This is a genomic window from Pseudomonas sp. JC1203 (genome assembly GCF_056175065.1).
In genome coordinates, this window is the sequence record NZ_JBWCAM010000001.1 from 589,181 (window position 1) to 673,062 (window position 83,882).

At 63.6% G+C, this 83,882-nt stretch carries 74 protein-coding genes, 1 tRNA gene and 1 pseudogene (1 of these 76 cut by a window edge); 25 read left to right on the plus strand and 51 right to left on the minus strand.

Annotated elements, in window-relative coordinates; all coding sequences use genetic code 11:
- The 24 genes from pqqB to AC0SZ7_RS02965 all read right to left on the minus strand — a co-directional run.
- On the minus strand, nt 1–731 hold the 5' portion of the coding sequence (pqqB, locus tag AC0SZ7_RS02850; protein WP_416427201.1) for a pyrroloquinoline quinone biosynthesis protein PqqB. 181 nt of this gene lie to the left of the window's left edge; the window shows 731 of its 912 coding nt (coding positions 1–731); the start codon lies at nt 729–731; its stop codon lies beyond the left edge, outside the window.
- Nucleotides 732–815: 84 nt separating this feature from the next.
- Entirely contained in the window at nt 816–887 is a 72-nt protein-coding gene (gene pqqA, locus AC0SZ7_RS02855) for a pyrroloquinoline quinone precursor peptide PqqA (protein ID WP_010209364.1), read from the minus strand.
- A gap of 172 nt (nt 888–1,059) precedes the next feature.
- On the minus strand, nt 1,060–3,513 hold the full coding sequence (gene pqqF / locus AC0SZ7_RS02860; RefSeq protein WP_475502895.1) for a pyrroloquinoline quinone biosynthesis protein PqqF: 2,454 nt from the start codon (nt 3,511–3,513) through the stop codon (nt 1,060–1,062).
- Between the two features lie 35 nt (nt 3,514–3,548).
- Nucleotides 3,549–3,773 carry a hypothetical protein gene (locus AC0SZ7_RS02865; RefSeq protein WP_475502896.1) on the minus strand — a complete coding sequence of 75 codons (225 nt, stop codon included), beginning with the start codon at nt 3,771–3,773 and terminating at the stop codon, nt 3,549–3,551.
- A 362-nt stretch (nt 3,774–4,135) separates the two neighbouring features.
- Nucleotides 4,136–5,212, minus strand: a complete 1,077-nt coding sequence (locus tag AC0SZ7_RS02870; RefSeq protein ID WP_475502897.1) for a polysaccharide biosynthesis/export family protein — start codon at nt 5,210–5,212, stop codon at nt 4,136–4,138.
- Between the two features lie 51 nt (nt 5,213–5,263).
- Nucleotides 5,264–6,676 carry an undecaprenyl-phosphate glucose phosphotransferase gene (locus tag AC0SZ7_RS02875; RefSeq protein ID WP_475502898.1) on the minus strand — a complete coding sequence of 471 codons (1,413 nt, stop codon included), beginning with the start codon at nt 6,674–6,676 and terminating at the stop codon, nt 5,264–5,266.
- Between the two features lie 16 nt (nt 6,677–6,692).
- Nucleotides 6,693–7,895, minus strand: a complete 1,203-nt coding sequence (locus tag AC0SZ7_RS02880; RefSeq protein ID WP_475502899.1) for a glycosyltransferase family 4 protein — start codon at nt 7,893–7,895, stop codon at nt 6,693–6,695.
- 41 nt (nt 7,896–7,936) lie between these two features.
- On the minus strand, nt 7,937–9,043 hold the full coding sequence (locus AC0SZ7_RS02885; RefSeq protein WP_475502900.1) for a glycosyltransferase family 4 protein: 1,107 nt from the start codon (nt 9,041–9,043) through the stop codon (nt 7,937–7,939).
- Between the two features lie 31 nt (nt 9,044–9,074).
- Nucleotides 9,075–10,385 carry a glycoside hydrolase 5 family protein gene (locus AC0SZ7_RS02890; RefSeq protein ID WP_475502901.1) on the minus strand — a complete coding sequence of 437 codons (1,311 nt, stop codon included), beginning with the start codon at nt 10,383–10,385 and terminating at the stop codon, nt 9,075–9,077.
- A 6-nt stretch (nt 10,386–10,391) separates the two neighbouring features.
- On the minus strand, nt 10,392–11,714 hold the full coding sequence (locus tag AC0SZ7_RS02895) for a hypothetical protein (protein ID WP_475502902.1): 1,323 nt from the start codon (nt 11,712–11,714) through the stop codon (nt 10,392–10,394).
- Nucleotides 11,683–12,930 (minus strand): glycosyltransferase family 4 protein, encoded by a 1,248-nt coding sequence (locus AC0SZ7_RS02900; protein ID WP_475502903.1) that lies wholly within the window; start codon nt 12,928–12,930, stop codon nt 11,683–11,685. The genes AC0SZ7_RS02895 and AC0SZ7_RS02900 overlap by 32 nt, the downstream gene beginning before the upstream one ends.
- Nucleotides 12,927–13,928: a glycosyltransferase gene (locus AC0SZ7_RS02905; protein ID WP_475502904.1), complete on the minus strand. Its 1,002-nt coding sequence runs from the start codon at nt 13,926–13,928 to the stop codon at nt 12,927–12,929. Before AC0SZ7_RS02905 ends, AC0SZ7_RS02900 begins: the two co-directional genes overlap by 4 nt.
- Before the next feature lie 32 nt (nt 13,929–13,960).
- Nucleotides 13,961–14,473 (minus strand): transcription/translation regulatory transformer protein RfaH, encoded by a 513-nt coding sequence (rfaH, locus tag AC0SZ7_RS02910; protein WP_475502905.1) that lies wholly within the window; start codon nt 14,471–14,473, stop codon nt 13,961–13,963.
- A gap of 70 nt (nt 14,474–14,543) precedes the next feature.
- Entirely contained in the window at nt 14,544–16,754 is a 2,211-nt protein-coding gene (locus tag AC0SZ7_RS02915) for a polysaccharide biosynthesis tyrosine autokinase (RefSeq protein ID WP_475502906.1), read from the minus strand.
- 2 nt (nt 16,755–16,756) lie between these two features.
- Nucleotides 16,757–17,203: a low molecular weight protein-tyrosine-phosphatase gene (locus tag AC0SZ7_RS02920; protein ID WP_475502907.1), complete on the minus strand. Its 447-nt coding sequence runs from the start codon at nt 17,201–17,203 to the stop codon at nt 16,757–16,759.
- A 7-nt stretch (nt 17,204–17,210) separates the two neighbouring features.
- A complete protein-coding gene (locus tag AC0SZ7_RS02925; protein WP_475502908.1) occupies nt 17,211–18,140 on the minus strand; it encodes a glycosyltransferase family 2 protein in 930 nt (309 codons plus the stop codon).
- The gene (locus AC0SZ7_RS02930; RefSeq protein WP_475502909.1) at nt 18,137–19,654 is read right to left on the minus strand and encodes an oligosaccharide flippase family protein; all 1,518 of its coding nucleotides are present in this window, start codon (nt 19,652–19,654) and stop codon (nt 18,137–18,139) included. Before AC0SZ7_RS02930 ends, AC0SZ7_RS02925 begins: the two co-directional genes overlap by 4 nt.
- A 5-nt stretch (nt 19,655–19,659) precedes the next feature.
- Entirely contained in the window at nt 19,660–20,775 is a 1,116-nt protein-coding gene (locus AC0SZ7_RS02935; protein WP_475502910.1) for a DegT/DnrJ/EryC1/StrS family aminotransferase, read from the minus strand.
- 48 nt (nt 20,776–20,823) lie between these two features.
- Nucleotides 20,824–21,594, minus strand: coding sequence for a hypothetical protein (locus tag AC0SZ7_RS02940; protein ID WP_475502911.1), 771 nt, complete (start codon nt 21,592–21,594; stop codon nt 20,824–20,826).
- A 658-nt stretch (nt 21,595–22,252) separates the two neighbouring features.
- Nucleotides 22,253–23,053 carry a carbon-nitrogen hydrolase family protein gene (locus AC0SZ7_RS02945; protein WP_475502912.1) on the minus strand — a complete coding sequence of 267 codons (801 nt, stop codon included), beginning with the start codon at nt 23,051–23,053 and terminating at the stop codon, nt 22,253–22,255.
- An 11-nt stretch (nt 23,054–23,064) separates the two neighbouring features.
- The gene (locus tag AC0SZ7_RS02950) at nt 23,065–24,747 is read right to left on the minus strand and encodes a flavin monoamine oxidase family protein (RefSeq protein WP_475502913.1); all 1,683 of its coding nucleotides are present in this window, start codon (nt 24,745–24,747) and stop codon (nt 23,065–23,067) included.
- A 143-nt stretch (nt 24,748–24,890) separates the two neighbouring features.
- Nucleotides 24,891–25,352: an Lrp/AsnC family transcriptional regulator gene (locus tag AC0SZ7_RS02955; RefSeq protein ID WP_475502914.1), complete on the minus strand. Its 462-nt coding sequence runs from the start codon at nt 25,350–25,352 to the stop codon at nt 24,891–24,893.
- Nucleotides 25,353–25,557: 205 nt separating this feature from the next.
- On the minus strand, nt 25,558–26,286 hold the full coding sequence (locus AC0SZ7_RS02960) for a CbtA family protein (RefSeq protein ID WP_475502915.1): 729 nt from the start codon (nt 26,284–26,286) through the stop codon (nt 25,558–25,560).
- Nucleotides 26,287–26,305: 19 nt separating this feature from the next.
- Complete coding sequence (locus AC0SZ7_RS02965) at nt 26,306–26,518, minus strand: CbtB domain-containing protein (RefSeq protein ID WP_268147755.1); 213 nt, start codon at nt 26,516–26,518, stop codon at nt 26,306–26,308.
- 277 nt (nt 26,519–26,795) lie between these two features.
- Between AC0SZ7_RS02965 and AC0SZ7_RS02970 the strand changes: the two genes are divergently transcribed.
- Nucleotides 26,796–27,740, plus strand: coding sequence for an NAD-dependent epimerase/dehydratase family protein (locus AC0SZ7_RS02970; protein WP_475502916.1), 945 nt, complete (start codon nt 26,796–26,798; stop codon nt 27,738–27,740).
- A 54-nt stretch (nt 27,741–27,794) separates the two neighbouring features.
- Here the strand turns inward: AC0SZ7_RS02970 and AC0SZ7_RS02975 are convergent.
- From AC0SZ7_RS02975 to rpsU, 5 genes are all read right to left on the minus strand, one after another.
- Nucleotides 27,795–27,871: transfer RNA gene (locus AC0SZ7_RS02975), tRNA-Ile, on the minus strand.
- A 14-nt stretch (nt 27,872–27,885) separates the two neighbouring features.
- Complete coding sequence (locus tag AC0SZ7_RS02980; protein WP_475502917.1) at nt 27,886–31,620, minus strand: bifunctional diguanylate cyclase/phosphodiesterase; 3,735 nt, start codon at nt 31,618–31,620, stop codon at nt 27,886–27,888.
- A 108-nt stretch (nt 31,621–31,728) separates the two neighbouring features.
- On the minus strand, nt 31,729–33,576 hold the full coding sequence (gene rpoD / locus AC0SZ7_RS02985; protein ID WP_475502918.1) for an RNA polymerase sigma factor RpoD: 1,848 nt from the start codon (nt 33,574–33,576) through the stop codon (nt 31,729–31,731).
- A gap of 67 nt (nt 33,577–33,643) precedes the next feature.
- Nucleotides 33,644–35,626: a DNA primase gene (gene dnaG / locus AC0SZ7_RS02990; protein WP_475502919.1), complete on the minus strand. Its 1,983-nt coding sequence runs from the start codon at nt 35,624–35,626 to the stop codon at nt 33,644–33,646.
- A 384-nt stretch (nt 35,627–36,010) separates the two neighbouring features.
- Entirely contained in the window at nt 36,011–36,226 is a 216-nt protein-coding gene (rpsU, locus tag AC0SZ7_RS02995) for a 30S ribosomal protein S21 (RefSeq protein ID WP_002551877.1), read from the minus strand.
- 201 nt (nt 36,227–36,427) lie between these two features.
- On the opposite strand from rpsU, the gene tsaD reads away from it, so the two are divergent.
- Nucleotides 36,428–37,453 carry a tRNA (adenosine(37)-N6)-threonylcarbamoyltransferase complex transferase subunit TsaD gene (tsaD, locus tag AC0SZ7_RS03000; protein ID WP_475502920.1) on the plus strand — a complete coding sequence of 342 codons (1,026 nt, stop codon included), beginning with the start codon at nt 36,428–36,430 and terminating at the stop codon, nt 37,451–37,453.
- A 12-nt stretch (nt 37,454–37,465) separates the two neighbouring features.
- Here tsaD and plsY read toward each other — a convergent pair whose 3' ends face one another.
- Nucleotides 37,466–38,035 carry a glycerol-3-phosphate 1-O-acyltransferase PlsY gene (gene plsY / locus AC0SZ7_RS03005; protein WP_475502921.1) on the minus strand — a complete coding sequence of 190 codons (570 nt, stop codon included), beginning with the start codon at nt 38,033–38,035 and terminating at the stop codon, nt 37,466–37,468.
- A gap of 75 nt (nt 38,036–38,110) precedes the next feature.
- On the opposite strand from plsY, the gene folB reads away from it, so the two are divergent.
- Nucleotides 38,111–38,464 carry a dihydroneopterin aldolase gene (gene folB, locus AC0SZ7_RS03010; RefSeq protein WP_475502922.1) on the plus strand — a complete coding sequence of 118 codons (354 nt, stop codon included), beginning with the start codon at nt 38,111–38,113 and terminating at the stop codon, nt 38,462–38,464.
- Nucleotides 38,455–38,964, plus strand: coding sequence for a 2-amino-4-hydroxy-6-hydroxymethyldihydropteridine diphosphokinase (folK, locus tag AC0SZ7_RS03015; RefSeq protein WP_475502923.1), 510 nt, complete (start codon nt 38,455–38,457; stop codon nt 38,962–38,964). Before folB ends, folK begins: the two co-directional genes overlap by 10 nt.
- A gap of 84 nt (nt 38,965–39,048) precedes the next feature.
- Here folK and AC0SZ7_RS03020 read toward each other — a convergent pair whose 3' ends face one another.
- From AC0SZ7_RS03020 to AC0SZ7_RS03070, 11 genes are all read right to left on the minus strand, one after another.
- Nucleotides 39,049–40,155, minus strand: a complete 1,107-nt coding sequence (locus AC0SZ7_RS03020) for a tRNA nucleotidyltransferase/poly(A) polymerase-related protein (protein WP_475502924.1) — start codon at nt 40,153–40,155, stop codon at nt 39,049–39,051.
- A gap of 66 nt (nt 40,156–40,221) precedes the next feature.
- Nucleotides 40,222–41,784, minus strand: coding sequence for a SpoVR family protein (locus tag AC0SZ7_RS03025; protein WP_475502925.1), 1,563 nt, complete (start codon nt 41,782–41,784; stop codon nt 40,222–40,224).
- A complete protein-coding gene (locus AC0SZ7_RS03030) occupies nt 41,781–43,055 on the minus strand; it encodes a YeaH/YhbH family protein (RefSeq protein ID WP_475502926.1) in 1,275 nt (424 codons plus the stop codon). Before AC0SZ7_RS03030 ends, AC0SZ7_RS03025 begins: the two co-directional genes overlap by 4 nt.
- 124 nt (nt 43,056–43,179) lie before the next feature.
- Nucleotides 43,180–45,102: a PrkA family serine protein kinase gene (locus tag AC0SZ7_RS03035; protein WP_008365203.1), complete on the minus strand. Its 1,923-nt coding sequence runs from the start codon at nt 45,100–45,102 to the stop codon at nt 43,180–43,182.
- A 280-nt stretch (nt 45,103–45,382) separates the two neighbouring features.
- Entirely contained in the window at nt 45,383–45,712 is a 330-nt protein-coding gene (gene glpE, locus AC0SZ7_RS03040) for a thiosulfate sulfurtransferase GlpE (RefSeq protein ID WP_475502927.1), read from the minus strand.
- A gap of 105 nt (nt 45,713–45,817) precedes the next feature.
- The gene (locus tag AC0SZ7_RS03045) at nt 45,818–46,666 is read right to left on the minus strand and encodes a symmetrical bis(5'-nucleosyl)-tetraphosphatase (protein ID WP_475502928.1); all 849 of its coding nucleotides are present in this window, start codon (nt 46,664–46,666) and stop codon (nt 45,818–45,820) included.
- Nucleotides 46,666–47,046 carry a Co2+/Mg2+ efflux protein ApaG gene (apaG, locus tag AC0SZ7_RS03050; protein WP_416427166.1) on the minus strand — a complete coding sequence of 127 codons (381 nt, stop codon included), beginning with the start codon at nt 47,044–47,046 and terminating at the stop codon, nt 46,666–46,668. The genes AC0SZ7_RS03045 and apaG overlap by 1 nt, the downstream gene beginning before the upstream one ends.
- A gap of 106 nt (nt 47,047–47,152) precedes the next feature.
- Nucleotides 47,153–47,959: a 16S rRNA (adenine(1518)-N(6)/adenine(1519)-N(6))-dimethyltransferase RsmA gene (gene rsmA, locus AC0SZ7_RS03055; RefSeq protein ID WP_475502929.1), complete on the minus strand. Its 807-nt coding sequence runs from the start codon at nt 47,957–47,959 to the stop codon at nt 47,153–47,155.
- Complete coding sequence (gene pdxA, locus AC0SZ7_RS03060; RefSeq protein WP_475502930.1) at nt 47,956–48,945, minus strand: 4-hydroxythreonine-4-phosphate dehydrogenase PdxA; 990 nt, start codon at nt 48,943–48,945, stop codon at nt 47,956–47,958. The genes rsmA and pdxA overlap by 4 nt, the downstream gene beginning before the upstream one ends.
- Nucleotides 48,942–50,270, minus strand: coding sequence for a peptidylprolyl isomerase (locus tag AC0SZ7_RS03065; RefSeq protein WP_475502931.1), 1,329 nt, complete (start codon nt 50,268–50,270; stop codon nt 48,942–48,944). The genes pdxA and AC0SZ7_RS03065 overlap by 4 nt, the downstream gene beginning before the upstream one ends.
- Nucleotides 50,251–53,058 (minus strand): LPS-assembly protein LptD, encoded by a 2,808-nt coding sequence (locus AC0SZ7_RS03070; protein WP_475502932.1) that lies wholly within the window; start codon nt 53,056–53,058, stop codon nt 50,251–50,253. The genes AC0SZ7_RS03065 and AC0SZ7_RS03070 overlap by 20 nt, the downstream gene beginning before the upstream one ends.
- A gap of 129 nt (nt 53,059–53,187) precedes the next feature.
- Here AC0SZ7_RS03070 and AC0SZ7_RS03075 point away from each other — a divergent pair, with 129 nt between their 5' ends.
- Genes AC0SZ7_RS03075 through AC0SZ7_RS03085 form a run of 3 tightly spaced genes read left to right on the plus strand, consistent with a single transcriptional unit; the run spans nt 53,188 to nt 55,647 of the window.
- Nucleotides 53,188–54,213 carry an aminoglycoside phosphotransferase family protein gene (locus AC0SZ7_RS03075; RefSeq protein ID WP_475502933.1) on the plus strand — a complete coding sequence of 342 codons (1,026 nt, stop codon included), beginning with the start codon at nt 53,188–53,190 and terminating at the stop codon, nt 54,211–54,213.
- A complete protein-coding gene (gene murU / locus AC0SZ7_RS03080) occupies nt 54,210–54,878 on the plus strand; it encodes an N-acetylmuramate alpha-1-phosphate uridylyltransferase MurU (RefSeq protein ID WP_475502934.1) in 669 nt (222 codons plus the stop codon). Before AC0SZ7_RS03075 ends, murU begins: the two co-directional genes overlap by 4 nt.
- Before the next feature lies 1 nt (nt 54,879).
- Nucleotides 54,880–55,647: a TerB family tellurite resistance protein gene (locus AC0SZ7_RS03085; RefSeq protein ID WP_475502935.1), complete on the plus strand. Its 768-nt coding sequence runs from the start codon at nt 54,880–54,882 to the stop codon at nt 55,645–55,647.
- Nucleotides 55,648–55,725: 78 nt separating this feature from the next.
- On the opposite strand, the pseudogene AC0SZ7_RS03090 reads toward AC0SZ7_RS03085, so the two are convergent.
- Nucleotides 55,726–56,691 (minus strand): annotated as a pseudogene (locus AC0SZ7_RS03090) (alpha/beta hydrolase family protein); the annotation flags it as partial.
- A 92-nt stretch (nt 56,692–56,783) separates the two neighbouring features.
- On the opposite strand from AC0SZ7_RS03090, the gene AC0SZ7_RS03095 reads away from it, so the two are divergent.
- From AC0SZ7_RS03095 to AC0SZ7_RS03160, 14 genes are all read left to right on the plus strand, one after another.
- Nucleotides 56,784–59,177: a PAS domain-containing sensor histidine kinase gene (locus AC0SZ7_RS03095; protein ID WP_475502936.1), complete on the plus strand. Its 2,394-nt coding sequence runs from the start codon at nt 56,784–56,786 to the stop codon at nt 59,175–59,177.
- Nucleotides 59,174–59,803 (plus strand): response regulator, encoded by a 630-nt coding sequence (locus tag AC0SZ7_RS03100; protein ID WP_475502937.1) that lies wholly within the window; start codon nt 59,174–59,176, stop codon nt 59,801–59,803. Before AC0SZ7_RS03095 ends, AC0SZ7_RS03100 begins: the two co-directional genes overlap by 4 nt.
- A gap of 261 nt (nt 59,804–60,064) precedes the next feature.
- A complete protein-coding gene (locus AC0SZ7_RS03105) occupies nt 60,065–61,174 on the plus strand; it encodes an ABC transporter ATP-binding protein (RefSeq protein WP_475502938.1) in 1,110 nt (369 codons plus the stop codon).
- A gap of 56 nt (nt 61,175–61,230) precedes the next feature.
- Entirely contained in the window at nt 61,231–62,265 is a 1,035-nt protein-coding gene (locus AC0SZ7_RS03110; RefSeq protein ID WP_475502939.1) for an ABC transporter substrate-binding protein, read from the plus strand.
- A gap of 66 nt (nt 62,266–62,331) precedes the next feature.
- On the plus strand, nt 62,332–63,579 hold the full coding sequence (locus AC0SZ7_RS03115; RefSeq protein ID WP_475502940.1) for an ABC transporter permease: 1,248 nt from the start codon (nt 62,332–62,334) through the stop codon (nt 63,577–63,579).
- 13 nt (nt 63,580–63,592) lie between these two features.
- On the plus strand, nt 63,593–64,417 hold the full coding sequence (locus AC0SZ7_RS03120; RefSeq protein WP_475502941.1) for an ABC transporter permease: 825 nt from the start codon (nt 63,593–63,595) through the stop codon (nt 64,415–64,417).
- A 123-nt stretch (nt 64,418–64,540) separates the two neighbouring features.
- Nucleotides 64,541–65,689, plus strand: a complete 1,149-nt coding sequence (locus AC0SZ7_RS03125) for an iron-containing alcohol dehydrogenase (protein WP_475502942.1) — start codon at nt 64,541–64,543, stop codon at nt 65,687–65,689.
- Between the two features lie 152 nt (nt 65,690–65,841).
- Nucleotides 65,842–66,516, plus strand: a complete 675-nt coding sequence (gene rpe, locus AC0SZ7_RS03130; protein ID WP_475502943.1) for a ribulose-phosphate 3-epimerase — start codon at nt 65,842–65,844, stop codon at nt 66,514–66,516.
- A complete protein-coding gene (locus tag AC0SZ7_RS03135; protein ID WP_475502944.1) occupies nt 66,513–67,328 on the plus strand; it encodes a phosphoglycolate phosphatase in 816 nt (271 codons plus the stop codon). The genes rpe and AC0SZ7_RS03135 overlap by 4 nt, the downstream gene beginning before the upstream one ends.
- 72 nt (nt 67,329–67,400) lie before the next feature.
- Nucleotides 67,401–68,891 carry an anthranilate synthase component I gene (trpE, locus tag AC0SZ7_RS03140; RefSeq protein ID WP_475502945.1) on the plus strand — a complete coding sequence of 497 codons (1,491 nt, stop codon included), beginning with the start codon at nt 67,401–67,403 and terminating at the stop codon, nt 68,889–68,891.
- Nucleotides 68,892–68,902: 11 nt separating this feature from the next.
- Complete coding sequence (locus AC0SZ7_RS03145; RefSeq protein WP_475502946.1) at nt 68,903–69,502, plus strand: aminodeoxychorismate/anthranilate synthase component II; 600 nt, start codon at nt 68,903–68,905, stop codon at nt 69,500–69,502.
- A gap of 9 nt (nt 69,503–69,511) precedes the next feature.
- Nucleotides 69,512–70,561, plus strand: coding sequence for an anthranilate phosphoribosyltransferase (gene trpD / locus AC0SZ7_RS03150; RefSeq protein ID WP_473004661.1), 1,050 nt, complete (start codon nt 69,512–69,514; stop codon nt 70,559–70,561).
- A complete protein-coding gene (gene trpC, locus AC0SZ7_RS03155; RefSeq protein WP_475502947.1) occupies nt 70,558–71,373 on the plus strand; it encodes an indole-3-glycerol phosphate synthase TrpC in 816 nt (271 codons plus the stop codon). Before trpD ends, trpC begins: the two co-directional genes overlap by 4 nt.
- A gap of 52 nt (nt 71,374–71,425) precedes the next feature.
- Nucleotides 71,426–72,130, plus strand: coding sequence for a lipoate--protein ligase family protein (locus AC0SZ7_RS03160; RefSeq protein WP_475502948.1), 705 nt, complete (start codon nt 71,426–71,428; stop codon nt 72,128–72,130).
- Here AC0SZ7_RS03160 and crp read toward each other — a convergent pair.
- Nucleotides 72,127–72,765 (minus strand): cAMP-activated global transcriptional regulator CRP, encoded by a 639-nt coding sequence (gene crp / locus AC0SZ7_RS03165; RefSeq protein WP_475502949.1) that lies wholly within the window; start codon nt 72,763–72,765, stop codon nt 72,127–72,129. The two genes, AC0SZ7_RS03160 and crp, sit on opposite strands and share 4 nt — an antisense overlap.
- 211 nt (nt 72,766–72,976) lie before the next feature.
- Between crp and AC0SZ7_RS03170 the strand changes: the two genes are divergently transcribed.
- Entirely contained in the window at nt 72,977–73,399 is a 423-nt protein-coding gene (locus tag AC0SZ7_RS03170) for an OsmC family protein (protein ID WP_475502950.1), read from the plus strand.
- 42 nt (nt 73,400–73,441) lie between these two features.
- Here the strand turns inward: AC0SZ7_RS03170 and coq7 are convergent, their stop codons facing one another.
- From coq7 to hemJ, 6 genes are all read right to left on the minus strand, one after another.
- Nucleotides 73,442–74,089 (minus strand): 2-polyprenyl-3-methyl-6-methoxy-1,4-benzoquinone monooxygenase, encoded by a 648-nt coding sequence (coq7, locus tag AC0SZ7_RS03175; RefSeq protein WP_475502951.1) that lies wholly within the window; start codon nt 74,087–74,089, stop codon nt 73,442–73,444.
- Nucleotides 74,090–74,204: 115 nt separating this feature from the next.
- Nucleotides 74,205–74,543 carry a histidine triad nucleotide-binding protein gene (locus tag AC0SZ7_RS03180; RefSeq protein ID WP_027980374.1) on the minus strand — a complete coding sequence of 113 codons (339 nt, stop codon included), beginning with the start codon at nt 74,541–74,543 and terminating at the stop codon, nt 74,205–74,207.
- Nucleotides 74,544–74,588: 45 nt separating this feature from the next.
- Complete coding sequence (locus AC0SZ7_RS03185; protein WP_475502952.1) at nt 74,589–75,362, minus strand: SDR family NAD(P)-dependent oxidoreductase; 774 nt, start codon at nt 75,360–75,362, stop codon at nt 74,589–74,591.
- Nucleotides 75,363–75,472: 110 nt separating this feature from the next.
- Nucleotides 75,473–76,264, minus strand: coding sequence for a DUF805 domain-containing protein (locus AC0SZ7_RS03190; RefSeq protein WP_475502953.1), 792 nt, complete (start codon nt 76,262–76,264; stop codon nt 75,473–75,475).
- Between the two features lie 33 nt (nt 76,265–76,297).
- Nucleotides 76,298–77,257 carry an NAD(P)H-dependent flavin oxidoreductase gene (locus AC0SZ7_RS03195; protein ID WP_475502954.1) on the minus strand — a complete coding sequence of 320 codons (960 nt, stop codon included), beginning with the start codon at nt 77,255–77,257 and terminating at the stop codon, nt 76,298–76,300.
- Between the two features lie 29 nt (nt 77,258–77,286).
- Nucleotides 77,287–77,712: a protoporphyrinogen oxidase HemJ gene (gene hemJ / locus AC0SZ7_RS03200; RefSeq protein WP_475502955.1), complete on the minus strand. Its 426-nt coding sequence runs from the start codon at nt 77,710–77,712 to the stop codon at nt 77,287–77,289.
- Nucleotides 77,713–77,851: 139 nt separating this feature from the next.
- Between hemJ and argC the strand changes: the two genes are divergently transcribed.
- Both argC and erpA read left to right on the plus strand, forming a co-directional pair.
- On the plus strand, nt 77,852–78,886 hold the full coding sequence (gene argC / locus AC0SZ7_RS03205) for an N-acetyl-gamma-glutamyl-phosphate reductase (RefSeq protein ID WP_475502956.1): 1,035 nt from the start codon (nt 77,852–77,854) through the stop codon (nt 78,884–78,886).
- 102 nt (nt 78,887–78,988) lie between these two features.
- Complete coding sequence (gene erpA, locus AC0SZ7_RS03210) at nt 78,989–79,339, plus strand: iron-sulfur cluster insertion protein ErpA (protein ID WP_416427135.1); 351 nt, start codon at nt 78,989–78,991, stop codon at nt 79,337–79,339.
- A 59-nt stretch (nt 79,340–79,398) separates the two neighbouring features.
- On the opposite strand, the gene AC0SZ7_RS03215 is transcribed toward erpA, so the two are convergent.
- Together AC0SZ7_RS03215 and AC0SZ7_RS03220 are read right to left on the minus strand one after the other, a co-directional pair.
- On the minus strand, nt 79,399–80,490 hold the full coding sequence (locus tag AC0SZ7_RS03215) for an anhydro-N-acetylmuramic acid kinase (RefSeq protein WP_475502957.1): 1,092 nt from the start codon (nt 80,488–80,490) through the stop codon (nt 79,399–79,401).
- 3 nt (nt 80,491–80,493) lie between these two features.
- Nucleotides 80,494–81,936 carry an OapA family protein gene (locus AC0SZ7_RS03220; RefSeq protein WP_475502958.1) on the minus strand — a complete coding sequence of 481 codons (1,443 nt, stop codon included), beginning with the start codon at nt 81,934–81,936 and terminating at the stop codon, nt 80,494–80,496.
- 212 nt (nt 81,937–82,148) lie between these two features.
- Between AC0SZ7_RS03220 and tyrS the strand changes: the two genes are divergently transcribed.
- Complete coding sequence (gene tyrS, locus AC0SZ7_RS03225) at nt 82,149–83,348, plus strand: tyrosine--tRNA ligase (RefSeq protein WP_475502959.1); 1,200 nt, start codon at nt 82,149–82,151, stop codon at nt 83,346–83,348.
- Nucleotides 83,349–83,882: the final 534 nt, after the last annotated feature.

An 83,882-nucleotide genomic window follows, 5' to 3' on the forward strand; every position in this document is an offset into this window, starting at 1 on the left:
TGGCCCATCTCGCGGCCGGTGCGGGTACCCACGCCACGGCGCTGCATTTCATCATCCTCCCACAGCGTGCCGTCTACCAGCAGGCAGTCGGCATCGGCCATGTGCCCCAGCAGCGTGTCGTCCACCTGGCCCAGGCCCGGGGCGTAGAACAGCTTGCCGCCGGTGCGCAGGTCTTCCACGCGCAGGCCCAGGTTGTCGCCCGGGTGCGGGTCGAAGCGGTGCGGCGAGTAGGGCGGCGCGGCGCTGCGCAGCGGGAACGGGGTGAAGCGCAGGTTCGGGCAGGCAGGGATGGTGAAGCTGCCTTCCAGCTCGATGCGGTTCCACTGCAGGCCACCGTTCCAGTGGCTGAGCATGTTGAACAATGGGAAACCGGTGGTCAGGTCCTGGTGGACCATGTCGGTGCACCACACTTGGTGCGGGCAGCCTTCGCGCAGGCTCAGCAGGCCGGTGGTGTGGTCGATCTGGCTGTCCAGCAGGATGATGGCGTTAATGCCGGTGTCGCGCAGGGCGCGGGCCGGTTGCATGGGCGCGAAGCCCTGCAGCTGGGCGCGGATATCCGGCGAGGCGTTGCACAGGACCCAGTGCACGCCGTCATCGGACAGGGCAATCGAGGATTGGGTACGCGCCTTGGCATTCAGGGTACCGTCGCGGTAGCCCTTGCAGTTCACGCAGTTGCAGTTCCACTGGGGGAAACCGCCACCGGCGGCAGAACCTAGAATCTGGATGTACATGGGAGGCCTGTGACGTCTGACTTCAAAATGGACAGCAAAAATAAAAACGCCCCGGCTGACCGAGGCGCTGTACTGCGATAAAAATCAACGGCTGGCGAAGTACATGGTGACTTCAAAGCCGATGCGCAGGTCGGTGAAAGCTGGTTTGGTCCACATAGGGTGACTCCTTCTGGGTGATGGATGAAAGTGGTACTGGTGCAACACATCAGAGCCACCTCCGTTGGGAGATGTTCATCTGCTTAGGGGACTATCTTACTAAATTCCAGTGTACTGAAACGTTAAATTGCATTAACCCGGCTGAGAAAGCTCATTACAGCCTGCGTAATGATCACCCCGCCACCTGCCACGTTTCGTCCACTGCCGGGCCGTTGGCCAGGCACAACCAGCCGGCTTGAGCCTCCAGCAATTGCCCGGCGGCCTGCAGCAGCGAATCACTGCGCAGGCGCCCGAACGCCTTGCGCAAATGGTCAATGAAATCGGACGAGTGGCCCGCCAGGCGGGCCTGCCACAGGCTCTCTGCGGCTTGGGCCAGTTCCATGTCGGCCAGGCTGGTGCGCGCGGCAAGGTCGCGGTACTGGTTGCTCAGGGCAGTGCCGGACTGGGCGCGGATCAGTGCCGGCACGCTGTGCAGGAAGGTCTGGATGTGTTCGAGAATTTCCGCCATGGGCGTGCTGGGCGACTGCACGCCGAACAGCAGGCCAGGCCGCCCGGCCACCTGCCGGAAGCCGCTGAACACCGCGTAGCCCAGTTGCAGCTCCACGCGCATGCGCTGGTAGAAGGGCGACTGGCACAGCTGGCCGAGCATCTGCCAGGCGGCCTGGTCGATGATGTCGTCGCCGGCGGCCGGGCAGAACAGCAGCAGCGCCTGTTCGTTGGAATCGGTGTTCACCTGGCTCCAGGTGCGCCCGTGCAGCGGCAAGGGCGGTTGGCACAAGCGGGTGTCGGCGCGGCCGGGCATTTTCAGCAGTGCCACATTGATGGCCTGGCTGACGCCCATGCCCAGGCCCACGGCCAGGCCGTCCCAGCGCGCGTCTTGCCACAGGCGTTGCAGCAGGGGCGGCTGGAGTTGCTCATCGCGGCCCCGCGACGGCGTTTGGAAATAACCCAGGCTGTGCTCGGGCAAGCGCTTGAGCAGCTCGCGGATGGGGATCTGCGGCGGTGGTGCGCTGAGCTGGTTGGCCTGGCGCCAGACTTCCGGGGTGGGCTGGGTGAGGTTTTCCAATGCTTGCTCCACCAGCGCCGGCATGGGCTCCTGCACGCCGCACAGGCGCAGCTGCCAGTCGTCGCCAAGGCTGGTGAAGGTCATTTGCACGCCGGCCTGGCTGGCCTCGGCGCGCAGTTTGGCGAGGTTATGGTCCAGCAGGCGCCAGAGGCCGGCGCGTTGCGCCGACTTCACCCGCCAACGCAGGTACAGGCACCCCTCGTGGCTGGTGGACTGGGGCGTGCTGACCACGTCCAGGCAGGCCGGTGCCGGCACCATCTGGTCAGGGCGGCGGCTGGGCCGCAGGAAGCGGTTGCGCTGCGGCAGCCGCCATTTGACATCGGTGTCAGTGGCCTGGCGCGCCTGTGGGGCATGCAGGATGGCGTCGCCGCGCAACTGGTTGAGGATAGCGCGCAGGGCCGCGATGGCGGCCTGGCCGATAGCCGGGTCATGGCCCTGGCCGAAATGCTCGGTGTCGTGGCGCGCCAGTTCCAGGGCGGTGCTGACCAGCTGGCGGCGCTGGCGCAGCAGGCGGTATTCCTCGCGCAGGCCCTGCCAGTCGTCGTGGGACTGGAAAAACTCCAGCCAGGCCAGGCACAGCTCGCCGATCAATGGCCGCAGCGGCTGGCCGACGGCGGTCAGTTTGAATTCGATGTTCAACACCGCCTGGTCGTCGAAGCAGTACAGCGGCGCCAGGCTCAGGCCTTCCACCAGGCCGCGGCGCTGCAGCTCGGCAAGCAGGCCGCCGGGCTGCGGCGAGGTGATCCAGGTGGCCAGGAAATCGATGGCGGTAGTGCTGTCGCCCGGCACGTCCTGGCAGGCGAACACCAGGTTGAGGCGGCTGGGGTCGAGCACGTCCACGGCCGCAAGCGGCGCATCCAGCAGCGCGGGGCTGGGTTTGCGCGGGCTGAGGCTGCCAGCGCGCAGCTGGGCGCCGGCTTTCTGCGCCAGCGCGCGCAGCTCGTCCAGCGGTTGCGGGCCGGCCAGGCTCAAGGTCATCTGCCCGGCCTGGTAGAAGCGTTGGTAGAAGGCCTGCAAGCTGTACTGGAACGCTTCGCGCGGCACGGGCAGGCTGTAGCGGTTGCCGGCATGAAACGCCCGCAACGGATGGCTGGCGGCCAACGGCGCGGTCAGCCACTGCAGGTGCCGCGCCTGCGGGTCACGGCTCCAGGCAATGAACTCGGCGTGCAGCACTTCGCGTTCGCGCAGCTGGTATTCGCGGTCCAGGCGCGGCTGGGCGAGCATCTCGCACAGGCGCTCCAGTGCGCCGGGGAAGGATTCGCCGGGCAGCTCGAAGAAGAAATCGGTAGTGCGCTCGCGGGTGCTGGCATTCAGCTGCCCGCCGTGGCGCTGGACGAACGGCATCAGCGCGTTGTCGTCCTGGTAGCGTGCGGTGCCCAGGAAGAACAGGTGCTCAAGAAAATGCGCCAACCCCGGGAACGCCGGGTCGGTGTCATGGCTGCCGGCCGCCACGCGCAAGGCTGCAGCGGCGCGTTTCAGGCGTGGGTCATGGCGAAGCTGCACGCGCAGGCCGTTATCCAGTACCAGGGAGGCGAATTCGGTGGGGGCGGCATCGAGCATGATGGTTCCGTTGGCATTGCGATATGAGGCTAATGCTAGCGGAAGTTTGCCAAGGCATATAACGCAAAAAGCCCACCGGATCGCCGGTGGGCTTTTGGGTGGAGCGTTTGTAATCGAGCCGCGATAGCTGAAACACCGCCGACTGCTGTTGCTTCCGTGCGGCCTTTGATCTTGATTGTGTGCCCCATAAAGCGCCAGGGCCGACTGGAGGCGTTGGCCGAGCGGTCCACGGCGTAGCCTGCTTCGGCGAATTCGATCATATCCATTTTCGCGGCGAGACCACCGACCGTTTCGGCCTTACGCCGACTCACTTTTTTTCAGACGCCAAAAAAAGTAAGCAAAAAACGCTTGCCCCTGCTTGGGCCCTACGCTGCGCTACGGGTCCCCTCCTTCCGGCGCCGCTCAACGGGCAGACGGCACCCGCTATAGAAGCCTGCGGGTTACCGTCTCTTCGGCCTGCGGCCTCGGCCCTTCGGGCAGCCCGTTGATCGACGCCTCCAGTCGGCCCGGGCGCTTTACGGGGCATACAATCAAGGTCAAGAGCCAGATCAAAAGCAGATCAAAAGCAGATCAACGGCGGATCTAGATCAAGATCAGGATCAGTCGCGGGGCAACATCTGCCTCAGTGGTTAAACGCTGCTGTCGTCCCTACGACAGTAGCCGACGGCAACAACTGACTGATGAAACGGTTCCACCGCGTAATATTCGCAGGCCCCACAAACACCACGTCCGAAGTCCGCAGGTCAAACTGGCGCGCCAGCAGGAAGGCGGTGGGCTTCTTGGCGTTGAGGAAGAACACGGTCGGTGGCTGGCCGTTGCCGTCCTGGGCGCCGCGGATCACGTAGATGGCCTCGGCGTTGGCGGTTTCCTGGCTCAGGCCGCCAGCGTTACCCAGGGCTTCCATCAGGTTGAAGGTGCTGGTGCCGTAGTTCATCACCTGCGGTTTCTGCACCTCGCCCAGCACGTAGATCTTGTTGGCGTGGTCGTTGCCCAGGTGCAACTGGTCGCCATCTTTCAGGTAGATCTCGTTCAGGCGCGAGTCCGTGCGGTTCAAGGTGTCGATGTCCATGACGTATTCATGCCCATCGCGCTTGAGGATCAGGTTGGCCAGGTTGGCGTCGCTTGTCTCGCCGCCCGCGCGGCTGATGGCGTTCACCAGGTTCAGCGGGATGTTGTTCAGCGATTGCGGCCCGGGGTTCTTCACCGCCCCGGAAATGATCACTTTCTGGCTGTCATAGGACTGGATGTTCACGTCCACCTGGGCCCCGGCCAGGTACTGGCCCAGCGCTTTCTGCAGGTTGGCGCGAAACTCGGGCACGGTCAGCCCGCCAGCCTTGATCGAGTTGATGTAGGGGTAGTACAGCGTGCCGTCCAGGCGCACCACGCGGGCGCTGGCCTCGGCCTGGGTCTGGTTGGAAGGCGAGTTCAGCTCGGCGTGTTCCCACACGGTGATGATCAGGTTGTCACCCGGCCCGATGCGGTAATCGGCGGGTCGGTAGCTGGTAAGCGCTGCAGGGATGGGCTGCGGCTTGTAGATGGTGCGTTGCTGGTTGACGGTGGTCGAGGTAATCGGCACCACGGTCACCGGGCCGGTGTCCTTGTCCTGTACGTCGTCGGGGGTCATGTGCTGCCCGGGTGCAAAGGCGCAACCCTGGACCAGTGCGGTAATCAGCAAAATACCCAGTATGGATCGCTTCATGGCAAAGTCTTCCTTGGAGAAGGCGTTTCTCCGGTGTTGGTCTTGTAGGAGTCAGAAAGCGTTTTTGTGCACGAATCCCTTGAACAGGGTCAGCGCAATGATTTTCAGGTCCAGCCAGACGGACCAGTGTTCGATGTAATCGAGGTCGAACTCGATGCGTTTCTGCATTTTGTCCAAGGTCGTGGTCTCCCCGCGCCATCCATTGACTTGTGCCCAGCCGGTGATGCCGGGCTTGACCTTATGCCGCAACATGTAGCCGTTGACCTGCTTGCGGTACTGCTCGTTGTGCGCCACTGCATGGGGACGCGGCCCGACGATCGACATATCGCCGCGCAACACATTGAAAAACTGAGGCAATTCGTCCAGCGACGTGCGCCGCAGGAAGGCCCCGAAGGGGGTTACGCGGCAATCGTTGCGGCTGGCCTGCACCACCTCATGGCCGTTTTCCTGGACGGTCATGCTGCGAAACTTCCAGACCATGATCGGCCGCCCATCTAAACCATAGCGTGTCTGGCGGAAAAACACGGGGCCGGCGGAGGTCAATTTGATCCCCAGGGCGATGAGCAGCATGGGCACGGTGATCATTGCCAGGATCAGGCTGCTGACGACCACGTCCTCGAAGCGTTTCACCAGCTGGCTGGAGCCGTCCATGGGCGTGTCCACCAGGCTGATGCTGGTGAGGCCGTTGATACTTTCACTGCGGGCGTGCAGCAAATCGAACATGAACACGTCAGGAATCAGGTAGACCGACGCCGTGGTGTCGCTCAGGCCCTTGACCAGCGTGCACAGCGACGGCTCGCAGCTCATGGCCAGGGTGATGTAGACCTTGTCGATGCGCCCGGCGCGCGCGTCCAGCACCAGCTGGTCGAGGCCACCCAGCACCGGCAGGCGGCGCTGCAGCTGGTCCAGCGCCATCTGCTGCGGTTCATCGTCGTAGAAGCCCAGCAGGCGCAGGCCCATCCACGGCGCGGCGGCGATCGAGCAGGCCAGGCGCTCGCCCACCGTGCCGGTGCCGACAATGGCCACGCTGCGGGTGTTGAAGCCGCGGCGGCGCAAGGCCTGCAGGGTGCTGCGGATCAGCAGCCGGTAGCCGCACAGGGCGAACAGCACCAAGGCGAACCAGGCGATGCGCTGGCGGTCCAGGACGAGCTCCGGGCGGGTCAGCAGGTAGTCCACCAGCAGCACGCAGCAGAATGTCAGGGCCCAGTAGTTGAACACCCGCAGCAGTTCGCGGCTGACCCGCTCGCCGCGCCACGAGCCATACAGTTGGTGGTACTCGCACAGCCAATGGAAAAGCATCACCGTGGCCATCAGGTGCAGCCAGGTGTCGCTGTCGTGCAGCCGGTCCTGCAGCCAGGCGAACCACAGGCTGCAGGCGGCGATCACGGCAAGGTCGAGGGCGCGGTGTGCCAGGGACAAGGCCGACTGGTGGGCCTGGAGGATGCCTTTGAACGGTGTTGCCATGACAGAAACTCCCCACTCACAAGGTTTTCACGTTGGCAGCCAGCACCGGTGCCAGGCTCAGGCGCGGGCCGTTGCTGGCCAGTGGCAGGGCCACGGGTGGGTGCTCCTGGGCCCAGCGGCTCTCGACGAACTGGCGCATTTCCCGTTCGAAGCGCTCCTGGGAGAAGCGCTCGGCGTTTTCACGGCAAGCCTGGGGGGTGATGCGGTGGGCGTTGTTCTCGAATTCGCGCACGCCTTCGATGATCGCGGCCACGGTCTGCTGGTGGTAGAACACCCCCGTGGGTTGCTCGTGGTCCAGGCCGTGCACCGTTTCCAGGCTGCCGCCGCGGCCAAAGGCAATTACCGGCGTGCCGCAGGCCTGGGCTTCCACCGGGCTGATGCCGAAGTCTTCCTCGGCGGCGAAGACAAAGCCCTTGGCGTTGCGCATGTATTCACGCAGCGCGGTGAAGGGTTGGTAGCCCAGCAGGGTGACGTTGGCACCGCTCACGGCCTGGCACTTCTCCATTTCCGGGCCGTCGCCAATCACGATCAGGTGTTTGTCGGGCATGTTGCGGAAGGCCTCGACAATCATCGGCACGCGTTTGTAGGGCACCATGCGTGAGGTGGTCAGGTAGTACTCTTGCTTGACCGGCTGCAGGTCGAAGCCCTGGGTGTCGACGGGCGGGTAGATCACTGTCGAGTGGCGGCGGTAGGCCTTGTCGATGCGCCGGCCGATGAACTGCGAGTTGGCGACGAACTCGTCCACGGCTGCCGCGGTGCGCTGGTCCCACATGCGCATGTAATGCAGGATCATGCGCGCCATCTTGCTCTTCAGGCCGTGGCTCAGGCCGGCTTCGTTCAGGTACTGGTGCTGCAGGTCCCAGGCGTAGCGAATGGGCGAATGCACGTAGCTGATGTGCAACTGGTCGGGGCCGGTAAGCACGCCCTTGGCCACGGCGTGGCTGCTGGAAATGATCAGGTCGTAGCCCGACAGGTCCAGTTGCTCGATGGCCAGCGGCATCAGCGGCAGGTATTGCTGGTAGCGGGTGCGCGCCTTGGGCAGGTGCTGGATGAAGGTGGTCTGGGCGCGCTTGCCACCCAGGTGGGCACGGTCTTCGTCGCTGAGGAAATCGATGACCGAGAACAGGTCGGCCTCGGGCCAGATTTTCAACAGTGCGGCCAGCACGCGTTCCGCGCCTGCGTACGTCACCAGCCAGTCATGGATGATTGCGATTTTCATGATGCCACCACTTGTTGTTATGGCAGGGCAGGGCCCCGCGATTATTTGGGTACGCTGGCGTTCAGGGGCAGTGCGCCACGGTGTGGCGGCGGCTCGGCGAGCAGGGTGTCGATGCGTTCGCTGATCAGCGCCGCCGAGCGCTCCCAGTCGAAACGCGACACGTTGTGCAGGCCCAGGGTGCGCAGTTGCTGGCGAATGCATTGGTTGGTCAGCACCAGGTTCATGGCCTGGCTGATGTGCTCCACGTCCAGCGGGTCGAAGTACAGCGCGCTGGACTGCAGCACTTCGGGAATCGACGCGGCGTTGGCGGCCAGCACCGGGCAACCGCAGGCCTGGGCCTCCAGCGGCGGGATGCCGAAGCCTTCGTACAGCGAAGGGAAGACGAAGGCGGCGGCGCCCTGGTATTGGGTGATCAGCTCTTCGTCGCTGAGCCGGCCGAGGAAACGGATACGCTTGTCGCTGCTGGCGAGGCGTTCAAGGCTGGGGTCGGCGAAGATGCCATTGGCGGCGCCGACAATGCGTAGCTGCACCCGGTCGTGCCCCCGCAGCTGCAGGAAAGCCTTGATCATGCGGCTGAAATTCTTGTGCTCGCTGGGCGACGACACGGCCAGCAGGTAGGGGGTGCGTTGCTTGCCGGCCACACCGGGCTGGAACTCGTCGCTGACGGCGTTGGGTACCACCAGGATGCGTTCCTTGGGGAAGTCGTAGAACTCGGAGATCTCGCGGCGGGAGAAGTCGCTGACCGTGATCAGGTTCTTCAGGTGCCGCAGCAAAATGGGGGTCATCACCCGGTAGCTGGTGCGGAACGCCCAGGTGTAGCTTTTGGGGTGGCGCACGTAGGTAATGTCGTGGTGGGTGGCTATCTGGTTGCGGTACAGCAGGGGCGCGGTCGCACCCAGCGACACCAGCAGCGGCGAGCCCTGGCGGCGCAGGTAGCGCGGCAGTTCCAGTTGTTCCCAGCGGTGGCCGCCGTGGTTGCCCACGGTCTGCACGTTGAGGCGCCGGGCGGTGTCGTGCATCAGAATGCGGTCAGGGCTGACGAACACCAGGTCCGGGCGCCGGGCCTGCAGGGCCAGGCTCACCTGCTCGGCGAAACGCTGCACACCGCGCAGTTCCTGGGTCAGAAAACGAGCATTGATAACTACCATCGGTCGGTCCTTCAAGGCGTGGCCTTGTCGCTCAGCGGGTGAATAGCCAACTGGCCGTGCCAAGGCTGATGATTCGGGGGAAGACGTCCAGCGTGATTACCGTGGTGCAATGTTCTTCTTCAGCTTTCGGGCACAGCCATTGCCCGGAGGTAACCCGGCCCCGCTCGGGGTAGCGGGTGTCCAGGGTCTGAACTGCGCCCTGCTGGCGGCCGTTGGCTTCCACCTTCACCTGGCGCGGTTCGCCGACGGTCCAGGCCACCAGCACCTGGTCATCGCCCTTGGCGAAATTGAGCAGGTACAGGTCGCCCACCTGCAGGCTCTTGAGGCTGTCGTAGCGGTACTGGGTGAGCACCGGGCTGATGGCCTTGAGCACGTTGTAGGCCGGCTTGGGCGCAAGGTTGGGGCGCAGCAGGCCGAAGTGGTGCTCGAATTCCTCGGGGTCGGTGCCGTCCTCGGTCAGGTCGTACCACCACATGCCCTTGATGTTGGGGCGGGTCTTGGCCAGGAAGAAAGCGCGGGCCAGGTACTGCGCCTGGGTGGCTTCATCGACGCCACACTTGCCGGTGTTGCTCGGCCAGCCCATCTCGGTCAGGTACAGCGGCACCGGCTTGCCCGCCAGCCGGGTCAGGCGCTGGTCGATGGCGCCTAGCCACTGAATCCAGCTTTCCGGGGTCTTGCGTGGGTCTTTGTCGCCGTAGCAGTGCACGTAGGGGTGCAGCGACAGCCCGTCGACCCAATCGGTGATGCCGCCCTGCACCAGCCGGTCGGCAAAGCCTTCGTTGATGCCGGCGCTGGTCACGGCGCCCGCCAGTACCTTGGCCTTGGGGTCGTTCTGGCGGATCTGCCGGCTGGTCAGCTTGACCAGCGCCAGGTAGTCGTCGCTCAACCTGCGGTCACCCGCACCGGCCAGGTCCCACTCGTTCCATACCTCGTACAGGTTCACCCGCCCGGCCATGGCGCGGGTGACGAAATCCACGTAGCTGGCGAAACCGTTGCTTACCGCCGGGGTGCGCGGCAGCGCGTTGTTGTCGTAGAACTGGTTGCCGTAATCGAGGATCACCAGGTTGGCCATGCCCCGGCCAACCCTGGCGGCATCGTACTGGCGCCAGCTGGCGGGGAACTGCAACTGCCCCGGGGCCAACTCCACGCGGGCCCAGTAGGCATCCTCACGCACCGAGTTGATGCCGGCTTCGCTGGCCAACTGGAATTGGCGCGCCAACTGTGGCGAGCCGTCCATCAAGTGTGTGGCGGTACCGACGATGAACGGCTCGGCGGCTGCTACCACACCGGGGGTCATGGCGCCCTGAAAGGCCAGGGCCAGGTAGAGAGGCAGTCTTCGCATAGTCGCTCACAGGGCTCGCACGGGCAGGGCAAAGGCCGGGGTTCGGGGTTTGGGTAGCGGGCTGGCACGACGGGCGCTGGCAGGCATGGCCTTGCGCCGCAGGGCTACCGCCACGGCGAAGCCCAGGAACAGCGAGGCAACCGAGGCTTCGGGCACGTCGGTGGTCCAGCTGACCAGCGTCAGGCAGAAGCAGATGCTCACCAGCGCCCTGGACAGGCGGGTGCTCTTGTCACGCAGGCCGATCATCAGCGCGATCATCAGGCCGTACACCACCAGGCCCGCGGCACCGAAGGTGGCCCACAGGTACAGCGCGCTGTTGTCGGCCACCACCGGCGCGTTGGCGCTGTAGATGGGGAATGCGCTGGTGGTGCTGCCGACCATGCCGAAGCCTGCGCCCACCCAGCTCCAGCCCTGGCTCCACTGGTTGTGCACAAGGTTGGGCCAGGTGTTCATCAGGCGGTCGTAGAACGACGCCAGCACGCCGCTCTGGGCCGTGTCCGCGTTGTTGTCGAAGGTCATCATCAGGCCCATCACCGGCAGGGCGATGCCCATGGCCACCACCACCGTGAAGATCACCCGGCAGGTCAGGCGGTGTTGCAGCATGGGCAACACCAGCACGGTGCAGGCGTAGGCCACGGCGGTGGATTTGTTGGTGGTGAGGTAGATGGCCACCATGCAGGCGCCGAACATCAGCAGCTTGAGGATGTTGGAGCGCATAAAGGCGGTCAGGTACAGGCTGAAGACGGCGATCATCACCGACAGGACGGTGGACATGCGGCTGAAGCCGGCGATGCGGTCCACGCCGTTTTCATTCCAGCTCGTGTTGGCGCTGACCTCGGTGTCGCCGATGTTGTAGCTGTAGCCCTTCCACGGCACTGCGGTGTACTTGTCCAGGGCCAGGCCCGCCAGCGACGCCGCCAGGCACAGCAGGACCACCACCGCAAACAGGCGCTTGCGGTGCTCCAGGTGCATGCCGCACACCACGGCGAACAGGAACGGGGCATACATGTAGAACGCGAAGCCGACGTTGCTCAGCGTCGCACCGTGGATCATGCCCAGCAGTGCGGCGCTGACCAGCAGCAACAGGGTGATCCAGAAGCCGCGGCCGCCCTTGTAGGTCAACAGCTCCAGGGCAAACAGCGCCAGGCAGGCGGCCTTGGGCAGGTACAGCAGGGCCGAGGCGCCAGCCTGGTCGAGGTAGAAGCGCAGGGCGCCGGAGAAGGTCTCCACCACGATCAGGCTGCAGGCCACCAGCACCACGATCAGCGATTTGCTGACGGCGATGCGCAGGCCGCGCCTAGAGGGATTCGGAGGCAGGCTGGTTTGCATGATGGGCGCCTCGGTTCTGATAGACCTGGGAAAACAGCTGTTGGTAACTGTCGAGCATGCGTTCAATGTCCAGCAGCGGCGCCACGCTGGCCCGGGCCTGGCCGGCCAGTTGCCGGCGCAGTTCGGGCTGGCGGTACAGGCGCAGCATCGCCAGGCCCAGCGAATCGGGCTCGTCGGGGTTGCACAGCAGGCCGTTGATGCCTTCGCGGATAATTTCCGGCAGGCCGCCACGGTGGCTGGCGATCACCGGCACCGAGTGGGCGCAGGCCTCTACTGCCACCATGCCGAAGGGCTCGTTCCACAGCGACGGCACCAGGGCGACGTCGATCTGCCGGTAGAAGCTCTCGGGCGACTGGTAGCCCACCAGGTGAATGTTTTCGGCGTCACCGATCAGCTGGCGCAGCTCGCGTTCGTAGTCCTGTTGCCCGCGCCCGGCGATCTGCAGGGTGGCGTTGAACGGCAGGCGCTTGAACTGCTCGATCATCCAGCGCACGCCCTTGTGGTCGGACAGCGTGCCGAGGAAGCCGAACCGCAGCGGTTCGCTGTGTGCCAGGCGGCCCTTGGGCCAGTGCGGCACCACTTCTTCCACGCGTGGGCTGGCGTTGTAGATCACGTGGGACGAGGCGTTGCGGAAAAACCGCGCGGTGTGCAGCCGGTCCAACAGGAAGTGGCTCACGCCCACCACCGCGTCCACCTGCGCCGAGCGCTCGGCGTGGCCCTGGCGCAAGGTCTGGCACAGGGTGCAGGGGCCGTTGCAGCATTGGCGTTTCTTGAACATCAGGCTGCCAGGGCACAGCAGGTACATGTCGTGCAGCACTTGCACGATGGGTACATTGGCCTTGGCGATCTCGTCCCACACCGCCACCGACCAGCCACCCAGGTTGTGGCACACCACCAGGTCGATGTTTTCCAGCTGCATCACATGGCGCACGTAGCCACGCATGCCCATGTTGTAGCGGTCGCGCAGGTGCCAGCCCAGGCGGGCCAGGGCGTTGGGCCGCTGGTCGCTGAAGTGCCAGTACGTGTTCAGCACGCCGGCGCGGTATACCTTCACGCCTTTCACCCGGTCTTCCACCAGGCCAGGCGCAGCGCCGGTGGTCAGCACGCTGACGTTCATGCCGCGCCGGTGTAACCCTTCTACCGTGCGTTGCAGCACGATTTCAGCGCCGCCGCCAATGTTTGGCGAGTACAGGCTGGAGAGGAAGAGCACGTTCATAGCGGGAACGACTTGTTGAGGCCAAGGCGGCCGGATTCACCGTCGGCGATGGCTTGCTGCAGCAGCGCGAAGCGGGCGCGGGTGCCGCGGCGCCAGGCCACCAGGTGCAGCAGGGTCATGAACACGGCGCGGTTGAGGCTGTACATCCAGTGCCAGCGCGCCCACACGAATTTGTCGAACCAGGCCTGGTTGCGCGCGGTGTAGTAGGCGCGCAGGTCGGAGTCGCCGAGCAGGAAGGCTTCGTAGATATTGCCGGTGCGCGCCTTGATGTTCCACGAGTGTTCCAGGTCTTCGAGCTGGGCGTCGGTGACCAGGAAGATATGCCCGCCGCTGGCAGTGATGCGCCGGGTGTATTCGGTGTCGTCGGCGTACAGGATCATGTCGGTGCGTGGCAGGCCGATGTTCTCGTACATGGTGCGGTGGCCGAGCAGGCCGCCGTAGGTGGCGAACGGCAGCTTCACCAGGCTGTGGTGCATGCTTTCGGCGTGTGGCTTGCCCCAGGGCAGGCGCCGCCACAGTTTGTAGGGCAGCTGGGCGATGTGGAAACCGAAGCAGCTGGAGCGGTGCGGGAAGGCAAAGCGCCGTGGCACGCCGGCGGCGATGTCGGCCTGGTGGGTGGGGCGGAAGCCCAGCACGGCCACCTGGGCGCGGCCCAGCTTGCGCGAGCATTCGGCCAGGCGCTGGTGCAGCAGTTCAACGGCGCCGGGGGTAGGCGCGTTGTCGTCGTCCATCAGCCAGATGTACTCGGCACCGGCCTGCAGCGCGGCGCTGATGCCCACGGCGTAGCCATTGGCCGAGCCGGTGTTGGCAGGCAGGTCGATGATGCGCACCTGGGCGGGCCAGCGGCGCAGCAGCGGGCCCAGGTCGGCACTGGCAGCGTTGTTGACCACGATAACCTGGCCGATTTCGACACAGGCCAGCGAGCGCTCAATCAGGGTTTGCAGGTAGTGAAGCCGGTCCCCGTAGGTCAGGGTGACCAGGGTGGTAGTCGCAAACATGGCGGATCCCCCTCTTGTTGTTTGGCTGTCGCTCAGCAGGCCGGCATGGCCACGCGCGACAGGCTGCTCTTGGGCAAGCTGACGCGTTGTTCACGCTGCAGCAGATTGAGCAGGATCACCGCCCGTTCCTGGCCGTCGTCACTGAGGAAAATGGCCTGGATTTCACTGTTGCCGGTCCGCACCATCACGGCTTCGCCCTGGTTGAAGCTGGGCGCCGGTTGCGGCGCTGCCAGGCGTTGGCGAATCTGCGCGATCAGGCTGTCCGGCACCGGGCAGGGCGCGCCGCCGAACGCCACGATGCGGCACACGCCACGGGTGGAGCGGATCGGGTACCAGCTGTCGCCCTGTTCCAGGCGGATGAACAGGTAACCGGGGAACAGCTCTTCCTCGACGGCTTTGCGTGCCCTGCGGGCATTGTCGAGGGGGGCCTTGAGCGGGCGAAAACACTCGAACTGCTGACGAATCAGGTGTTCTTCGGCACGGCCTTCCTGGCGCGGCTTGGTCTGGATCAGGTACCAGTTGGAGCTGTCGGTGAAGTGGCTCATGGTGCTGTTCTCGCTTGCCCCCCGGCAGTGGCCGGGGGGCTGTCAAAGGCCCGGGGTCATGGCGCTGCGGTCATTTCTTGCCGGGGCCGTAGTTGTAGGCAGAGCAGTCGTATTCGGCGGTGGCGGCCTTGCGTTGGATGCCGTTGAAAATGGCACCCTTCACCAGCACGCCGTTCTGCGCGAGGCGGCGCTTGGCACTCTCCACTTCCTTGACCGAGCTTTTGCCGAAGCGCGCCACCAGCAGGGTGGTGCCGGCTTGGCGGCCCACCAGGGCGGCGTCGGTGACGGCCATGATGGGCGGGGTATCGATGATCACCAGGTCGTACTTGGGCGACAGCTCGCGCAGCAGCTTGTGGAAGTTGTCGTGCATCAGCAGTTCGGACGGGTTGGGCGCCGCGAAGCCGCAGGAGATGAAGTGCAGGTTGTCCACCGCAGTGGCGTTGATCACTTCACGGTTGCTCAGGCGCGCGGCCAGTGCGTCCGACAAGCCATGGCGTGGTTGCAGGCCGAGCACTTTGTGCAGGTAGCCCTTGCGCATGTCGGCGTCGATCAGCAGCACCTTCTTCCCGGTCTGGGCGATGATCACCGCCAGGTTGGCGCTGACGAACGACTTGCCCACTGCCGGGCTGGGGCTGGAAATCATCAGCACGTTATTGCGGGCTTCGAGCATGGCGAAGTGCAGGCTGGTGCGCAGGCTGCGCAGTGACTCGACGGCCAGCTCGGTAGGTTCGGCAACGCCCAGCAGCTTGGCCTCGGGCCCGCCGTTGCGTGCCTGGCGACCTTTGTTCAGGCGGTCCTGCAGGCGCGACAGCGGCACCGAGGCGTACACCGGAATACCGAGGTTTTCGATGTCGTCGGGGTTGACGATGCCCCGGTCGAAGGCCTGGCGAATGAAGATGATCGCCACGGCCACCACGCCACCCAGCAGAAGGGACAGCAGCACGATCAACTTGCGCATCGGCTTCACTGGCTCTTCGACGTTGGCATCGGCCTTGTCGATGATGTGCACGTTGCCGATGTTGCCGGCGCGGATGATGTCCTGTTCCTGGGTCTTGTTCAGCAGTTGGGTATAGGTCTGGTTGGTGACCTGTTGCTCACGGGTCAGGCGCAGCAGTTCCTGCTGGGTTTCAGGCAGGGTGCGGACCCTGGCCTGCATGGCAGTCTTCTGTGCTTCCAGTTGGTTGATCTGGTTGGTCAGGGCCACCTGGGTTGGGTGCTGGCGGGTGTACAGGCGGTCCAGGTCAGGGCGTTTGAGCTTGAGCTCGGAGATGGTGTTGTCCAGTGCCACCACCTGGTTGAGCAGGGCGGTGGTTTCCTGGCTGATGTCTACCGACTTGCTGCGCATCTGGTAGTCATGCAGCGCGTCTTCGGCCTTGGTCAGTTCGCCCCGCACGATAGGCAGCTGGGAGCGCAGGAACTGCAGGCGCTGTTCGGCTTCGGCCGAGGTGCGTTCCAGGTTCTGCTGCACGTACAGGCGGCTGACGTCGTTGAGCACGGTGTTGGCCTGGGCTGGGTCAGGGTCTTCCAGCGACAGGTAGACGATGCCCGAGTCCTTGCCGGCTTCCACCACTTTCAGCTTGTTCTGGTAGGCCAGCTGGGTCACCAGGGCACGGTTGCGCGCCAGGTCGAATTCAGTGCCGGGGCGGGCCTGCAGGGTATCGACCTTGAGGCTGATGTCGCTGCCGGTGGCCAGCTCGCCGACCTGGCCCTTGAGCAGCAGGGCGCCGTCGCTGTCCTGCACGCGGTATTGGCCATTGTCACCGGCCACCAGGGTCATTTTCTTGCCCAGCAGGCTGTCCGGTACTTCCAGGGTCGACACGGCGATTTTTTCGCCGCCCCAGGCAAAGCTGTCCAGGCCCAGGAACGGTGCGGCCACGGGTTGCTCGGGGGTGGCCTTGAAGTGCCGGGCCATGTAGCCGCCAATGCCGGGAACGCGCTTGGGCTGCTGGATGATGTCCAGGTTCAGCTGGTTGACCACCTCGCCCAGCACTGCGCGCGAGCGGATCAGCTCGATCTCGGCGGTAGCCTGGGACACGGCGTTGGGCTTGGTGTTGATTTCCGGGGTGGCGTCCAGGCCGACACGCTTGGGCTCGATCTGGATCATCACGTTGGCCTGGTAGATCGGCGTTGCCAAAATGGCGAACGCCAGGCCAGCCACGGCGAAGGTACCGACCACGGTGGCGATCAGGCGCTTGTGGTCGAACAGGGTACGCAGGATGGTTGCCAGGTCCAGCTGAGTATCCTGGTAGTACTCCAGTGAAGAGCGGCTCATTGCGGTCATTTTTATTTGTCCTCGATACTCAGGTAGGGCATCCAGTCATCGACGCAGCGCGACAAGTGCGTGTAGGTCTGTTGAAAGGCGTTCTTGGGGCGACGATAGGGGTCGGCGATCTGCAGGTCGTTCTGCCATTTGCCGATCAGGAACGCCTTGCCCCGTACTTCAGGGGCCAGGCGTACAACTCGGTGCAACTGTTCGTGTTCCATCAGCAGCACCAGGTCGGCCCAGTGCAGCAATTGCGGGGTGACCTGGCAGGCGCGGTGGTCGCCGCCCTTGATGCTGTTCTGCTTGAGCACCGCGCGGGCATCGGCGTCCATGTGTGCGCCGTTGTTGGCCTGCACACCCGCCGAGGTCACCGCCAGGCGCCCGCCTGCGCGGTGCCGCAGCAGTGCGGCAGCCATGGGGCTGCGGCAGATGTTGCCGACGCAGACGATCAGGACGTTGCTGAACATGGCGGCTTCAGCCCCGCGCCGTGGGCGCGGTGACGCGCCGGAACAGGTTGACGGTGACGTTGCGGGCCATCAGGGCCAGGGCCAGCAGCTTCTGCACCGGCGAGATGGCCGAAAGCGACAGCGTGAACACCTGTATCAGGCAGTGCTCGTACAACGGCTGGTTGCCGATGCGGAAGTAGTAGTTGGCCAGCGCGCCGTAGGTGTGCAGGGTCATCTGCAGCCGTTTCTTGTCCGAGCGCATGGAGAACACGCCGCCGCTGTGCACGCGGTAGGCTGCCGGGGCGATGTCGCCCAGGTACTTGCCCTTGCCGTGGGCGCCCAGCAGGCACCACCACACCAGGTCGTTGAGCGGCGCGCCCACCAGTTCGCGTGGCATGTCGTGCAGCACGTTGCGGAAGCAGGTGGTGAGGGTCGAGATCGGCCGGCCCTGCATCAGCTCAAGGCTGCTGGCATCGCTCTGGCCTTCACCCTGCAGCTGGATGCCCATAAGGCCCTGGTCGTTGAAGGCCATGGCGTCGTGGTAGGTCAGCGCGTAGTCGAGGTGGCTTTCCAGGAAATCGACCTGCTTTTGCAGCTTGAAGGGGTCGGTCCAGTAGTCGTCGCCCTCGCAGAAGGCGATGTACTTGCCGCGCGACAGGCGGAACAGGCCGGGGCAGGGATGGTTGCCTTGCTGGTACTGGTTTTCGCTTTGCAGCAGCGCGCGGATGATGCTCGGGTAGCGGCGGGCGTAGTCGCTGACGATGGCAGCGGTGCCGTCGGTGGAGCAGTCATCGTTGATGACGATTTCGAACGGGAAATCGGTCTGCTGGGCCAGGAAGCTGTCCAGGGTCTGTGCCACGAAACGCTCGTGGTTGTAGGTAGGGCAGACGATGCTCAGCAGCGGTTCGCGAGCGGGGCCCCAGTTCTTCATGATGTCGCTTTCGAGTCGGCTGTTCATCGTTGCGTGCTCAGTTTGGTGAAGATCGAGAAAACCCGTTGCAGCCAGGGGCGGTAGCTGCCGGCCACCAGCACCAGGGTGACCAGGCCGCACAGCGCCAGGGCCAGGAACGTCTGCAGGCGGTTGTCACTAACCAGCGCTTGCACCAGCGGCTGGGTCACCGCCACGCCCAGGGCGCTCATCAGGCAGATGCGCAGCACGTCCTGCAGCCACAGCCGCTGGATACCGGGGGCCAGGCGCCGGTGGATGAAGGCCGGCCACACCGCGAAGGCCACTACGCGCAACACGAACCAGGCGATGGCGGCGCCCAGCGCGCCCTGGTAGTGCACCGCCAGCACCAGCACCGGCACAGTGACGGCTACCGACACCAGGCTGTAGCGCAGGTGCAGGTGCATGCGCCCGTGGGCGTACTGCAGGTAGAACTGGAAGCCGCTGAGGCTGAGGATGGCGCTGCCCAGGGCATACCAGAACAGGATCGGCGCTACCCAGCGGGCGGCTTCCTGGTCACCGCTCCAGGCGTAGATCAGCGCCCCGCCGTGCATGGCCACCACCACGCCCAGGGGCACGATGAAGGTGGCGACGAAGCGGTGCGCGGACAGGTACAGGCGCTGCATGTCGGCTTCGCGGCCCTGGGCCATCAGCGCGGTCATGCGCGGCAGCAGGGTCTGCACCAGCGGGTTGATCAGCATGACGATGCCGGTGCTGACCAGCGCCACCAGGGAGAAGTAGCCGTAGTCCTTCAGGGGCAGGGCCGACGACAGCAGCACCTTGTCCAGTTGCGTCAGCAGTATCCACAGCACCGCGCTGAGCGAGAGGCTGACGGCAAACGGCAGCACCGGTTTCACCAGCGCCCAGTTGAAGCCGCTCAACAACTGCGGCGGCGGCAGGCGGCGCCAGGCCTTGGTCGCGAACAGCAGGGCTTCGAACACCCCCACCGCTGCCTGGAACAGGAAGAACACCACCGGGTCCTGGGACACCCAGGCCACCAGCGCCAGGCCCCCGAAGTAGCGCAGGGTGGCGACGGCGACGTTGGCGCCGTTCAGCCAGGCGTGCAGTTCCAGGCCCTGCAGGCCGCTTTTATACAGGGTGGCGTAGAGGCGGCAGGCCACTTGCGGGCCCATCAGCGCCACGCACAGCGCCAGGGTGTACGGTGCCAGGTGCTGGGCATTCAGCCATTCGCCGGCGATCCAGGGGCTGGCCAGCCAGGTGCCCAGCACGCACAACAGCGCCAGCGGCAGGAAAATCAGTTCGAACGAGCGCAACAGCCAGCCGGACAGGTGCTGTTCGCGGGCGGCGCCCTGATGGTGCGCGATTTCGCGCACCAGCGACGGCGACATGCCCGCGTCCAGCAGGGTCAGCCAGGCCTGCAGCACGGTGTAGAAACCGATCACCCCGTACACCTCGGCGCCCAGGTGGCGCAGGTAGAACGGCATGATCAGGATCCCCACCAGCAACGCATAGGCCTGGCCCAGGTAGCTGATGGTGGTGTTGTGCACCACCGAGCGCTTGGTCATCGCCGTTATACCGCGTGGGCCAGCGACGCATCCTGCGGCTGCGCCTGGTCGCGCTGGCGCAGCAGGGTGTCGATGACCTGGTCCTGGGTGGCGCGTTCCAGCCCTGGGTAGATCGGCAGGCACAGGATGCGCTGGCTCAGGCCGCGCGAGTGTGGCTGCGCCGCCTGGGGCTGCAGGTAGTCCAGGGTGTCGAGCGATGGGTAGAAGTAGCGGCGTGGGTTGATGCCCTGGGCCTGCAACGCATCACGCACCGCCAGGGCTTCGGCCTGGTTCTGCAGGCCCACCGGGAAGTAGCTGTAGTTGATGTCGTTGTCATCGTTGATGGCTTGCAGGTCAACGTGGCCGCGCAGCTTTTCCTCGTAGTAGTGGCCCATCTCGGCACGCTGCTCGAAGATATGCGCGATGTCGTCCAGCACGCACAGGCCCATGGCTGCGGAGAATTCGTTGAGCTTGGCGTTGGTGCCCAGGCCTTCGATGCGGTCCACCCCGGTGATGCCGAAATTGCACAGTTTGCGGATCTCGCGGGCCAGGTCATCGTCCTGGGTGACGATGGCGCCGCCCTCGATGGTGTGGAACAGTTTGGTGGCATGGAAGCTCAGGGTGCTGGCATCGCCCCAGTTGAACACCGACTGCCCGGCGTGGCGCACGCCAAAGGCATGGGCGCCGTCGTATACCACCTTGAGGTTGCGGCGCTTGGCGATGGCGTCGATGCCTTCCACGTCGCAGGGGTTGCCGAACACGTGGGTGGCGACGATGGCGCTGGTGTCGGAGCCGATGCGCGATTCGATCTGCTCGGGGTCGATGTTCCAGGTGCGCGGGTCAATGTCGCCGAACACCGGGCGAATGCCCTCCCACTGCAAGGTGCTGCTGGTGGCCACGAAGCTGAACGGCGTGGTCACCGCGCTGCCGCTCAGGCCCAGCGCCCGGTAGGCCACTTGCAGGGCCAGGGTGCCGTTGTTGGTGAGGATCAGGTTGCGCACGCCGAGGAACTCTTTCAGGCGCTCTTCCAGCTCGCAGCAGAGCGGGCCGTGGTTGGTCATCCAGTGCGAGGCGTAGATCAGGTCTACATACGCCTTGAACTTGTCGATGTTGCCCAGATAGGACTTGGTTACGTTAATCATGGAATTCTCCCGGCAAAGGCCACTAAGGTGTGCGGCGTCAAGGCGTTATCAGGAAAGGGGCGCATCAGTGCGCGCTACAACTTTGCGAGCGCGATGCTGGTTCATCTTCAATATCAACCGCGTTACCAGGCTGCCCGCATGCGGGTCGCCAAAGTGGAATAACGCCGTGGCACGGCGAAAAGCCGGATCGCAAGGTTGGTTGGCATGCAAAGAGCGATAACCCCAAAAGAAATACACATTGCCGGGGACAACTCTTAGTGTGCTGGGTTTTACTATTTTTCGATCAATACAGGCACTTAGCAGCTTTCTGCAAAGTGCGTTCTGGAATAATGTTTTTTCCAGAACATTCACCAGTACCCAACTACGCACCTTGCGCAGGTTGGGGAACAGGATGAGGTCGCCGCGCTGCTCGCCCTGGTCGGGGGTGTAGATCGGAATCAGCATGGTCACCAGGGTGGCGTCGTAGTGGAACGCGTTGGATTCCTTGCGCCCGGTGCCGCCCTGCACGCAACGCAGCACGGGGAAGATCTCGTCGCTGGCGGCTTGTTGGCCGGTGCCCTGAACGTGCATGCGCGCCAGCATGGCCTTGAATTCAGGGGACTTGCCCAGCGCCGCCAGCGCGCTGCCGGCCAGCGCCGGGTAGCCGTGGTAGGCGAAATACTGGTTGTTGTGGCGCGCGGCCTGCTGCTCGACGTAGGCGCGCAGTTCGTTCAACCCATCCTCGGTCAAGGCGCCCTCCAGGGTGGCGTGGCCCTGGGTGTTCATGTCATTGACCAAGCGGGCCGAGGTGGCTTCATCGATGTGGATCAGTGGCGACATGGCAACAAACTCGCTGCGGTTTTTATAGGGAGGTCGAGAAGGCAGGACGTCGACGCTTTTATTGTTCTTCAACTTTCAGTGGGCAAAGCTACCGCCAGGTCCGACACTAACGGCCCACTCGACACACTTTTGTTTGGGACAAAGCTACCGCCCGCTCGTGAAAACAAGCTTTTTATACGGTGCGTTGTCAAAACCCATACGGACCCGCCAAGTGGCGGGTCATGAAACTAAAGGTTAAGTAGTGGCAGGACTGCAAAAAGTATTTCAGGACTGCTGCATGGCCGTGCTCTTCGGTACGGCTCGCCCACAACTTTTTGGCGGTGGGTGAAGAGATATATCGACTGTCTTCAACAGGCTGTCAATGGCTTTTGTCAAAAAAGTCGCCTGAGGGGCTGAAGTGCGATGGTGCGGGGGTTAACCTATTGATTTATATAGAAGTAGAAAAGTTGACGCTGGCGTTTTGCTGGCTTTTTTTCGGTTTTATGGCGCTTTGCCCCATTTTCGCCCCTGCCGTGGCGCGCCACCCTTGTATTTGCTGGGGGCGGCGTATCTTGGGGCTTCCAGCGCATTGGCCACGGGTGCGGGAGACGGATTATTTACCGACGTCAAAAAAACGAAAGCCCTCGGAGTGAGGGCTTGGGCCTTGGCGGGATATTGACTACTGCTGGCACAGTGAGCGGTACAACAGCGGGCGCCGGTCCTGACGGTAATCGTTGGCCTGGCGGGCAATTGCCAATGCCTGCCGATCAAGCAGCGCATGGCTCAGCGCCGGGCCTTCCCCGGCAATGGCCAGCCTGTGGCCATCCGGGCCGACGATGCTGCTCAGGCCGCAATAACGCAACTTACCTTCGGCGCCACAGTAGTTGGCATATACCAGGAAGCACTGGTTTTCGAACGCGCGGCTACGCACTGTCACGTCGGCGATAAACTCGAATGGCAGCATATTGGCGGTGGGTACCAGGATGACTTCCGCCCCGGCCAGGGCCAGTCTTCTGGCGTTCTCGGGGAATTCGATGTCGTAGCAGATCAACACGCCTACCTGCCAGCCGTCGAGCTCCACTACCGGGAAGTGATCCTCCCCGGGGCTGAACATGGAGCGGTCGAGCTCACCGAACAGGTGGGTCTTGCGGTAGTTAAGGCGGCTGTTGCCGCGGGCGTCGAACAGCTGGACGCTGTTGTACAGCTGGCCATCCGCACCACGCTCCGGGTAACCATAGACGATCGCCATGCCATGGGCCTCGGCGATGCCTGCAATTACATGGGCCGAGGGGCCATTGGCGGCCTCGGCCAGGCGCTGCACGGCAGCTGCGCCGATGTCATAGCCGGTCAGGAACATCTCCGGGAACACCAGCAATTGCACGCCCAGCGCCTTGGCTGCGCGCACCTGGGTTTGCAGGCGGGCGAGGTTATCGATGACCGCCAGCGGCTGCGGTACGCATTGGCACAGGGCTACATGCATGCTGATGCTCCTTATTCCGCCAGTGCGATGGGGCCGATTTCCGCGAACACGTCGCCCGGCCCGGGGTTGGCCGCATGGCAGTGGCCGCCGAAGTGTTTCATGATGCCCCACACCGCGTTCAGCGACGTCTGCACCGCGCCTTCCACCCATGCCGGCGTCCAGGAAACGTCGTCGCCGGCAATGAAAATGCCACGGTACTCGTCGGCCATGTCGTGCTGCATGAAGTGCGCGTACATCCGCTGGTTGTAGCGGTAGTGGCCGGGCAGGGCGCCCTTGAAGGCACCGAGGAAGTGCGGGTCGGCTTCCCACGACACGGTGATCGGGTCGCCGATGATATGGCCGGCAATGTCGACGTCGGGGTAAATCTTCTTCAGCGCGTCCAGCGCCAGCTTCACGCGCTTTTCCACCGGGTGCGGCAGCATCTTCAGCGCGTCGCTCATCCAGGAATAGGACAGGCAGATAACCCCCGGCTTGTCGTCGCCGTTGTCGAACAGGTAGGTGCCGCGGGTCAGGCGGTCGGTCAGCGTCATGCTCATTACATCGCGGCCGGTGTCGGGGTGCTTGTCCTTCCAGAATGGCCTGTCGACCATTACGAAGGTCTTCGACGACTGCATGTAGCGGGTGCGGTCCAGCGCCATCCACATCTTCTGCGAGAACAGCGACTCTTCGCATTCGATCTGGGTGGTCAGCAGCCAGCTCTGGCAGGTGGCAAGCACCGCCGCATAGTGGCGGGTGTCGCCCCAGTTGTCGGTGACGGCGAAGCGGCCATCGGCATCACGGGCAATTTTCTTCACCCCTGAGCGCGGCGCGCCGTGGTGCAGCGAGCTGAGGCTGGTGCCGGCCGGCCAGTGCGCACATTTTTCCGGTGCATGACGCCAGATGCCCAGCGGCACCTGCTCGACGCCGCCGACCACCAGGTGCTGGTGGTCGTCGCAATTGGTCATCACCACGCGGAAGATTTCCAGCATTGAATTGGGGAAGTCGGAGTCCCAGCCGCCGGTGCCGAAGCCCACCTGGCCAAACACCTCGCGGTGGTGGAACGACAGTTTGGCGAAGGCTTTCGAGGTGGCGACGAAGTCATAGAAAGTGCGGTCGTCCCACAGCGGCACCAACGTATTCCACAGGCTTTTCAGGCGTGGCACGTCGCGGTCGCGGATGGCCTGCTGGATCTCGCTGAACTGCGAGCCGGCTTCCAGGGCGTCGGCCCAGGCGTCCGCCACTTCCTGGAACAGCGCCGGCAGGTCGGCGATGGAGCGCGCGTAGTGGGTCTGGCCTTCCAGGTCGATGACGGTGCTGCCCGAGGCGGCTGTCAGCGGGTTGGGGAAGGGCCGGGTTTCCAGGCCCAGCTTGTCCACGTAGTGGTAGAAGGCGGTGGACGATACCGGGAAGCGCATGCCACCCAGCTCGGCGACTATGCCGTCGGTGCCTTCGAACTTCTGCGAGCGCAGGCGCCCGCCCATTTTCGAGGCTTCGTACAGCACGGGCTTGAGCCCCAGTTTCATCAGCTCGTAGGCCGCCACCAGCCCGGCGATGCCAGCGCCGACAATGGCCACCTCCGCGCCGTGGTTTTCCGACGGAATCACCCCCAGCCCGGCCGGGTGCTCAATCCAGTCGTCAAACGCGAAGGGAAAGTCCGGGCCGAAGATGGTGATCGGCTTCTTGCCGTCGGCGGGGTGGCGATTGTGCTGAGTCATGGTCGACCTTATGGGCGGCTACTGAGCGGAGCTATCAGTATAGGAAAAGGATGCCAGCCATTTTAGGGAGCGGTCGTGCCGTTATTAAGGCGCAGAGTGTCGTCGTAATGACGTTAAACGCTGCAAAGTGACGAATGTCCTGGTCACACTGGCTGGCCGCGGTCGACCTTGCTGCTGAGAATGATCGACGTGGTGGTTTTTTCCACGCCATCGACGCTGCCGATCTGATCAAGCAATTGGTCCAGCTGCTCGGGCGAGTCGGTGCGCAGCCAGGCCACGTAGTCGAACTCGCCACTGACCGCGCACAGCTGCTGCACCTGGCCCATGGCGCTCAGGCGGCGCACCACTTCCTTGCCCGAGCGTGGTTGCACGGTGATGCCCACGTAGGCCTGCAAGCCGCCGTCTGCCAGGCGCTGGCCCAGGCGCACGCCGTAGCCGGTGATGACCTTGCCTTTTTCCAGGCGTGCCAGGCGCGAGGTCACCGTGGTACGGGCGATGCCCAGCTGGCGCGCAAGCACGGCCACGCTTTCGCGGGCGTTGATCTGCAGGGCGGCAATCAGTTGGCGGTCGATTTCGTCGAGGGGCAGGGTGCGGGAGTCAGTCATGGGTACTGGCGGTTATGCCATTCATTTTGGCTGGAGTGGCGCCTTAATCGGCTCATTACGTGAGCCGATTAAGTCAGCTAATCGGCTCACTGTCCAGATCGCGCGCAGTAGCCGGTGCCTGCGCTAGCGGCTAAGGGCCAGCGGGATGGAAACAGGAGGCATAAAAAAACCGCGCCTGGGCGCGGTTTTCCTTGAACGGTACGGCTCAGGCGTGGGCAAAGCGCGCCTTTGGCTGCAGCAACCGCTCCGCCACTGGCCCGAACACCAGGCCAACAGTGGTCCACAGTACCACCTGGATGCCCAGCGACGAGGTGCGGAATTGCCACAGCACGTCGGCCGAGAAGTTTGCCGGCACCTCGTTGATGGTGGGGAACAGTGCACCGGCCACGGCCATGATCACCAGGTACAGCGCCACGCCAGCGATGGCGCCGGCCCATACGCCGGAACCGGCGATGACCTTGCGCGCGGCGTTGACGGCGATGACCGCGGCCACCACCGACACCAGCAGCATCATGAAGAACACCTGGGTGCGCAGGCCGATGGTATCGGGGTTGCCCACCGACGGCGGGTTGGCCGGGTATTTGATTTCCGGTACCAGGATCAGCACCACGAACGCCGCCAGGGCCAGCAGCGCGGACAGCCCGCGCGGGCCGACCTTGCCGATGCGGCCCAGGGAGTAGGCGAACACCAGGGCGAAGATGCCGCCCAGCGATACGCTGTAGGCCACCACGCCGGTCAGCAGGCCGAAGGTGCTTTGCACCTCGCGGCTGACCAGTTCGGGTTCTTCGGCGTCGCCGTGCATGTGGGCCATGCCTTCTTCGAAGGCGATGGCACGGTCAACCTGGGGTTCACCGAATATTTTTGCAAAACCGAAGGCCAAAATGCCGGCTAACAGACCGACAAGCATGCCCCTGACGAGTAAACGACCAGTCATGTGAAGCACCTCGAAGGGGTCAGTGGCAGGGGAAGCCCAGCAGGTGGCGACCGTCGTGCACGAACTCGTGGACGTACATGCCCTTGAACAGGGCGGTGGCACCTTGTTCGGCGCCAACGAAGTAGATCGCCAGCATCAGCAGCAGGCCGCCAAAGATCGCCCAGGGCAGGATTTCACCCAGGGGAATGGTCGGAATCGAGATGTCGGTTTGCGAAGTGGTGCTATAGGCCATGATTACCTCAGGGATTACGCGTCCCGGTTACGGTGGATAGGTCGGAAAAAGGTCTGGCTTACGGCAAGGTGCCGACTACAGTGGCGCGACCGCGACGGTTTTGGACCGTCTTCTTTTTCCGAAACACATTGATACAGCGCCGTCAGTGTACTCGTTTGGCCGATGAACGTCGTGAAGATTGCCAGTACGAGCCCAGGCTGCAGCGGCTACGCTTGGCTTGCACTGTGGGCCCACAAGCGCGGGTCGTGATTTTTACTCTAGAGGTTTCAGGAGCGCCATGAACATACTTGTCACTGGGGCCACTGGCTTCCTCGGCCAGGCGGTTTGCGAAGCCCTGGCGGCGCAGCCCGACACCCACGTACTGGGTACCACGCGGGCGGCAGGCCAAGGGCCGGTGCCGCTGATTGCCGTGGGTGATATCGCCGCCACTACCGATTGGTCCAACGCCCTGCAAGGCATCGAGGTGGTGGTACATATTGCTGCGCGCCTCAACCTGCAGGGCGACACCAGCCCCGACCCGCTTGCCGAATACCGCCGCACCAACCTCGAAGGTACCCTGGCCCTCGCACGCCAGGCGCTGGCAGCCGGTGTGCGAAGGCTGATCTTCATCAGTTCGGTGGGGGTGAACGGCTCATTCACCACCGGCACGCCCTTTGACGAAACCTCGGTGCCGGTGCCGGACGGTGACTACGCCATTTCCAAGTTCGAAGCCGAGGAGGGGCTGCGGGCGCTGGTACAAGGCACGGCCATGGACGTGGTCATCATTCGCCCGCCGCTGATCTACGCCGCCCACGCTCGGCGCAACTTTCCCCGCCTGTTGAAACTGGTGGACTCCGGCCTGCCCCTGCCGTTCGCGGCGGTGGACAACCGGCGCAGCATGGTCGCGCTGGAAAACCTGGTGGATTTCATCGTGCTTTGCACGCGCCATCCGGCGGCAGGCAACCAACTGTTCCTGGTCTCCGACGGCGAAGATGCCTCCACCGCGCAGATCGTCCGCTACCTGGCCGCCAGCATGGGCCGGCCGCCACGGCTGGTGCCGGTGCCCGATGGCTTGATGCGTTGGGGGGCGAGGCTTGCGGGCAAGCAGAACATGTACACCACCCTGTGCGCTTCGCTGCAAGTGGATTCGGGCAAGGCGCGGCGGCTGCTGGGCTGGGTGCCGCCGTTGACGCTTGAACAGGCGCTGCACAAGACCGGCAGGGCGTATAAGCAGCAGGGGTGAAATGGCTTGGCCTGAAACGCAAAAAGCCGCGCATATGCGCGGCTTTTTCGTAGGTGGTGGGCCCAGCAGGACTCGAACCTGCGACCAAGGGATTATGAGTCCCCTGCTCTAACCAACTGAGCTATAGGCCCCCAGTGGTCGCGGATTATAACGACGGTTTCACGTCAGTGCTATCCGAAAAGTCGCAAAGACGCATACGAAGAAACCGCGCGGCGAATTCGTCGGGGTGCAAGGGCACGCTGAAGATGAAGCCCTGGATCTGTTCGCAGCCCTCGCGGGCCAGGAATTGCTGCTGTGCATCGTTCTCCACGCCCTCGGCGATCACGGTCAATTGCATGCTGCGGCCCAGGGCGATGATGGCCCGCACGATGGCGGCATCGTGGGTGTCGGCGGGCAGGCCGCGGACGAAGGACTGGTCGATCTTGAGGATGTCCAGGGGCAGGCGCTTGAGGTAGCTGAGCGAGGAATAACCGGTGCCGAAGTCATCGATGGCCAGCTGCACGCCCAGGCGTTTGAGGTCATGCAGCACCACCAGCGCTTCCTCGGCCTGGCTCATGATGAAGTTTTCGGTGATCTCCAGTTGCAGGCAGCCAGGGGCCAGGTGGTGCTGGCGCAGCAGTTGGTCGATGCGCTTGAGCAGGTTGGGCTGGCGCAGCTGGCCGCCGGCCAGGTTCACCGACAGCGGCCCGAAGCCTTCGTAGAGCTCCTGCCAGCGTTGCATCTGCTGGCAGGCCTGGTCCAGCACCCAGTCACCGATCTGCAGGATCATGCCGTTCTCTTCGGCCAGCTGGATGAAGCGTTCGGGCGGCACGTCGCCGAAGGTGGGGTGGGCCCAGCGAATCAACGCTTCGGCGCCGACCAGGCTGTGGTCGTGCACGCTGAATTTTGGCTGGTAGGCCAGGCTCATCTCGCCGCGCTCGATGGCCCGGCGCAGCTCGTGCTCCAGCGCCACGCGCTCGCTGGCCTGGGCCGTCAGGTCGCGGGTGTAGGACTCGACGCGGTTGCGGCCCTTGGCCTTGGAGCGGTACATGGCCGCGTCAGCGTTCTTGATCAGCGTGGCCACGTCGGTGCCGTCCTGCGGGTACAGGCTGGTGCCGATGCTGGCGCTGGTGAAGAACTCGTGCTCGCCGGCCTGGAACGGCGCGGCGAAGCAGGCCAGCAGCTTGTTGGCGATGTGCTCGGCGTCCGCCGCTTGCTGCAGGCCGGGCAGCAGGATGATGAATTCGTCGCCGCCCAGGCGCGCCACGGTGTCGATATCGCGCACCTGCTCCTTGAGGCGCTGGGCGATGCCCTTCAGCAGCAGGTCGCCCACCGGGTGGCCGAGGCTGTCGTTGATGTGCTTGAAACGGTCCAGGTCCAGGAACAGCACGGCGCCCTGTCCGCTGCCCTCGTGTTCGCGGTTCAACGATGCCTGCAGGCGGCTTTCGAACAGGGTGCGGTTGGGCAGGCCGGTCAGCGGGTCGTGGTGGGCCTGGTAATCCAGGCGCGCCTGGGCGTGCTTGAGGCTGGAAATGTCGGCGAACACTGCGACGAAATGGGTCAGCGCCGAGTCGGGGTTGCGCACCGCGCTGATGGTCAGCCAGCAGGGGTAGAGCTCACCGTTCTTGCGGCGGTTATGAATCTCGCCCTGCCAGTGGCCTTCGGCCGTCAGTTGGTGCCACATGGCGACATAGAAGGCGCTGTCATGCTGGCCCGAGGCAAGCAGGGTAGGGGTGGCGCCCAGGGCTTCGGTTTCGCTGTAGCCGGTGATCTCGGTGAAGGCGCGGTTCACCGCGGTGATGCGCTGGCGGGTGTCGGTGATCAGCACCCCTTCGGCAGTACTTTCGAATACCGTGGCCGCCAGTTGCAGCTTTTCCTGCATCAGGTGGCGGTCGGTGATGTCCCGGGCGATGGTCAGCATGCACGCTTCACCGCCAATCGGCAGCGGGCTGGTGGACACCTCGCAAAGGCGGATAGCGCCGTCGCTGCGGCGCATCAGGCAGCCGAAGTCACGCACGAAGCCGTCGCGCTCAAGCATGTCGAGCAGGCGCTTGCGTTCGTTGAGGTCTACCCACAACCCCAGGTCCAGGGTGGAGTGGTCGATGGACACGTGGTTGGAGTAACCGCTGATACGCGTGAAGCCTTCGTTCACTTCCAGCAGCACGCCGTCGCGCTGGCGGGTCAACAGCATGCCATCGGGGGAAGCATGGAAGGCCTTGGCGAATTTTTCCTCGCTGATCTGCAGCTGCTTCTGGGTTTCCTTCAGCTGGCTGATGTCGCGCACCACCACGACCAGCGCGGGGATGGTATCGAGCTCGAACGGCTCGGCCGAGATCAGCCCAGTGAACATCTCGCCGTTGCTGCGCCGGAAGGGCATCTCCAGGTTGCGGATACTGCCGGCCTGCAAACGTTGCAGCAAGCCGGGGCCGACGCCGTCGACGCCCCAGATGTTCAAGTCGGTAGCGGTGCGCCCGACCACGTCGGTGGCGTACAGGCCGATCTGTTCCTCGAAGGCTTTGTTCACCTCCAGCAGGCAGCCGTCGCTGAGGCGGGCGATGACCAGGATGTCCGGGCATTGGCGGAATACCGAGCCGAACTTCTGTTCCGACTGGCGCAGGGCCTCTTCGGTACGCTTCATTTCGCTGATATCGATCATCAGGCCGCGCATCACCGGCTGGTGGCCCTGGCGGATCATGCTGACGATGTCGCGCACCCACAGGTGGCGGCCGTCGGCGGTGACCACGCGGTAATCGACCACGTGATCGTGGCCGGCCTCGGTCTCGGCGGTGCAGTAAGTTTCGGCCCTGACGGCGTCCGCCGGGTGCAAAATGCCGCGCCAGAAGCCAGGTTTCAACCAGTCCGTCAGCGGGTAGCCAAGCAGTGCTTCGGCATGGGGGGACACGTAGCTGTAGGTGAAGTCGCTGGTGCGCGCTTCCCAGGCAATCGCCGAAAGGCTCTCCACCAGCCCGCGGTAATGGTATTCGCTGGCGCGCAGCTCCTGCTCCAGCGCCACCCGGCGGGATATTTCCGAGCTGAGACGGCGGTTGATGCGGATGACCGTGACCAGAATCGCCAACACCAGCAGCAGGGCGGGCAGGCCGTAGGTGAGGTAGTCATACCACAGGGTGCGGTGGTCGATGACCTGGCCCACCCAGCGCTCCTGGATCTGGCTGACCTGCGAGGGTTTCAGGCTGGCCAGCGCTTTGTCGAGAATGCCTACCAGGATCTTTTCGTCTGCGGGCACGCCCATCGCCAGTTGGTAACGGTAGGGGGTTTCGCCGCTGACGTAGATGCCCTGCAGCTTCAGCTGGCGCAGGCTCCACACGCTCGACGCCAGGTCGCCCACCACGGCATCGACCTGGCCGGTAGCCAGCGCTTCCAGGGCCGAGCTGACGTTGGGCTGCGGGTCCAGGTTGAGGTCGGGGTGGTGGGCCCGCAGCAGTTCGTGGGGCGCGTAGTTCTCCACTACGGCCACTTTCAGCCCGTACAGGTCGTTGAGGTTGCGTGGCTGCGCGCCGTGCTTGCGCGCCAGGATGACAATGGGGAAGTCGAGGTAAGGGCGAGTGAACGCCATATAGCCCTGGCGGTCGGGTGTCGACATGACCCCGGGCAGCAGGTCGACCTGGCCCTTCTGCGCCAGTTTCAACACTTCGGTCCAGGTTGTCGGTTCGATGGGGGTGAGCTTGATATCCAGTGCCTGTTGCACCAGGTGGATATAGTCTGCGGCCAGCCCCTGGTACAGGCCGCTGGCGTCGCGGAACTCGAATGGCGGCCACGAGGCATCCACGCCCAGGCGCAGCTCGGGATGATCCTTGAGCCAGGCCCGTTCCTGATCGGTCAGGGTCAGGGCATCGGCTGTTGCTGTCCAACACAGCAGGAGCAGCAAGAGCAGCACGCGCATGAAGGCCTCGTTACACCGGAAAGGGTCTTTCGAGTGTAGACGGAGGATGGCGAAGGGAGGTTTGCAGGATACAAAACAAAACCCCCGGCAGGGCCGGGGGTTTTGGTATTACTCGTCGAGGAAGGAGCGCAGGTGCTCGCTTCTCGTCGGGTGGCGCAGCTTGCGCAGTGCCTTGGCTTCGATCTGACGAATCCGCTCACGGGTTACATCGAACTGCTTGCCGACCTCTTCCAGCGTGTGGTCGGTATTCATGTCGATGCCGAAACGCATGCGCAGCACCTTGGCTTCGCGCGCGGTCAGGCCGCCGAGTACTTCGCGGGTGGCTTCCTTCAGACTTTCCACGGTCGCCACGTCGATCGGCGATTGCATGGTGGAGTCTTCGATGAAGTCGCCCAGGTGCGAGTCTTCGTCGTCACCGATCGGGGTTTCCATGGAGATCGGCTCTTTGGCGATCTTCAGTACCTTGCGGATCTTGTCCTCAGGCATTTCCATGCGTTCGCCCAGCTCTTCCGGGGTCGGTTCGCGACCCATTTCCTGCAGCATCTGCCGGGAAATGCGGTTGAGCTTGTTGATCGTCTCGATCATGTGCACCGGAATACGGATGGTGCGCGCCTGGTCGGCGATCGAACGGGTAATGGCCTGACGGATCCACCAGGTGGCGTACGTCGAGAACTTGTACCCGCGACGGTATTCGAACTTGTCCACCGCCTTCATCAGGCCGATGTTGCCTTCCTGGATCAGGTCCAGGAACTGCAGGCCACGGTTGGTGTACTTCTTGGCGATCGAGATCACCAGACGCAGGTTGGCCTCTACCATCTCTTTCTTCGCGCGGCGGGCCTTGGCCTCACCGATCGACATGCGACGGTTGATGTCCTTGATTTCGACGATGGTCAGGCCGGTCTCGGCTTCCAGGTCGACCAGCTTCTGCTGGCAGCGCACGATGTCGGCGTTCAGGCGGCCCAGGGCTTCAGCCCATTTGGTGCTGCGCTTGGCCAGGTCACCGGCCCAGGTCATGTCGACTTCGTTGCTCGGGAACAGGCGCAGGAAGTCGGCACGCGGCATGCGGGCGTCACGGACGCACAGTTGCATGATGGCGCGTTCTTGCTGACGCAGGCGGTCCAGGGCACCACGAACGCGCTCTACCAGCACTTCGAACTGCTTTGGCACCAGCTTGATCGGCATGAACAGCTCGGACAGGGCCAGCATCTCGGCGATGCCTTGCTTGCTGTCGCGGCCATGCTTCTTCAGGGCCTTGAGGGTGATGTCCAATTGCTCGGACACGGCACCGAAGCGCTGTGCGGCCACGACTGGGTCCGGACCGCTTTCGGCCTCTTCCTCGTCGTCGCTGGAGTCGCTTTCCTCGTCATCGTCGTCGGTCTCGGCCTTGGCCGGGGCCTTCGGGTCGACTGGCGGCGGGACTTCGGCAGGCGGCGCGATGCCGTCGTCCGGGTCGATGTAGCCGCTCAGGACGTCGGACAGGCGGCCACCTTCGCTGGTGACGCGATCGTATTCGCCGAGGATGTAGTCAACCGTGCCAGGGAAGTGCGCGATTGCGCCCATCACTTCACGGATGCCTTCCTCGATGCGCTTGGCGATTTCGATTTCGCCTTCGCGGGTCAGAAGCTCGACCGTACCCATTTCACGCATGTACATGCGCACGGGGTCGGTGGTGCGACCGATGTCGGTCTCCACGGCCGCCAACGCTGCGGCGGCTTCTTCAGCTGCGGCTTCGTCGGTATCGGCTTCGGCCAACAAAAGGGCATCCGCATCCGGAGCACTCTCGAATACGTTGATCCCCATGTCGTTGATCATGCGGATGATGTCTTCCACCTGCTCCGGATCTGAAATATCCTCTGGCAGGTGGTCGTTGACCTCCGCGTAAGTCAGGTAGCCCTGCTCACGACCGCGGGTGATCAACTCTTTGATGCGAGACTGCTGTTGCGCTTTTCCGGACATAACACCCTATCCACTGAAGGTCTTGGCGGGCAAAAAACAAGCCGAGGATTATACCCGAGCTAGGACCTCACGCGCCAGTTGAGGTCGGGGTTTGTGCGTGAACATTGCGAGTTAACAGCTCGCGCAGCTGATTTTTCTCTTCTGCGCTCAATTCACTTTGACGAGCTTTCCTGAGCAGATGTTCCAGGCAGCGCTCGCGTTGGCGAGCGGACAAGCTAGTAATGGTGTCGAAAAACTGTTGTTCAAGGTTATCGGCGTCAATCAGCCATTCTTTCTCGGCCAGTGCGCGCAGCAGCTTGCCCTGCTCGGTGCCGTGCCAACGCGCGATCAACTGTAGAGAGCGTAGCTTAGGATTCTTTTGCAGGGCTTCGAGCAGCGCCACCAACAGCTGGGCGTAGACGTGTTCTTCGTCGGCAAAGTGGCTGGCGTTCTCCACCTTCTCGGCCAGCTGCGGGTGGTGCAGCAGGGTGCGCAGGGCGCTGAGGGTGGGCGGCTCGACCGAAGTGGGCACGCGCGGCGGCACCCGTGGCTCGAAATTGCGCCCGCCCTTGCCCTTCCAGTCCTTGTTGCCTTTCCAGTCTTTCTTGCCGCCGCCCTTGTTCGGGGTCCAGGCCTGCTGCTGTTGCGGCTGGAACTCCTGGGGCGCGTGCTGGGCGTGGAAATCGCTGTAGTCGGGGCTGTAGTCGGGCACCGAATCGTAGTCGAAACCCGGATCGTAGCTGGGTGGTGGTGCCTCGGCCGGGGCGCTGTGGGCCAATTGCTTGACCGCCTCGCCGCTCAGGCCGGTGATTTCGCTGAGGCGGTTGCGCATCAGCGTGCGCAGGTTGGCGCCGGGCACCTTGTCGATCAGCGGCGCGGCCAGCGTGGCCATGTGCGCCTTGCCTTCCAGCGAGCGCGGGTCGGCTTCTTCGGTCAGTTGCTGGAAGAAGTAGTCGGCCAGCGGCTGTGCATGCTGGTTGATGCGCGCCTTGAAGGCGTCTGTGCCTTCGGCGCGCACCAGGGTGTCCGGGTCCTCGCCTTCGGGCAGGAACAGGAACCGCGCCTTGCGGCCGTCCTGCAGGCTTGGCAGCGCGGCTTCCAGTGCGCGCCAGGCAGCGTTGCGGCCGGCCTGGTCGCCGTCGAAGCAGAACAGCACGCTGGGCACCACGCGGAACAGGCGCTTGAGGTGCTCTTCGCTGGTGGCCGTGCCCAGGGTCGCCACCGCGTTGCGCAGGCCCTGCTGGGCCAGGGCGATAACGTCCATGTAGCCCTCGACCACGATGATCTCGTCGAGGTTGCGGTTGTGCTTGCGCGCCTCAAACAGGCCGTACAGCTCCTGGCCCTTGTGGAACACCGGGGTTTCCGGGGAGTTCAGGTACTTGGGCTTGTCGTCGCCCAGCACCCGGCCGCCAAAGGCGATCACCCGGCCGCGGCTGTCGCGGATGGGGAACATCACCCGGTCGCGGAAGCGGTCGTAGCGCTTGCCCGAGTCGGCGTTCTCGATCAGCAGGCCGGCGTCGATCATGGCCTTTTGCTGCAGGGTGTCGCTGCTCAGGTGCTTGAACAGGTTGTCCCAGCCCGGCGGGGCGAAACCCAGGCCGAAGTCACGGGCAATTTCCCCTGACAGGCCGCGGCCCTTCAGGTAGTCGACCGCAGCGCGGCGCGAAGGGTGGCCCTTGAGCGCCTGGCGGTAGTATTCGGCAGCGGCGGCCAGCAGCGGGTACAGCGGCGAATCGGTAGGTTGCCGCGGTTTATGGCCGCGCCCGCCTTCTTCGCGGGGCACTTCCATGCCGGCGGCCTTGGCCAGCTCTTCCACGGCCTGGGGGAAATCCAGGTTGTCGTGGTCCATGATGAAGCCGAGGGCGTTGCCGCCGGCGCCGCAGCCGAAGCAGTAGTAGAACTGCTTGTCGGGGCTGACGGTGAAGGAGGGGGTCTTTTCCTTGTGGAACGGGCAGCAGGCAGAATAATTCTTGCCGGCCTTTTTCATCTGGATGCGCGAAGTCACCACGTCGACGATGTCGGTGCGGTTCAGAAGGTCGTCAATGAAGCCCTGGGGAATCAGCCCGGCCATGGTTCTCTCATCATCAGGCTAGGAAGCGTTGCTGCAGTGTAACTGTGCGCCGGCAGTGGTGCCGGTATCGCCGTCCTGTTTGTTTGTCGGAAACGGCGTCGCATCCGACCAGCCGGGGCTGTTGTCGAAGCGGGACGTTGAAAACAGGAAAAAGGGGGTGTGCTCGTCTGCAGCCCGTGAAGGCTCGTCAGTTCTGACGTGCACGCTGGCGATGAGGCCAGGTCTGACGTTTCAGGCAGGTTTGCTTCGGTGCGCAAGGCAACCTCGGCATCCGTTCGGGTAAAGCCTGAACGGGGTGTTGCAACAACGGCTCTTGCAACAGCAACAACTGCCGGCAGCCCGGCTGTAGGCCGGGCGAGGCAGAAGCTTGCGACGCAGTCTGTATTAGTACAGACGAACGGCGCGGCGCTGTTCGCGCTGAACTTTCTTGGCGTGACGCTTAACAGCAGCAGCTGCTTTGCGCTTACGCTCGGAAGTCGGCTTCTCGTAAAATTCGCGGCTACGAACTTCAGCCAGTACACCGGCTTTTTCGCAGGAGCGCTTGAAACGACGCAGAGCTACGTCGAAGGGTTCGTTCTCTTTAACTTTGACGGCTGGCATCTAGAGCTACCTTCATTCATTACCGGGATCGACGTGCCAATGGCAAAAACATGCGCTGAAGTACGTCGGTTTTTAAGGGTTGCGGATGTTAACCCTTACCCGGCCGGAATGCAAAGCCTCTGATCGAAAACCGCTGGCCGGGGCACTGAGTGGCGACTATCATGCGCGCCTTCGAATTCAGCCTCAACAAGGCCATGACCCATGTTAGTACTGGGATTGGAAACATCCTGCGACGAAACCGGCGTCGCCCTCTATGACAGCGAGCGCGGCCTTCTGGCCGACGCGCTGTTCAGCCAGATCGACCTGCACCGTGCCTATGGCGGGGTAGTGCCGGAGCTCGCCTCGCGTGACCACGTGAAGCGCATGCTGCCCTTGATCCGCCAGGTGTTGGCCGAGGCCGACTGCGTGGCCACCGAGATCGACGCCATTGCCTACACCGCAGGCCCCGGCCTGGTCGGTGCGCTGCTGGTGGGGGCTTCGTGCGCCCAGGCGCTGGCGTTCGCCTGGGGTATCCCGGCGCTGGGCGTGCACCACATGGAAGGCCACCTGCTGGCGCCGATGCTGGAAGCGCAACCGCCCGAGTTTCCGTTCGTCGCCTTGTTGGTTTCCGGTGGCCATACCCAGCTGGTTCGCGTCGATGGCATCGGTGAATACGAGTTGCTGGGCGAAACCCTGGACGATGCCGCCGGTGAAGCCTTCGACAAGACCGCGAAGATGATCGGCCTCAACTACCCCGGTGGCCCCGAGATCGCGCGCATGGCCGCCCAGGGCGTGCCTGGGCGCTTTACTTTCCCGCGGCCGATGACCGACCGCCCTGGCCTGACGTTCAGCTTCAGCGGCCTGAAAACCTCCGCCCTGAATACCTGGCAGCACTGCCAGGCAGCTGGGGACGACAGCGATCAGACTCGTAGCGACATCTCGCTGGCCTTCCAGCAGGCGGTGGTGGACACTCTGACCATCAAATGCCGCCGTGCCTTGAAGCAGACCGGCCTGAGCCGCCTGGTGATCGCCGGTGGCGTCAGTGCCAACAAGGCGTTGCGCGAGTCGCTGGACAGCATGCTGGGCGAGTTCAACGGCAAGGTGTTCTATGCGCGCCCGCAGTTCTGCACCGACAACGGCGCGATGATCGCCTACGCCGGTTGCCAGCGCCTGCAGGCCGGCCAGCATGAGAGCCTGGCCATCAGCGTGCAGGCCCGTTGGCCCATGGAACAACTGCCGGCGCTGTAACCGGTACCTGCCTCAGAAGTGCCGTTCGCGGCCGGCAAACAGGTCGCGCAGGTTGCCACGGTGGCGCCACACGATCAGCAACGTCAGCACGCTCATGGGCAGCAGTGCCTGGGGTTCCTGCCAGGCCAGCAATGGCAGGGTCAGGGGCGTGGCGATCAGCGAAGCCAGCGAACTGGTGCGGGTGAGGTAGAAGGTCAGGGCCCATGCGGCCACCGCCAGCAACGCGGCGGGCGGGTACAGGGCCAAAATCATGCCGGCAGCGGTGGCGACACCCTTGCCGCCCTGGAAGCGGAAATACAGCGGGAACATGTGGCCGATCACTGCGCACAGGCCGATCCAGGCTTGCGCTTGCAGGTCCTGGCCGGCCAGGCGGGCGATCAGCACGGGCAGCAGGCCCTTGCACACGTCGCCCAGCAGGGTGAGGATGGCGAGTTTCCTGCCGGCCAGGCGCAGCATGTTGGTGGCGCCGGCATTGCCGGAGCCGCTCATGCGCGGGTCGGGGTTACCGGTCACGCGGCTAAGCACGATGGCGAAGGACAGCGAGCCGAGCAGGTAGGCGAGAACCGCCAGTAACCAAAACATGCTAACTATTCCGGGCGAGGACGCCCCTGATTCTAACGGCGCATTGCGCCCTTGTCGTGCTGCGGAGAGAAGTGCTTGGACAGAGTGTTTATCGAAGGTCTGGAAGTCGACACCGTCATCGGTGCCTATGACTGGGAACGCGGCATTCGCCAATGCCTGCGCCTGGACCTGAGTTTTGCCTGGGACAACCGCCCGGCAGCCGCAGGCGACGACCTGACCCTGGCGCTGGACTACGCCAGCGTTTCCACGCGTATCCTGGCCTTTGCCGAAGCCAGCCAGTTCCAATTGGTCGAGACCTTCGCCGAACGCCTGGCACAGGTGCTGATGAGCGAATTCAACATCCCCTGGCTGCACCTGAAACTGACCAAGCCCGGCGCCGTTGCGGCCGCCAAGGGTGTTGGCGTGGAGATCGAGCGCGGATGTCGCTGACGCGGATTTACCTGGGCCTGGGCAGCAACATCGACCGCGAGGCGCACCTGTGCGCAGGGCTCGATGCGCTGGCCGGCTTTCTCCAGGACATGCATTGCTCGGCGGTGTTCGAAAGCCAGCCGGTGGGCATCAAGAGTGGGCCGTTCTTCAATCTGGTGGTCAGCGCGCTGACTGACCTGCCGTTGACCGAACTGGACCGCCGGCTGAAGTTCATCGAGGCCGACAACGGTCGTTACGCGCCGGAGCGCAAGGGCCTGCCGCTGGACATCGACGTGCTGCTGTACGGCGACCTGGCGGGCAATTTCGACGGGCTGGTGCTGCCGCGGGCAGAGATTCTGAAGAACGCCTTCGTGCTGTGGCCGCTGGCGTTGATTGCCCCGGAGGTGTTGCACCCCGGGGTGGGCAAGCCCATGGCCCAGGTGTGGGCCGAGGCGCAGATCGATCAGGTGCTGGCGCCGGCGCCCTTCGAGTGGCGTGGCCGGCAGCTCACGCAGCTCTGACACCGCCTGTAGCAGCGGCCACCAGGCCGCGTCCTGGGCGCCGCGGGTTGTGCGTCATGGCCGGACGCCGCCTGGCGGCAGCTGCTACGGGTGGGTGTGTTGTTTGTAGGTCTGCAAGGCCTTCAGGCGCTCGGCTTTCAACGCTTCGCCCAACTGTTGCCCAGTGAACCCGGCTTCCACCAGCGGCTTTACCGCCACCCCTCGCGCCGCCTCCGCCGCGCCGCGTAGATAATCCGCCTGTGGATAACTGATCTGCCCGCGTGCCAGGGCGCCCATCTGGCCGACCATGATTAACTCCTCGAAACGCTGCGGCCGACGGTACACGTCGAAGCCCTGCAGCAATTCCAGCAGCTGTGCGGCTTCCAGTTGCAAAGCGCGCTGGCCAGCCTCGCCGTACTGCCCCACCAGCATCGCCAGCTCCTGGCAGTCGCGGGGCACCTTGAAGCGTTCGTTGATGGCCTTGCCCAGGCCGCCTGCCAGGCAGGCCCAGCGCACGGTCAGTGGTTGTTCATGGCGCGCGGCCTGTTCCAGGGCTCCCAGGCGCTCAGCTGGCAGGGTGTCCAGTTCGGGCATCAGTTGCTTCAGGGCGCCACACTCGTGCAGCACCTGCACGAACACCTGCGGCTGGTTTTCCATCAGCGCCCGGGAAACTTCCTTCCAGCTGCGCTCGGCGGTCAGCGCCTGCAGTTCGCCGGATTCGCTTAGCTCGCGCATCAGTTCCAGCGTCTGCGGCGCGACCGTGAAGCCTTGGTCGGCATAACGTGCCGCGAAACGGGCGACGCGCAACACTCGCAAGGGATCTTCGGCGAATGCCGGCGAAACGTGGCGTAGAACTCTTTGTTCGAGGTCAGCCTGGCCATGGTAGGGGTCGACCACATTGCCGTCATTATCCTCGGCCATGGCGTTGATGGTCAGGTCGCGGCGGATGAGGTCCTGTTCCAGGGTGACGTCGGGGCTGGCATGGAATACAAAGCCGCCATAACCATGGCCACTCTTGCGCTCGGTACGCGCCAGGGCGTACTCCTCGCCGGTTTTCGGGTGCAGGAATACCGGGAAGTCCGCACCCACGGGGCGGTAACCCAAGGCGTGCATCTGCCCGGCAGTGGCACCCACCACTACCCAGTCGATGTCGGTGACCGCGCGGCCCAGGAGACGGTCGCGCACCGCGCCGCCGACTTTGAAAATCTGCATGAAAAAACCTCCGTAGACCCGACAGGATAACCTGTCTGCCGGGCCCGGGGAGGTCGGATGCCTTGGTTAGAGGTGAACGACAGCGAGGTCAAGGCGTCCGTAGTCACCTTCGCTGTGTTCCATCTTTGGGGGGACATGGTGGGTCTTCATGACCTGCTCGCCCTGCAGGGTTTCCAGGTGAATATCGAAGCCCCACAGCCGATGCAGGTGCTTGAGCACCTCGTCGGTGGACTCGCCCAGCGGTTTGCGGTCGTGCTGCTGGTGGCGCAGGGTCAGCGAGCGGTCGCCACGGCGGTCGATGCTCCAGATCTGCACGTTGGGTTCGCGGTTGCCCAGGTTGTACTGCGCCGCCAGGGTTTCACGAATGGTGCGGTAGCCACCCTCGTCATGAATTGCGGGCACCAGCAGGTCATCGCGCTGGTCGTCATCCATGATGCTGAACAGCTTCAGGTCGCGGATCACCTTGGGTGAAAGGTACTGCAATATGAAGCTTTCGTCCTTGAAGCTGGTCATGGCGAACTTGATTGCAGAAAGCCAATCCGTGCCGGCAATGTCGGGGAACCAGTGGCGATCTTCGTCAGTTGGCTCTTCGCACATGCGACGGATGTCGCGGTACATGGCGAAGCCCAGTGCGTAGGGGTTTATGCCGTTGTAGTAGGGGCTGTCGAAGCCGGGCTGGAACACCACGCTGGTGTGCGATTGCAGGAATTCCATCATGAAGCCGTCGGTGACCAGGCCTTCGTCGTACAGGTCGTTCATCAACGTGTAGTGCCAGAACGTTGCCCAGCCCTCGTTCATCACCTGGGTCTGGCGTTGCGGGTAGAAGTACTGGGCGATCTTGCGCACGATGCGCACCACCTCGCGCTGCCAGGGCTCCAGCAGGGGCGCGTGCTTCTCGATGAAGTAGAGGATGTTCTCCTGGGGTTCGGCGGGGAAGCGCGCGTTGTCGCGTTCGCTGTTCTTGTCGGCGCTTTTAGGAATGGTGCGCCACAGGTCGTTGATCTGTTTCTGCAGGTGCTCTTCGCGGTCCTTCTGGCGCCGACGTTCCTCTTCGGCAGAGATGGGGTAGGGGCGTTTGTACCGATCCACGCCGTAGTTCATCAGCGCGTGGCAGGAGTCCAGCAAGTCTTCCACGGCATCGATGCCGTGGCGCTCCTCGCACTGCATGATGTACTGCTTGGCGAACACCAGGTAATCGATGATGGAGCTGGCGTCGGTCCAGGTGCGGAACAGGTAGTTGCCCTTGAAGAAGCTGTTATGCCCGTAGCAGGCGTGCGCCACCACCAGGGCCTGCATGCAGATGGTGTTTTCCTCCATCAGGTAGGCGATGCAGGGGTCGGAGTTGATGACGATTTCGTAGGCAAGGCCCATCTGCCCACGGGTGTAGGATTTCTCCGTGCTGAGGAAGTGTTTGCCGTAGGACCAGTGATGGTAGCCCAGGGGCATGCCTACCGAGGCGTAGGCGTCCATCATCTGCTCAGCGGTGATCACCTCGATCTGGTTGGGGTAGGTATCCAGCGCATAACGCTCGGCAATCCGGCTGATTTCCCGGTCGTAGGCCTGGATCAGTTCGAAGGTCCACTCGGAGCCCGTGGACAGGGGTTGGCGTTTCTGCTCTCTGGCGGTCATGTCACTAACCTGCGCTGGAAGAGTTCACGGAAGACCGGATAGATATCACCGGCCGATACCAGCTGCTGCTGGGCGAACGTGTCGGCAAAGGCTTCGCCGATGCGTTCGTACTCGAACCACAATGCCTGGTGCTCGCGCGGGGTGATCTCCACATAAGTGTAGTACTGCACGAACGGCATGATCTGCTTGGTCAGGATCTCGCGGCAAATGGGCGAGTCATCGTTCCAGTTGTCGCCGTCGGAGGCCTGGGCGGCGTAGATGTTCCACTCGTTGGTGGGGTAGCGCTCGGCCATGATCTCCTGCATCAGTTTCAGGGCGCTGGAGACGATGGTGCCGCCGGTTTCCCGGGAATAAAAGAACTCTTCCTCGTCCACTTCGCGGGCGCTGGTGTGGTGGCGGATGAACACCACTTCGATCTTGTCGTAGTTCCGCTTCAGGAACAGGTACAACAGGATGAAGAAGCGCTTGGCGATGTCCTTGGTGGCCTGGGTCATGGACCCGGACACGTCCATCAGGCAGAACATCACCGCCTTGGAACTGGGGTTGGGGTGTTTGACCAACAGGTTGTACTTGAGGTCGAAGGTGTCGAGGAACGGCACGCGGTGGATGCGCGCGCTGAGACGCTCGATTTCCGTCTCGATTTCCTGGATATCGCCGAAGTTGTCCGGCTCTTCGCGCCTCAGGCGTTCAAGCTCGGCCTTGGCCTCGCGCAGTTTCGCGCGGCTGCTGCCAGACAGTGCGATGCGCCGCGCATGGGCTGAACGCAGCGTGCGGATAATGTTGATGCGCGACGGGTTGCCTTCGTTGCTGATGCCAGCGCGCACGGTCTTGAAGGTGTCGGTACCGCTGAGGTTGCGTTTCACCAGGTTCGGCAGTTCGAGGTCTTCGAACATGAATTCGAGGAATTCTTCCTGGGTGATCTGGAAGACGAACTCGTCCATGCCTTCGCCGGAGTTGCCGGCCTTGCCCGGGCCCTTGCCACCGCCGCCGCCCCCTTGGGGCCTGGCAATGTGTTCGCCAGCGGTGAATTCCTTGTTGCCGGGGTGCACGACGGTCTGCTTGCCGCCGCGGCCATGGTGCAGCACCGGCTCGTCAATGTCGCGGCCGGGAATGCTGATCTGTTCGCCGTGTTCCATGTCGGTGATGGAGCGACGGCTGACCGCCTCTTCCACCGCCTTCTTGATGTGGTCACGGTAGCGCCGCAGGAAACGCTGGCGGTTCACCGTGCTCTTGTTCTTGCCATTCAGGCGTCGGTCGATCACATAGCTCATAGGCCCTCCGGGCAGCTGCAAGCCTTAAGCTGCAAGCCGCAAGTCAAAAGCTACAGGCCGCAACCTCGGGGCACCGGCGCGGTGGCGATGCCCCAAGGCGTGCAGCATGAAGCTTACCGCTGCATCACTGCGACTTTCTGACCCGCAGGTACCACTCGGAGAGCAGCCGTACCTGTTTGTCGGTGTACCCGCGTTCGACCATTCGCGTAACGAAGTCGTTGTGTTTTTGCTGGTCCTCCTTGCTGGCCTTGGCGTTGAAGCTGATGACAGGCAGCAGGTCCTCGGTGTTCGAGAACATTTTCTTCTCGATGACCACCCGCAGCTTCTCGTAGCTGAGCCAGGTCGGGTTCTTGCCGTTGTTGTTGGCCCGGGCGCGCAGCACGAAGTTGACGATTTCGTTGCGGAAATCTTTCGGGTTGCTGATGCCGGCAGGTTTTTCGATTTTCTCCAGTTCCTCGTTGAGGGCAACGCGGTTGAGGATCTCGCCGGTTTCCGGGTCGCGGTATTCCTGGTCCTGAATCCAGAAGTCTGCGTACAGCACGTAGCGGTCGAAGATGTTCTGGCCGTACTCGCTGTAGGACTCCAGGTACGCGGTCTGGATTTCCTTGCCGATGAACTCGATGTAGCGCGGTGCCAGATATTCCTTCAGGTAGCGCAGGTAGCGTTCGCGCACCTCGGCGGGGAACTGTTCCTGCTCGATCTGCTGTTCCAGCACGTACAACAGGTGCACCGGGTTGGCAGCAATTTCATGCGGGTCGAAGTTGAATACCTTGGACAGGATCTTGAACGCGAAGCGGGTCGACAGGCCGTTCATGCCTTCGTCAACGCCAGCGCTGTCGCGGTATTCCTGGATCGACTTGGCCTTGGGGTCGGTGTCCTTGAGATTTTCGCCGTCGTAGACGCGCATCTTCGAGTAGATGTTCGAGTTTTCCGGCTCCTTCAGGCGCGACAGCACAGTGAACTGCGCCAGCATCTTGAGGGTGTCGGGGGCGCAATGGGCCTTGGACAGGGAGCTGTTGAACAGCAGCTTGTCGTAGATCTTGATCTCGTCGCTGACGCGCAGGCAGTACGGCACCTTGACGATGTAGATCCGGTCGATGAACGCCTCGTTGTTCTTGTTGTTGCGGAAGCTGTGCCATTCCGATTCGTTGGAGTGGGCCAGCAGGATGCCGGAGTAGGGGATGGCCCCCAGCCCTTCGGTACTGTTGTAGTTGCCTTCCTGGGTAGCCGTCAGCAGCGGGTGCAATACCTTGATGGGCGCCTTGAACATCTCGACGAATTCCATCAGGCCCTGGTTGGCCCGGCACAGTGCGCCCGAGTAGCTGTAGGCGTCGGCGTCGTTCTGTGGGTATTCCTCCAGCTTGCGGATGTCGACTTTACCCACCAGGGCGGAGATGTCCTGGTTGTTCTCGTCGCCCGGCTCGGTCTTGGCCACGGCGATCTGGTTGAGGATGGAGGGGTAGAGCTTGACCACGCGGAACTGGCTGATGTCGCCGCCAAACTCGGCAAGGCGCTTGGTGGCCCAGGGCGACATGATGGTGTTGAGGTAGCGGCGCGGGATGCCGAAGTCCTCTTCCAGGATGGCACCGTCCTCGGTGGCGTTGAACAGCCCCAGGGGCGTCTCGAACACCGGTGAACCCTTGATGGCGTAGAACGGCACCTTCTCGATCAGCTGCTTGAGTTTTTCCGCCAGGGACGATTTACCACCCCCCACCGGGCCCAGCAGGTAAAGGATCTGTTTCTTCTCTTCCAGACCCTGCGCGGCGTGGCGGAAGTACGAAACGATCTGGTCGATGCACTCCTCCATGCCGTGGAAGTCTTCGAAGGCCGGATAGCGGCGGATCACTTTGTTGGAGAAGATCCGCGACAGCCTGGAATTGGTCGACGTGTCGAGCAACTCCGGTTCCCCGATTGCCATCAGAATGCGTTCGGCAGCAGAAGCGTAGGCACTGCGATCCTTTTTGCAGAGCTCCAGATACTCCTGCAACGAGAGCTCTTCCTGACGAGTGGACTCGAAACGCTGTTGGAAGTGGCTAAAAATACTCATGACGTCACCTCGCTCGATACGTGGAGCCGACGTCGGATCAATCAGTTGATGCTGGCAGCCGCCGAAACAATCGGCCGCTGTATACCCCCCAGAACACCTCTAAGTCGCTACCGATGACCCGCGCGTCGGTGTACCGGCTCTCCCCTGTTTTGGATGGCCTGAACCTAAGGATAGTTGGGAATCTCAGACTTCAAGGTGCAATGAGCGATATGTTATGGGCCGACCGTTCGTCAGCCCGCGCCAAGCCCCGTGGGGCGGGGGCTTGGCGTCAGAAAAAAATTTATTCCGCGATGCCTTGCGCGGTTTGCTCCGGGTAGGTGACTTTCCACAGCTCGAAGCCGCCATCCAGGCTGTACACCTCGGAGAACCCCTGGCTGACCAGGTAGGCGGCGGCGCCCTGGCTGGAATTGCCGTGGTAGCACACCACTACCAGCGGCTTGTCGAGGTCGGCGCCGCGGATGAAGTCCTGCACCGAATGGTTGTCCAGGTGCTGCGCGTTGGGGATGTGGCTGGCGGCGTAGGTCTGGGCGTCGCGCACGTCGACGATGGCCGCGCCATTGGCGAGCAGCTCATGGGCCGTTTGCGGCGGGATGCGTTTGAATTCGGTCATGACAGGCTCCTGGGGATGATCGGCTAGTGGCCTGTGAGAGCTGGCTTGCCAGCGAGCTTTTTGTGGCCCAGCTCCCACAGGTCGTTTGTGACCGATTCTACCGCTTCAGGGGTGGGCTATCGAGCCGCGTATGTTGCCATGTTCGTCACAGGCGCAGCCGTGACGCTCGCCGGTGTCGACGTTCATCAGGGTCATGGCGCCGCCCCACACGCAGCCGGTGTCCAGGGCGAAGATGCCGGGCTCGTCGCACTTGCCTTCCAGCGCCGCCCAGTGGCCGAAGATGACCTTCAGGCCGCGGGTCTTGCGCTCGCGAATCTTGAACCAGGGTGCGTAGCCCGGCGGCGCGGTGTCGGCGCCTTCCTTGCCCTTGAGGTCGAGTTTGCCCTCGGGGGTGCAGAAGCGCATGCGGGTAAAGTAGTTGGTGATCACCCGCAGCCGTTCGACGCCCGCCAGGTCGTTGTGCCACTTGGCCGGCTCGTTGCCGTACATGCCGTCCAGGAACGGCGGCAGCAGGTTGTCATCGCGCAGGGCCTGCTCGACCTCTGCGGCGCAGCGCAGCGCCTTCTTCAGCGACCACTGCGGCGCAATGCCGGCGTGTACCAGGGCCATGTCGCGTTGTTCGTCGTAGTGCATCAGCTTCTGCCGACGCAGCCAGTCGAGCAGCTCTGGGGCGTCCGGCGCCTCGATGATCTCGCGCAGGGTGTCGCTTTTCTTCAGGCGCTCGATGTTGCGGCCGGCGGCCAGCAGGTGCAGATCGTGGTTGCCCAGCACGCACACCAGCGACTCGCGCATGCGGTACAGGAAGCGCAGGGTTTCCAGGGATTCGGGGCCGCGGTTGACCAGGTCGCCCACCAGCCACAGGCGGTCGTGGGCCGGGTCGAAGCGGACCTTTTCCAGCAGGCATTTGAGCGGTTGCAGGCAGCCTTGCAAGTCACCGGCCGCGTACACCGCCATCAGTGCAGGGCCCCGGGCACGGCGAGGCGGAAGGGCGCGATGATGGCGTCGAAGTGTTTGCCGTCTTCGGCCACCATCTGGTAGCTGCCCTGCATGGTGCCCACCTGGGAGGCCATGACGGTACCGCTGCTGTAGGTGTGGCTCTGGCCCGCCTCGATCAGCGGTTGCTGGCCAACCACGCCGGCGCCGCGCACTTCCTCGACCTTGCCGTCGCCGTCGGTGATGACCCAGTGCCGTGAAACCAGCTTGGCCGGCAGCTGGCCATTGTTGCGGACGGTGACGGTATAGGCGAACGCGAACCGCTGGTGTTCAGGCTGCGATTGTTCGGCGAGGAAGCGGGTGACGACGCTGACGTCGATCTGATAGCGGGGATCGGACATGCAAGGGGGCCTTATTGCAAAAAACGAAGGGCATTCGGGGTGCCGGTGTCTTGAGTCTAGGCCATCGTGCGCCCGGGCAGTAGTCCGGGACGCACGATGAGGGCGATCAGCTGGCGCTGGTCTGCTCGAACAGCTTGTCGGCCAGGCGCACGAAGGCGGCCAGGTCCAGCTGTTCCGGGCGCTTGCTGCCGTCGACGCCGGCGGCTTCGATGGCTTCGCTGGTGAGCAGGGCCTTGAGGGTATTGCGCAGGGTCTTGCGGCGCTGGTTGAAGGCTTCGCGAACGATGCGCTCCAGCAGGCGGTGGTCCTTGGCCGGGTGCGGCAGGGTGGTGTGCGGCACCAGGCGGACGATGGCCGAGTCGACCTTGGGCGGCGGGTTGAACGCGCCCGGGCCTACGTTGAACAGGTGTTCCACGCGGCAGTGGTACTGGACCATGATCGACAGGCGGCCCCAATCACCACCGCCGGGGCCTGCGGCCATGCGCTCCACCACTTCCTTCTGCAGCATGAAGTGCATGTCGCGGATCAGCTCGGCGTTGGCCAGCAGGTGGAAGATCAGTGGCGTGGAGATGTTGTACGGCAGGTTGCCGACCACGCGCAGGGTGCCGGGGGCGGCGCCAAGGGTGGTGAAGTCGAACTTCAGGGCATCGCCCTGGTGCAGGCTGAAATTGCCACGGCCGGCGAACTGGCGGTTGAGGATAGGCACCAGGTCCTTGTCCAGTTCCACCACGTCCAGCTGTGCGCCACTGCCCAGCAGGCCTTCGGTGAGGGCGCCCTGGCCCGGGCCGATTTCCAGCATGCGCTCGCCTTCGCGGGCATGAATGGAGCGCAGGATGCGGTCGATGACACCGGCGTCGTGCAGGAAGTTCTGGCCGAAGCGCTTGCGCGCCCGGTGTTGGTATTGCTCGGTCATATACGGGTCTCGGCCATCTGGTAGGCGGTGTCCAGTGCGACCTTGAGGCTGCCGGTGTCGATGCGGCCGCTGCCGGCCAGGTCCAGGGCAGTGCCGTGGTCCACCGACGTGCGGATGATCGGCAGGCCCAGGGTGATATTCACCGCGGCGCCAAAGCCCTTGTACTTGAGTACGGGCAGCCCCTGGTCATGGTACATCGCCAGCACCGCGTCGCAGTGCTCCAGATATTTGGGGGTAAACAGAGTATCGGCTGGCAGCGGTCCGCGAAGGTCCATGCCCTCGCTGCGCAGGCGTTCCAGTGTCGGTTCGATGATCTCGATCTCTTCACGGCCCAGGTGGCCGCCTTCGCCGGCGTGCGGGTTGAGCCCGCACACCAGGATGCGCGGCTGGGCAATGCCGAACTTGTCCTTGAGATCCGAATGCAGGATGCGGGTGACCCGCTCCAGGCGTTCTTCGGTGATAGCGTCGGCCACGGCGCGCAGGGGCAGGTGAGTGGTCACCAGTGCCACGCGCAGGCCGTGGGTGGCGAGCATCATCACTACCTGTTCGGTGTGGGTCAGCTCGGCCAGGAATTCGGTGTGGCCGGAAAACGCGATGCCCGACTCGTTGATCACGCCCTTGTGCACCGGGGCGGTGATCATGCCGGCGAAGCGCCCGTCCAGGCAGCCCTGGCCCGCGCGGGTCAGGGTTTCCAGGACGAAGGCTGCGTTGGCGCGGTCCAGTTGGCCTGCGACGACGGGCGCGGCCAGTGGCGTGTCCCATACGTAGAGGCTACCGGCAGCGGCGGGCTGCTCGGGCAGGGCGTCGGGGTCGACCGCCAGCACGCTGACGGCCACGCCCAGCTGCGCGGCCCGCTCTACGAGCAGGTCACGGCTGGTAATGGTAATCAGGGGGTGGGGCTGGCGTTGCGCGGCCAGCAGCAGGCACAGGTCTGGACCTATGCCCGCCGGCTCGCCGGGCGTCAGCGCGAAGCGCGTAGGCTTCACTGGTCGGCCTGGGCAGCCTGTTCGGCGCCAGGCAGCTTGATCTCGACGTAGGCTTCGTCGCGGATCTGGCGCAGCCAGCTCTGCAGCTCTTCGTCGTACTTGCGGTTACGCAGGACCATCATCGCTTGCTGTTCGCGCGCCTGTTCGGTGCTGTCGGTGGCACGACGGCCCAGCACTTCGAGGATGTGCCAGCCAAACTGGGTCTTGAACGGCTTGGAGACAACGCCTTGCGGGCTGTCGGCCATGACCTGGCGGAACTCGGGCACCAGCGACTGCGGGTCAACCCAGTTCAGGTCGCCGCCGTTGAGGGCAGAGCCTGGGTCTTCGGAGTAGCTCTTCGCCAGTTCCGCGAAGTCCTCACCACCCTGGATGCGTTGGTACAGGCGATCCGCCAGCACCTTGGTTTCGGCATCGCTGCGTACTTCGTTGGGCTTGAGCAGGATGTGGCGCACGTGCACTTCATCACGGGTGACGGTACCGCCACCGCGTTTTTCCAGCAGCTTCAGGATAATGAAGCCACCAGGCGTGCGGGTTGGCTCGGTGACATCACCCACCGACAGCGCGCTGACCTGGGCATCGAACGGCGGTGGCAGCTGGGCTGCCTTGCGCCAGCCCATGTCGCCGCCTTCCAGGGCGTTGTCGCTGCCCGAGTTGGCCACGGCCAGTTGGCCGAAGTCGGCGCCCTGCTTGAGGCGGGTATAGATGTCGCCAGCCTTGTGGGCTGCAGCCTGGATAGCGTCCGAGCTGGCGCTTTCCGGGGTGGCCACGAGGATGTTGGCCAGGTGGAACTCTTCCGACAGCTGGGCCTTGCCCAGGTCCGAGGCCAGGAAGTTCTTCACTTCCTGCTCCGATACCTGAATGCGCTCGGCCACGCGGCGCTGGCGCACGCGGCTGATGATCATCTCGCGCTTCACCTGGTCACGGGCGTCCTGGTACGACAGGCCGTCGTGGGCCAGGGCAGCCTGGAACTGCGCAACGGTCATGTTGTTGCGCTGGGCGATGGTGCCGATGGCCTGGTTCAGTTCTTCGTCGGTGATGCGCACGCCGGAGCGATCGCCGATCTGCAGTTGCAGGTTCTCGACGATCAGGCGCTCCAGCACCTGCTTCTCCAGCACATCGGTAGGCGGCATGTTGGTGCCGCCACGCTTGGCGATGGTTTGCTGAACCTCGTGGACGCGCTGGTCCAGTTGGCTCTTCATGATCACATCGTTATCGACGATGGCAACAACGCTATCAAGAGGTTGAACCTCGGCATGAACCGCGCCACTCAACAACAGTGCGCCCAGAAACAGCGGGCGCAAACAATCAGTTAGCTTGCTCTTCACGTTCTTTATAACCTTGAATGCCCTTGTCGAGGAAAGACTCGACTTTATTGCCCACTACGCCGCCGAGCCCTTTGAGCACGACTTGCAGGAAGACACCGTGGTCGCCTTTTTCGTTCTCCGGCAGCGCTTGGCTGAAGTCGTCGTAGTCGACCCAGTAGCGGCTGATGAAGCGCAATTTCCAGCAGCAGTTGTCGTACTCGAAACCAGCGAAGGATTCCAGCGTACGGTTGCGGTTGTAGTCATACTCCCATTTTGCGATCGCGTTCCACTTAGGAACGATCGGCCACATGACCGAGAAGTCATGCTGCTGGATCTTGTAGTAATCCTTGATGTAACCAGCGGTTCCCGGCGTGCCGTAGTCACCACCAAAGCCCCATTTACCGGTGGCCGAATCGTAGTGAACGATGTCGTCGCGGTAGCGGTAGCCGACGTTGATGACCTTGTTCGGGTTGTCTTCAGGCTGGTAGTGGAACATTGCGCTGCCCGAACGGGTGCTGCGGCTGTCCGGGTCCCAGTTGAAGTCCGAATTGAAGCGCCAGTCGCGGTTGAAGTGGTATTCGTACTCCAAGGCGTACGGGGAGCGGCTGGCAGTTGCCTCCGCGCGGGTTGCATAGTCGATGCCTGGCAGCTGCACCTTGCGGTCTTGCATATAGAATGCTTCACCGAAGCTGAACTTCTGGCGTTCGAAACCGTTGTCCTCGATCCAGCGGGTAGTCGCGCCCAGCGAGATCTTGTTCTCGTCACCGATACGGTCATAACCGGAGAAACGGTTGTCGCGCCACAGCGAGGAGTAGCTGAACTGATTTTCCGCACTATCGAAAATCGGGATGTCAGTCTGGTTCACGTAAGGCACGTACAGATAGTACGCCCGCGGCTCCAGGGTCTGGCGGTAGTTGGTGCCGAACATCGAGGTGTTACGATCGAAGTACAAACCACTGTCAACGCTATAGATCGGGATCGAACGATCGAGGTTGCTATGGAATACCTCAGGTGAATTGCCCGATGTGACTAAAGTGGACTTGCCGAGACTGTCGAGGTCAAGCTGGTAGTCGGTGTATACGAACTTGACCGATGGCTTGACGTAGCCCCATGACGCCGTCAATGGCAGGCTCATTTGTGGTGCCAGGGTCAGACGGTCACCGTTGGCGCGGGCAAGGCCTTTGACGTTGTAGTCGACAGTGTGACCAAGCGAGTCGACCGTGGTATCCAGGACACCGTCTTCATTGTAATAGGTGCCGTTGCGCAGGCTGCGCTCGAAGCGTACCGCTTCGGTCTGGTAAGTGAAGTCCAAGCCGCCCGGGTGATAAGGCAGGCCACCATTGAAGGTGATCTGCGGCAGGCGGTCGTACGGCGTGATGTTGGTCACGGTGGTCAACTGGTAGCCTTGGACGTTCAGCCCTGCGGTCCAGTTGTCACCACGATAGTAGGCTGCTGCCTGCTGGTTCAGGTAGTCCTGATTTTTCACGCCGATCTGATTGGTTTCCAGATCCTGGAAGTAGTAGGGATCGCTGATCTTGGTGTAGTCGACCTTGTAGGTCAGACGTTTGTCCAGGTCACCCTTGTGCTGCCAGTTGATCATGTAACGATCTTGCGAAGAATAGGTTTGCTGCCGGCGCTCGGTATCCGAATCGCTCAGGTACGCACCGCCGAACTGCCCTTCGCTGGTTGGCGTCAGGTAGCGGAACTCGCCCTCGGTCAACATGCCGCGCTTGCTCATGTAGTGCGGGTACAACGTGGCGTCGTAGTTGGGCGCCAGGTTGAAGTAGTACGGCGTGACCAGCGAGAAGCCGGACTTGCTGCTGCTGCCGATGCTTGGCGGCAGGAAGCCGGACTGGCGGCGGTCGTCGATCGGGAAATAGATGTACGGCGTGTACAGGACTGGAATGTCGTGCACGCGCAGGGTGGCGTTGGTCGCCGTGCCGAAGCCGGTGGCCGGGTTCAGGGTAATGTTGTTGCCCTTGATTTCCCAGGCGTTGCTCGCCGGCTCACAGGTGGTATAGGTACCGTCCTTGAGGCGGATGATGGCGTTCTCGCCGCGCTTGGCGTACAGGGCGCTGCCGCGGATACGCGATTTGTGCATCACGTATTCGGCGTTGTCGACCTGGGCGGCACCGGTGTCCAGCTGGATTTCGGCGTGGTCGCCTACCAGCAGGGCGCCCTGGTCGCGCAGCTTGACGTTGCCGGTCAGCTCGCCGCGGTTCTCGGCCTGGTGCAGGCTGGCCTCGTCGGACTCGGCCTGCATGCTGCCTTGGCGCATGACCACGTCACCGGCCAGGGTAGCGGTCTGCTCCTCCTGGTTGTAACGCGATACCTTGGCGCCAATGAAGGTCGGCGAGTCTTTCTTCGCCGTCTTGTCGTCCATGCCGGGCCGGATCGGCTCGACATAGGCGCCTTCGCAGTAAGGACCGGTCTCGGCCAGCTGGGCTGCCGTGAGCTTGTCCCGCGGGACCCAATCGAGATGGCTGTAGTCGGCGCTGCGCGATTTCAGGCCGCGGCCCTTGCTCTCGGTAACGAGCATGGGGCCCTTGGCCTTGTCCTCGGCGGCAGGCGTGGCCTGGCCAGCGCTTTCAGGCGCCGACGATTCCGCGCTGCCATCATGGACAGGCCGAGGCGGCAAGGCACCAATAGGGGCTTTGGGTTTGCAGTCCCAGGCTCCCGCCGCAGAGACAGTACAGTCATACTGCTCGGCGGCCACCGCGAACGGCACGGCCAGGGGTTGCATCGCCAGCAAACCGCCGGTGACCAGCAACGGGAATTTTTTACGAAACGCGGGGGATTTCAATGCCATCTTATTAGTCCGGGCTTCCTGCGTGCCATCTGCCCGCGGTGGGGCCGCACGCCTCTCGATGGTCTGAAAAAGATGCTGGATAATAAAGCATGACCCGCTTGACGGCTAGCGCCGTCGGAGACCTCTGTAATGCCCGATCAAGATGTACGCCTGCAACAGCTCCAGGTATGGCTCGATGAGCAACTGTCGAAACTCTTTGTGGCCGGGGGCTGGGGGCCTGTACCCCCGTCTTCGTTGACTGCCGCCAGCAGTGACGCAAGCTTCCGGCGTTATTTTCGCTGGGAGGGTGATGGCCGCAGTTTTATCGTCATGGACGCGCCGCCACCCCAGGAAAACTGCAAACCGTTCGTGGATATCGCCGCCTTGCTGGCGACCTCGGGCATAAATGTGCCGAAAATTTACGCCCAGGACCTGGACCGCGGCTTCTTGCTGCTCAATGACCTGGGCAACCAGACCTACCTCGACGTGATCAACGGCGAGAATGCCGACGCGCTGTTCGACGATGCCATCCAGGCCCTGCTGGCCTACCAGCAGCTGGCCATGGACGCGCCTCTGCCCAGCTACGACGTGGCGCTGCTGCGCCGTGAAGTCGAGCTGTTCCCCGAATGGTACGTGGGGCGCGAACTGGGGCTGCAGTTCACCGAGGCCCAGCAGGCGCTGTGGCAACGCGCCAGCAGCCTGCTGATCGACAGCGCCCTGGCCCAGCCCAAGGTGCTGGTGCACCGCGACTTCATGCCCCGCAACCTGATGCGCAGCGAGCCCAACCCCGGCGTGCTGGATTTCCAGGACGCGGTGTATGGCCCGGTGACCTATGACATCACCTGCCTGTTCAAGGATGCTTTCCTCAGCTGGCCGCTTGCGCGCGTCGATGCCTGGCTGCAGGGCTACTGGCAACAAGCCCGCGCCCAGGGCATCCCGGTACAGCCTGAATTCGACGACTTCCTGCGCGCCAGCGACCTGATGGGCGTGCAGCGCCACCTGAAGGTCATCGGCATCTTCGCGCGTATCTGCCACCGCGATGGCAAGCCACGCTACCTGGCCGACGTGCCGCGCTTCTTTGCTTATATAGAAGCGGTACTGGCTCGCCGCCCGGAACTGGCCGAACTGGGCGAACTGCTGGCCAGCCTGCGCGCGGCCGTGGAGGCCCGCGCATGAAGGCCATGATTCTGGCGGCGGGCAAGGGCGAGCGCCTGCGCCCGCTGACGCTGCACACGCCCAAGCCGCTGGTGCGCGCCGGCGGTGTGCCGTTGATCGAATACCACCTGCGCGCACTGGCTGCCGCAGGGTTTACCGAGGTGGTCATCAACCACGCCTGGCTCGGCCAGCAGATCGAGGACCACCTGGGCGACGGCTCGCGCTTCGGGCTCAGCATTGCCTACTCCCCGGAGGGTGAACCACTGGAAACCGGCGGCGGCATCTTCCAGGCCCTGCCGCTGCTGGGCGTCGAGCCCTTCCTGGTGGTCAACGGTGATATCTGGACCGACTACGACTTCCACCAACTGCGCCAGCCGCTGGAAGGCTTGGCGCACCTGGTGCTGGTGGATAACCCGGCGCACCACCCCACCGGTGACTTCGCACTGCAGGCTGGGGCGGTCAGCGAGGCAGCGGACAGCGCGCGCTTGACCTACAGCGGCATCGCCGTGCTGCACCCGGCGCTGTTCGCCGGGTGCTCGGCCGGGGCGTTCAAGCTGGCGCCGTTGCTGCGCCAGGCCATGGCCAGCGGCAAGGTCAGCGGTGAGCGGTTCGCCGGGCATTGGGTGGATGTCGGTACCCATGAGCGCCTGGCGGAAGTCGAAGCGCTAGTGCAAGGGCGCGCCTGAGATGCTGTGGCCAGGAACCGTGGTGGGCGCCGGCGCCGGCTTTGCCATCGCCAGTATTCCCGGCGCGCTGCTGGGCGCCTTGTTGGGGCAGGCACTGGACCGGCGCCTGCAATTGCACAGCTGGGGCGAGTTGTTGGATCGGCTGCGCGGCAAGCCGCAGCTGCGTGATGACCAGGTGCTGTTCGTACTGCTGGGCCGCCTGGCCAAGTGCGATGGTCGGGTAGGGGAGCAGCATATCCAGCAGGCACGCCATGAAATGCGTCTGTTGGGGCTGGACGAGGCGCAGCGGCGGGTAGCCATTGCCGCGTTCAATCGGGGCAAGGGCGGGCGTGACCGGTTGCAGCATCATCTGCAACGGCTGGGGCAGCAGCCCAACTCGGCCGAAGGCGTGTTGCGCGCCTGTTGGCGCATGGTATGGGCCGACGGCAAGGCCAGCCGCGGCGAGCGCGAGCTGATCCTGCAATGGGGCAAGTGGCTGGGTTGGAGCTCGGTGCAGGTGCAGGGCTTGTCGGCGGATTACGAGCCGTCGCGCAAGCCGCTGGCCAACAGTGGCGGCAGCTACCAGGAGGCCATGCGCCTGCTGGGGGTGGCGGCTACCACCGAGCCGGCCCAGATCAAGCGCGCGTACCGGCGGCTGCTGAGCCGCCACCACCCGGACAAGTTGGCGGGCAGTGGCGCCACCCCGGCGCAGGTGCGCGAGGCCACGGAGCGCACGCGGGAGTTGCAGAGCGCCTATGCGCTGATCCGCGAACGCCGGGATTTTCGTTGAGCGCTTTGACGCGGCCTTGGGGCCGCTGCTACGGGTGCGGTGCAGCGGGCGCCGGCCCCCGCAATTAAAAACAAGCGTTGGGCTGAGCCAGCCGCGCACGCGGCGGAACAGTTGCTCCTGCTCGGCTGCCTTGTCGGCCGGCAAGGCGTTCAGGGAAATCTGTGTGTACCCCGTGTCCTTCAGGCGCTTGCTGGCCTGCAGGCGCAAGCGGGCAGCGTCCTGGGCCGTAGGGCTGTCGCCATAATAGATATCTGCCGTCGGCACCTTCAGGCTTGGCGCCAGCTCCTGCAGGGTCTTGCTGGCGTCGTTCGGCGTCATCGGCGCCACCATTACCAGGCGCTGGGCGTGGGGCTGCGGGCGTTCCTTGAGGTAGCGGGCAGCCCAGTAGGCGCCAGTACCGTGGCCCAACAACACCACCGTGCGTGATTTCTGTTGCTGGGCAAAGGTTACCGCAGCATCGATGCGCGCGAAGATGCGCTCGGCATCGGCCTTGGCCAGCTCGTCGGGCGACTGCGCCGGGGCTTTGTCAGGCTCTGTGGCGGTGGCCTGCTCCACGGACGGGCTGGCCGGTGGCGTCGCCTTGCTGTCGGCTTCCTTGGGGGCGGGCGGTTTTTCTTCCACGCGCGGCTGCGGGGCGTCGGTGCTCAGGTCTGGCAGGCTGATGCTCAGGCTGCTCCAGTTGGCATCCGGCAGCTTGTTGCGAATCGGGCCAATGGCGTTGGGCCAGTCAGCCGTCTCGCCGGTGCCCGGCACGATCACCACCGCACCCGCCGGGTTGCTGCTGTTGGCGGGTTTCCACAAGGCCAGGAAGCTGTCGCTGCCAGCCTGCAGTTGCTGCTGTTCGTCCTGGGGCAGTTGCCGCTCCAGGGCCAGGGCATCTTCCTGGCTGCGTTCCAGCAGCGGTTGACGCTCCACTTTCGGTTGCTCGGCGGCCTTCTCGGTGGCCGGTTTCTGCGCCGCATCGTCGGCCATCGCCGGCAGCGCCAGGGGCAACATCAGCGATAGGCAAAACGCTGGCAGCGTTGTGCGGTAGATTGAAGACATCGGATTTTCCACGCCAGGGTAGTGCTGGCAGCCTAATGGTATTTGTCCCGAACCGCCAAATGTAGCGTCGTTCATGGGTGATGAGAGTTGCGATGATTCGACTGTGCTGCGTGCTTATCGGCTGTTTGCTCGTTCCCTTGATCGGCTTGGCCGCCCCCGTGGCGCTCACGGCCGACCAGCAGGCCTGGCTGGACCAGCACCGCGAGCTGCGCGTGGGCGTGGTGTTGCAGGCGCCATTCGCCCAGTACGACCGGCGCTTGCAGCAGTTGTCGGGGGTGAACGTCGAAGTGGTCAACTGGCTGGCCAAGAGCCTGCAGCTGGAACTGCACTGGCGCAACTTCCCCGACCAGGCAGCGCTGGAACAGGCCCTGCGCGACGACGAGATCGACATGGCCCCGGGCCTGGTGCAAACCCCGGCCGGCCTGCGCCTGTGGCTGTTCTCCGACCCGTACATGCGCATTCCGCAACTGGTGGTGGGCGAGCGCAACGGCGCCGTGGCCGTGGACCTGGAAAAGCTCGACAGCAAGGACCGCGTGGCCGTGCGCATGCCCAGCGCCGTGGCCGACTACCTGCGCAGCACTTACGCCAACCTTAACCTGCAAGGGGTGCCACTGGAGCGCCAGGCCTTGCAGTTGCTGCTCAGCCAGCAGGCGCGCTACGCCGTCATCGACGAGGCGCAACTGGGCCGGCTGTCCGGCGAGAGTGACTTCGCCGACCTTGTGGTGGTCGGCGACATTGGCCTGCCGCAGCTGCTGCGCATTGCCTCGCGCCGGGACTGGCCGCAGCTGGCCCAGGTACTTCAAGCCGCCTTGCAGGCCATCCCCGCCAAGGACCTGGAACAATTGCATGGCCGCTGGCTGCAGCCACGCTACCCACGGTTGAGCGAGTCGCCGGGCTTCTGGCAGAACCTCAGCCTGCTGTTCGCGGTGCTGGGCCTTTCGGCCATTGCCATCGTGTTCTGGCAGCGGCGCCAGCAGCATTGGCTGGAAGCCCGGTTGGTGGAGACGCGGGACGAACTCAGCCTGCGCCAGGCAGGGGAAGAGGCGTTGCGCCTGACCCAGTTCTCCATCGACCAGAGCACCGTGGGTATTCTGTGGGTCAACTGGGACAGCCACGTGCGCTACGCCAACCGCGCTGCTGAAACCATGCTGGGGTATGCCGCCGGGCAAGTGCTGCACCGGCCGCTGATCGATTTCGAACCGGGGCTGCACATGGATCGCTGGCTTAACCTGTGGAAGCGCGCCCGTGCCAGCGACGGCGAGCCGCTGAGTTTCGAAAGCCAGTGCCTGCGGGCTGATGGCAGCTGGTTGCCGGCCGACGTTTCATTGAGTTTCCTGCGCTTTCACGACGCCGAATACCTGGTGGTCTACCTCACCGACGTCACTGAGCGCCGCCGCGCCATGGCCGCCCTGCAGGAAAGCGAAGCGCGGCTGCAAGGCATCGCCGCCAATGTGCCCGGGCTGGTGTTCCGCCTGGAGCGCCTGCAAGCCGGCGGGCTGCTGGAATTTGCCTACATCAGCGAGGGCAGCGAGAGCCTGGTGGGCTATTCGCCAGCGGCGTTGCGCCACCCGGACATGGGCCTGCGCAACCTGGTGCACCCCCAGGACCGCGCCCACTATCACCGCACCCAGGACCAGGCGTTGGACACCGACAGTGACTGGTCCTGGCAGGGCCGCATCCTGACCCGCGAGGGTATCGAGCGCTGGGCCGAGATCAAGGCCATTTCCCGGGGGCAGGGCGAGGGTCGGGTGTGGGACGGCATTGTCTGGGACATCAGCGAGAGCAAGCAGGCAGAACTGGCGCTGGCCCGCTCCCAGGACCAGCTGCGTGAGCTGTCGGCGCACCTGGAAAGCGTGCGCGAGGAGGAAAAGGCGCGCATCGCCCGTGAGGTGCATGATGAGCTGGGGCAGATGCTCACCGTGCTCAAGCTGGAGACCTCCATGTGCGAATTGGCCTACGCCAGCCTCGACCCAGGCCTGCAGGAACGCCTGAACAGCATGAAACGCCTGATTGCCCAGCTGTTCCAACTGGTACGCGACGTTGCCACGGCGTTGCGCCCACCTATTCTGGATGCCGGCATAAGTTCGGCCATCGAATGGCAGGCGCGGCGTTTCGAGGCGCGCACGCAGATCCCCTGCCTTGTGCAGGTGCCCGAACAGGTGCCGGCACTGTCCGATGCCAAGGCAGTGGGGCTGTTCCGCATTTTACAGGAGGCACTGACCAACGTGATGCGGCATGCCCAGGCGCACACGGTCGACATTGCCCTGGAAGTCGAAGAGGATTGGCTGGCGTTGAGCATCAGCGATGACGGCCAGGGGTTTGTGGTGGGCAATGGCCCGTCCACCTCGTTCGGCCTGGTAGGCATGCGCGAGCGCGTGTTGATGCTGGGCGGCGAATTGCTTTTGCACAGCGAGCCGGGGCAGGGCACCACCCTGCGGGTTCGCGTACCGGTTCATGAACGAGTGGCAGCGGGGGTAGGGCAGTGATTCGGGTACTGGTGGCGGAAGACCACACAATTGTGCGGGAAGGCATCAAACAGCTGATCGGGCTGGCCCGGGACCTGACGGTAGTGGGCGAGGCCAGCAACGGCGAGCAACTGCTCGACACCCTGCGCCACACGCCCTGTGACGTGGTGCTGCTGGATATCTCCATGCCAGGGGTCAACGGCCTGGAGGCCATACCGCGCATACGGGCGCTGAACAACCCGCCGGCTATCCTGGTGCTGTCCATGCACGACGAAGCGCAGATGGCCGCGCGGGCGCTGAAAGTGGGCGCGGCCGGGTACGCCACCAAGGACAGTGACCCCGCGTTGCTGCTGACCGCCATTCGTCGGGTAGCCAACGGCGGTCGTTACATAGACCCCGACCTGGCGGACCGCATGGTCTTCGAAGTTGGCCTGACCGACTCGCGGCCGTTGCACTCGCTGTTGTCCGAGCGCGAATTTTCAGTGTTCGAACGGCTGGCCCAGGGCGCCAACGTCAACGATATCGCCCAGCAGCTGGCCTTGAGCAGCAAGACCATCAGCACCCACAAGGCGCGGTTGATGCAGAAGCTCAACGTCACTTCGCTGGCCGAACTGGTGAAATACGCCATGGAACACAAGTTGGTGTGATGCCACCCGGCCCCGCACCGTGGTGTTTGCTGACGCAGCCTTCGGCAGCTGCTACGGGTGGTTTGTCTGTTCGCGACAAGGGCGAATGCCGGTTTCAGGGCATTGCTGGAAAAACATATCTATCCCCGCCACCCGTGTAGGGCAATCCCTACAACAAGCCTTCCATCGTGCTGAGGGCATTCTCTCCCAGCCCCCGATTTGCGTGGCCTGCAGCCTTCACTAGGCTTAATGCACGGCAGTCATAAACATAGGGCGTGGGGTATGAGCGAGGTGAATTCGAGCGATGTGCTGGTCAGCTTCCGTGGCGTGCAGAAAAGCTACGACGGCGAAGTGCTGATCGTCAAAGACCTCAACGTGGACATTCGCAAGGGCGAATTCCTGACCTTGCTCGGGCCTTCCGGGTCGGGCAAGACCACCAGCCTGATGATGCTGGCCGGCTTCGAGACGCCCACCGCCGGCGAGATCCTGCTGGCCGGGCGCTCCATCAATAACGTGCCGCCGCACAAGCGCGACATCGGCATGGTGTTCCAGAACTACGCCCTGTTCCCGCACATGACCGTGGCCGAGAACCTGGCGTTCCCCCTGTCGGTGCGTGGCCTAAGCAAGACCGACATCAACGAGCGGGTGAAGCGGGTGCTGGACATGGTGCAGCTGGGCAAGTTTGCCCAGCGCTACCCGGCGCAGTTGTCCGGCGGCCAGCAACAGCGCGTGGCCCTGGCCCGGGCGCTGGTGTTCGAGCCGCAACTGGTGCTGATGGACGAACCCCTGGGCGCACTGGACAAGCAGCTGCGCGAACACATGCAGATGGAAATCAAGCACCTGCACCAACGCCTGGGCGTCACCGTGGTGTACGTCACCCACGACCAGGGCGAAGCGCTGACCATGTCTGACCGCGTGGCGGTGTTCCACCAGGGCGAAATTCAGCAGATCGCCCCGCCGCGCACCCTGTACGAAGAGCCCAGCAACACCTTCGTGGCCAACTTCATCGGCGAAAACAACCGCCTCAATGGCCGCCTGATCACCCAGGACGGCGACCGCTGCATCGTTGGCCTGGAGCGTGGGGAGAAAGTCCATGCGCTGGCAGTGAACGTCGGCGAACCGGGCGACCCGGTAACCCTGTCGATCCGCCCCGAGCGCGTATCGCTCAATGGCCACAGCGAGCAGTGCAGCAACCGTTTCTCTGGCCGGGTTGCCGAGTTCATCTACCTGGGCGACCACGTACGCGTGCGCCTGGAGGTGTGCGGCAAGTCGGATTTCTTCGTGAAGCAGCCAATCGCCGAGCTGGACCCGGCATTGGCCGTGGGCGATGTGGTACCGCTCGGCTGGCAGGTCGAGCACGCGCGTGCGCTGGATCCGTTGTCAGTCGACTAGAGGCGAGCCCAATCGCCCAAAGCAACACCAACCCTGCACTGTGGAGAGAAGAGCAAATGCTCAAGCACTTGAAGTTCACCGCCCTGGCCCTGGGCCTGATGGGCGCGGGCCAGGCCATGGCGGCGGCTGACCTGACCGTGATTTCGTTCGGTGGCGCCAACAAGGCCGCCCAGGAAAAAGCGTTCTACCAGCCGTGGGAAAAGTCCGGGCAGGGCAAGATCGTCGCCGGTGAGTACAACGGCGAGATGGCCAAGGTGAAAGCCATGGTCGACACCAAGAGCGTGTCCTGGGACCTGGTGGAGGTGGAATCGCCGGAACTGGCTCGTGGCTGCGACGAAGGCATGTTCGAACAGCTGGACCCAGCCCTGTTCGGCAAGGAATCGGACTACGTGAAAGGCGCTATCCAGCCTTGCGGCGTGGGCTTCTTCGTGTGGTCCACGGTGCTGGCCTACAACGCCGACAAGCTCAAGACCGCGCCGACCAGCTGGGCCGATTTCTGGGACGTGAAGAAATTCCCGGGCAAGCGCGGCCTGCGCAAGGGCGCCAAATACACCCTGGAATTCGCCCTGATGGCCGACGGCGTGGCCCCCAAGGATGTGTACAAGGTGCTGGGCACCAAGGACGGCCAGGACCGCGCCTTCAAGAAACTCGATGAACTCAAGCCCAGCATCCAGTGGTGGGAAGCCGGCGCCCAGCCGCCGCAGTACCTGGCCTCCGGTGACGTGGTGATGAGCTCGGCCTACAACGGCCGCATCGCCGCCGTGCAGAAAGAGAGCAACCTGAAGGTGGTGTGGAATGGCGGCGTGTACGACTTCGACGCCTGGGCCATCCCCAAGGGCGCGAAGAACGCCGAAGAGGCGCGCAAGTTCATCGCCTACACGGTCAAGCCCGAGCAACAGAAGATCTACTCCGAGAACATCGCCTACGGCCCGGCCAACAGCCAGGCGGTGCCGCTGCTCGACAAGGGCATCTTGAAAGACATGCCGACCACCCCGGAAAACATCGCCAACCAGGTGCAGATCGACGTGGGCTTCTGGGCTGACAACGGTGAGCAACTGGAACAGCGCTTCAACGCCTGGGCTGCCAAGTAAGCCCAAGCAGGCGGCGCGCCACCGGTGGGTGGCGCGCCTTCAGTTCAAAGATTCGCGGAGTTGACCATGGCCCTTGCAGTGCCCCTCAAAGAGGTCGCCAGCCCTAACCTGAAACAGCGCCTGGCCCGGGCCGAACGCTTCAACCGTCTCAAGGCCCAGGCGCTGATAGCACCGCTGGTGCTGTTCCTGCTGCTGGTGTTCCTGGTGCCCATTGCGGTGCTGTTGTACAAGAGCGTCGGCAACCCGGAGGTGGTCGAAGGCCTGCCGCGCACCGTGGTGGCGGTGAAGGCCTGGGACGGCAAGAGCCTGCCCGACGAGGCGGTGTTCAAGGCCTTGAGCGATGACCTGGTGGAGGCGCGCAAGAATCAGACCCTGGGCGACCTGTCCAAGCGCCTGAACATGGAATTGGCCGGCTACCGCAGCCTGCTGTCGAAAACCGCCCGGGCGTTGCCGTTCACCCCCGCGCCAGCTTCTTACAAGGACGCGCTGGAAAGCCTCGACGAACGCTGGGGCGACCCTGCGTATTGGCAGGCCATCCGCCGCAACACCAGTGATGTAACCCCCTATTACCTGCTGGCGGCCGTCGACCACCGTATCGACGACCTCGGCGAAGTGGCCCCGGCCACGCCGGACCAGGCCATCTACCTGGATATTTTCGCCCGCACCTTCTGGATGGGCCTGGTGATCACCGTGATCTGCCTGCTGCTGGCGTATCCGTTGGCCTACCTGCTGGCCAACCTGCCGGCACGGCAGAGCAACCTGCTGATGATCATGGTGCTGCTGCCGTTCTGGACGTCGATCCTGGTGCGCGTGGCGGCCTGGATCGTGTTGCTGCAATCGGGTGGCCTGATCAACAGCGCGCTGATGGCCATGGGCGTCATCGACAAGCCGCTGGAGTTGGTGTTCAACCGCACCGGGGTGTACATCTCCATGGTGCACATTTTGCTGCCGTTCATGATTCTGCCGATCTACAGCGTAATGAAGGGCATCTCGCCCACCTACATGCGGGCAGCGATCTCGCTGGGTTGCCATCCGTTCGCCAGCTTCTGGCGCGTGTATTTCCCGCAGACCTACGCAGGTGTGGGCGCCGGTTGCCTGCTGGTGTTCATCCTGGCCATCGGCTACTACATCACCCCGGCGCTGCTGGGGAGCCCCAACGACCAGATGGTCAGCTACTTCGTGGCCTTCTACACCAACACCAGCATCAACTGGGGCATGGCCACCGCGCTGGGCGGCCTGCTGTTGCTGGCCACCGTGTTGCTGTACCTGGTGTACAGCAAGCTGGTGGGCGCCAGCCGCCTGCGCCTGAGCTGAGGAGAATAGGAAAATGCTGAGCCCTTACATGTCCCCCGTTGAGCGGGTGTGGTTCTACAGCCTGCGTATTCTCTGCGGCCTGATCCTGCTGTTCCTGATTCTGCCGGTGCTGGTGATCATCCCGTTGTCGTTCAACGCCGGCAGCTTCCTGGTGTACCCGTTGCAGGGCTTTTCGCTGCACTGGTACCAGGACTTCTTCGCCTCGCCCGAATGGATGCGTGCGCTGAAGAACAGCATCATCGTTGCCCCGGCCGCGACTGTGCTGGCGATGGTCTTCGGCACGCTGGCGGCCATCGGCCTGACCCGTGGGGATTTCCCCGGCAAGTCGCTGGTCATGGCGCTGGTGATCTCGCCCATGGTGGTGCCGGTGGTGATCATTGGTGTTGCCAGCTACCTGTTTTTCGCGCCGCTGGGGCTGGGCAACAGCTTCACCTCGTTGATTCTGGTGCATGCGGTGCTGGGCGTGCCGTTCGTCATCATCACGGTGTCGGCGACGCTGCAGGGGTTCAACCACAACCTGGTGCGTGCCGCTGCCAGCCTGGGTGCCTCGCCGTTGACCGCGTTTCGCCGGGTGACCCTGCCGTTGATCGCCCCCGGGGTGATCAGTGGTGCGTTGTTTGCCTTCGCTACCTCGTTCGACGAGGTGGTGGTGACGCTGTTCCTGGCAGGCCCGGAACAGGCCACCTTGCCCCGGCAGATGTTCAGCGGCATCCGCGAAAACCTCAGCCCCACGATTGCCGCGGCGGCTACGTTGCTGATCGCCTTCTCCGTGGTGTTGCTGCTGACGCTGGAGTGGTTGCGCGGCCGCAGCGAGAAACTGCGCACTGCCCAAGTCTGATTCTTTTATTGTGGGAGCTTGGCTTGCCAGCGGGTTGTTGGCGCCTGAAAGGCTCGCTGGCAAGCCAGCTCCCACAAACTGTCTACTCTGAATGCAGCCCTTGTCTGGAAAAAGGCCGCATTCATGACCCTCTCCGCTTTCAAGATTGCCAACAAACTGCTGACCGGCGCGGCTGCCATCGAGCAACTGGACGGCGAACTGACACGCCTGAACGTGCATAACCCGCTGATTGTCACCGACGCCATCCTGGTGGAGTCCGGCACCGTGGCGCTGGCGCTGGCGCAGTTGGGTGGCCGGCGCCACGGTATCTTTGACCGCGTGCGCCCCGAGCCAGAGATCGCCATTGTCGAAGACTGCATGCAGGTGTACCGCCAGGGTGGCCATGACGGCCTGATCGGCGTGGGCGGCGGCAGTGCCATCGACATCGCCAAGAGCGTTGCCGCCTACGCTGGCCACGACGGGCCGCTGGAAGCACTGTTTGGCGTGGGCCTGGTGCCGCGCAAGGGGCCACCGCTGATTGCCATCCCCACCACGGCGGGCACGGGGTCGGAGGTGACCAACGTGGCGATTCTGTCGGACAAGGCCGCGCACCTGAAAAAGGGCATCGTCAGCGATTACTTGCTGCCCGACGTGGCGCTGGTCAGCCCGCAGATGACCCTGACCTGCCCACGCGGTGTCACTGCCGCCAGCGGCGTAGATGCACTGGTGCATGCCATCGAGTCGTACATTTCCGTGAATGCCTCGCCCATCACCGATTCGCTGGCGCTGGGCGCCATCCGCCTGATTGTGCGTGCCCTGCCCAAAGCCTATGCCAACCCGGCGAACCTGCAGGCCCGCGAAGACATGGCCACCGCCAGCCTGATGGCCGGCATGGCCTTCGGTAACGCCGGGGTAGGGGCGGTGCATGCGCTGGCGTACCCTTTGGGCGGGCAATTCAACATCGCCCATGGGGTGAGCAACGCATTGTTGCTGCCGTATGTCATGGCCTGGAACAAACTCGCCTGCCTGGAACGGTTTCGCGATATTGCCGTGGCCATGGGGCTGCAAGTGGCGCGGTTGTCCGACCAGGAAGCGGCTGATGCGGCGGTGCAAGCCATGGCGCAGCTGTGCGCGGCGGTGGAAATACCCAAGGGCATGCGCAGCTTTGGCGTGCCCGAGGCCGCCATCCCCGACATGGCCCGCGAGGCCAGCGGCATCGACCGGCTGATGCGCAACAACCCGCGCAAGCTCAGCGCCAAGGATATCGAGCAGATCTACCGCAGCGCTTACTGACAAGCCCCGTAGCAGCGGCCGCAGGCCGCGTCCAAGGCCCCGACGCAGCCTCCGGCAGCTGCTACGGGGTTGGTGGTCGACCTTGGCGCCCCCATCGCTACAAGCTGATGTACAATGCGCGCCACCGTGATTCCAGCCCAGAAAGGTGCGTCATGCAGCCCTTTGCAATTGCTCCGTCCATTCTCTCCGCAGATTTCGCCCGTCTGGGCGAGGAAGTCGACAATGTCCTGGCCGCTGGCGCCGACATCGTTCACTTCGATGTCATGGACAACCACTACGTACCCAACCTGACCATTGGCCCGATGGTTTGCGCCGCGCTGCGCAAGTACGGCATCACCGCGCCCATCGACGCGCACCTGATGGTCAGCCCGGTCGACCGCATCATCGGCGACTTCGCCGAGGCCGGTGCCAGCTTCATCACCTTCCACCCCGAAGCCACCCTGCACGTCGATCGTTCCCTGCAACTGATCCGTGACGGCGGCTGCAAGGCCGGCCTGGTGTTCAACCCAGCCACGCCGCTGGACGTGCTCAAGTACGTGATGGACAAGGTCGACATGGTGCTGCTGATGAGCGTCAACCCAGGCTTTGGCGGACAGAAGTTCATCCCCGGCACCCTGGACAAGCTGCGCGAGGCGCGCGCCCTGATCGATGCCAGCGGCCGTGACATTCGCCTGGAAATCGACGGCGGCGTGAATGTGAACAACATCCGCGAAATCGCTGCAGCCGGCGCCGACACCTTTGTCGCCGGGTCGGCGATCTTCAACGCGCCGAACTACAAGGAAGTCATCGACAAGATGCGCGCCGAACTGGCCCTGGCACGCTCATGAGCGGCTTCGAGCAGCTGTCCCCGGGCAAGCTGCCACGCCTGGTGATGTTCGATCTGGACGGTACCCTGATCGACTCCGTCCCCGACCTGGCGGCCGCCCTGGACACGACGCTGCTCAAGCTTGGCCGTGCCCCGGCCGGCCTCGATGCCGCCCGCACCTACGTCGGCAACGGCGCCCGGGTGCTGGTGCGTCGCGGCCTGGCCGGTGGCCTGGACCACGCCGCCGTGGGCGAGGCCGACACCGAGCAGGCGCTGGCGCTGTTCATGGACGCCTATGCCGGCAGCCATGCACTGACCAAGGTCTACCCCGGTGTGCGCGAAAGCCTGAAATGGCTGCAGAAGCGCGGCGTGAAGATGGCGCTCATCACCAACAAGCCGGAACAGTTCGTGGCGCCACTGCTCGACGAGCTCAAGCTGGGCCGCTTCTTCAAGTGGATCATCGGTGGCGACACCTTGCCCCAGCAGAAGCCCGACCCCGCAGCCCTGCTGTTCGTGATGAAAATGGCCGGGGTGAAACCCGCCGACGCCCTGTTCGTGGGCGATTCGCGCAGCGACGTGCTGGCGGCCAAAGCTGCCGGCGTGCGTTGCGTGGCCCTGAGCTATGGCTACAACCATGGCCGGCCCATCGCCGAAGAGTCCCCGGCACTGGTTGTTGACAGTTTGCGCGGGTTGATCAGTTGCTTAGATCCGGCAGCTGAGATAACGTTGGGGGATAGCACACCTACCCCTCGCAGAGAATCCATCGTGGTGGTCACTCGCAAACTCTGGATGAAAGTCATCAAGGCCCTGGCCCGCTGGCGTTGGCGCGCCTGACTTTTACCTGGCCGGCCCTGCCGGCGCGTTTGCATACCTGACCGTTTTGCCCCTCATGCCACGAGGCTGATCATGATCCGTGAAGAATTCCTGCGCTTGGCCGCTGCCGGCTACAACCGCATTCCGCTTGCCCGCGAAACCCTCGCCGACTTCGACACCCCGCTGTCGATCTACCTGAAACTGGCCGATGCGCCCAACTCCTACTTGCTGGAGTCGGTGCAGGGCGGCGAGAAATGGGGCCGTTATTCCATCATCGGCCTGCCGTGCCGCATGGTGTTGCGGGTACACGAGCACCAGGTGAGCATCACCCGTGATGGCGTCGAGGTGGAGCGTCATGACCACGTCGAAGACCCGCTGGATTTCGTCGAGACCTTCAAGGCCCGCTACAACGTGCCGACCATCGCCGGCCTGCCGCGTTTCAACGGCGGCCTGGTGGGTTACTTCGGCTACGACTGCGTGCGCTACGTCGAGAAACGCCTGGGCAAGAGCCCCAACCCGGACCCGATCGGCGTGCCGGATATCCTGCTGATGGTGTCCGACGCCGTGGTGGTGTTCGACAACCTGGCCGGCAAGATGCACGCGATCGTGCTGGTTGACCCGGCCCAGGCCGAAGCCTACGAGCAGGGCCAGGCGCAGCTGGACGAGCTGATGGAAAAACTGCGCCAGCCCATTACCCCGCGTCGCGGCCTGGAACTGGACCGTCCGCCTGCCGCCGAGCCCGAGTTCCGCTCCAGCTTCACCCAGGAAGACTTCGAGCGCGGCGTCGCCACCATCAAGGAATACATCCTGGCCGGCGACTGCATGCAGGTGGTGCCGTCCCAGCGCATGTCCATCGCCTTCAAGGCTGCGCCCATCGACCTGTACCGGGCGCTGCGCTGCTTCAACCCGACGCCTTACATGTATTTCTTCAACTTCGGCGACTTCCACGTGGTGGGCAGTTCGCCGGAAGTGCTGGTGCGCGTGGAAGACAACGAGATCACCGTGCGCCCCATCGCCGGTACCCGCCCACGCGGTGCTACCGAAGAGGCTGACCTGGCGCTGGAGCAGGACCTGCTCAGCGACAAGAAAGAGTTGGCCGAACACCTGATGCTGATCGACCTGGGCCGCAACGATACCGGGCGCGTGTCCGAAATCGGTTCGGTGAAGCTCACCGAGAAGATGGTGATCGAGCGTTACTCCAACGTGATGCACATTGTCTCGAACGTCACCGGCCAACTGAAAAGCGGCCTGACCGCGATGGACGCCCTGCGCGCCATCCTGCCGGCCGGCACCTTGTCGGGGGCGCCGAAGATTCGCGCCATGGAAATCATTGACGAACTGGAACCGGTGAAGCGCGGCGTATACGGCGGCGCGGTGGGCTACTTCGCCTGGAACGGCAACATGGACACGGCAATTGCCATCCGCACCGCAGTGATCAAGGACGGCGAGCTGCATGTGCAGGCGGGGGCGGGGATCGTCGCCGACTCGGTGCCGGCCCTGGAGTGGGAGGAAACCCTGAACAAGCGCCGCGCGATGTTCCGCGCTGTTGCGCTGGCCGAACAAACCTCCCCGAAAGACGCCTGAGGAAGCACACCATGTTGCTGATGATCGATAATTACGACTCTTTTACCTACAACGTCGTGCAGTACCTGGGCGAGCTGGGCGCGGACGTTAAAGTGGTGCGCAACGATGAGGTGACCATCGCCGACATCGAAGCCATGAACCCCGAGCGCATCGTCGTCTCCCCGGGGCCATGCACGCCGAGCGAGGCGGGCATCTCCATCGAGGCCATCCTGCATTTCGCCGGCAAGCTGCCGATTCTGGGCGTGTGCCTGGGGCACCAGTCCATCGGCCAGGCCTTTGGTGGTGATGTGGTACGTGCCCGGGTGGCCATGCACGGCAAGACCAGCCCGCTGGTGCACGAAGACAAGGGTGTGTTCGAAGGCCTGAACCACCCGTTGACCGTGACCCGTTACCACTCGCTGGTGGTCAAGCGCGAAACCTTGCCCGACTGCCTGGAGCTCACCGCCTGGACCGCCAACGAAGACGGTTCCGTGGACGAGATCATGGGCCTGCGCCACAAGACGCTGAACGTCGAGGGTGTGCAGTTCCACCCTGAGTCGATTCTTTCCGAGCAGGGCCACGAGCTGTTCGCCAACTTTCTCAAGCAGACCGGCGGCAGCCGTCAGGGCTAAGGAACCATCATGGATATCAAGAGCGCGCTGAACCGCATTGTCGGCCAGCTGGACCTGAGCACGGATGAGATGCGCGATGTAATGCGCCAGATCATGACCGGCCAATGCACCGACGCACAAATCGGTGCCTTCCTGATGGGCATGCGCATGAAGAGCGAGAGCATCGACGAAATCGTCGGTGCCGTCTCGGTGATGCGCGAGCTGGCCGGCCAGGTAGAACTCAAGACCCTTGACGGCGTGGTCGACATCGTCGGCACCGGCGGCGACGGCGCCAACATCTTCAACGTGTCCACGGCGTCGGCGTTCGTCATATCGGCAGCCGGTTGCACCGTGGCCAAGCACGGCAACCGCGCGGTGTCCGGCAAGAGCGGCAGTGCCGACCTGCTGGAAGCGGCCGGCGTGTACCTGAACCTTACGCCGGTACAGGTCGCCCGCTGCATCGACAGCGTGGGCATCGGTTTCATGTTCGCCCAGGCCCATCATGGCGCCATGAAACACGCCGCCGGGCCGCGCCGCGACCTTGGCCTGCGTACCCTGTTCAACATGGTCGGGCCGCTGACCAACCCGGCGGGCGTCAAGCACCAGGTGGTCGGCGTGTTCAGCCAGGCGCTGTGCCGGCCGCTGGCCGAAGTGCTGCAGCGCCTGGGCAGCAAGCATGTGCTGGTGGTGCATTCCAAGGACGGGCTGGACGAATTCAGCCTGGCCGCGCCAACCTTCGTTGCCGAGCTGAAAAATGGCGAAATAACCGAGTACTGGGTAGAACCCGAAGACCTCGGTATAAAGAGCCAGACGCTGCACGGCCTGGCCGTGGAAAGCCCGCAGGCATCGCTGGAACTGATCCGCGACGCCCTGGGCCGGCGCAAGACCGAAAACGGCCAGAAGGCCGCTGAAATGATCGTACTCAACGCTGGCGCTGCCCTGTATGCCGCCGACCACGCGTCTTCGCTGAAGGAAGGCGTGGCGCTGGCCCACGATGCGCTGCACACCGGGCTGGCCCGCGAGAAGCTCGACGAGCTGGGCGCCTTTACCGCGGTATTCAAGCAGGAGAATGAAGGATGAGTGTGCCGACAGTTCTGGACAAGATTCTGGCGCGCAAGGCCCAGGAAGTTGCCGAACGCCTGCAGCGTGTCAGCTATGCCGAACTGGAGCGCCTGGCCGCTGCCGCCGATGCACCGCGTGGCTTTGCCAAGGCGCTGATCGACCAGGCCGCTACCAAGCACCCGGCCGTCATTGCCGAAATCAAGAAGGCTTCGCCAAGCAAGGGCGTGATCCGCGAGCACTTCGTGCCGGCCGAAATCGCCCAGAGCTACGAGAAGGGCGGTGCCACCTGCCTGTCGGTGCTGACTGACATCGACTATTTCCAGGGCGCCGACGCCTACCTGCAGCAGGCCCGTGCGGCGTGCAGCCTGCCGGTTATCCGCAAGGATTTCATGGTCGACCCGTACCAGATCGTCGAGTCCCGCGCGCTGGGCGCCGACTGCGTCCTGCTGATCGTCGCGGCGCTGGATGACGCGAAGATGGCCGAGCTGGAATCGGTCGCCTTCGGCTGTGGGCTGGACGTGCTGGTGGAAGTGCACAATGGCGAAGAGCTGGAGCGTGCGCTCAAGCACCTGAAGTCGCCGTTGCTGGGGGTGAACAACCGCAACCTGCACAACTTCGAAGTCAGCCTGGAAAACACCCTCGACCTGCTGCCGCTGATCCCGCGTGATCGCCTGGTGGTTACCGAGAGCGGCATCCTCAACCGTGCCGACGTCGAGCTGATGGAAATCAGCGAGGTGTATTCGTTCCTGGTGGGCGAGGCGTTCATGCGCGCCGAGCACCCTGGCGACGAACTGCAGCGTTTGTTCTTCCCGGAGCGCGTGCAGGCCTGACACCTGCGGGGCGCCGGACGCCGCCTGGCGGCCACTGCTACGGGAGGTTTTGATGCAGCATCCATTGCAAATCGACACCCAGGCCGGCCTGCAGGCTGAACAGGATCTGCTTGCCGCGGTGTGCCGCGGCGAGCAACCTGATGGCCTGCTGTTCTGGCAGTCCACCGACCAAACCCTGGTCATGCCACGGCGCATGAACCGCCTGCCTGCCTTCGACGCTGCCTGCGCCGCTTCGGCGGCGGCGGGTTGGCCGGTGCTGCTGCGTGAAACCGGCGGTGAGCCGGTGCCGCAGTCGGCTGCCACCATCAACGTCGCGCTGGTGTACGTGGCACCGCGCAGCGAAGGTGACCAAAACCGTATCGAAACCGCCTATCAGCGCCTTTGCCAGCCGTTGTGCGACGCTGTCACCGCCCTGGGTGGGCAGGCTTCGGTGGGCGAAGTGCCTGGTGCGTTCTGCGACGGGCGTTACAACGTCAACATCGCTGGGCGCAAATGGGTGGGCACGGCGCAACGCTGGCGCCAGGGCCTCAGCGGTACCCGGCCGGTAGTGTTGGTGCACGGGGCAATGCTGATGGATAACCAGCGTGACTCGATGGTGGGGGCGGTTAACCGCTTCAACCAAGCCTGTGATTTACCGCAGCGCTGTGACGCGCAAAGCCACGTTGCCCTGCACGAGCACTATCGGGCGCCGCAGTTGCTGGCTGGCCTGGCCCAGGCCTACGGCCAGTTGCTGGCCGAGATTCGCGCCAAGGGTTAGCGGGTGCCGTACACCACCATGGTCTTGCCTTTCACGTTCACCAGGTTGCGTTCTTCTAGGTCCTTGAGCACGCGGCCGACCATTTCCCGCGAACAACCGACGATGCGGCCGATTTCCTGACGGGTGATCTTGATCTGCATGCCGTCGGGGTGGGTCATGGCATCGGGCTGCTTGCACAGTTCCAGCAGGCAGCGGGCCACCCGGCCGGTTACGTCGAAGAAGGCCAGGTCGCCGACCTTGCGGGTGGTGTCGCGCAGGCGCTGGGCCATCTGGCAGCCCAGGGCGAACATGATCTCGGGGTGCTGCAGCGCCACTTCGCGGAATTTGCCGTAGCTTATTTCCGCCACTTCGCATTCGGTCTTGGCCCGCACCCAGGCACTGCGTTCGTGGCCGTGGCTGGGGGATTCGAACAGCCCCAATTCACCGAAGAAGTCCCCGGCGTTGAGGTAGGCGATGATCATCTCGCGGCCGTCTTCGTCCTCGATCAGAATCGTCACCGACCCCTTGATGATGTAGGACAGGGTTTCGGAATGGTCGCCAGCGCAGATGATATTGCTCTTGGCCCCATAGCGGCGGCGCTGGCAGTGAGCCAGGAGTTTATCGATGTTCTGGATCGGACGCATAAGCGCAACCATGGCTGAATTCCGGGGCAAGACTATCAACGGCGATACGTGAATGAGTGAGGGTGCTGGCGTGGCGCCAGTGATTTGGCGCCAGCTTAGCAGACACGCGTATTTGTATCAGGCAATTTACTAACCACCTTATCGGCAGGCAACGGCTGGGCTACAGGGCTTATGCAAACTGCTGTGCTAAGCTGGCGGCCTTTTTTACAGTGGAGTCCTGGTGATGAAGGCACGTATCCAGTGGGCAGGCGAAGCCATGTTTCTTGGCGAGTCGGGCAGCGGTCATGTGGTAGTGATGGACGGCCCGCCCGAGAGCGGCGGTCGCAACCTGGGCGTGCGCCCCATGGAAATGCTGTTGCTGGGCCTGGGCGGCTGCAGCAATTTCGACGTGGTCAGCATCCTGAAAAAGTCGCGCCAGCAGGTGGAAAGCTGCGAAGCCTTCCTTGAAGCCGAGCGTGCGACCGAGGATCCCAAGGTGTTCACCAAGATCCACCTGCATTTCGTGGTCAAGGGCCGCGGCCTGAAGGAAGCCCAGGTGAAGCGGGCGGTGGAGCTGTCGGCGGAGAAGTATTGCTCGGCCTCGATCATGCTGGGCCGTGCGGGTGTGGAAATTACCCACGACTACGAGATCATCGAGCTGGGTTGATGTTTGTGGGGGCGGGCAGGGCCCGCTCCCACAATGTTCGCATCAGATGCGGTAGGTGCTCTTGGTCATCACCTTGGCCACCAGGCTCATGCCGAACCTGACGGGCGCCGGAAAGCGGAAACCGCCTGCGTCCAGCGCCGAATCGGCGTGCTGCTCTTCGTCCACGCGCATCTGTTCCAGAATGGCGCGGGACTTCTCGTCCTCCACGGGCAACTGTTCCAGGTGCTCATCCAGGTGTTTGCACACCTGATGTTCAGTGGCGGCAACGAAACCCAGGCTGACACGGTCGCTGATCAGCCCGGCCACCGCGCCTATGCCAAACGACATGCCGTAGAACAATGGGTTGAGCACGCTGGGGTGGCTGCCCAGTTGGCGGATGCGTTGTTCACACCAGGCCAGGTGATCCACTTCTTCCTCGGCGGCATGTTCCATGGCCTTGCGCACCTGCGGCAGCTTGGCGGTCAGCGCCTGCCCCTGGTACAGCGCCTGCGCGCACACTTCGCCAGTATGGTTGATGCGCATCAGGCCAGCCACGTGGCGGGTTTCGTCGTTGCTGAGCTTGGGGTCCGGCTGGACAATGGCCGGGGACGGCCGCGACGGCTGGCCGCTGAAAGGCAGCAGCGTGCGCATGGCCGTGTCGGCCTGCAGCAGCAGTCGGTCGAGGGGGGAGTAGTGACGTTCGGTAGCCATTGGGCACCTCCGGATAGAATCACGGGGTGCAGTTTAACTCAAAATACCGGGCCAGAGCCTGCGGCACATCAACACAAACCTGTAGCCGCTGCCCGAGGCAGCGGCTACACGGCGATCAGCCCGGCGGCCAGTGCATCTGGCGCTGCCCAAGTACATGCATATGAATGTGGTAGACCGTCTGTCCGCCCAATTCATTGCAGTTCATGACCACGCGGAAACCTTCCTCGCAGCCCAGTTCCTTGGCAAGGCGCTGTGCCGTGAACAGAATGTGACCGGCCAGGCCCTTGTCTTCCTCGGTGAGGTCGTTGAGGGTGCGGATCGGCTTCTTCGGAATCACCAGGAAATGGACCGGTGCCTGGGGTGCGATATCGTGGAAGGCCAGGACCTGGTCATCCTCGTAGATGATTTTCGCGGGTATTTCTCTGTTGATGATCTTGGTGAACAGAGTATCCACAACGGTTGCTCCATGTTTGACGTCGGGCTCGAGTGTACTCAAAGCTCAGCGAGGGCGGTAGGCAAGGTTGATGGCGCCGGCGATCTTGCGCACCAGCCAGCGCGAGCCGAAGCGGGCGCCGTAGGTGAACAGGCGGTTGCGCCGGCCGGGGATGATCACTGCGCGGTTGCGGGCCAGGGCGCGCACGGTGAACAGCGCCACTTCCTCGGGGCTAAGCACCCGCCCGCTATTGTTTAACCGCTCTATCACCCGTTGCGACGAGCGCACCGGGCCGGGGCACAGCACCGACACCTTCACCCCCGACTGGCGCAACTCTTCGCGCAGGCCTTCGGAAAAGCTCAGCACATAGGCCTTGCTGGCCGCGTAGCTGCTCATCCACGGGCCCGGCTGGAAGGCTGCCAGTGAAGCGACATTGAGGATCTGCCCACCGCCGTGCACCGCCATGGCATTGCCAATCACGTGGCACAAGCGCGCCAGGGCCAGGATGTTGACCTCGATCAGGTCCTGTTCCTGCATCCAGTCCTGGGCCAGGAAGTGCCCGTAGGAGCGCAGCCCGGCGCAGTTGATCAGCAGGTCGATATGGCGGCTGCTTTCCTCCAGCTCCATCAGCAGGCCGGACAGGCGTAGCGGCTCGCTCAAATCGCAGGCACGGAACAACACTTCAACGCCGAAACGTTGAGTCAGCTCGATGGCCACCGCTTCCAGCGGGTCACGCTGGCGGGCCACCAGGATCAGGTTGCGGCCGCGCCGGGCCAGCGCCTCGGCCAGCGCCAGGCCCAGCCCTCGGGATGCGCCAGTGATCATGGCGTAACGGGTCATGCAATTCTCCATACGAACGCCGCCGGCCCCGGCTCGCAGTGAGGCGGGGCGCAGAAGGCGTCTACTCAGGGGCGCTAGTCTACCGTGCGCCGCGCTGTTGTGCCGAGTCCTTACACGGCTTGCGCGTGATGGGCCAGTGAACTGAAGCCGCCCTTCAGGCCAATGATGAACATCAGTACCAGGAAGGCCACCCACAGCCAGGCCAGCACTTTCACCGCCTTGGTGTTGGGCGGCGCCGGCGGGCCATATTGGTTGGTGCCCGGGTTGCCCGGAACAGCCATGATCACGATGGGGAAGAAGTTGCCCACCACCGGCACCAGGTTCAGCAGCCACAGCCAACCGCTCCAGCCAGCGTCATGCAGGCGCTGTACGGTTATCTGCACGTTGATGGTCATGAAGGCGGCCAGGGCGATGGCGCCGAAGCCGATGCCCAGGTAGCGCGAAATCGACATGAGCAGGATAAACACCAGCGCGGCGGCGCAGGCCGCCAACACCAGGGCCATGGTCCAGCCCAGGTAGCGCACCCGGCCGATGCGGCCCTGCACGGTCATTACCTTGAGCGGCCCGTAGACGGCGATTGGTGGCCCGACCTCCGATTGCGGCGGCGCGTAGGGCGAAAATGGCGGCGGTGCAGGGCTGGGCTCTATCTCTTCCAGGCTCAGCTCCACCGGAGCTTCCTCCTCCAGGCGGGCATCCACGCCGGCACGGTGCAATGCATCGAGGTACTTTTCGGCGGTTTCCTGGGACAAGTTGCGCTTGAGTGCCACCTTGCGCCCGGTAAACAGCTTTTCAACGGCCAACAGATCGCTGCGGAACAGTTGGGCCAGGTTGGCCTTGGCGGTTTCCAGGGCGACCCCCGGCAGTGTGCTGCCTTCGAAGACGATCTTGAACAGTGTTGTCATGCTGGCATCCTTGTCGTGGAAATGGCGGCCGGTTCAGCGCGGCCAGTGGTCGGGCAAGCGGCAGGCCCGTGCCAGCGCCTTGCGGTATTCGGTGTCCAGGCGGGCGATGAGCTCATCGGCACTGGGTATGTCGTCGATTTCGCCTACGCCCTGGCCGGCGGACCAGATGGTCTTCCACGCCTTGGCCTCGTCACCGATGGGCTTGAGCTTGGCCTCGGCGCCTGCGGCCGCCAACGTGGCCAGGTCGAAACCTGCGTCTTCCAGGCTTTTGCGCATGAAGCTGGCTGGCACACCGGACACTGCCGGAGTGTGGATGATGTCGGCGGCGCGGGAGCCCAGCAGCATGTCCTTGTAGGCAGCGGGCGCCTGGCTTTCCTGGCTGGCGATAAAGCGCGTGCCCAGGTAGGCAAGGTCGGCGCCCAGCAGTTGGGCGGCAAGTATTTCGTGGCCGTGGTTGATACAGCCGGCCAGCAGCAAGGTCTTGTCGAAGAATTGGCGTATCTCGGCGACCAGCGCGAACGGGCTCCAGGTGCCAGCATGGCCGCCCGCGCCGGCAGCCACTGCGATCAGGCCATCAACCCCGGCTTGTGCGGCCTTCTCGGCGTGGCGACGGGTGGTGACATCGTGAAACACCAGGCCGCCATAGCTGTGAACGGCGTCTACCACTTCCTTCACCGCGCCCAGGCTGGTGATGATGATCGGCACCTTGTGCTCGACGCAGATCGCCAGGTCAGCTTCCAGACGTGGGTTGCTGTTGTGCACGATGAGATTGACTGCATAGGGCGCAGGCTTGTCCAGGGCCGTCAGGCCGGCCTCGATTTCCACCAGCCACGCCTTGAAGCCTGCACTGTCACGCTGGTTCAGCGCGGGAAAACTGCCGACCACGCCGTTGCGGCAGCAGGCCAGCACCAGTCGCGGGTTGGAGATGAGAAACATCGGTGCTGCCACCACGGGCAGGCGCAGGCGTTGGTCCAGCGATGGGGGCAGCGACATGATGGTTTCTCTTGTGGGTTGGGTTGATCCTAGAACGGTTTCACCACCACCAGAATTACGATAGCCAGCAAAAACAGCACGGGAACTTCGTTGAACCAGCGATAAAAGACATGACTGCGGGTGTTTTCGCCACGGGCAAAGCGTTTCACCTGGGCGCCGCACATATGATGGTAGCCAATCAGCAGGAACACGAAAGTGAGTTTGGCATGCAGCCAACCCTGGCTCAGGTAGCCGGGAATGAGGTAGACCAGCCAGGCGCCGAACACCAGGGTGGCGACCATCGATGGGCCCATGATGCCGCGGTACAGCTTGCGCTCCATGACCATGAAGCGTTGCTTGCTGACTTCATCCTCGCTGCTGGCGTGGTAGACGAACAGGCGCGGCAGGTAGAACAGGCCGGCAAACCAGCAGACGATGCTGACGATGTGCAGGGCTTTGATCCATAGATAGAGCATTTTTTGAAGTTTCCAGGTTCACGGTAGCGCCGATAGTAGTGCCCCGGGCTGCCGCACGTCACCTCAACGGTTGTTAGCAGATGCTCTGGGCCCGTATTATCAGCGGTTTCCTAGTCGGTTCGTTGAAAGGGGCAGGTATATGGTCAAGGTCGGTATTGTCGGCGGCACGGGTTACACCGGGGTCGAGCTGCTGCGTCTGTTGGCGTCGCATCCACAGGCGGAAGTCGCGGTCATCACCTCGCGTTCCGAGGCTGGCGTGCCCGTGGCGGACATGTACCCCAACCTGCGCGGCCACTACGATGGCCTGGCCTTCAGCGTGCCGGACATCAAGACCCTGGGCGCGTGCGACGTGGTGTTCTTCGCCACCCCGCATGGTGTCGCGCACTCCCTGGCTGGCGAACTGCTGGCCGCCGGCACCAAGGTCATCGACCTGTCAGCCGACTTCCGCCTGCAGGACGCCGAAGAGTGGGCCAAGTGGTACGGCCAGCCACACGGCGCACCTGAGCTGCTGAAGGACGCGGTATACGGCCTGCCGGAAGTGAACCGTGAGCAGATCCGCAACGCCCGCCTGATCGCGGTGCCCGGCTGTTACCCAACCGCCACCCAGCTGGGCTTCCTGCCGCTGCTGGAAGCGGGCATCGCCGATGCGTCCCGCCTGATCGCCGACTGCAAGTCCGGTGTCAGCGGCGCTGGCCGTGGCGCTGCCGTAGGCTCGCTGTTCTGCGAGTCGGGCGAAAGCATGAAAGCCTATTCGGTGAAGGGCCACCGTCACCTGCCGGAAATCACCCAGGGCCTGCGCCGCGCTGCCGGTGGCGACGTCGGCCTGACCTTCGTCCCGCACCTGACGCCGATGATCCGCGGCATTCACTCCACGCTGTATGCAACCGTGGCGGACAAGTCGGTAGACCTGCAGGCGCTGTTCGAAAAACGTTATGCCGATGAGCCGTTCGTCGACGTGATGCCGGCCGGCAGCCATCCGGAAACCCGCAGCGTGCGCGGTGCCAACGTCTGCCGCATCGCCGTGCATCGCCCTCAGGGCGGCGACCTGGTCGTGGTGCTGTCGGTCATCGACAACCTGGTGAAAGGTGCCTCCGGCCAGGCGGTGCAGAACCTCAACATCCTCTTCGGCCTCGACGAGCGCCTGGGCCTGTCCCACGCCGGTATGCTGCCGTAAGCCACAAAGCCGGTCAGCGCACAATTGTTGACCCTTTTTCTGGGAGAAGCGGATAATGCCGCCATTACGTTTTATGGCGGCTTACGCCGGGAGAGAGTCAGCATGAGCGTCGAATCCTTCACACCCACGGCTTTGCAGTTCACCCACGGTGCTGCGCACAAGGTGAAGAGCCTGGTCGACGAAGAAGGCAATGAGCGGCTGAAACTGCGGGTTTTCGTGACCGGTGGCGGTTGCTCGGGCTTCCAGTACGGCTTCACCTTCGATGAAGATGTGGCCGAAGATGACACCATCGTCGAGCGCGAAGGCGTGAGCCTGGTGGTCGATCCGATGAGCTTCCAGTACCTGGCAGGTGCTGAAGTTGATTACCAGGAAGGCCTGGAGGGTTCGCGTTTCGTCATCAACAACCCTAACGCCTCCACCACTTGCGGTTGCGGTCAGTCGTTCTCGATCTGATCGGCCAGCAGGGCAATGCAAAACGCCGCGTTCTCACGCGGCGTTTTGCTGTCCGGGGTTCAGGCCGGGTAGATCGCGCCCAGCACGCGCAGGCCGCGTGCCCCGGTGACGCTGGGGCGGTTGGTGGGGATGCCTTCCAGGCAGCAATGGGCCAGCCACGCAAAGGCCATGGCCTCCACCCAGTCAGGGTCCACGCCGTGGCTGCCGGTGCTGTCCACGCGGGTGTGCGGCAGCAGTGCTGCCAGGCGCTGCATCAGCGCGTGGTTGTGGGCGCCGCCGCCGCATACCAGCAGTTCATCGGTGTGCGCTTGGGCGTGGCGCAGGGACTCGACAATGGTGCGTGCCGTCAGCTCCAGCAGCGTGGCCTGCACGTTGGCATCGGCCAGGCCCGGCAATTTCGCCAGGTGCGCCTTCAGCCAGGGCAGGTTGAACACCTCGCGCCCGGTACTCTTGGGGCCGGTGCCGGCGAAGAACGGGTCACTCAGCAGCTCGCCAAGCAGCGCTGGTTCGACCGTGCCGCTCGCCGCCCAGGCGCCGTCGCGGTCGTAATCCAGGCCTTGGCAGGCATTGATCCAGGCATCCAGCAGCACGTTGCCGGGGCCACAGTCGAAACCGCTGACAGGCTTGTCTGCTTCAATCAGGCTCAGGTTGCTGAACCCACCTACGTTGAGCACGGCCAGATTCTGACTACGGCTGGCGAAGATGGAATCGTGGAAGGCAGGCACCAAGGGGGCGCCCTGGCCACCAGCCGCCACGTCACGGCGACGGAAATCGCCCACGGTGGTGATACCGGTCAGCTCCGCCAGCAGCGCCGGGTTGCCTATCTGCACGGTAAAACCGCGCGCCGGTTCATGCCGTACGGTCTGGCCGTGGCTGCCAATGGCGCGGATGTCGGAAGGTGCCAGCTGCTGCTGTTGCAGGAGTGTGTGGATGCCCTCGGCGGCAAGGGTAGCCCACTGGTTCTCCGCCAGGGCGGCGCGGGCAATTTCGTCCGGGCCGCTGGCGCACAGGGCAAGCAGGTCGCCACGCAACCCGCTGGGCATCGGTAGGTAAAGGCTGGCCACCAGGCGCACCGTGGCGCCTTGTTCAACCAGCGCAATATCCAGCCCATCGAGGCTGGTGCCGGACATCACGCCGATATAAAGGGCCATGACTTACTTCTTGCTCGCGACCATGGTGGATTTCTCCTGGTCCATTTGCGCCATCAGCGGCTGGGCGATCTGCATGAAGCGAGCCTTCTCGTTCCTGGCGATCGGGTCGGCCATCGGCAGTTTCTGGCCCAGCGGGTCGACGTGGACGCCGTTGACCTGGAACTCATAGTGCACGTGCGGGCCGGTGGACAGGCCGGTGGTACCGATATAGCCGATGACCTGGCCCTGCTTGACCATGGAACCTGCGTGGATGCCCTTGGCGAAGCCCTGCATGTGCCCGTAGAGGGTCTTGTAGGTCTTGCCGTGGGCGATGATCACGGTGTTGCCGTAGCCACCACGGCGCCCGGCCAGTTCCACCTTGCCATCGCCGGTAGCCTTGATGGGCGTGCCGCGTGGGGCTGCATAGTCCACGCCCTGATGCGCACGAATCTTGTTCAGGATGGGGTGGAAGCGGCCTACCGAAAAGCGCGAGCTGATGCGCGCGAAGTCCACCGGCGAGCGCACGAAGGCCTTGCGCATGCTGTTGCCTTCGGCGGTGTAGTAGTTGGTGGTGCCCTGCTTGTTGGTATAGCGCACCGCGGTGTAGGTCTTGCCACGGTTGCTGAAGCGTGCGGCGAGGATGTTGCCGGTGCCGATGACCTTGCCATTCAGCACCTTCTGCTCGTACATCACGTCGAACACGTCACCCTGGCGGATGTCCTGGGCGAAGTCGACGTCGTAGTTGAAGATGTTCACCAGGTCCATCACCTGGTTGTGGGACAGGCCGGCGCGCTGGCCGGACAACGACAGCGAGTTCTTGATCACGCCGTGGGCATAGGCTTCGCGCATGATGGGCTTGATCACGTCGCGGTTGAACGCAAAGCCCTTGGCGCCGCGCACCAGGCGGATGGTCTCGGTGTTGCTGAGCTTGGTGTGCAGGCTGGCCAACTGGCCGTCCGGGCTGATCTCGAACTCCAGCACCTGGCCGTTCTTGAGCTGGGCGAACTGCTTGGCCTGCTTGTCGCTGGCCAGTACTTCCTGGGCCGCGGCGGCAGGCAAGCCAGCTTCGTCGAACAGTTTGGACAGGGTGTCGCCCTTGCGCACGGTGACTTCGCGGTGGTTCGGGCCTTTCTTGGCGCTGTCATCGTCGGCGCTGGCTACGGGCTCCGGCTTCGCGGGCGCGGTCTGGGCGGTGTCCTGGTCCTGGTCGTCCTCGTTGTCTATGTGGGCGAACGGCGCGGGGACGGCCTGCTCTTCGCCGAGGTCGGTGGCCGGGGCATCTTTCTGGGCTTGCTTGAGCTGGTCGGCTGGGGTCTCCAGTTCCAGCGGGGTAGAAGCGCGCTTGGCTTCCACTTCGCTGGAGGGGAATATCAGCATTGCGAGGCTGAGCAGGGCGGCGATGCCGCTTGCAGCCAGCAGGTGGCTCTTCGGATAAAGCGGGGGCGCTTTAGGCGGTTCGCTGGTCATAGGTAGTTTTGACTTTGAAAAAAGATGAAATGGAAAAGATGAATGACATGATAAAGATGAAATAACTGTATAAAATATAACCAAATCCTTGCCAAAGCAAGCTCGCAGACGCCTCGACCCGCCGCTGGGGTCACACGCAAGTCAAAAACTTGTAATTGGTGCCTGATCTTGTATCGTTGGTTCCCTTTGAATCTAAGCCTTGTGGGTCGGTTATGAAGTCGGTTGAAGAGCAGCTAGCGCTGATCAAGCGTGGTGCGGAAGAGGTGTTGGTCGAGGCCGAACTGGTCGAGAAGCTCAAACGCGGGCAGCCGCTGCGCATCAAGGCAGGCTTCGACCCTACGGCACCTGATCTGCATCTGGGGCACACGGTGCTTATTAATAAGCTGCGCCAGTTCCAGGAACTGGGGCACCACGTGATCTTCCTGATCGGGGATTTCACTGGCCTGATCGGTGACCCTAGCGGCAAGAGCGCCACGCGCCCGCCGCTGACCCGTGAGCAGGTATTGGCCAACGCCGAGACCTACAAGGCTCAGGTGTTCAAGATTCTCGATCCGGCCAAGACCGAGGTGGCGTTCAACTCCACCTGGATGGACGCCATGAGCCCGGCCGACTTCATTCGCCTGTCGTCGCAGTACACCGTGGCGCGCATGCTTGAGCGCGATGACTTCGACAAGCGCTACAAGTCCAACCAGTCCATCGCCATTCACGAGTTCCTGTACCCGCTGGTGCAGGGTTATGACTCTGTAGCCTTGAAGGCGGATGTCGAGCTGGGCGGTACCGACCAGAAGTTCAACCTGCTGATGGGGCGCGAGTTGCAACGCGCCTACGGCCAGGAAGCACAGAACATCGTGACCATGCCGTTGCTCGAAGGCCTGGATGGCGTGAAGAAGATGTCCAAGTCGCTGGGCAACTACGTCGGCATTCAGGAAGCGCCGGGCGTGATGTACAGCAAGCTGGTGTCCATCCCGGATGCGCTGATGTGGCGTTACTTCGAGTTGCTGAGCTTCCGTTCCATGGATGAGATCGATGCCTTCAAGGCAGACGTCGAGGCGGGTGCCAACCCGCGCGACATCAAGATCAAGCTGGCGGAAGAGATCGTGGCTCGTTTCCATGGCGAAGAAGCTGCTGCCAGCGCGCACCGTGGTGCGGGTAACCGCATGAAGGATGGCGAGCTGCCAGAGGATCTGCCAGAAGTGGAGCTCACGGCTGGTGAAGACATGCCTATTGCCGCGGTCCTCAACCAGGCTGGCCTGGTGAAGAACTCGGCTGCCGCCCGCGACTTGCTGTCGGCAGGTAGCGTGCGTATCGATGGTGAAGTGGTTGACCGTGGGTTTGTCTTCGCGCTGGGGGCGACGCATGTTTGCCAGGCCGGCAAGAAGGCCTTTGCGCGGATTACCCTCAAGCAGGGCTGATTGCTGCGTAGCTATATAGAAGGCGGGCCGGCAGGCCCGCCTTTTTGCTTTTCGGCGGTCTCGAAAGCCCCGCTGAAACATTTCTGAAATAAACGCTTGACCCGCTCCCGAATCGCTCTATAATTCGCCCCACTTCCGGCGCAACCGAAACGGAAAACTCTTTGAGTATCAATGAGTTAACCGAAGTAAGCAGCTCCGAAAGGTTTTGATCTAAACGTCGAAAGCGGTGAAAAAAGGCAGTTGACAGCAACGCAAGTTGCTGTAGAATTCGCCTCCCGCTAACGAGAGATCGAAGCGAGTCAAGTGGTTGAAGTTGAAAGAGAAATTCTGAAAAACTTCAAAATAAACGCTTGACAGACTCTGAGGAAAGCGTAGAATGCGCGCCTCGGTTGAGACGAAAGAATCAACCAACCGCTCTTTAACAATTGAATCAAGCAATTCGTGTGGGTGCTTGTGACTCAGACTGATAGTCAAAAAGATTATCAGCATCATAAGTTACTCCGCGAGAAATCAAAGATGTAACCAACGATTGCT

Excerpts from the sequence above, each read along its gene's own strand:
- pqqF (WP_475502895.1), bottom strand. The coding sequence starts at position 3,513 with ATGCTCGATGCCGCCCCCACCGAATTCGCCTCCCTGGTACTGGATAAC.
- AC0SZ7_RS02865 (WP_475502896.1), bottom strand. The coding sequence starts at position 3,773 with ATGATCGAATTCGCCGAAGCAGGCTACGCCGTGGACCGCTCGGCCAAC.
- AC0SZ7_RS02870 (WP_475502897.1), bottom strand. The coding sequence starts at position 5,212 with ATGAAGCGATCCATACTGGGTATTTTGCTGATTACCGCACTGGTCCAG.
- AC0SZ7_RS02875 (WP_475502898.1), bottom strand. The coding sequence starts at position 6,676 with ATGGCAACACCGTTCAAAGGCATCCTCCAGGCCCACCAGTCGGCCTTG.
- AC0SZ7_RS02880 (WP_475502899.1), bottom strand. The coding sequence starts at position 7,895 with ATGAAAATCGCAATCATCCATGACTGGCTGGTGACGTACGCAGGCGCG.
- AC0SZ7_RS02885 (WP_475502900.1), bottom strand. The coding sequence starts at position 9,043 with ATGGTAGTTATCAATGCTCGTTTTCTGACCCAGGAACTGCGCGGTGTG.
- AC0SZ7_RS02890 (WP_475502901.1), bottom strand. The coding sequence starts at position 10,385 with ATGCGAAGACTGCCTCTCTACCTGGCCCTGGCCTTTCAGGGCGCCATG.
- AC0SZ7_RS02895 (WP_475502902.1), bottom strand. The coding sequence starts at position 11,714 with ATGCAAACCAGCCTGCCTCCGAATCCCTCTAGGCGCGGCCTGCGCATC.
- AC0SZ7_RS02900 (WP_475502903.1), bottom strand. The coding sequence starts at position 12,930 with ATGAACGTGCTCTTCCTCTCCAGCCTGTACTCGCCAAACATTGGCGGC.
- AC0SZ7_RS02905 (WP_475502904.1), bottom strand. The coding sequence starts at position 13,928 with ATGTTTGCGACTACCACCCTGGTCACCCTGACCTACGGGGACCGGCTT.
- rfaH (WP_475502905.1), bottom strand. The coding sequence starts at position 14,473 with ATGAGCCACTTCACCGACAGCTCCAACTGGTACCTGATCCAGACCAAG.
- AC0SZ7_RS02915 (WP_475502906.1), bottom strand. The coding sequence starts at position 16,754 with ATGACCGCAATGAGCCGCTCTTCACTGGAGTACTACCAGGATACTCAG.
- AC0SZ7_RS02920 (WP_475502907.1), bottom strand. The coding sequence starts at position 17,203 with ATGTTCAGCAACGTCCTGATCGTCTGCGTCGGCAACATCTGCCGCAGC.
- AC0SZ7_RS02925 (WP_475502908.1), bottom strand. The coding sequence starts at position 18,140 with ATGAACAGCCGACTCGAAAGCGACATCATGAAGAACTGGGGCCCCGCT.
- AC0SZ7_RS02930 (WP_475502909.1), bottom strand. The coding sequence starts at position 19,654 with ATGACCAAGCGCTCGGTGGTGCACAACACCACCATCAGCTACCTGGGC.
- AC0SZ7_RS02935 (WP_475502910.1), bottom strand. The coding sequence starts at position 20,775 with ATGATTAACGTAACCAAGTCCTATCTGGGCAACATCGACAAGTTCAAG.
- AC0SZ7_RS02940 (WP_475502911.1), bottom strand. The coding sequence starts at position 21,594 with ATGTCGCCACTGATCCACATCGATGAAGCCACCTCGGCCCGCTTGGTC.
- AC0SZ7_RS02945 (WP_475502912.1), bottom strand. The coding sequence starts at position 23,053 with ATGCATGTAGCCCTGTGCCAATGCGTACCGCAGCCGCTGGCGGTCATC.
- AC0SZ7_RS02950 (WP_475502913.1), bottom strand. The coding sequence starts at position 24,747 with ATGACTCAGCACAATCGCCACCCCGCCGACGGCAAGAAGCCGATCACC.
- AC0SZ7_RS02955 (WP_475502914.1), bottom strand. The coding sequence starts at position 25,352 with ATGACTGACTCCCGCACCCTGCCCCTCGACGAAATCGACCGCCAACTG.
- AC0SZ7_RS02960 (WP_475502915.1), bottom strand. The coding sequence starts at position 26,286 with ATGACTGGTCGTTTACTCGTCAGGGGCATGCTTGTCGGTCTGTTAGCC.
- AC0SZ7_RS02965 (WP_268147755.1), bottom strand. The coding sequence starts at position 26,518 with ATGGCCTATAGCACCACTTCGCAAACCGACATCTCGATTCCGACCATT.
- AC0SZ7_RS02970 (WP_475502916.1), top strand. The coding sequence starts at position 26,796 with ATGAACATACTTGTCACTGGGGCCACTGGCTTCCTCGGCCAGGCGGTT.
- AC0SZ7_RS02980 (WP_475502917.1), bottom strand. The coding sequence starts at position 31,620 with ATGCGCGTGCTGCTCTTGCTGCTCCTGCTGTGTTGGACAGCAACAGCC.
- rpoD (WP_475502918.1), bottom strand. The coding sequence starts at position 33,576 with ATGTCCGGAAAAGCGCAACAGCAGTCTCGCATCAAAGAGTTGATCACC.
- dnaG (WP_475502919.1), bottom strand. The coding sequence starts at position 35,626 with ATGGCCGGGCTGATTCCCCAGGGCTTCATTGACGACCTTCTGAACCGC.
- rpsU (WP_002551877.1), bottom strand. The coding sequence starts at position 36,226 with ATGCCAGCCGTCAAAGTTAAAGAGAACGAACCCTTCGACGTAGCTCTG.
- tsaD (WP_475502920.1), top strand. The coding sequence starts at position 36,428 with ATGTTAGTACTGGGATTGGAAACATCCTGCGACGAAACCGGCGTCGCC.
- plsY (WP_475502921.1), bottom strand. The coding sequence starts at position 38,035 with ATGTTTTGGTTACTGGCGGTTCTCGCCTACCTGCTCGGCTCGCTGTCC.
- folK (WP_475502923.1), top strand. The coding sequence starts at position 38,455 with ATGTCGCTGACGCGGATTTACCTGGGCCTGGGCAGCAACATCGACCGC.
- AC0SZ7_RS03020 (WP_475502924.1), bottom strand. The coding sequence starts at position 40,155 with ATGCAGATTTTCAAAGTCGGCGGCGCGGTGCGCGACCGTCTCCTGGGC.
- AC0SZ7_RS03025 (WP_475502925.1), bottom strand. The coding sequence starts at position 41,784 with ATGACCGCCAGAGAGCAGAAACGCCAACCCCTGTCCACGGGCTCCGAG.
- AC0SZ7_RS03030 (WP_475502926.1), bottom strand. The coding sequence starts at position 43,055 with ATGAGCTATGTGATCGACCGACGCCTGAATGGCAAGAACAAGAGCACG.
- AC0SZ7_RS03035 (WP_008365203.1), bottom strand. The coding sequence starts at position 45,102 with ATGAGTATTTTTAGCCACTTCCAACAGCGTTTCGAGTCCACTCGTCAG.
- glpE (WP_475502927.1), bottom strand. The coding sequence starts at position 45,712 with ATGACCGAATTCAAACGCATCCCGCCGCAAACGGCCCATGAGCTGCTC.
- AC0SZ7_RS03045 (WP_475502928.1), bottom strand. The coding sequence starts at position 46,666 with ATGGCGGTGTACGCGGCCGGTGACTTGCAAGGCTGCCTGCAACCGCTC.
- apaG (WP_416427166.1), bottom strand. The coding sequence starts at position 47,046 with ATGTCCGATCCCCGCTATCAGATCGACGTCAGCGTCGTCACCCGCTTC.
- rsmA (WP_475502929.1), bottom strand. The coding sequence starts at position 47,959 with ATGACCGAGCAATACCAACACCGGGCGCGCAAGCGCTTCGGCCAGAAC.
- AC0SZ7_RS03070 (WP_475502932.1), bottom strand. The coding sequence starts at position 53,058 with ATGGCATTGAAATCCCCCGCGTTTCGTAAAAAATTCCCGTTGCTGGTC.
- AC0SZ7_RS03075 (WP_475502933.1), top strand. The coding sequence starts at position 53,188 with ATGCCCGATCAAGATGTACGCCTGCAACAGCTCCAGGTATGGCTCGAT.
- murU (WP_475502934.1), top strand. The coding sequence starts at position 54,210 with ATGAAGGCCATGATTCTGGCGGCGGGCAAGGGCGAGCGCCTGCGCCCG.
- AC0SZ7_RS03085 (WP_475502935.1), top strand. The coding sequence starts at position 54,880 with ATGCTGTGGCCAGGAACCGTGGTGGGCGCCGGCGCCGGCTTTGCCATC.
- AC0SZ7_RS03095 (WP_475502936.1), top strand. The coding sequence starts at position 56,784 with ATGATTCGACTGTGCTGCGTGCTTATCGGCTGTTTGCTCGTTCCCTTG.
- AC0SZ7_RS03105 (WP_475502938.1), top strand. The coding sequence starts at position 60,065 with ATGAGCGAGGTGAATTCGAGCGATGTGCTGGTCAGCTTCCGTGGCGTG.
- AC0SZ7_RS03110 (WP_475502939.1), top strand. The coding sequence starts at position 61,231 with ATGCTCAAGCACTTGAAGTTCACCGCCCTGGCCCTGGGCCTGATGGGC.
- AC0SZ7_RS03115 (WP_475502940.1), top strand. The coding sequence starts at position 62,332 with ATGGCCCTTGCAGTGCCCCTCAAAGAGGTCGCCAGCCCTAACCTGAAA.
- AC0SZ7_RS03120 (WP_475502941.1), top strand. The coding sequence starts at position 63,593 with ATGCTGAGCCCTTACATGTCCCCCGTTGAGCGGGTGTGGTTCTACAGC.
- AC0SZ7_RS03125 (WP_475502942.1), top strand. The coding sequence starts at position 64,541 with ATGACCCTCTCCGCTTTCAAGATTGCCAACAAACTGCTGACCGGCGCG.
- rpe (WP_475502943.1), top strand. The coding sequence starts at position 65,842 with ATGCAGCCCTTTGCAATTGCTCCGTCCATTCTCTCCGCAGATTTCGCC.
- AC0SZ7_RS03135 (WP_475502944.1), top strand. The coding sequence starts at position 66,513 with ATGAGCGGCTTCGAGCAGCTGTCCCCGGGCAAGCTGCCACGCCTGGTG.
- trpE (WP_475502945.1), top strand. The coding sequence starts at position 67,401 with ATGATCCGTGAAGAATTCCTGCGCTTGGCCGCTGCCGGCTACAACCGC.
- AC0SZ7_RS03145 (WP_475502946.1), top strand. The coding sequence starts at position 68,903 with ATGTTGCTGATGATCGATAATTACGACTCTTTTACCTACAACGTCGTG.
- trpD (WP_473004661.1), top strand. The coding sequence starts at position 69,512 with ATGGATATCAAGAGCGCGCTGAACCGCATTGTCGGCCAGCTGGACCTG.
- trpC (WP_475502947.1), top strand. The coding sequence starts at position 70,558 with ATGAGTGTGCCGACAGTTCTGGACAAGATTCTGGCGCGCAAGGCCCAG.
- AC0SZ7_RS03160 (WP_475502948.1), top strand. The coding sequence starts at position 71,426 with ATGCAGCATCCATTGCAAATCGACACCCAGGCCGGCCTGCAGGCTGAA.
- crp (WP_475502949.1), bottom strand. The coding sequence starts at position 72,765 with ATGGTTGCGCTTATGCGTCCGATCCAGAACATCGATAAACTCCTGGCT.
- AC0SZ7_RS03170 (WP_475502950.1), top strand. The coding sequence starts at position 72,977 with ATGAAGGCACGTATCCAGTGGGCAGGCGAAGCCATGTTTCTTGGCGAG.
- coq7 (WP_475502951.1), bottom strand. The coding sequence starts at position 74,089 with ATGGCTACCGAACGTCACTACTCCCCCCTCGACCGACTGCTGCTGCAG.
- AC0SZ7_RS03185 (WP_475502952.1), bottom strand. The coding sequence starts at position 75,362 with ATGACCCGTTACGCCATGATCACTGGCGCATCCCGAGGGCTGGGCCTG.
- AC0SZ7_RS03190 (WP_475502953.1), bottom strand. The coding sequence starts at position 76,264 with ATGACAACACTGTTCAAGATCGTCTTCGAAGGCAGCACACTGCCGGGG.
- AC0SZ7_RS03195 (WP_475502954.1), bottom strand. The coding sequence starts at position 77,257 with ATGTCGCTGCCCCCATCGCTGGACCAACGCCTGCGCCTGCCCGTGGTG.
- hemJ (WP_475502955.1), bottom strand. The coding sequence starts at position 77,712 with ATGCTCTATCTATGGATCAAAGCCCTGCACATCGTCAGCATCGTCTGC.
- argC (WP_475502956.1), top strand. The coding sequence starts at position 77,852 with ATGGTCAAGGTCGGTATTGTCGGCGGCACGGGTTACACCGGGGTCGAG.
- erpA (WP_416427135.1), top strand. The coding sequence starts at position 78,989 with ATGAGCGTCGAATCCTTCACACCCACGGCTTTGCAGTTCACCCACGGT.
- AC0SZ7_RS03215 (WP_475502957.1), bottom strand. The coding sequence starts at position 80,490 with ATGGCCCTTTATATCGGCGTGATGTCCGGCACCAGCCTCGATGGGCTG.
- AC0SZ7_RS03220 (WP_475502958.1), bottom strand. The coding sequence starts at position 81,936 with ATGACCAGCGAACCGCCTAAAGCGCCCCCGCTTTATCCGAAGAGCCAC.
- tyrS (WP_475502959.1), top strand. The coding sequence starts at position 82,149 with ATGAAGTCGGTTGAAGAGCAGCTAGCGCTGATCAAGCGTGGTGCGGAA.